This is a genomic window from Cupriavidus sp. PET2-C1, assembly GCF_054515855.1.
The window spans coordinates 1,930,803-2,044,664 of record NZ_CM137260.1 but is presented as its reverse complement, the minus strand read 5'-3'; the positions used below and the strand labels follow the sequence as shown (position 1 = coordinate 2,044,664).

97 protein-coding genes and 2 tRNA genes (1 of these 99 cut by a window edge) are annotated in these 113,862 nt (G+C 66.9%); 38 read left to right on the top strand and 61 right to left on the bottom strand.

The window, feature by feature from the left end; translation table 11 throughout:
* The 6 genes from ACX12D_RS29205 to ACX12D_RS29180 all read right to left on the bottom strand — a co-directional run.
* Positions 1-113 carry the 5' end (the start) of a DUF1177 domain-containing protein gene (locus ACX12D_RS29205; protein WP_459374542.1) on the bottom strand. It extends 847 nt beyond the left edge of the window, so only the first 113 of its 960 coding nucleotides appear in the window; the start codon lies at positions 111-113; its stop codon lies off the left edge, out of view.
* Positions 114-571: 458 nt separating this feature from the next.
* The gene (locus ACX12D_RS29200) at positions 572-1,720 is read right to left on the bottom strand and encodes a porin (protein WP_459374540.1); all 1,149 of its coding nucleotides are present in this window, start codon (positions 1,718-1,720) and stop codon (positions 572-574) included.
* Positions 1,721-1,820: 100 nt separating this feature from the next.
* Positions 1,821-2,576, bottom strand: coding sequence for a dipeptidase PepE (gene pepE / locus ACX12D_RS29195; RefSeq protein ID WP_459374539.1), 756 nt, complete (start codon positions 2,574-2,576; stop codon positions 1,821-1,823).
* 34 nt (positions 2,577-2,610) lie between these two features.
* Positions 2,611-3,795, bottom strand: a complete 1,185-nt coding sequence (locus ACX12D_RS29190) for an aminotransferase class V-fold PLP-dependent enzyme (RefSeq protein ID WP_459374538.1) — start codon at positions 3,793-3,795, stop codon at positions 2,611-2,613.
* 45 nt (positions 3,796-3,840) lie between these two features.
* On the bottom strand, positions 3,841-5,430 hold the full coding sequence (locus tag ACX12D_RS29185; protein ID WP_459374537.1) for an OPT/YSL family transporter: 1,590 nt from the start codon (positions 5,428-5,430) through the stop codon (positions 3,841-3,843).
* Between the two features lie 67 nt (positions 5,431-5,497).
* A complete protein-coding gene (locus tag ACX12D_RS29180) occupies positions 5,498-6,232 on the bottom strand; it encodes an IclR family transcriptional regulator (protein ID WP_459374536.1) in 735 nt (244 codons plus the stop codon).
* Positions 6,233-6,438: 206 nt separating this feature from the next.
* Between ACX12D_RS29180 and ACX12D_RS29175 the strand changes: the two genes are divergently transcribed.
* Positions 6,439-9,288 carry a hypothetical protein gene (locus tag ACX12D_RS29175; protein ID WP_459374535.1) on the top strand — a complete coding sequence of 950 codons (2,850 nt, stop codon included), beginning with the start codon at positions 6,439-6,441 and terminating at the stop codon, positions 9,286-9,288.
* A gap of 13 nt (positions 9,289-9,301) precedes the next feature.
* Here the strand turns inward: ACX12D_RS29175 and ACX12D_RS29170 are convergent, their stop codons facing one another.
* From ACX12D_RS29170 to ACX12D_RS29150, 5 genes are all read right to left on the bottom strand, one after another.
* Positions 9,302-10,066: an IclR family transcriptional regulator gene (locus ACX12D_RS29170; protein ID WP_459374534.1), complete on the bottom strand. Its 765-nt coding sequence runs from the start codon at positions 10,064-10,066 to the stop codon at positions 9,302-9,304.
* A 63-nt stretch (positions 10,067-10,129) separates the two neighbouring features.
* Positions 10,130-11,239, bottom strand: coding sequence for a nucleotidyl transferase AbiEii/AbiGii toxin family protein (locus tag ACX12D_RS29165; protein WP_459374533.1), 1,110 nt, complete (start codon positions 11,237-11,239; stop codon positions 10,130-10,132).
* On the bottom strand, positions 11,220-11,627 hold the full coding sequence (locus ACX12D_RS29160; protein WP_459374532.1) for a DUF6088 family protein: 408 nt from the start codon (positions 11,625-11,627) through the stop codon (positions 11,220-11,222). The genes ACX12D_RS29165 and ACX12D_RS29160 overlap by 20 nt, the downstream gene beginning before the upstream one ends.
* 628 nt (positions 11,628-12,255) lie before the next feature.
* Positions 12,256-13,386: an IS110 family RNA-guided transposase gene (locus tag ACX12D_RS29155; protein ID WP_459371562.1), complete on the bottom strand. Its 1,131-nt coding sequence runs from the start codon at positions 13,384-13,386 to the stop codon at positions 12,256-12,258.
* 241 nt (positions 13,387-13,627) lie between these two features.
* Entirely contained in the window at positions 13,628-14,938 is a 1,311-nt protein-coding gene (locus tag ACX12D_RS29150) for an MFS transporter (protein ID WP_441636243.1), read from the bottom strand.
* On the opposite strand from ACX12D_RS29150, the gene ACX12D_RS29145 reads away from it, so the two are divergent.
* Positions 14,937-15,167, top strand: a complete 231-nt coding sequence (locus tag ACX12D_RS29145) for a hypothetical protein (RefSeq protein WP_459374531.1) — start codon at positions 14,937-14,939, stop codon at positions 15,165-15,167. The genes ACX12D_RS29150 and ACX12D_RS29145 overlap by 2 nt on opposite strands.
* Before the next feature lie 186 nt (positions 15,168-15,353).
* Here the strand turns inward: ACX12D_RS29145 and ACX12D_RS29140 are convergent, their stop codons facing one another.
* The 3 genes from ACX12D_RS29140 to ACX12D_RS29130 form a co-directional block, all read right to left on the bottom strand.
* Positions 15,354-18,395 (bottom strand): c-type cytochrome, encoded by a 3,042-nt coding sequence (locus ACX12D_RS29140; protein WP_459374530.1) that lies wholly within the window; start codon positions 18,393-18,395, stop codon positions 15,354-15,356.
* On the bottom strand, positions 18,392-18,898 hold the full coding sequence (locus ACX12D_RS29135; RefSeq protein ID WP_459374529.1) for a (2Fe-2S)-binding protein: 507 nt from the start codon (positions 18,896-18,898) through the stop codon (positions 18,392-18,394). The genes ACX12D_RS29140 and ACX12D_RS29135 overlap by 4 nt, the downstream gene beginning before the upstream one ends.
* A gap of 82 nt (positions 18,899-18,980) precedes the next feature.
* Positions 18,981-20,135, bottom strand: coding sequence for an FAD-dependent monooxygenase (locus ACX12D_RS29130; protein WP_459374528.1), 1,155 nt, complete (start codon positions 20,133-20,135; stop codon positions 18,981-18,983).
* 381 nt (positions 20,136-20,516) lie between these two features.
* On the opposite strand from ACX12D_RS29130, the gene ACX12D_RS29125 reads away from it, so the two are divergent.
* Genes ACX12D_RS29125 through ACX12D_RS29110 form a run of 4 tightly spaced genes read left to right on the top strand, consistent with a single transcriptional unit; the run spans position 20,517 to position 23,962 of the window.
* The gene (locus ACX12D_RS29125; protein ID WP_459374527.1) at positions 20,517-21,269 is read left to right on the top strand and encodes a maleate cis-trans isomerase family protein; all 753 of its coding nucleotides are present in this window, start codon (positions 20,517-20,519) and stop codon (positions 21,267-21,269) included.
* Between the two features lie 28 nt (positions 21,270-21,297).
* Positions 21,298-22,140 carry an alpha/beta fold hydrolase gene (locus tag ACX12D_RS29120; protein ID WP_459374526.1) on the top strand — a complete coding sequence of 281 codons (843 nt, stop codon included), beginning with the start codon at positions 21,298-21,300 and terminating at the stop codon, positions 22,138-22,140.
* 39 nt (positions 22,141-22,179) lie between these two features.
* Positions 22,180-23,298, top strand: a complete 1,119-nt coding sequence (locus ACX12D_RS29115) for a M29 family metallopeptidase (protein ID WP_459374525.1) — start codon at positions 22,180-22,182, stop codon at positions 23,296-23,298.
* Positions 23,291-23,962 (top strand): N-carbamoylsarcosine amidohydrolase, encoded by a 672-nt coding sequence (locus ACX12D_RS29110; protein ID WP_459374524.1) that lies wholly within the window; start codon positions 23,291-23,293, stop codon positions 23,960-23,962. The genes ACX12D_RS29115 and ACX12D_RS29110 overlap by 8 nt, the downstream gene beginning before the upstream one ends.
* 44 nt (positions 23,963-24,006) lie before the next feature.
* Here the strand turns inward: ACX12D_RS29110 and ACX12D_RS29105 are convergent, their stop codons facing one another.
* Positions 24,007-24,759 carry a TetR/AcrR family transcriptional regulator gene (locus ACX12D_RS29105; RefSeq protein WP_459374523.1) on the bottom strand — a complete coding sequence of 251 codons (753 nt, stop codon included), beginning with the start codon at positions 24,757-24,759 and terminating at the stop codon, positions 24,007-24,009.
* 162 nt (positions 24,760-24,921) lie between these two features.
* Between ACX12D_RS29105 and ACX12D_RS29100 the strand changes: the two genes are divergently transcribed.
* Positions 24,922-27,186 (top strand): xanthine dehydrogenase family protein molybdopterin-binding subunit, encoded by a 2,265-nt coding sequence (locus tag ACX12D_RS29100; protein ID WP_459376552.1) that lies wholly within the window; start codon positions 24,922-24,924, stop codon positions 27,184-27,186.
* 7 nt (positions 27,187-27,193) lie between these two features.
* Here ACX12D_RS29100 and ACX12D_RS29095 read toward each other — a convergent pair whose 3' ends face one another.
* The 3 genes from ACX12D_RS29095 to ACX12D_RS29085 form a co-directional block, all read right to left on the bottom strand.
* The gene (locus ACX12D_RS29095; RefSeq protein WP_459374522.1) at positions 27,194-27,715 is read right to left on the bottom strand and encodes a MarR family winged helix-turn-helix transcriptional regulator; all 522 of its coding nucleotides are present in this window, start codon (positions 27,713-27,715) and stop codon (positions 27,194-27,196) included.
* 200 nt (positions 27,716-27,915) lie between these two features.
* Positions 27,916-28,887 (bottom strand): CDF family Co(II)/Ni(II) efflux transporter DmeF, encoded by a 972-nt coding sequence (dmeF, locus tag ACX12D_RS29090; RefSeq protein WP_459374521.1) that lies wholly within the window; start codon positions 28,885-28,887, stop codon positions 27,916-27,918.
* A 99-nt stretch (positions 28,888-28,986) separates the two neighbouring features.
* Positions 28,987-29,265, bottom strand: a complete 279-nt coding sequence (locus tag ACX12D_RS29085; protein ID WP_006157644.1) for a metal/formaldehyde-sensitive transcriptional repressor — start codon at positions 29,263-29,265, stop codon at positions 28,987-28,989.
* A 317-nt stretch (positions 29,266-29,582) separates the two neighbouring features.
* Between ACX12D_RS29085 and ACX12D_RS29080 the strand changes: the two genes are divergently transcribed.
* Positions 29,583-30,023 carry a YbaN family protein gene (locus ACX12D_RS29080; RefSeq protein WP_459374520.1) on the top strand — a complete coding sequence of 147 codons (441 nt, stop codon included), beginning with the start codon at positions 29,583-29,585 and terminating at the stop codon, positions 30,021-30,023.
* Positions 30,024-30,038: 15 nt separating this feature from the next.
* Here ACX12D_RS29080 and ACX12D_RS29075 read toward each other — a convergent pair whose 3' ends face one another.
* Positions 30,039-30,698, bottom strand: a complete 660-nt coding sequence (locus ACX12D_RS29075; protein ID WP_459374519.1) for a TetR/AcrR family transcriptional regulator — start codon at positions 30,696-30,698, stop codon at positions 30,039-30,041.
* A gap of 81 nt (positions 30,699-30,779) precedes the next feature.
* Between ACX12D_RS29075 and ACX12D_RS29070 the strand changes: the two genes are divergently transcribed.
* Complete coding sequence (locus ACX12D_RS29070; protein ID WP_459374518.1) at positions 30,780-31,796, top strand: LLM class flavin-dependent oxidoreductase; 1,017 nt, start codon at positions 30,780-30,782, stop codon at positions 31,794-31,796.
* A gap of 31 nt (positions 31,797-31,827) precedes the next feature.
* Here the strand turns inward: ACX12D_RS29070 and ACX12D_RS29065 are convergent, their stop codons facing one another.
* From ACX12D_RS29065 to ACX12D_RS29055, 3 genes are all read right to left on the bottom strand, one after another.
* Positions 31,828-32,355 (bottom strand): GNAT family N-acetyltransferase, encoded by a 528-nt coding sequence (locus ACX12D_RS29065; protein ID WP_459376551.1) that lies wholly within the window; start codon positions 32,353-32,355, stop codon positions 31,828-31,830.
* Positions 32,356-32,369: 14 nt separating this feature from the next.
* Positions 32,370-32,957, bottom strand: a complete 588-nt coding sequence (locus tag ACX12D_RS29060; protein ID WP_459374517.1) for a helix-turn-helix domain-containing protein — start codon at positions 32,955-32,957, stop codon at positions 32,370-32,372.
* Positions 32,958-33,120: 163 nt separating this feature from the next.
* On the bottom strand, positions 33,121-34,026 hold the full coding sequence (locus ACX12D_RS29055) for an EamA family transporter (RefSeq protein WP_459374516.1): 906 nt from the start codon (positions 34,024-34,026) through the stop codon (positions 33,121-33,123).
* 130 nt (positions 34,027-34,156) lie between these two features.
* On the opposite strand from ACX12D_RS29055, the gene ACX12D_RS29050 reads away from it, so the two are divergent.
* The gene (locus ACX12D_RS29050; protein WP_459374515.1) at positions 34,157-34,939 is read left to right on the top strand and encodes an AraC family transcriptional regulator; all 783 of its coding nucleotides are present in this window, start codon (positions 34,157-34,159) and stop codon (positions 34,937-34,939) included.
* A 120-nt stretch (positions 34,940-35,059) separates the two neighbouring features.
* Here ACX12D_RS29050 and ACX12D_RS29045 read toward each other — a convergent pair whose 3' ends face one another.
* Entirely contained in the window at positions 35,060-36,631 is a 1,572-nt protein-coding gene (locus ACX12D_RS29045; RefSeq protein WP_459374514.1) for a methyl-accepting chemotaxis protein, read from the bottom strand.
* 310 nt (positions 36,632-36,941) lie between these two features.
* Between ACX12D_RS29045 and ACX12D_RS29040 the strand changes: the two genes are divergently transcribed.
* The 10 genes from ACX12D_RS29040 to ACX12D_RS28995 all read left to right on the top strand — a co-directional run bounded on the left by ACX12D_RS29040 (position 36,942) and on the right by ACX12D_RS28995 (position 48,643).
* Positions 36,942-37,907, top strand: a complete 966-nt coding sequence (locus ACX12D_RS29040; RefSeq protein ID WP_459374513.1) for an aldo/keto reductase — start codon at positions 36,942-36,944, stop codon at positions 37,905-37,907.
* Between the two features lie 27 nt (positions 37,908-37,934).
* On the top strand, positions 37,935-38,720 hold the full coding sequence (locus ACX12D_RS29035; protein WP_459374512.1) for a haloacid dehalogenase type II: 786 nt from the start codon (positions 37,935-37,937) through the stop codon (positions 38,718-38,720).
* A 263-nt stretch (positions 38,721-38,983) separates the two neighbouring features.
* Positions 38,984-41,008, top strand: a complete 2,025-nt coding sequence (locus ACX12D_RS29030) for a sigma-54-dependent Fis family transcriptional regulator (protein ID WP_459374511.1) — start codon at positions 38,984-38,986, stop codon at positions 41,006-41,008.
* A 253-nt stretch (positions 41,009-41,261) separates the two neighbouring features.
* Positions 41,262-42,386, top strand: coding sequence for an ATP-NAD kinase family protein (locus ACX12D_RS29025; protein WP_459374510.1), 1,125 nt, complete (start codon positions 41,262-41,264; stop codon positions 42,384-42,386).
* A gap of 11 nt (positions 42,387-42,397) precedes the next feature.
* A complete protein-coding gene (locus tag ACX12D_RS29020) occupies positions 42,398-43,402 on the top strand; it encodes a thiamine pyrophosphate-dependent dehydrogenase E1 component subunit alpha (RefSeq protein WP_150992308.1) in 1,005 nt (334 codons plus the stop codon).
* A gap of 60 nt (positions 43,403-43,462) precedes the next feature.
* Positions 43,463-44,479, top strand: coding sequence for an alpha-ketoacid dehydrogenase subunit beta (locus tag ACX12D_RS29015; RefSeq protein WP_174423453.1), 1,017 nt, complete (start codon positions 43,463-43,465; stop codon positions 44,477-44,479).
* Positions 44,479-45,591 carry an acetoin dehydrogenase dihydrolipoyllysine-residue acetyltransferase subunit gene (locus ACX12D_RS29010; RefSeq protein WP_459374509.1) on the top strand — a complete coding sequence of 371 codons (1,113 nt, stop codon included), beginning with the start codon at positions 44,479-44,481 and terminating at the stop codon, positions 45,589-45,591. The genes ACX12D_RS29015 and ACX12D_RS29010 overlap by 1 nt, the downstream gene beginning before the upstream one ends.
* A 188-nt stretch (positions 45,592-45,779) precedes the next feature.
* Positions 45,780-46,556, top strand: coding sequence for an SDR family NAD(P)-dependent oxidoreductase (locus ACX12D_RS29005; RefSeq protein ID WP_459374508.1), 777 nt, complete (start codon positions 45,780-45,782; stop codon positions 46,554-46,556).
* Between the two features lie 65 nt (positions 46,557-46,621).
* Positions 46,622-47,377 carry a lipoyl protein ligase domain-containing protein gene (locus ACX12D_RS29000; RefSeq protein WP_459374507.1) on the top strand — a complete coding sequence of 252 codons (756 nt, stop codon included), beginning with the start codon at positions 46,622-46,624 and terminating at the stop codon, positions 47,375-47,377.
* A gap of 108 nt (positions 47,378-47,485) precedes the next feature.
* Positions 47,486-48,643 carry a CaiB/BaiF CoA transferase family protein gene (locus ACX12D_RS28995; RefSeq protein WP_459374506.1) on the top strand — a complete coding sequence of 386 codons (1,158 nt, stop codon included), beginning with the start codon at positions 47,486-47,488 and terminating at the stop codon, positions 48,641-48,643.
* A 287-nt stretch (positions 48,644-48,930) separates the two neighbouring features.
* Here ACX12D_RS28995 and ACX12D_RS28990 read toward each other — a convergent pair whose 3' ends face one another.
* The 14 genes from ACX12D_RS28990 to ACX12D_RS28925 form a co-directional block, all read right to left on the bottom strand.
* A complete protein-coding gene (locus tag ACX12D_RS28990) occupies positions 48,931-49,233 on the bottom strand; it encodes a HigA family addiction module antitoxin (RefSeq protein ID WP_150992298.1) in 303 nt (100 codons plus the stop codon).
* A 171-nt stretch (positions 49,234-49,404) separates the two neighbouring features.
* Positions 49,405-50,241, bottom strand: coding sequence for a shikimate dehydrogenase family protein (locus ACX12D_RS28985; protein WP_459374505.1), 837 nt, complete (start codon positions 50,239-50,241; stop codon positions 49,405-49,407).
* A gap of 112 nt (positions 50,242-50,353) precedes the next feature.
* A complete protein-coding gene (gene gabD, locus ACX12D_RS28980) occupies positions 50,354-51,802 on the bottom strand; it encodes an NADP-dependent succinate-semialdehyde dehydrogenase (RefSeq protein ID WP_441636183.1) in 1,449 nt (482 codons plus the stop codon).
* A gap of 138 nt (positions 51,803-51,940) precedes the next feature.
* The gene (locus ACX12D_RS28975) at positions 51,941-52,681 is read right to left on the bottom strand and encodes an SDR family NAD(P)-dependent oxidoreductase (RefSeq protein ID WP_459374504.1); all 741 of its coding nucleotides are present in this window, start codon (positions 52,679-52,681) and stop codon (positions 51,941-51,943) included.
* Between the two features lie 14 nt (positions 52,682-52,695).
* Positions 52,696-54,096, bottom strand: a complete 1,401-nt coding sequence (gene lpdA, locus ACX12D_RS28970; RefSeq protein WP_459374503.1) for a dihydrolipoyl dehydrogenase — start codon at positions 54,094-54,096, stop codon at positions 52,696-52,698.
* 10 nt (positions 54,097-54,106) lie between these two features.
* Positions 54,107-55,351, bottom strand: a complete 1,245-nt coding sequence (locus ACX12D_RS28965) for a pyruvate dehydrogenase complex dihydrolipoamide acetyltransferase (RefSeq protein WP_459374502.1) — start codon at positions 55,349-55,351, stop codon at positions 54,107-54,109.
* Between the two features lies 1 nt (position 55,352).
* On the bottom strand, positions 55,353-55,838 hold the full coding sequence (locus ACX12D_RS28960) for a VOC family protein (protein WP_459374500.1): 486 nt from the start codon (positions 55,836-55,838) through the stop codon (positions 55,353-55,355).
* Positions 55,839-55,883: 45 nt separating this feature from the next.
* A complete protein-coding gene (locus ACX12D_RS28955) occupies positions 55,884-58,073 on the bottom strand; it encodes an alpha-ketoacid dehydrogenase subunit alpha/beta (protein ID WP_459374499.1) in 2,190 nt (729 codons plus the stop codon).
* 58 nt (positions 58,074-58,131) lie between these two features.
* Positions 58,132-58,956, bottom strand: coding sequence for an SDR family NAD(P)-dependent oxidoreductase (locus tag ACX12D_RS28950; protein WP_459374498.1), 825 nt, complete (start codon positions 58,954-58,956; stop codon positions 58,132-58,134).
* Complete coding sequence (locus ACX12D_RS28945; RefSeq protein WP_459374497.1) at positions 58,953-59,687, bottom strand: ABC transporter ATP-binding protein; 735 nt, start codon at positions 59,685-59,687, stop codon at positions 58,953-58,955. The genes ACX12D_RS28950 and ACX12D_RS28945 overlap by 4 nt, the downstream gene beginning before the upstream one ends.
* A complete protein-coding gene (locus ACX12D_RS28940) occupies positions 59,684-60,442 on the bottom strand; it encodes an ABC transporter ATP-binding protein (RefSeq protein ID WP_441636167.1) in 759 nt (252 codons plus the stop codon). The genes ACX12D_RS28945 and ACX12D_RS28940 overlap by 4 nt, the downstream gene beginning before the upstream one ends.
* Positions 60,439-61,734 carry a branched-chain amino acid ABC transporter permease gene (locus tag ACX12D_RS28935; RefSeq protein WP_459374496.1) on the bottom strand — a complete coding sequence of 432 codons (1,296 nt, stop codon included), beginning with the start codon at positions 61,732-61,734 and terminating at the stop codon, positions 60,439-60,441. Before ACX12D_RS28935 ends, ACX12D_RS28940 begins: the two co-directional genes overlap by 4 nt.
* 2 nt (positions 61,735-61,736) lie before the next feature.
* Positions 61,737-62,678, bottom strand: coding sequence for a branched-chain amino acid ABC transporter permease (locus tag ACX12D_RS28930; RefSeq protein WP_459374495.1), 942 nt, complete (start codon positions 62,676-62,678; stop codon positions 61,737-61,739).
* Between the two features lie 117 nt (positions 62,679-62,795).
* Complete coding sequence (locus ACX12D_RS28925) at positions 62,796-64,043, bottom strand: branched-chain amino acid ABC transporter substrate-binding protein (protein WP_459374494.1); 1,248 nt, start codon at positions 64,041-64,043, stop codon at positions 62,796-62,798.
* A 426-nt stretch (positions 64,044-64,469) separates the two neighbouring features.
* Between ACX12D_RS28925 and ACX12D_RS28920 the strand changes: the two genes are divergently transcribed.
* A complete protein-coding gene (locus ACX12D_RS28920) occupies positions 64,470-65,174 on the top strand; it encodes a FadR/GntR family transcriptional regulator (protein WP_459376550.1) in 705 nt (234 codons plus the stop codon).
* A 66-nt stretch (positions 65,175-65,240) separates the two neighbouring features.
* On the opposite strand, the gene ACX12D_RS28915 is transcribed toward ACX12D_RS28920, so the two are convergent.
* Together ACX12D_RS28915 and ACX12D_RS28910 are read right to left on the bottom strand one after the other, a co-directional pair.
* On the bottom strand, positions 65,241-65,825 hold the full coding sequence (locus ACX12D_RS28915) for a hypothetical protein (RefSeq protein WP_459374493.1): 585 nt from the start codon (positions 65,823-65,825) through the stop codon (positions 65,241-65,243).
* 106 nt (positions 65,826-65,931) lie between these two features.
* Complete coding sequence (locus ACX12D_RS28910; RefSeq protein WP_459374492.1) at positions 65,932-66,828, bottom strand: LysR family transcriptional regulator; 897 nt, start codon at positions 66,826-66,828, stop codon at positions 65,932-65,934.
* Between the two features lie 116 nt (positions 66,829-66,944).
* Between ACX12D_RS28910 and ACX12D_RS28905 the strand changes: the two genes are divergently transcribed.
* From ACX12D_RS28905 to pcaD, 4 genes are all read left to right on the top strand, one after another.
* Positions 66,945-68,066, top strand: coding sequence for a muconate/chloromuconate family cycloisomerase (locus ACX12D_RS28905; protein ID WP_459374491.1), 1,122 nt, complete (start codon positions 66,945-66,947; stop codon positions 68,064-68,066).
* A 37-nt stretch (positions 68,067-68,103) separates the two neighbouring features.
* Positions 68,104-68,382, top strand: a complete 279-nt coding sequence (gene catC, locus ACX12D_RS28900) for a muconolactone Delta-isomerase (protein WP_459374490.1) — start codon at positions 68,104-68,106, stop codon at positions 68,380-68,382.
* Between the two features lie 97 nt (positions 68,383-68,479).
* Positions 68,480-69,466 carry a tripartite tricarboxylate transporter substrate binding protein gene (locus tag ACX12D_RS28895; RefSeq protein WP_183037122.1) on the top strand — a complete coding sequence of 329 codons (987 nt, stop codon included), beginning with the start codon at positions 68,480-68,482 and terminating at the stop codon, positions 69,464-69,466.
* Between the two features lie 7 nt (positions 69,467-69,473).
* Positions 69,474-70,256: a 3-oxoadipate enol-lactonase gene (pcaD, locus tag ACX12D_RS28890; protein WP_459374489.1), complete on the top strand. Its 783-nt coding sequence runs from the start codon at positions 69,474-69,476 to the stop codon at positions 70,254-70,256.
* A 202-nt stretch (positions 70,257-70,458) separates the two neighbouring features.
* On the opposite strand, the gene ACX12D_RS28885 is transcribed toward pcaD, so the two are convergent.
* The 4 genes from ACX12D_RS28885 to ACX12D_RS28870 all read right to left on the bottom strand — a co-directional run bounded on the left by ACX12D_RS28885 (position 70,459) and on the right by ACX12D_RS28870 (position 73,704).
* A complete protein-coding gene (locus ACX12D_RS28885) occupies positions 70,459-71,298 on the bottom strand; it encodes a DUF3047 domain-containing protein (protein ID WP_459374488.1) in 840 nt (279 codons plus the stop codon).
* Between the two features lie 85 nt (positions 71,299-71,383).
* Complete coding sequence (locus tag ACX12D_RS28880; protein ID WP_459374487.1) at positions 71,384-71,941, bottom strand: cyclic nucleotide-binding domain-containing protein; 558 nt, start codon at positions 71,939-71,941, stop codon at positions 71,384-71,386.
* 56 nt (positions 71,942-71,997) lie between these two features.
* Positions 71,998-72,903, bottom strand: coding sequence for an SDR family oxidoreductase (locus ACX12D_RS28875; protein ID WP_459374486.1), 906 nt, complete (start codon positions 72,901-72,903; stop codon positions 71,998-72,000).
* Between the two features lie 57 nt (positions 72,904-72,960).
* Positions 72,961-73,704, bottom strand: coding sequence for an SDR family oxidoreductase (locus ACX12D_RS28870; protein ID WP_459374485.1), 744 nt, complete (start codon positions 73,702-73,704; stop codon positions 72,961-72,963).
* A gap of 157 nt (positions 73,705-73,861) precedes the next feature.
* Between ACX12D_RS28870 and ACX12D_RS28865 the strand changes: the two genes are divergently transcribed.
* A complete protein-coding gene (locus ACX12D_RS28865) occupies positions 73,862-74,785 on the top strand; it encodes a LysR family transcriptional regulator (protein WP_459374484.1) in 924 nt (307 codons plus the stop codon).
* Positions 74,786-74,799: 14 nt separating this feature from the next.
* Here the strand turns inward: ACX12D_RS28865 and ACX12D_RS28860 are convergent, their stop codons facing one another.
* The 6 genes from ACX12D_RS28860 to ACX12D_RS28835 all read right to left on the bottom strand — a co-directional run bounded on the left by ACX12D_RS28860 (position 74,800) and on the right by ACX12D_RS28835 (position 82,695).
* On the bottom strand, positions 74,800-74,982 hold the full coding sequence (locus ACX12D_RS28860) for a hypothetical protein (protein WP_459374482.1): 183 nt from the start codon (positions 74,980-74,982) through the stop codon (positions 74,800-74,802).
* A 62-nt stretch (positions 74,983-75,044) separates the two neighbouring features.
* Positions 75,045-78,140, bottom strand: a complete 3,096-nt coding sequence (locus ACX12D_RS28855; RefSeq protein ID WP_459374481.1) for an efflux RND transporter permease subunit — start codon at positions 78,138-78,140, stop codon at positions 75,045-75,047.
* 1 nt (position 78,141) lies between these two features.
* Positions 78,142-79,323 carry an efflux RND transporter periplasmic adaptor subunit gene (locus ACX12D_RS28850; RefSeq protein ID WP_459374480.1) on the bottom strand — a complete coding sequence of 394 codons (1,182 nt, stop codon included), beginning with the start codon at positions 79,321-79,323 and terminating at the stop codon, positions 78,142-78,144.
* A gap of 21 nt (positions 79,324-79,344) precedes the next feature.
* Complete coding sequence (locus ACX12D_RS28845; protein ID WP_459374478.1) at positions 79,345-80,667, bottom strand: TolC family protein; 1,323 nt, start codon at positions 80,665-80,667, stop codon at positions 79,345-79,347.
* Positions 80,668-81,220: 553 nt separating this feature from the next.
* On the bottom strand, positions 81,221-81,916 hold the full coding sequence (locus ACX12D_RS28840; RefSeq protein WP_459374476.1) for a transposase: 696 nt from the start codon (positions 81,914-81,916) through the stop codon (positions 81,221-81,223).
* Between the two features lie 173 nt (positions 81,917-82,089).
* Complete coding sequence (locus tag ACX12D_RS28835; protein ID WP_150984423.1) at positions 82,090-82,695, bottom strand: response regulator transcription factor; 606 nt, start codon at positions 82,693-82,695, stop codon at positions 82,090-82,092.
* An 80-nt stretch (positions 82,696-82,775) separates the two neighbouring features.
* On the opposite strand from ACX12D_RS28835, the gene ACX12D_RS28830 reads away from it, so the two are divergent.
* Positions 82,776-84,413 (top strand): sensor histidine kinase, encoded by a 1,638-nt coding sequence (locus ACX12D_RS28830; RefSeq protein WP_459374475.1) that lies wholly within the window; start codon positions 82,776-82,778, stop codon positions 84,411-84,413.
* A 54-nt stretch (positions 84,414-84,467) separates the two neighbouring features.
* Here the strand turns inward: ACX12D_RS28830 and ACX12D_RS28825 are convergent, their stop codons facing one another.
* Positions 84,468-85,808: an MFS transporter gene (locus tag ACX12D_RS28825; RefSeq protein WP_459374474.1), complete on the bottom strand. Its 1,341-nt coding sequence runs from the start codon at positions 85,806-85,808 to the stop codon at positions 84,468-84,470.
* Between the two features lie 118 nt (positions 85,809-85,926).
* Between ACX12D_RS28825 and ACX12D_RS28820 the strand changes: the two genes are divergently transcribed.
* A complete protein-coding gene (locus ACX12D_RS28820; protein ID WP_459374472.1) occupies positions 85,927-86,955 on the top strand; it encodes an asparaginase in 1,029 nt (342 codons plus the stop codon).
* Positions 86,952-87,659: a GntR family transcriptional regulator gene (locus ACX12D_RS28815; protein ID WP_459374471.1), complete on the top strand. Its 708-nt coding sequence runs from the start codon at positions 86,952-86,954 to the stop codon at positions 87,657-87,659. The genes ACX12D_RS28820 and ACX12D_RS28815 overlap by 4 nt, the downstream gene beginning before the upstream one ends.
* 138 nt (positions 87,660-87,797) lie before the next feature.
* Here ACX12D_RS28815 and ACX12D_RS28810 read toward each other — a convergent pair.
* The 3 genes from ACX12D_RS28810 to ACX12D_RS28800 form a co-directional block, all read right to left on the bottom strand.
* A tRNA-Asp gene (locus ACX12D_RS28810) sits at positions 87,798-87,874 on the bottom strand.
* A 78-nt stretch (positions 87,875-87,952) separates the two neighbouring features.
* Positions 87,953-88,028: transfer RNA gene (locus ACX12D_RS28805), tRNA-Glu, on the bottom strand.
* 96 nt (positions 88,029-88,124) lie between these two features.
* Positions 88,125-88,523, bottom strand: a complete 399-nt coding sequence (locus tag ACX12D_RS28800; RefSeq protein WP_459374469.1) for a hypothetical protein — start codon at positions 88,521-88,523, stop codon at positions 88,125-88,127.
* Between the two features lie 161 nt (positions 88,524-88,684).
* Here ACX12D_RS28800 and ACX12D_RS28795 point away from each other — a divergent pair, with 161 nt between their 5' ends.
* Positions 88,685-89,212 carry a metal-dependent hydrolase gene (locus ACX12D_RS28795; protein ID WP_441636127.1) on the top strand — a complete coding sequence of 176 codons (528 nt, stop codon included), beginning with the start codon at positions 88,685-88,687 and terminating at the stop codon, positions 89,210-89,212.
* 176 nt (positions 89,213-89,388) lie between these two features.
* On the opposite strand, the gene ACX12D_RS28790 is transcribed toward ACX12D_RS28795, so the two are convergent.
* The 5 genes from ACX12D_RS28790 to ACX12D_RS28770 all read right to left on the bottom strand — a co-directional run bounded on the left by ACX12D_RS28790 (position 89,389) and on the right by ACX12D_RS28770 (position 94,685).
* Positions 89,389-90,222, bottom strand: a complete 834-nt coding sequence (locus ACX12D_RS28790; protein WP_459374468.1) for a hypothetical protein — start codon at positions 90,220-90,222, stop codon at positions 89,389-89,391.
* Between the two features lie 220 nt (positions 90,223-90,442).
* Positions 90,443-91,390 (bottom strand): MBL fold metallo-hydrolase, encoded by a 948-nt coding sequence (locus ACX12D_RS28785; RefSeq protein ID WP_459374467.1) that lies wholly within the window; start codon positions 91,388-91,390, stop codon positions 90,443-90,445.
* Positions 91,391-91,430: 40 nt separating this feature from the next.
* Positions 91,431-92,837: an aromatic acid/H+ symport family MFS transporter gene (locus ACX12D_RS28780; protein WP_459374466.1), complete on the bottom strand. Its 1,407-nt coding sequence runs from the start codon at positions 92,835-92,837 to the stop codon at positions 91,431-91,433.
* A 97-nt stretch (positions 92,838-92,934) separates the two neighbouring features.
* Positions 92,935-94,104, bottom strand: a complete 1,170-nt coding sequence (pobA, locus tag ACX12D_RS28775; protein ID WP_459374465.1) for a 4-hydroxybenzoate 3-monooxygenase — start codon at positions 94,102-94,104, stop codon at positions 92,935-92,937.
* A gap of 290 nt (positions 94,105-94,394) precedes the next feature.
* Positions 94,395-94,685, bottom strand: coding sequence for a hypothetical protein (locus tag ACX12D_RS28770; RefSeq protein WP_459374464.1), 291 nt, complete (start codon positions 94,683-94,685; stop codon positions 94,395-94,397).
* A 661-nt stretch (positions 94,686-95,346) separates the two neighbouring features.
* Here ACX12D_RS28770 and ACX12D_RS28765 point away from each other — a divergent pair.
* Complete coding sequence (locus ACX12D_RS28765) at positions 95,347-97,080, top strand: M14 family metallopeptidase (RefSeq protein WP_459374463.1); 1,734 nt, start codon at positions 95,347-95,349, stop codon at positions 97,078-97,080.
* Positions 97,081-97,110: 30 nt separating this feature from the next.
* Here the strand turns inward: ACX12D_RS28765 and ACX12D_RS28760 are convergent, their stop codons facing one another.
* The 3 genes from ACX12D_RS28760 to ACX12D_RS28750 form a co-directional block, all read right to left on the bottom strand.
* A complete protein-coding gene (locus ACX12D_RS28760; protein ID WP_441636114.1) occupies positions 97,111-97,311 on the bottom strand; it encodes a hypothetical protein in 201 nt (66 codons plus the stop codon).
* Between the two features lie 195 nt (positions 97,312-97,506).
* Complete coding sequence (cysK, locus tag ACX12D_RS28755) at positions 97,507-98,424, bottom strand: cysteine synthase A (protein WP_459374462.1); 918 nt, start codon at positions 98,422-98,424, stop codon at positions 97,507-97,509.
* 126 nt (positions 98,425-98,550) lie between these two features.
* Positions 98,551-99,768, bottom strand: coding sequence for a GGDEF domain-containing protein (locus ACX12D_RS28750; protein WP_459374461.1), 1,218 nt, complete (start codon positions 99,766-99,768; stop codon positions 98,551-98,553).
* Positions 99,769-100,709: 941 nt separating this feature from the next.
* Here ACX12D_RS28750 and ACX12D_RS28745 point away from each other — a divergent pair.
* Genes ACX12D_RS28745 through pelG form a run of 7 tightly spaced genes read left to right on the top strand, consistent with a single transcriptional unit; the run spans position 100,710 to position 113,669 of the window.
* Entirely contained in the window at positions 100,710-103,571 is a 2,862-nt protein-coding gene (locus tag ACX12D_RS28745; RefSeq protein ID WP_459374460.1) for a bifunctional glycoside hydrolase 114/ polysaccharide deacetylase family protein, read from the top strand.
* Positions 103,534-107,646, top strand: a complete 4,113-nt coding sequence (locus ACX12D_RS28740; RefSeq protein WP_459374458.1) for a tetratricopeptide repeat protein — start codon at positions 103,534-103,536, stop codon at positions 107,644-107,646. The genes ACX12D_RS28745 and ACX12D_RS28740 overlap by 38 nt, the downstream gene beginning before the upstream one ends.
* 57 nt (positions 107,647-107,703) lie before the next feature.
* Positions 107,704-108,261, top strand: a complete 558-nt coding sequence (locus tag ACX12D_RS28735; protein WP_459374457.1) for a penicillin-binding protein activator LpoB — start codon at positions 107,704-107,706, stop codon at positions 108,259-108,261.
* 13 nt (positions 108,262-108,274) lie between these two features.
* Positions 108,275-109,720 carry a PelD GGDEF domain-containing protein gene (locus ACX12D_RS28730; RefSeq protein WP_459374456.1) on the top strand — a complete coding sequence of 482 codons (1,446 nt, stop codon included), beginning with the start codon at positions 108,275-108,277 and terminating at the stop codon, positions 109,718-109,720.
* A complete protein-coding gene (locus ACX12D_RS28725; RefSeq protein WP_459374455.1) occupies positions 109,713-110,699 on the top strand; it encodes a tetratricopeptide repeat protein in 987 nt (328 codons plus the stop codon). Before ACX12D_RS28730 ends, ACX12D_RS28725 begins: the two co-directional genes overlap by 8 nt.
* Positions 110,696-112,297 (top strand): GT4 family glycosyltransferase PelF, encoded by a 1,602-nt coding sequence (gene pelF, locus ACX12D_RS28720; protein WP_459374454.1) that lies wholly within the window; start codon positions 110,696-110,698, stop codon positions 112,295-112,297. The genes ACX12D_RS28725 and pelF overlap by 4 nt, the downstream gene beginning before the upstream one ends.
* A gap of 1 nt (position 112,298) precedes the next feature.
* A complete protein-coding gene (pelG, locus tag ACX12D_RS28715; protein ID WP_459374453.1) occupies positions 112,299-113,669 on the top strand; it encodes an exopolysaccharide Pel transporter PelG in 1,371 nt (456 codons plus the stop codon).
* Positions 113,670-113,862: the final 193 nt, after the last annotated feature.

Genomic DNA, 113,862 nt, shown 5'->3' with positions numbered 1-113,862 from the left:
TCTACCGTTACGCCGGCGGCGGTGTAGGCGTCGAACAGTTCGCGGACAACTGCGCCGTTGGCGTTGGGGCTGTCCAGGGCTTCGTGGATGACCAGGGTTTGTTGCAGGGGCATGGGGGTCTCCTTGGATGGGGTGAGGTCAACTTCAAAGGCTTAGAGTCAAAGGCAGTTTCACCACCCCTGCGGGGCGGCGACCTACTTTCTTGTCTTGCCAAGAAAGTAGGCAAAGAAGGCGCGCCGGATGGGGCGACTACCCCCTCGGGCTTCGACGAAAAGAGCGGCCGGGACCCAAACTCGCATCGCCTTAAGGCGACACTCAGACATGGGTCCCTCTTTTCCGCTCTTTTCGCCGAAGCCCGAGGCGCCCCATACGGCCTTGGTGAACCTTGACGGCTCGCTTCGCATTGCGCTGGGGTGTTTCCCGCCCCTTCGGGCGGGAAACACGGCTACCACAGTTGGTTGATCTTGCCGCTGGTTGGCTCCCCTCTCCCGCTTGCGGCAGAGGGGATGGGGGAGAGGGCGGGCGACAGATATGCCCCTGTCATGCCAATCCGCATTGGCCTGCCGTATCTTCAAAACAAATGGCGCATGCCCAGCATCACCGTCGTCTGGTTGTTGCGGCCGTCCAGCTTCTTCCCGCTGTCGCCGGTCCAGTTGGTCGTTGCGTTGCCGAACAGGCCGGACCAGTCGCCATGTACCCAGTCGTACGCCAGCGCCAGGTAGATGTCGGTGCGCTTGCTAAAGGCGTAGTCCGCCACGCCGTAGGCCGTGGTGCGGTTGCCGCTGAAGGCGTCGGCGCGGGTGCGGTCGTGCATCACGCTTGCGGTCAGCGTGACGGCGGGGGTGACCGTGTAGTTGGCACCCACGGTGAAGAAGTCGTCGCGCCGGCTGCTGCCGAACACCGAGTTGAACGCGGCGCGGTTAGTGGCCGTGGCGGCGGTCGACATGCTGGTGATGGTGGCGGTATCGGTGCCGCCCTTGGACGAGTCGAAGCCAGCGTCGCGGTCGCTGTAGATATAGTTGGCGAACAGGCTCGCGCGGCCCACCGAGGCCTTCAGCCCGGCCAGGTAGATGCGCGCGGCGCGGCTCATGCTGTCGCGGGTCTGCTGGAAGTCGCCCACGGCCACGAGCGGGCCCGAGGCGTACTTCACGCCCAGCGAGACCGACGACATCGCGGCGCCTTTGCCGGCGGTCTCGCCCAGCGCGTACTCGGCAATTAGCGCCACCGGGCCGTAGTTGCCGGTGTAGCTGATCGCATTGTCATAGCGCTGGCCGGTCAGGAAGACCATCCACGCATTGGACGGCGCGGCGCCCACGCCGAGCGGGTCCACGTAGTACAGCATGGTGTTGGCCGTGGTGTATTGCCGGCCCAGCGCCACCTCGCCGTAGCGCTTGCTGCCGATCCTCACATAGGCCTGGCGCCCGAACAGCTGGCCCTGCTGGTCGAGCTTGCCGGTGTCCGCCAGCAGGCCGTTTTCGAGCACGAAGCCCGCCGACAGATCGCCACCCAGGTCTTCGCTGCCCTTCAGGCCGAAGCGGCTGCCGGACAGAAAGCCCTCGCCACCCTGTTGCAGGCCAGCCAGCGCGCTGCCGTTGGGGTCCGAATGGGTCTGGTAGGTGAGCGCGGTGTCGATCACGCCGTACAGCGTGACGCCGCTCTGCGCCATTGCGGCGGCGGGCAGGCTCAATGCGAGTGCGCCAAGCCAGTGCTTGTTAGTCATGGTGTTTCCTCCTCCAAGGGCAATAGGGGGCCCGCGCAGGGGTCTTTCGCCCTGCGTCGGGGTGTGGCGTGGGTGGTTCAGCGCCGGGAGGCGCCGGAAATCAGGCCCGGAAGTCTTGCCAGCCGTCCATGCCGGCCGGCCCGGTGATACGCGACAGGGGGAAGGTCTCGCCCTCGCGCAGCGTCTGTACCTGTCCCTCGGCCGTGAAGTGCAGCGCGTGGCGTTCGCCCAGCACGGTGCCGTTGCTGCCGTCGGAGAGCAGCGCGGAGCCTTCCGGCAGCGCGAAGACCTGCTCCGGCGCATTGATGTGCAGGAACTCCGCCAGGCGCTCCTCGCGGCTTTCGCCGTTATGGCCGGCGGGCTTGCCGCTGATGAAGTGCGGGTTGATCTGGAACGGCACCAGGCGCAGCGCGCGCAGCGAGGGCGGCTGCACGATGGGCATGTCGTTGGTGGTGCGGATGGTCGGGCAGGCTACGTTGCTGCCGGCGCTCCAGCCCACGTACGGCGTGCCGGCCTGCACCTTGGCGCGGATCGCGTCGACGAGATCGGCGTCGTACAGGCGCTTGAGCAGCGCGAACGTGTTGCCGCCGCCAACCGCGATGGCTTCGGCCTCGTCCGCCGCGCGGCGCGGGTCGGCACTGTGGTGGATGGACGCCAGCGCGTAGCCCAGGCGCTCGAACACCGGCTTGACCATGCCTTCATAGGTATCGAAGCTGAAGGTCACGCCGGCGTAGGGGATGAACAGGACCTTGCGCGGCTCGTGCTTGAGCAGGGCATGGATCTGCGCGTCAGCGTGTTCGAGGTAGCCGAGGTTGTCCTTGCGGGAGCTGCTCATCAGCAAGATGCGTTGGTTCATGTCGGGTTCCGGTTGTTCAGTCGTGATGTCAGGTTCAGGCCACGGCGGCGGCGATCAGCTCGGCCACGCGGTCGATTTCCTCATGGGTATTGAAGTAATGCAACGAAATGCGCGCCATGGTGGACACGCCGTAGCGCGCCAGGATGGCATCGGCCATGAAGTTGCCGGCTTCGATGATGCACTGCTGCTGCTCCAGCGCGGCTACGATCCTCGCCGGGTCCACGCCGCACACATTGAAGGGCACGATGCCGATGCGGTCGGCGGCATTGGATGGGCCGTAGAGTTCGAAGCCAGCGACGGCCGAGAGCTTCTCCACGGCGTAGGCGGTGAGATCCCGCACGCGCGCTTCGATGGCGTCGATGCCGATGTGCTCGGCATAGCCGATGGCGGTGCCCAGGCCGAGGATGGCCGGCACGATCGGGCAGCCGGCTTCAAACCGGCGTGCGCCCGGCACCAGCGACAGCGCGCCGGTGGCGCGGTCATAGCTGCCGTTCCACCAGCCCACCAGCGCGGGCTCGATGGTCTCGATCAACGCGCGGCGCACATAAAGAAACCCCGATCCTTCGGTGGCGCGCAGCGCCTTGCGCCCGCAACCGGCCAGGAAATCGCAATCCAGCGCCTGCACGTCGGAGCGCAGCATGCCCACGCTTTGCGCGGCATTGACCAGCGACAGCACGCCATGCGCGCGCGCCACCGCGCAAATGGCGGCGGCGGGCTGCACCGCGCCGGTGGAGTTGGGCAGGTGCGAGAACGTCAGCAGGCGCGTGCGCGGGGTGACGGCGGTGGTGAAGCGCTCGGGGCTCAGCAGACCTTGTGCATCGGCTGCCACCATCTTCACCACGATGCCGTGGGTTTGCTCCAGGCGCTTCCACGGCAGCAGGTTGCTGAGCATTTCCGTGTCGGCCACCAGCACTTCGTCGCCCGCTTGCCAGGCGATGCCGCGCGCCACGATGGAGATGCTCTCGGTGGCATTCTTGGTGAAGGCGATCTCGTCGGCGGCCGCACCCAGCAGGCCGGCGAGTTGTGCGCGCACGGCTTCCACGCGGGCATAGGTGGCTTTGCGGAAGGCCGGCAGGTAGATGCCAACGTGGCCGGTATCCAGCAGATACGCGCGCACGGCGTCGAGCACGTCGTCTGGCGGCAGCGAGGCCGCCGCGGTATCGAGATAGATGGTGGAGGCCGTCAGCGGGGTGTCGGCGCGGATTGCTTGGATATCCATGGAACGTCTCGGGGTGATGCAGGAAAGAAGGTGCTTCGGCAAGGCTTACTTGCGCAGCTTGGTGACCGAGCCGAAGAAGCTGAACAGCGCGTCGCCCGCGATCACGCCGCCGGCGAAGGCGCTCATCTCCGCAATATCGCGCTCGCCACGCAGGCGCAGCAGCACGAAGCGGATCAGCAGCCCTGCGATGACCGCCCAGCCGGCCAGCGGCGAGGCGATCAGCATGCCGGTGGACAGCAGGATGCCAAGCTGGCGCTTGGAGCCGCCCAGCCACTGCAAAAGCGCGCCCGGAATGGCCCAGATCACCAGGTTGCGCGCAATCTCGGCGGACGAGCCGGCCTTGATCGACGCGGCATAGACGCGGTCCACCGGCGGCAGCAGGCCCTGCGAGAAGAAGGTGCCGTGGAACACCAGCACCACCACGGCCGCCACGGCAAAGCCGATCATCGCGGCGAAGAACTGTTGCTTGCGCCCGGCCAGTTCCGCCTCCATGTCGCGGCCTTCGCCACGCAGCAGGTAGCCGGTCTTGAGGTCGTAGCCCATGTCGGCAAAGGCCGGGCCGGTGGCGGCGGAGAAGCCCACCAGCACTGCCAGCGCCGTCGGCGGGAAACCGATCAGGATGCCGATGGTCAGGGTGATCAGCGCCACCGCGAAGGCCGGGAACCAGCCCGAGTGCATGGCCGCGATGCCCACGATGAGCTCGTGCACATAGGCGGCAAACGCGGCGTAGAGCACGAATGCCACCAGCATGCCCGGCGACATGTCGGAGACATGGCCGGCCAGCACCGAGATCAGCAGTGCGATGGCCAGGTAGACCAGGAAGCCGCCCGAGAGAATGCGGCTGGCGCGCGCGGCCGGGACTTCGATGGTGCGGGCGTCGGCGGCCGGGGCGTTGCGCGACTTGTGGATCTCGCGTGCCACCTGGAATAGCGCCACCAGCCCGGCGCCGATCATCAGGCCGTGCGGAATGTAGGCCTTGGCAATGTCGATGCCGAGGAGCGGCACCGAATAGCCGCGCGTCAGCAGCCCCAGGCCAAACATGGTCAGCGCGGCCAGGTTGCCGAGGAACGCAGCGCCAAAGGCCGACATCGGGATGCCCAGCCAGGCCCCGCCCACGCCCACCGCGATGCCCAGGCCGAGAAAGGCCGCCTTGCGCCCGCCGCGGTCGCCCGCCCAGATCGCTTCAGCGGTGGCGATGCCGGCCGGCCAGGTGCCGGTCGCCGGGAAGATCTTGCTGCCGAACAGGAAGTACAGCATGGCGCCGTCGACAAACATGGCGATCACCGCGCCGATCAGCATCGGCGTGGCCAGCTCCGGCATGCCCATGGCGTAGGGCACGCCGAGCGGAATCATCAGGGAATTGGCCGCGCCGAAGGTGGCCGAGGAAATCGCCGTCTGCACCAGGTTCTGGCGCTCCAGCACGCGAAAGCGCCGCGTGATCTCCAGCGGGATGCGCGAGAACACGATGGCGATCAGCGCGCCGATGATCGACGTATTGGCCGAGATGCCGAGCGACACGATCAGCTGCATGCCGATCATCGCGCCGAAGACCGACAGCCCCACCGAGACCAGCAGCAGGAAGGGTTCGGTGATGCGCGCGCGCGTGGCGGGCTTGGCCGCCAGGGGTGGGTTCATTGCTGCCGGGGCTTCCATGGTTCTACCTTTCATCATCTGTCCTGCCAGTGTTCTCCGCACGTTTTTTTTAGCGGATGAAGCCGGCAACCTCCTCGATTGGCCCCTTGGCCCGGCGCATCGCGTCCAGCAGGCGGGGAACGGCCTGTATGTCCAGTCTTTGCAGCGGCCCGGCGATGCCCAGCGAGCCCACCACCGCGCGAGCGTCGCGCGACCACAGCGGCACCGCCAGCCCGGCCACCGCGGCGGCGGCTTCTTCACGGGTATGCGCCCAGCCGTCGGCGCGGATGCGGGTGAGCTGCGCCTCCAGCGCGTCCACCGCCGTTTCCCGCCAGCCGAGCGCGCGGTACACCTGCAGGCGCAAGGCCTCGTCCTGGAAGGCCAGGATGGCCTTGGCATGCGCGCCGGCAAACAGTGGGAAGCGCTGGCCCACTTCGATGGAAAAGCGCAGCTGGTGCGGGCTCTGCGCAATGTCCGTGCACAGGCCCTCAAAGCCCTCGCGCCAGGACAGAAAGACGGTCTCGCCGCTCTGCGTGGCCAGCGCTTCCAGCGCGGGCTGCACGACTTCGCTGGGTGAGAAGGCCTTGCGCGTGGCCTGCCCCAGTTCCAGCCAGCGCAGGCCCAGGCCATAGCAGCCGGCTGCGTCCTGCACCAGGAAGCCGTTGGCGGCGAAGGTCGCGAGCACGCGATGCACCACCGCATGGTGAATGCCGGCGTGCTGGGCGAGTTCGCGCACGCCCCAGCTCGGCTGGCGCACGCTGAAATGCGTCAGCAGGCCGAGGGCGCCGTTGAGGGTCTTGAGCATCCGATCTTTGCGTCTTGTGGCTCGTGGCTTGTGTCTCTATATAAGAGACGGTGTCTCTGTATTTGTAAAATGCTAGGCCTGGCCGTGGCATCGAACAATCAGGGTAAACACCGAACGCCGCCGCGCAACGGCGCACGCATGCGTGCTTCGCCACACCTTGACGCCGCCTATACTTGGGCGGGAATGTGCAAAGGAAGGGGCCCCGCATGCCAGTCCACGAGCAGCCTTCGGATGACGAACTGGCCCGCATTGCGCGCCGGCGCCGGCAGCTCGGCATTGCCCGGCGCGTGCGCGATGGCGACAGCAACTGGGCGCTGGCACTCTCGGGCGGCGGGATCCGCAGCGCGACGTTTTGCCTGGGCGTGATGCAGGCACTGGCCAAGGCGCCTGCACCACCGGTGGCCGGTCCCGCGCTGCATGCAGTTGCCAAGGAGGCGCCGTCGGATGCCATCCAGGAAGGCGACGGACCGGATGCCATCAACCCTGCCCCCGCGCCAGCCACCACCTCCTTGCTTGGCCAGTTCGATTACCTGTCCACCGTCAGCGGCGGCGGCTACATCGGTGCTTTCTTCTGCAGCCTGTTTGTGCCGGGCCGGTTGAAGCCGGGCACCACGCCGCCGGAGGCTGCGGCACTCGCCTACCGCACGCTGCAGCATGAGCCGCCGGAGCGCATCCGCTCGTCGGCGTCCTACGCCCCCGATCCGGGGCGCGCCGCGATGGCGTGGCTGCGCGAGAACGGCCGTTACCTGACGCCGACCGGCGCCGGCGATTCGCTCTACGCGGCCTCGCTGGTGGTGCGCAACTGGTTCGCCATGCAGTACGTGATCGGCAGCGCGCTGCTGTTGCTGCTGGCGGTGCTGGCGTTGCTGCGCCATCTCGCCATCGGCACCTGGCTCGACCTGGGCCGCCACGAGCTGGACCTGCTGCACGACGCCCGCCAGGTGTTCAATGAGGGCGGCCTTGCGATCTGGTGGAGCGAGTTGCTGTGGCTGCCGCTGGCGGCGCTGCTGCTGTTTGCCGTGCCGCCAGGCGTGGCGTACTGGCTGGTCTATCCGCGCGGCGGCGATGGCAAGGCGGCCTTGCGCTTTGACAGCCTCGCCACGCGCCTGGCCGCGCTGGCCGGCGTGGCGATGCTGGTCATGGCCGCGGTCCTGCACCACCTCGGTCCGGGGCTGGTGCTGTCGTGCCTGTTGCTGGCGATGGCGGTGCTGACACTGTCAGGCGTGGCTTGCTGCTTTGTGTTGTGCCGGATGCCGCCGGCTACCGTGCAGGACTACCGGGTGCGGGCCACGCGCCTGCTGAGCCAGGCCATCGGCGTTGCGCTGTGGCTCGCGGCGCTGGGCGTGGCGGACACCGTGGCGCGCACCTTCTATCTCTACACGCAGGCCTCCCATCAGCCCTGGCGCACGCTCGGGCTGGCGGCGACGCTGGGTGGGCTGGTCTGGCTGATCCGCTATGTCGCCGCGCTGGTCGACGGCAAGGGCGGTAATGCCGGCAATGGAATTGGCAATGGCACTGGCAAGGGCCGCACGTGGCGCGCGCGTCTGCCGGTGTCGCTGCTGGCGGGCATTGCTGCCGCCGTGGTGGCGCTGCTGGTCTTCGTGCTGTGGTCGTGGCTGGTGCTGTGGGTGCGCTGGAATGGCGGCGAGCCGCTCGACTGGTTCACCTTCGGCAACGCCTACACCACGCCGGTGCTGTGCACGCTGATCGTGCTGGCGCTCGGGCTGACCATGATCGCCGGGCGTTTCGCCGGCTTCCTGAACCTGTCGACGCTGCAGCCGTTTTACTCGGCCCGCCTGACCCGCGCCTACCTTGGCGCCTCCAACGGCAAGCGCTTCATGCCCGGCAGCGGCGCGGCGCCCGCGCAGCAGCACGGCAGCCAGCGCGCCAGGCTGAGCGTGGCAGAGCCAGCGGACGGTGACGCGCTCAGCCTGAACACCTATTACGATCCCGTCATGCTGGCGCCGCTGCACCTGATCAATGTCACGCTCAACCTCACCGTGGATCCCGCCGAGCAGCTGGTGCAGCGCGACCGCAAGGGCAAGCCGCTATGCGTGGCGCCAGGCCCCTTCGTGCTGCCGGCAACGGCCTCGCGCACCATGCCCGACGATTCCTTCGTGTGCTTCACCGTGGACGGGCAGCGCTATTTCCCGGAAACGCACAAGGCGGGCGGCAGCGAGCTCTCGCAATCGCGCACGCTGGGCGACTGGATCGCGACCTCGGGCGCGGTGGTCTCGACCGGGCTGGGCCGCTCCACCACGCTGGGCACATCGCTGCTGCTAGGGTTGGCCAACCTGCGCCTGGGCACCTGGTGGCCGTCGTACCCGCTGGATGCCGGCAGCGCGCCGCGCGCCGGCGGCGCAGACCGCAACCGCGTGCAGGCGGACCTGCCAGGGTCGCCCTGGCTGGGCGGGTTTATCACACTGTTGCGCACGCAGTACTACCTGGCCTGCGAACTGAGCGCGCGCTTTCACGGCACGCGGCGCGGCTGGCAATACCTGTCGGATGGCGGGCATTTCGAGAACACCGCCGTGTATGAGCTGCTGCGGCCCGAGCGCGGGGTGGGGCTGGTCGTGCTGTGCGATTGCGGAGCGGACCCGGACTACCAGTTCGGCGACCTGGCCAACCTGATCCGGCTGGCCCGTATCGACATGGGGCTGGAGATCGTGGTCGATGCCGCGGCCGCCGGCGATGCCGTGCTGGGCAGCGTGTTCGGCACGCCGGAGGATTTTCTGCCGGCGGCTCGCCAGAACCCGGCGGCGGCCAACAAGTGCGCGCTGCTGTTGAACGTGTACCGTGCGCTTGAGCCCGCCGCCACGCGCCGTCCCGTATCGCGCATCGTGCTGCTCAAGCCCTGCCCGATTGCCTCGGCGCCGGTTGATGTGCAGCAGTACCGCGCCGGCCATCCGGTGTTTCCGCAGGAACCCACGATCGAGCAGTTCTTCAATGAAGCGCAGTGGGAGAGCTACCGCGAGCTGGGGTTCTCCATCGGTCAGCTTGTGTTCGGCGGCGGCGCCGGTGGCGATGCGGTGGCGCGCGCCTTGTGGGCGCGCTAGCACCCTAACGCCACTAGCGCCCGAAACCCACCACCTCTTCCAGCCGGCGGCTGGCTTCGCGCAGGGCTTCCAGCATGCGCGGGACCGCCTCCTCATTCAGGCGTTGCTGCGGGCCTGCAATGGCCAGCGAGCCAACCACCTCGGTCTGGTCGCGCGACCACAGCGGCAGGGCCAGCCCCGCCACGCTGGCGGCGGCCTCGCCGCGCGTGTGGGCCCAGCCCTGCTGGCGGATCTCGGCAAGCTGCGGCTCGATGGCGGCGGGATCGGGCGCGGCCAGCGCAGGCTGGTCCTGGGCGCGCTGCCTGGCGTTTTCCAGCACACGGGCCCGGAAGGCGTCGTCCTGGAAGGCCAGGATGGCCTTGGCGTGCGCGCCCGCGTGCAGCGCAAAGCGCTGTCCAAGCTCAATCGAGAAACGCAGCTGATGCTGGCTCTGGACCATGCCAACGCATAGCCCCTCATGGCCGTCCAGCCACGACAGGAAGACAGTCTCGCCGCTTTGCGCGGCCAGCTTTTCCAGCACGGGCTGCACCACCTCGGCGGGCGAGAACGTCTTGCGCACCACCTGGCCCAGCTCGAACAGCCGCAGCCCCAGCGAATACTTGCCGCTGGCCGCGTCCTGCACCAGGAAACCGTTGGCGGCAAAGGTGGCCAGCACGCGGTGCACTACCGCGTGATGCACCCCGCTGTGCTTGGCCAGCTCGCGCACGCCCCAGGTGGGCTGGCGCACCGTGAAGTAGGTCAGCAAGGCCAGCGCGCCGTCGAGAGTCTTGAGAGTCATACCGTTATCCTGCCTTGATCCTGCTTTGCATGGGCAGCATGGTACGGATAAGCGGCGCGCGGCTCAATCTTTGTTGTCGAGAAGGCACGGTGGCGGGGGGCGCCAGCCGGACCTCGTCGTACTTGCCGTTGTCAGGAAGTGCTCTGCGATTGCGGCGAAAGACGCAAGGCAGGTCTCGAAAACTGGCTTCTCTTTTGCGAACAGAAGAGGGAGCAGGCGCTGCGAGAAATCTCGGCGCAGGCCTTCGTCGCTACGGGCGCGATCCAGCGCGTTGCTCAGGACGGCGTAGGGCTTGGTATCGAACCCGTGATGTTGGCCCTTGAACTCTTCAACGTCTTTTGCCACGAGCGCGGCAAAGACAGCACGAGCCGGCTCGATTGCGTCTGGCCGTGCCGCGTGGATACGCCAGACGTCATAGACGTGGCGAACCAGCGCCGGGTCGGAGTCGCCACGCTGGTGCCCATCCCACTTCCAGGCGCAGCGTCGCAAGAGCGAAAGCACCTTCTCCGCGAGGGTCTCCGCGATCGAGATCGCAAGCATCTGGAAACGAACCGGCGTGTCGCGGGGAATGAAACGATCCAGCAGGTAGCCCATCTCGAGCGCTTCGACCGGGAGCTTGGGCGGACGATGGATGAGTTCGACTTTCAACTCTGGACGCAAGACGCCGGAGACATCCTTGAATTGCGGACCATACTCAACCGCAAGCCTGTAGTAGCGACGGTTGTCGTTGGAGAGCGGGTTGTTCTTGTCTTCGATTTTCGTAAAGACGAAGCCAACCCGGGTCAGGCGCTCCTCCAGTTCGGTCTGGATGTCGCCCAGACGCTTGCGCGTCGAATGACCTTTCGGCAGCGCATAGCCATCTGGAGCGTCTTCTAGCAGAACCTTGATGTCGATGTCTTCCGACATCCGTTCGATGAGGCCGTGGGCTTTCGACAGGCAGGTGCCGCCGGCAAAGACAAGCTGGCTCTTCACTGCTACCCGAGCCGGGCGCGTCTCTGCCTTCCGGCGCTCTTGCCGATGTGCGATGTGCACGATCCGGATTTTGGAGAGTGCAATCAGCGCATCGGTGATGTGGATGTCTTTTTCCGCTACGGCGGGCGGTAAGTTGTTCAGCAGGCCTGCCGTGGCAGCGTCTTCAATGTCGGACTTGAGCTCAGCGGTGATGGCTTTCATATTGGATGGTCCGATCGCCTACCGTGATTTGCCGGCTGATGCGCCGGCGCCCCGTGTTGACAACGCTTCCCATCGGGATCTGGGTGCTCCTGCCGCTGTTGTAGTCCTCCGCGAGCTGGCTTGGGGAGATCGCGATGCCGAGCTTCTGGAACAGCTCGGCAGCAATGTCCTCGAGCGTGCCGGCGGGCGTCGGTTTTCCGGTGAACTTGTTCGCGCGCGTCTTGGCAAACGCCCCCTTGCTAACGCGGACCAGCTTGCCCTCATCCACAAGACGGGCTAGCACGCGGCCAACCTGTGCGGAGCTTCCCAGCTTGGCAAGCTCCGAGCGCAGGATGACGGTCGCAGCACGCTGCGTCAGCGAGCGAATGATTCGGTCTTCCAGTTTCATGGCTCGCCTGCCGGGTCGGATTTATGTTGGTAGTGACTCTATCACATGAAGTGCTTGAAACTGGCTCTGGTATTGGGAAATACGTTTTCAGAATCTGCTCATTTACGATCAGTTTTTGCGAGCACATTCAGTGAAAAAGTGCGTAAAAATACATAAAAAAAGCTCCCGATTCCTCGGGAGCTCGGATTGCTGACAATGCCGGATCTGCGTTGTCGTGCTCCTCTCTCCCGCGCGCGGGAGAGAGGTTGGGAGAGAGGGCGGGCGCTCGTCACGCCAGCATGCTGGATAACACCAAACACCACGGGCTTCGCTTCAAGTGGCTCCTAGCTGATATGACTCCCCGTGTCAATTGAGATTGGTTTGATTCAGTTTCACAGTTGCATGGTGTTCCCCAATTTCCTGGAGGGCGACGTAGCAGTAAGTCTCGACGGTGGATCACGCTGATATCCGCGGGTTGGTTACCGCATTACAGAGGTCCGCCCAATGAGCCTGCCGCCATCTAAGGCCGCAAGTCGGATGAAATCCGTTGCCTAGCTAGGTCGCGGGTTGCTCGTGTGCCGGGCTACGTCGCCCTTCAGGAAACTGGCTCCACAGTAGGTGGCAGATAGGTTGATACCTTGGCGCTGGGTTACGTTGTCTGCGCCGCGTTCGGTATGGCAAGCGACATGGCGAGCCGGCTGATGTCCCAGATGAACCCGCTCAGTTCGCGGGCCACCGCAACCACCGCAATGTTCGGGTTCTTGCCGCGCGCGGCAAGTCTCCGATAGCGCCGGCACAGTCGAACCTGGGCGTCCCAGGACCGGTCAACGATGGCCTTCGGGATGCCTTCGTGCCGGCGCTGAATCTCGGGGCTCACACGTGCCGGGTGCCGGTAACTCCAGGCGGCTTCGATTAGCAGCTTTCTTGCATAGCTATTGCCGTTCTTGGTGATGCTGCCTTGGCGCCGTTTCCCCCCCGATGAGTGTTCTGCGGGCGTCACGCCGAGCCAGGCCATCAGTTGGCGCGGATGGACAAAGCGCGAGAGATCGCCCAATTCGGCGAGCATGCCCACCGCCGTGGTGAACTGCACGCCACGCATGGCCTGCAAGCCCAGTACGGCCGGATAGAAGCGCCAGTTGACCACTGCCTCGCGCAAGGCCGCTTCGAGACGGCTGCATTGCGCGAGCCGATCCTCGATGGCACGTCGATATTCGTCAAAGGCAAGTTGCTGCCACACGGTGTCGAACGCAAAGGTACTGATCCAGCGCTGGTGCGCCGGTCCCCAGTCGGCTCTGCCGCTGTAGCGCACCCCATGTGAAAGCAGAAAGGCCTTCAGCCGTTGGCGGGCGCGCTTCAGATCGTCCTTGGCGCTGACCCACGCGCGTGACAGATCCCGGAATGCTTCGTCCTCCACGCTGGGCACGTACACGGCGGAGAGGTCACCGGCGCGCAGCGATCGCACGAGCTTGACCGCATCGCGCCGATCGGTCTTGACGCGCTCGCCGGGTTTCTTCGGGATCAGCGACGGCGCGCACACCATGCACTCGAATCCCTTCCCTGCAAGCTGCCGGTAAAGGCCATAGCCGCAAGGGCCTGCCTCGTAGACGATGTGGATCCGGCTCGCTTTAGACTGCAGGCGCTTGCACAGGCGATCGATATCGGCCTTCGAGGTACCGATCTTGCCAAGCAGTTCGACCTCGCCCACGCCGAGTGCGTAGGCGACCGTGATCGAGTCCTTATGGACGTCAAGACCCACGTACAAAGTGCTATCGTGTTCCATGCTGGCCTCCGCGCTGGAAATCGCCGGGTGTGGCACTGTCCACACCATGCGGCTCTGGCAGTCATGCTAACCCGCGTTTGATTCCTCGCGGCGGGCCAGCCCTCTTGCCCCCAGGGGAGTCATATTGACTAAGCCACCCCTCTCCCCGGCCCTCTCCCCCTGAGGGGAGAGGGAGAAACAGCCGTCGTCATGGCGCGCGGAATTGGCCCGTGCGGCGGCTCCGGCGCGGGCCTCATCCAGGCTACCGGTTGACCACCTTGGCCGGCATCGCCAGCACCAGGAAGCAGCTCGCCACCAGGCAGCCTGCGAACAGGATCAGGCCAGCGCTCGGGCTGTGGAATGTGTCCTTCAGCCAGCCCAGCAGGTAGGTGGCCGCGAAGCCGCCCAGGTTCGCGATGGAGCACGCCAGCGCGATGCCGGCGGCGGCCGCGGTGCCGCTCAGGAAGGTGGATGGCAGGCACCAGAACACCGGGAAGGTCGCCACGATGCCCACGTTGGCCACTGTCAGCATCACCAAGGTGGCGGAGGTAGAGCCGGTGACGAAGGTGCTGCCGACCAGGCCGGCGGCGCCTGCCAGGGTGGGCAGCACAATGTGCCAGCGGCGCTCGCGCGTCTTGTCGGAGTGGGCGCCGTTGAGCAGCATCCCGATCACCGCCGCGGCGTGCGGGATGGCGGTGAGCAGGCCGATGTGCAGCGGGCTGGCCACGCCGGAGTCGCGGATGATGGTGGGCATCCAGAAGCCGATGGAGTACGTGCCCATCAGCAGGCACATGTCGATCAGGCCCAGCATCCACACGCGGCGATCGGCGAAGGCGGCCATGAGCGAGTGGTTGTTTTCCACCAGCACGTCTGTATCCAGGTTGCGCTGCAACGTGCGCTTTTCGTCCGCCTGCAGCCACTTGGCGTCCTTGATGCCGTTGGGCAGGTAGATGAACACCATCACGCCCAGCAGCACCGAGGGGATGGCCTCCAGGAAGAACAGCCACTGCCAGCCGGCCCAGCCGTGCATGCCGGCGAAAGCGGTCATGATCCAGCCGGACAGCGGGCTGCCGATCATGCTGGCAAGCGGCAGGCCCATCATGAACAACGCGATGATCTTGCTGCGCTTGTGGGTGGGGAACCAGTAGGTCAGGTACAGCAGCACGCCGGGCAGGAAGCCGGCCTCGGCCGCGCCCAGCAGGAAGCGCAGCACGTAGAACTGCGTTGGCGTGGTGACGAACATGGTCGCCCCCGACAGCAAGCCCCACGTCACCATGATGCGGGCGATCCAGAGGCGCGCGCCCACCTTTTGCAGCACCAGGTTGCTGGGTACCTCGAACAGGATGTAGCCCACGAAGAACAGGCCCGCGCCCAGCCCGTAGATCGTCTCGCTGAAGTGCAGGTCGTCCAGCATCTGCAGCTTGGCCAGCCCGACGTTGATGCGGTCGAGATAGGCGGCGAGATAGCAGGCGCAGAAGAACGGAATCAGGCGCCAGGTCACCTTGCGGTAGATGTCTGGCTCGGCCGCCGCGGGTAGTACGCCCGCCGCGCCGTCTTGATACTGATACGACATGTTCACTCCTTTACTGTTTACCGTTGTCTACCGTGTGTGTGTCTTTGCCACCGCTGCGCTCGGCTGGCTTGTGCTGTTTGCTATGCAAGCAGCGGGCCAGGCCTGTTCAGTGATGGATGGGCTGTTTTTTATGGTTTCCGGCGGGCTGGCCGGGGTGTTGCGCGCCGTCCTTGTGCAGGGGCGGCACCGCTTTCCTTCATCCGGCACTCATGTAGTGCCCGCTACATGATCGTTCAGCGTAAGCTACATAAAACCAGCTAGCAAGAGCGTGGTGGTGGTTTTCTCCTCGGGGTTTTCCCCGTGCCGCGCGGCGTATGCATTGGGTACGCGCGGCAGGGGGCGGCGGCAAGGTGTCTTGCCGGGAAAAATGGCGGACTGATGGCTTCAGGCCGGCCTGGTTTTGTTCAGTGCCTGCTTAATGAGTGGGTTGGTGAGCGGGAGCCGCGCGCAGCCGCGCGAGCGTATCGTCCACGTTGTCCCAGGCGGGCTTGTCGGGGGCGAAGCGCTTGCGCAGGTAGTGCACCAGTTGCGTCAGCTGATGGTCGTCCAGGCTCTCGCCAAAGGCTGGCATATAGCCCAGATCACTTGTCCCCGGCGTGGGAATGCCATCCAGCAGCACGCGGATCAGGTTGTCCGGCTTGTCGCCGTGCAGGTTGGTATTGAGCGCGAGCGACGGCTTGATGCCGAATTGCCTGATGCCCTGGTCACCCTGGTGGCAGACCGCGCAGGCATTCTGGTACAGGCGCGCGGCGGGTCCGCCAAGCGTGCGCGCGGCATCGGCGCTGCGTTGCTCGAGCTGCTGCGCCTGTGCGCTGGCCGCCGCCGCATCGGGCTGCGCGTCGCCGAACGATGCCACATAGTGCGCGATGGCACGCACATCATCCTCGGGCAGCAGCGCCAGTTCTTCGATCACCGGTGCCATCGGCCCGGCCGCCGCGCCATGATGCGGGGCGTAGCCCGTGCGCAGGTAGGAGAACAGCGATTGCTCCGTCCACGGCACCGGCGCGTGCGACAGCTTGCCCAGCGCGGGCGCTTCCCAGCCTTCGGCCTCGCCGCCGCCAAGATAGCGCCGGCCGCCTTGTTCGGCGCCCAGCGCATTGCGCGGCGAATGGCAGGCGCTGCAGTGGCCCAGGCCTTCGGCGAGGTAAGCACCGCGGTTCCACTGCGCCGAGCGGGCCGGATCGGCCTCGAAGGGCTTGGGGCTGTGGAACAGCAGGTTCCACCCGGCCATCAGCGGGCGCAGGTTGTAGGGGAAGGCCAGCGCGGTCTCGGGCGCCTTGGCGCGCACCGGCTCGGCGGCCATCAGGTAAGCGTAGAGCGCCTGCAAATCGCCATCGCTGGTCTTGGCAAAGGCGGTGTAGGGGAATGCCGGGTAAAGATGCCGGCCGTCGCGATGAATGCCCTGGCGCATGGCGCGCTCGAACGCCGCATAGGACCAGTTGCCGATGCCGGTCTCGGCATCAGGCGTGATGTTGGTGCTGTAGATGGTGCCGAACGGCGTGTCCAGCGCCAGCCCGCCCGCATTGCGCGCGCCGTTGGGCGCTGTGTGGCAGACCGCGCAATCCCCGGCCGCCGCGACCAGCCGGCCGCGCTCGATGGTGGCGGCCGAGTAGAAGCCGGCTTCGGGCGGGGCCACGGGCGCAATGGGCGCACGCCATGGCATTGCCGTGGCGAACAAGCCGGCCGCGGCGGTGGCGCCGGCCAGCAGCCAGTTGCGCTTGCGGGCGGCGCCGCGCTTGGGCGTGCCATCGGGATTGGCCTGCGCGGCCAGCGCAAGCCGGATGCGTTCGCCGCTGAAGGGCGGCTCGCGCAGGCGCACGCCGGTGGCGTCGAAGATGGCGTTGGCCACGGCCGGCGCGGCGGGCAGGGTGGCGGCCGCGCTCGTGCCGAGCGTGGCGCTGGCGGGGCTCAGCGCGCCGGCAATGCGCACTTCCGGCAACTGCGCGCAGGCGAGCGCCGACACGCTGGCATCGCGTACCGCGGGCAGGTTGGCGGCGGGCCAGCTATCGAAGCGGCCGCCGTCGACGGTGAGTTGCTGCGCGGCGCGCGCGGCCTCCTGCTGCAAGGCCACGGCATTGGCCTTGCCTTGTTCGCCCGCATCGCTGTCGTGTCCTAGCGTGACGCCGGTGACGCTGACCTCGCCGGTGGTGGCATCCACTTCGACTTCCGCCACCCAGGCCGACCAGCTGTGCACGGGCTGGCCGCCATCGGCCAGCCCGGCTTCGATGGTGCTGGCGTACGCGAAGCCGCGTCCGCGCCGTACGTTCTGTTGCGCTTGCGGGCGTTCGCCGCGTGGCTGCCAGCTGGCCTGCGCCGCGACCCGGCGCACGAGGCCAGCGCCGCGCGCGTCATCGAGATGGCGCAGGCGCAAGGCCACGGGATCCTGCGCGCTCGCGGCGGCCACCTCGTCCAGGTGCGACTCATGCGCGAACACGTGGGCGCGCGCTGCCTGCGCCGGCGTGCTCGGCGTGCGGGGCTGTCCTGGCAGGTCGGCCCGCGCGACGCTCAGGCTGTCAAAGCGGTAGGGTGGCAGGATGGCATCGTCGCCCATGTTGCCCGCGTCGTGCGGGGCGGATGCCTCGATCTCGCAGACCGGCGCTGGCGTGCGTGTTAGCCACAGCGCCAACGGCGGCGCGTGCATGACCGCCGCGCTGCCGCGCGCATCCACGGCGCTGTTGACGGCATAGGCGGCGATTTCGCCATCGCGCGTCCAGGCGCTTTCGATATGGGTGTTGACCACCGCCTGCATGGCGCCAAGTTCATGGGCCTCCACGCGCACGCGCACCGCGCGCCCGGCCGAATGCGCCAGCAGGGCGGCATCGGCGGCGGCGTGGTGGGCGTACAGGGGATCTTCGTCGTTGCCCGGAGCCTGCCAGCAGATCAAGGTAATGCGGTCTTCGCCGATGCCGAGCAGGGCGGCGAGTTCGGCCCGCAACGCGCCGGGGCGGCGGCTGGGCAGCCACACGCGCAGCGCGCTGTCGCGCCAGTCCGCAATCGCGGTGCAGCCGGCGGCTTGCAGGCCGGCGAGTGGCCATTGATAGTCCTGCGCGCTGCGGCCAGCGGCATCCGCCATGGCCTGCTCGGCGTCGCCGTGTTGCGCAACGATACGGCGGGTAAGTGAGCGGGCAAGTGAACGGGTAAGCGGCATGCGCGACGCTGCCGCTTGCGGCGGTGCCTGCCAGCGGGCGCGCAGCGCGTTGGCGGCTTGCAGCGCCTGTGGCGCGGCATCGGCTGCAATGCCGAGAAAGTCGCCACGGCGCAATACCGTGGCAACGCCAGGCAGGGCGCGCGCGGCCGTCTCATCGCAGTCGATCAGGCGGGCGCTGCGCAGCGTGCCTGTTTGCCATGCCAGCACGGGCGGGCGGATGACGTGCCCTGTCAGCCACTCCCGCTCGGGCGGCGGCTGCCATGCGCCGGGGCCGGCCTGCGCCATGACGAGGTCGTCGCGCCCGCTCATGCCGCGCCATCCTGGCCGGCGGCCTGGCGCAGCAGCACGGCAGCGCGTTGCACCGCGCGCAGGATCTCCACGTGCGTGCCGCAGCGGCAAAGGTTGAAACGCAGCGCCTCGCGGATCTGCGCTTCGTCGGGATCGGGGTTTTCCGCGAGGAGTGCCTTGGCGGTCATGATCATGCCGTTCAGGCAATAGCCGCACTGCGCAGCCTGCTCGTCGATAAAGGCTTGCTGCACCGGGTCGGGCTGCCCGCCGGCGGCCAGCCCGTCGAGTGTGGTGATGGCGCGTTGCGCCACCGCTTTCACGGGAATCACGCAGGAGCGCGCCGCCACCCCGTCCACCAGCACCGTGCATGCGCCGCACTGGCCCAGGCCGCAGCCGTACTTTGGCCCGTTGCAGACGAGGTCATTGCGCAGGACGTAGAGCAGCGGCGTGTCGGGATCGACCTCGGCATCGAGCTGGTACGTGGTCCGGTTGACCCGGAGGCACAGGGGGCGGGGCGTGTTCATCGGGGGGCTGGGGGCGTTTTAGAACATCACTCGCTCGGGGCCGGGGCCCGAGGGGCACCCGGCGGTCTGGCTGGGGCGTGGCTCAGGCTGCGGCGGCCACGCGCCCGGCTTCCACCAGCGGCTCGTTGAACACATCGTAACCGAAGCACCAGTCCGGGTTCTCGTTGGTGCGCAGCCACGTGTTGTTGTGCGAGACCCGTTGCACCTTGCCGGCACGCTCGGCGCGGTTGGCTTCGTACAGCGAGAACGCGGCGCTGAAGTCCGACAGCCCGGTTTGCTGCAGGCAGCGGGTCAGCATGGCCGCGTCTTCGATGGCCATGGCCGCGCCCTGCGCCATATGCGGCTTCATCGGGTGGCAGGCGTCTCCCAGCAGCACCAGGCGGCCGCGGCTCCACACCGGCAGCGGATCGCGCTCCAGCAGCGGCCACTTGGTCACTTCCACGGTGCCTTCGATCAGCGATTGCACGCCTTCGTGCCAGCCGTCGAACGCGGCGCGCATTTCCTCGATGCTGCTGGGCAGCCAGCTCTTGGTCATGTCCCAGGTGGGCTCGGGCACACCGGTGACGTAGTAGATCTCGTCAAGCTTGCTGGTGTCGAAGTACACCATCATATGGCGATCGTCGGACCACCACTTGGTGCAGCGGTCATGGGTGAAGCCCTTGACACGCGCGATCGGGAACACGGCGCGGTGCGCCACGTAGCCGGTGTACTTGGGCGGCTCGGCGCCCAGCAGTGTTTCGCGGATGCGGGAGTTCACGCCGTCCGCGCCGATCACGATGTCGGCTTCGTCCACCGTGCCGTCGGCAAAGCTCAGGCGCACCACGTGGCCCAGGTCTTCCACGCTGGCCAGCTTCTTGTCGAACAGCAGCGTGCCGGGCGCCACCGCCTCGGTCAGCAGGGCGTGGAAATCCCCACGGTGCACGGTCAGGTAGCTGGCGCCGTAGTGCGACAGCGCGTAACGCCCAAGCGGGATCTGGGCGATCACTTCGCCGCTTTGCCAGTCGCGGCTGTACCAGAAGTCCGGGTGGCAGCCCATGTCATTGAGCGCATCCTCAAGGCCCAGCCGGCGCATGATCTTCATCACATTCGGCCCGACGTGGATGCCGGCGCCCAGGCGCGAGAACGCCGGAGCCTGCTCATACAGCTTGACTTGGAATCCGGCGCGCTGCAGCAGGGCGGCCGCAACCGTCCCCCCCAGTCCGGCGCCGATCACTGCGATCCGTGGTTTGCCTTGCACGATATTTCTCCTGGCGGTGTGATGTGGGTCTGAAGTGGCCGTCTGGCCAATCGGTAAATCGAGTGTACACACGAGAAATTTGCTTGTAAAGAAATGACATGCCATCCCTATGGAAAACCCTGATATCAAAGTGATGGTCTCGATTCAATGCCCATAAACCGTGAAAACAAGCACCATATGAGGGGTTGATTCATGAAGCGGGCACTGAAATCGTGCGCCGTGCATGGTCGAACGTCTTGTTGTGCAAATAGCGTGTGTACACTACAATAATTCGCAGGACACGGAGACCGCTGAAGGCTCCGGTCCGGCCGTGCAGGGCGCTTCTCCGCTAAGGCAGGCGCCAGGGCGGGTGGACAGAACAGACAGATGACGGAGTCGACAGTGCAGAAAATTTTCCGTATCGGCCAGATCGTGCCGAGCTCGAACACCACCATGGAAACCGAGATCCCGGCGATGCTGACGTTGCGCCAGCAGGTGCGCCCCGAACGCTTCACCTTTCACTCTAGCCGCATGCGCATGAAGAAGGTGGTCAAGGAGGAACTGGCGGCCATGGACGGCGAGTCCGACCGCTGCGCGCTGGAGCTGAGCGACGCCCGCGTCGACGTGCTGGGCTACGCCTGCCTGGTGGCCATCATGGCCATGGGCCACGGCTACCATCGCGTTTCGGAACAGCGCCTGCAGGCCCATACCGCCGCCAACGGCGCCGACGCGCCCGTGATCACCAGCGCCGGCGCGCTGATCGACGCGCTCAAGGTGATCGGCGCCAAGCGCATCGCCGTGGTCGCGCCGTACATGAAGCCGCTGACCGAGCTGGTGGTGGACTACATCCGCAACGAAGGCTACGAAGTGGTGGACTGGCGCGCGCTGGAAATCCCCGACAACCTCGAAGTCGGCCGCCATGACCCGGCCAGGCTGCCCGGCATCGTCGCGCAGATGAACACCAAGGATGTGGATGCCATCGTGCTGTCTGCCTGCGTGCAGATGCCGTCGCTGCCGGCGGTGGCCAAGGTGGAAGCCATGACCGGCAAGCCGGTGATCACGGCCGCCATTGCCACCACCTACGCCATCCTCAAGCAGCTCGGCCTGGAGCCGGTCGTGCCCGGCGCCGGCGCGCTGCTGTCGGGTGCCTATTGATCACGCCTTCGGTAAAGGGAGCCCAGCAATGAGCGAGTTTCTCCACGGCGGCAATGTGTTCGCCAATGGCATCCGCCAGCACTACCTGCGCTACGGCGGCAGCACCGGCGCGCGCGCGCAGCGCGATGCCGTGGTGATCGTGCCCGGCATCACCAGCCCGGCGGTCACCTGGGGCTTTGTCGGCGAGCAGTTCGGCAAGCATTTCGATACTTACATCCTGGATGTGCGTGGACGCGGCCTGTCCGAGGCCGGCGACGCGCTGGACTACGGCCTGGACGCGCAGGCGGCGGATGTGGCCGCCTTTGCGCAGGCGCTCGGCCTGGCGCGCTATGCCATCGTCGGCCATTCGATGGGCGCGCGCATCGGCATTCGCGCCGCGCGCGGCAATCCCGCCGGGCTGACCCGGCTGGTGATGGTGGACCCGCCGGTATCCGGCCCGGGACGCCGTGCCTATCCCTCGCAGCTGCCGTGGTACGTGGATTCCATCCGCCTGGCGCGTCAGGGCATCGATGCCGAAGGCATGCGCCGCTTCTGCCCGACCTGGACAGAGGAGCAGCTGCGCCTGCGCGCCGAGTGGCTGCACACCTGCGACGAGCGCGCCATCGTCACGAGCTTCGAGGATTTCCACCGCGATGACGTGCATGCCGACATGCCGTCGGTACGGGTTCCCACGCTGCTGATGGTGGCCGGCCGCGGCGACGTGATCCGCGCCGAAGACATCGAGGAGATTCGCGGTTTGCTGCCTGCCGTGCAGGTTGCGCGCGTGCCGGATGCCGGCCACATGATCCCGTGGGACGACGAGGCGGGTTTCTACCGCGCCTTCGGCGATTTCCTCGGTGCGCCGCTGCTGCAGGACCAGGCCGCGGCCTGACCCGGCTGATCCGCCCGCTTCACCCGACAAGGAGAGAACATGCCAGTAAGCGATCACGACCTGACCCAGGCCTGGCGCCAGGTGCTCACGCTGTCCCGGCTGCAGCCGGGGCAGACCGTCACGGTGCTGACCGGCGCCGCCACCCATGCGCAAACGCTGCGCACCGCGCAGCTGGCGGCCGCCGCGATGGGCGCCATCGTCAACCGCCTGGACCTGCCACCGGTCAACGCGGACAAGGCGCTGAGCCGAGACGCGCTGGCGTATCTCGGCACCACGCCGCTGACCGGCAACCCGGCCGCCATCGCCGCGCTCAAGGCCAGCGACCTGGTGCTGGATCTGATGACGCTGCTGTTCTCGCCCGAGCAGCACGAGATCCTTTCCGGCGGCACCAAGATCCTGCTGGCGGTGGAGCCGCCCGAGGTGCTGGTGCGGCTGGTGCCCACCGAAGGGGACCGCACCCGGGTGAAAGCGGCCACGGCGCGGCTGGCGCGCGCGCGGGAGATGCACATCACGTCCGATGCCGGCACCGACCTGCGCTGCGCGCTGGGCGAGTTTCCCGCCATCAGCGAGTATGGCTTCGTCGATGAGCCGGGCCGCTGGGACCACTGGCCGAGCGGCTTCGTGCTGACCTGGCCGGACGAGGGCGGTACCAACGGGCGCATCGTGCTCGATCGCGGCGACATCCTGCTGCCGATGAAGTCCTATGTGCAGGAGCCGATCGACATCACGGTGGGCAAGGGCTACGTCACCAGCATCGAAGGTGGCCTGGATGCCGAGCTGCTGAGCGACTACATGGCCTCGTTCAACGACCCCGAGGCCTACGCCATGTCGCATATCGGCTGGGGTCTGCAGCCGCGCGCGCGCTGGTCCACGCTCGCCATGTATGACCGCGAGGCCACCATCGGCATGGATGCGCGCGCGTTCGAGGGCAATTTCCTGTGCTCCTTCGGCCCGAACAACGAAGCCGGCGGCAGCCGCACCACGGCCTGCCATATCGATATTCCCGTGCGCCACTGCACGGTGCGGCTGGACGGCGAGGCGGTGGTCGAACAAGGAAAGGTGCTGGATCACGAGTACCAGCAAGAGCAGCAAGAGCAGCAAGAGCAGCAAAGCCAGCAAAGGCAGCAACGAGGCGCCAAGGGAGCCATCCATGCATGACGAAGTGAAGACCTACCAGCGCCAGGGTTTCGGCGCCGCGCTGGAACCCAAGGCACCCTACGGCCTGCTGATCATCGACTTCGTCAACGGCTTCGCCGACCCGGCCGTCTTTGGTGGCGGCAATATTCCCCAGGCCATCGCCAACACCGAGCCCCTGCTGGGCATGGCGCGCGAGCAGGGCTGGCCGGTGGCGCACAGCCGCATTGTGTTTGCCGACGACGACAGCGACGAGAATATCTTCACGCTGAAAGTGCCCGGCCTGCTAGGCCTGAAGGAAGACAGCCATAACAGCGCCATCGTCGCGCAGCTGGCGCCGCGCCCGGGTGAACTGGTGGTGCGCAAGACCGTGCCATCTGCCTTTTTCGGCACCTCGCTGGCCGCGTGGCTGAACCAGCGCGGCGTGCAGACGCTGCTGGTGGCGGGCTGCGTGACCAGCGGCTGCGTGCGCGCCAGCGTGGTCGATGCCATGTCGTACGGCTTCCGGCCGCTGGTGCTGTCCGATTGCGTGGGCGACCGCGCCATCGGGCCGCACGATGCCAACCTGTTCGACATGGCGCAGAAGAACGCCACCGTGATGCCGCGCGACGAAGCGCTCGCGATGCTGGCGCGGGCTACGGCCACGGCTACGGCTACGGCTACGGCTACGGCTACGGCTACGGCTTAAGGGAAAGGCATCCGGCGATGCGCGATGACCGCCGGATGCGAGGCTCAGGCGCGCTTGGCGCGTGCCGGCTTCTTGCGGGCGGCGGGTGCCGCCGCTTCGGCTTCGGCCGGGGCCTGCCCAGCCGGGGAGACGCCAGTGCCCGGCACGCAAACCGTGCTCAGCACGGTACGCTGGATCACATCGCGCCAGTGCTCCAGCGCCGGCTTGCTCATCATGGGCTCGCCCAGGAAAGCGCTGAGCGTATGATGGTTCGAGTTGTAGAAGTAGCCCAGCGACGCGATCACCAGGTAGATATCGCGGGCCAGCACATCGGGTTGGAACAGCCCGGCAGCCTTGCCGCGCGCCAGGATGCCGTCCAGCACAGACAGGGCGTAGCTGGAGATCTCCCTGAGCCGGCTCGACTTCTTGGCATGCTTGCCCTGGCTCATGTTCTCGCTGGACAGGATGGCGACGAACTCGGGGTGATCGAGGTAGTAGCCCCAGACGAAGTCGATCAGCTGGGTCAGCGCGCGCACCGGATCCTCGGGGTCGAGCTTGAGCGCCTGCTCGGCCTCGTTGAGCTGGATGTAGATGGTTTCGAGCACTTCGACGAACAGCTTTTCCTTGCTGCCGAAGTAGTAATAGATCATCCGGTCGTAGGTCTTGGCCAGCGAAGAGATCTTCTCCACGCGCCCGCCTTCGTAGCCGCGCAAGGCGAAGACCTTGATGGCGGCCTTGAGGATCTTGGCTCGGGTGTCCTGAGCTTGCCGGGCCCGGGTTCCGGCTGCCGCGCTTTTCTTAGCGGTCGGGGTGCTCATATGTTTGATACGTATTGCTTGTTCGAGCCTGGCAGTATAACGGCCAGGGCGGGCGGCGCCGGAATCCGGCAGGCCGCCAGCGTGCCTACCTGAGACATGGAACGAATGGAAACGACACCCGGCACCGGACCCCGGTCCGCCTCTCTTCCCGCATCGGCGCCGATGTCCCCGGGCGCGCAGCGCGACGCCCTGCTGCAGGCGCGCGGCGTGCTGCTGGTGACGCGCGCGCCGCAAGCCGCGCCGCGGCCCGCGCCCGGCCAGCCCGGCGCGGCCTCCGACTACATCGCCGCGCAGCCCGACATCTTCGTGGCGGTGCGCGACACTGGCGAGATCCTGGCCTTCAACGGGCACGTTGACCTGGGCACCGGCATCCGCACCTCGCTGGCGCAGATCGTGGCCGAGGAGCTGGAGGTGCCGGCGGCGCGCGTGGCGATGACGCTGGGCCATACCGAGGCAACGCCCAACCAGGGCCCCACCATTGCCAGCGCCACCATCCAGATCTCGGCGCTGCCGCTGCGCCGCGCGGCGGCGCAGGCCATGGCCTGGCTGCGCGAGCGCGCGGCGCAGCGCCTTGGCGTGGCGCCCGAAGCGCTGATCGCCGAAGATGGCCGCCTGCGCTTGCGCGGCGAAGGCAATGAGAACGCCGAAGGCCTGGCCTACGGCGACCTGCTGGCCGGCGAGCATATCGAGCTGCCGCTGGCCGACGTCATTGCCACCAAGCCGGTCAGCGCATACCGCGTGGTCGGGCGTGCCGCGCCACGTGTGGACATTCCCGCCAAGGCCACGGCGCAGCTCACCTTCGTGCACGATGTGCGCGTGCCCGGCATGCTGCACGGCCGCGTGGTGCGCCCGCCCTACGCCGGGCGCGATAGCGGCGGCTTTGTCGGCACCAGCCTGCGCAGCGTCGACCGTGCGTCGATCCGCGATGTGCGCGGTGTCATTGACGTGGTGGTGCAGGGCGATTTCATCGGCGTGGTGGCGCAGCGCGAGGAGCAGGCCATGCAGGCGGCGCGCCGCCTGCGCGTGGACTGGAAGCCGGCGCCGCCGTTGCCCCCGCTCAGCGAGCCGGAAGACACCGAGGCCGCGCTGCGCGCCAATCCCGCGACACGCCGCACGCTGGTGGAAGAGGGCGATGCACAAGGCGCTTTCGACTCCGCGGACCGGATACTGTCGCGCGGCTACGCGTGGCCCTACCAGATGCACGGCTCCATCGGCCCGTCCTGCGCCGTGGCGGACTACCGCGAGGATGGCCTCACGGTCTGGTCCGGCACGCAAAACCCGCATGTGTTGCGTATCGACCTGGCGCGCCTGACCGGCCTGGACGAGGGCCGCATCGAGATCGTGCGGATGGAAGCCGCCGGCTGCTATGGCCGCAACTGCGCCGATGACGTCTGCGCCGATGCGGTGCTGCTGTCGCGCGCGGTGGGGCGCCCGGTGCGGGTGCAGCTCAGCCGCGAGCAGGAACATCTCTGGGAGCCCAAGGGCGCGGCGCAGCTGATGGACGTGCGCGGCGCCATCGGCCCCGACGGCGAGTTGCTGGCCTACGATTTCGTCAGCCGCTATCCGTCCAACGACGCGCCCACGCTGGCGCTGCTGCTGACCGGCGTGGTCGACAACGCGCCGCGCATGCTGCAGATGGGCGACCGCACCGCGGTGCCGCCTTACCAGTACGCCGCCACGCGCATCGGTTGCGACGACACGCCAGCCATCGTGCGCGCCTCCTGGCTGCGCGGCGTGTCCGCGCTGCCAAACGTGTTCGCGCACGAGTCTTTTATCGACGAGCTCGCGCATGAGGCCGGCGCCGATCCGCTGACCTTCCGCCTGCGCCACCTGCCCGACGCGCGCGCCACGGACCTGCTGCGCGCGCTGGCGGCGCATGCCGGCTGGCGCGAAGGCGCGCGCGGCGCGCGTGGCCAGCCGGGGGCGGATGGGCTGCTGCGTGGGCGCGGCGTGGCCTATGCCCGCTATATTCACAGCAAATTCCCGGGCTTCGGCGCCGCCTGGGCCGCCTGGGTGGTGGACCTGACGGTCGCGCCCGATACCGGCCAGATCGTGGTGGAGCGGCTGGTGGTGGCGCAGGACACCGGCATGATGGTCAACCCCGACGGCGTGCGCCACCAGGTGCAGGGCAATGTGGTGCAGGCGCTTGGCCGCGTGCTCAAGGAACAGGTGCGCTTTGACGCCAACGGCGTCGCCAGCCGCGAATGGGGCAGCTATCCGCTGCTGACCTTTCCCGAGCTGCCGCCGATCGAAGTGCTGCTGATGCCGCGCCAGGAGGAAGCGCCGATGGGCGCGGGCGAGTCCGCGTCGCTGCCGGGCGCGCCGGCCATTGCCAATGCGCTGTTCGATGCCACGGGAGTGCGGCTGCGGCGCGCGCCCTTCACGCCGGAGGTGGTGCTCGCGGCGCTGGCCGGCCAGCCCGCCTGAGGCGGGCTTACCCCGGCTCGCCGTCCGGTGCGTTGCCGCGCTCCTCGCGGTCGTCGCGGTCGTCGAACTCGCTCATCTTGCGCAACAGGTAGGTGATCGCCACCCGCTCGGCGGGATTGAGGTCGCCGAAAGTTTGCTCGGAGATCTTGTGCGCGAACGGCACGGTTTCCTCGATCAGCGCATGGCCGGCCGGCGTCACCGTGACCACCACCTTGCGGCGGTCATTGGTGTCGTGCGAGACCGCCACCAGCTCGCGCGCCTTGAGGCGCTCGATGATGCCGCGCACGGTGGCCTGGTCGATGGCGGTGGCCCGCACGATTTCGCTGAGCGAGCATGAGCCGCGCTCGTTGACCGCGCACATCACCACGAACTGCGCCGCGGTCAGCTGCGAGTCGGCAATGGTCTGCTGGAAGATCGCCACATGGCGCTGGTAGGCGCGCCGCAGCAGGTGCCCGACTTGCTCGGTGAAATCGTAGTCGGCGGCGGCGGGTTTTTGCGCGGCGGTCTTGCGCGCGGAGGAGTTGGGCACGATGGGCGGTCTGCAGGCATGGGATAAACGTGCCTCAGAGTATACCGAGTGGGGCCGCGCGCGGCGGGTTTTTTGCGCGTGCACGGCCCCTCGCGGGCTTCATGCCGGGACGCCGCGGTGGCCCATCGACGCGGCACGGCAAGGACCGTCAGATGCGGGGGGCGCGAAAGTTGAATGCGCGCGCAATCCGGCTCGTCCGCTTAATCCGCGCACCGGTGAATTTCCACGGTGATATGCACGAGCTCTTCATGCACTGCAAGGGCGCCCCTGACGCGCGCTGCCGTCAGGGCAGGGTCGTGAGTCACCAGGCTGACAAGGCAGGAGAATTTCTCCTTGCCCACTCGCCAGACATGAAGGTCGGCGACACGGGCACCCTCGTCGCCATGATCGAAAGCCTGCAACACTTCGCGCACCTCATCGACGACCGGATGGTCCATTTCGCGATCGAGCAGAACGACGCCGGTTTGTTTCAGCAGGCCGAAGGCCCATGCCCCGACCAGCCCGGCGCCAACGATGCCCATGACCGGGTCGAGCCAGCGCCACCCGAGCAGCCAGCCTCCGGCGAGTGCCAGAATGGCAAGCACCGATGTCGCGGCGTCTGCCAGCACATGGACGTATGCCGAGCGCAAATTCAGGTCATGCTGGTGATGGCCGCCATGGCCATGCTCGTGCCCGTGCTGGTGTCCATGCTGGTGCCCATGTTCGTGGCCGTGGTCATGCGCATCGCCCAGTATCAGCGCGCATCCTATATTGACAAGAAGCCCGATGACCGTGACTGCCATGGCCTCCTTGTAGTGAATTGCCTGCGGACTGAAGATCCGTTCAACGGACCCGAAGACCATCAAGGCTGCGATGCCGAGAAGAAAAATCGCACTGGCGAATCCCGCCAGGATTTCAATCTTCCAGGTGCCGAACGCGAACCGATGGTCATGCGCATAGCGCCGCGCCGCAACATAGGCAAAGGCGCTCAATCCGATGGCAAGCGCGTGGGAACTCATATGCCACCCGTCAGCCAGCAGCGCCATCGAGTTGAACCAGAGGCCGGCGGCGATTTCCACAACCATCATCGCAGCGGTGATCAGCATGACAAGGCGCGTTCCTCGCTCGGCGGCCTTGTTGCCTGAGTCGAATACGTGGGTGTGAGTCCACGGGGTGATGTCATGTGTATGCATGGTCGATCTGCTTGGTTGTTGCCCAAATAGCCGCAGGCTTGAGCAGTTTCGTGGCGATTCGAGTGTGAAGCGGGTTAAAAATTGAGTGAGCCAGGCTACTCATTTGAAGTAGCTGTGCACGACCTCGATGAGCTGCTCCCTGGCGTCGCCTTCGGACTCGCCATGGGCCGGCTCGGCTTCAACAAGGTGCGTGCGGATGTGGTCTTCCAGTACCACGGCCAGCAGGCCGTTCATGGCCCCACGGCAACTCGTGATTTGCTGCAGCACACCCACGCAGCCTTGCTCTTCCTCGAGTGCGCGTTCGATGGCATCAATCTGACCCCGGATGCGGCGCACCCGGTTCAGCAACTTCTGTTTCTCGCGGATTGTGTGGCTCACGGCTTTGCCTCAAATATAGTATGGGGGAGTATATATCCTCTGCCGGGGAAGGGACCATGACCTTGCAAGCGGCCGGGTCTTGCCCGCTGCCCGGTGCCTGCAAGTCTTCCTGTTCGTCCCGCTATGAGAGGCGTTGACCACCTGCGTCTCCCGCGCGGACAATGGGCCCAGTCGTGCCCTCTGCCAGAACCGAGAGAACTGCCACATGCCTTCTGCCGTTGCTGTCGCGGTTGCCGCCGCCTGCAGGCTTTCACTGCCGCCGCGCCGCTTCCGCTGTGCGCCAACTGCGCCAACTGCGACATTCGCGGTGACCGGTCTTGGATGACGCCGATACGGCTTCGTCGATGCCGGGCGCCAACCCGAGCGATCCGCCGCTGCGGCTGGCGCGTACCCGCACGGCACGCGCGCTGCTGACCGCGCTGGCGTTGCTGAGCCTGGGGGTGGCCATCCTCGGGCTGTTCGTGCCCGGCCTGCCCAGCACCGAGTTCATCCTGCTGTCCGCCTGGGCCGCGGCCAAGGGCTCGCCGCGCCTGCATGCGTGGCTGCTTGGCCATCGCGTGTTTGGCCCGATGCTCTACAACTGGCACAACGGCCGCATGGTGAGCCGCCGCGCCAAGTGGAGCGCCACGGCGGCCATGAGCATCTGCAGCGCCGTGCTGCTGTTCGGCATGCATCGGCCCTGGCTGGCCTATGGGGCAATTGCCTGCATGGCGTGCGTGCTGGCGTGGCTGTGGCGCCGGCCCGAACCGGCGGCCTGATGCCGCACCCGCAAGCTAGGCCGTCTGGGTTTCCCGCGGCCTGGCCTTCTTTGCCGCCTTCGCTGGCCACGCCAGCATCGCGGTAGCGGCCAGCGCTTCGAGCGCGGCGCGCGACGCGCCATCGCGCGCCTGCATCGACATCCCCTGCATGACCGTGTTGAAGAACTTGGCCAGTGCTGGTGCGTCGGTGCCGGCCGGCAGTTCGCCACGCCGGATGCCCTGCTGGATGCAGGCCTGCAGGGCTTGTTCCTTGTCCTTGCGGCGCTGGCGCAGCGTGTCTTCGATATAGGCGCAGTCGGCCGAGCAGCTGGTGCCCGTCATCAGGAAGCAACCGGCGGGGTTGCCCTTGGCGCTGAACAAGGCGGCCGCGCCGGCGAGCAGGCCCTGCACGGCGTCATGCGCGCTGCCAGCGCCTTGCAGCGGCGCGTAGAGCAGCGCGCCGTGGGTATCCGCATAGCGGTCCACGGCTTCGTAGAACAATTGCTCCTTGCTGCCGAACGCGGCGTACAGGCTGGGCGCGGTGATGGCCATGGCCTCGGTGAGCGCGGAGATCGAAGTGGAGCTATAGCCATAGCGCCAGAACAGCGACAGGGCCTGGCCCAGCGCCTCGTCGCGATCGAACTGCCTGGGCCGCCCGCGGCCCGCACCGGAAACACTCTTTTTCATAGTGGTCATTATATTTTTCCGTTGCCAGTGACGCCAGTGGTGATTAGTATAGTGATCGTTCAATAAATTGCTGCGCCGCAGTCGCTCGCCATGATCCCCTATTCCCTGCTTGACCTGTCGCCCATCGTGGAAGGCGGTGACGCCGGCCAGGCCATGCGCAATTCGCTCGCGCTTGCCCAGCACGCCGAGCGGCTGGGCTACCAGCGCTTCTGGCTGGCCGAACATCACAATATGCCTGGCATCGCCAGCGCCGCCACGGCGGTACTGATCGGCTACGTTGCCAACGGCACGTCCACCATCCGCGTGGGCTCTGGCGGCATCATGCTACCCAACCATTCGCCGCTGGTGGTGGCTGAGCAGTTCGGCACGCTGGCCTCGCTTTTCCCCGGCCGTATCGACCTTGGCCTGGGCCGTGCGCCCGGCACGGACCAGTCCACTGCCCGCGCGCTGCGCCGCAGCGCCACGCAAGATACAGCCGATGCGTTCCCGCAGGATGTGGAGGAGCTGCAGGCCTACTTCGACGAGCCGCGTCCCGGCCAGCGCCTGCGGGCGGTGCCCGGCGCGGGCCTGAAGGTGCCGCTGTGGCTGCTCGGCTCCAGCTTGTTCAGCGCGCAGTTGTCGGCGGCGATGGGCCTGCCCTTCGCGTTTGCCTCGCACTTCGCGCCGGGCTTCATGCGCCAGGCGGTGGACCTGTACCGCACGACCTTCCAGCCGTCGGCGCAGCTCTCCAAGCCGCATGTGATGCTGGGGCTCAACGTGTTCGCAGCGGATTCGGACGCGCAGGCGCGCCGGCTGTTCAGCTCGCTGCAGCAGCAGTTCCTGGCGCTGGTGCGCGGCAACCCCGGCCCGATCCGGCCCCCGGTGGATAACATCGAGCTGATGTGGACGGAGACCGAGGCCACGCATATCCGGCGCTCGCTGGCGTGCTCGGTGGTGGGCGATCCGGACGGCGTGCGCAACGGCCTGCGCGCCTTCATCGAGGACCTGCAGCCGGATGAGCTGATGCTCACCGCGCAGATCCACGATCACGAGGCCCGCCTGCGCTCCTTCGAGATCGCGGCGCAGGCCATGCGGGCGGTGGCGCCGCCCGCCAAGGTCATGATCTGAAGCGCCGGTCGTGCGGATGGTGCCGACGCGCTCAGAGGTGCTTGTAGAAGAACGTCGTCCCGCAGAACGCGCCATCCGGCATCAGCGCGTACTTTGGCACCACGCCGGCGCGCTGCCATCCCGCGCGCTGGTACAGGCGCTCGGCATCGCCGCCGGTCACCGTGTCGAGCACCAGCACCGACTTGCCCACGTCGCGCGCGGCATCGTCCAGGGCCGCCAGCAGCCGCTGCGCCACGCCGCGGCGGCGGGCCTTGCGGTGCACCAGCATCTTGGCCACGTCGCCGCGGTGGGGCTGGTTGTCAGGCATCGACAGGATGATCTGGACGGTGCCAAGGATCTGCCCTTGGCCGTCCTGCGCGATCAGCAGCACGCGCTCGCCGCGCGCGACGCCATCGGCCACGCCGTGCCAGAACTGCACGGCCTTCTCGCGCGGCAGCGGCAGCATGAAGCTCACCGACGCGCCCCCCTCCACGCAATCGATCAGCACATCGGCCAGCGGCTCGATGCAAGCGGTGGCTTCACCGGCGCCGACGCGCCGCACGGTGATAGCTTCGGTCATCCCGATGATCCCGGTCATGCGTTTCTCCTGGTTGGCGTGAAGGGCATCGTGGCCAGCGCCACGACGTAGCGCGCGGGCTTGCGGGTGGGATTCTTGTAGACGATGGGGCGGTCCAGCCGCATGGACAGGCAGTCGCCGGTTTCCAGGCGCCAGTGCTGGTCGCCCACCGTCATTTCCATGACGCCGTCGATCATCCAGACCTGCTGATGGATATCGGCTTCGCGCGCGGCGGTTTCATAAGCCACGCGCTTGCCTGCCGGGAAGACCACGTCGACCAGCTGGATCGGCGAGGCTGCCGCCGGGGACAGGTTGCGGCGGATATAGCCGGAGGCGGGATCGGTCCACACCGGCTGCTCCGCCGCACGGGCCATGGGCGACGGCTCGGCCTGCGGCGTGCTGTCCTCGAACAGCGACGCCACGGTGACGCCTAGCGCAGCGGACAGCTTGTCGAGCACCGTGGCCGTGGCGCTGCTCTGGCCGCGCTCGATCAAGGAGATGTTGGAGCGGCTCACGCCGCTGCGCTCAGCCAGGGCGGCCAGCGAGAAGCCCTGGGCGTCGCGCAGCGTTCGCACGCGCCGGGCGATGAGATCGTTGATGTCCATGGATGTCCAGTATGCTGGATGAAAACGTCCTGTAAACTGACACACATCGCGATGCAAAGCAACTGGAACTTGCCAACGCGCATAGCGCGCTTCAGGCGTCAAAAGTCCAAAGTCAAAAGATCGGAGCGCGCTCCGGGCCGGGCTGGTGCCGCTCAAGGCTCCCTCACGGCTCCCTCATGGCGACTCGGCCTTCAAGGGGCCGGTGCTCTACAGGCTGCCTTGCCCGCGGGATGCGGCCCTTCTTCATGCCGACGGCGAGGGCCAGCAGGATCAGCGCGATCGAGACGCCATCCGACGCGCTCGGACGTTGGCCGATGATGAACAGGGAACTGACGATGCCGAACACCGGAATCAGCAGTGACAGGGGCGCAACCCGCGATACCGGGTATTCGCGCAAAAGCAGGTTCCATCCCCAGTAGCAGAAGTGCGTCGCGCCGTAGGCCTGGAACGCCAGTGAAAACATGGCGGCTCCCGTCAAATGCGAGGGCAACGCGGCAAATGGCTCCGGCCCATGCAGCAGCCAGGTCAACAGAAACAGCGGAATCGGCGGGAACAGGCTGGCCCACACCACGAAGGCGAAGATCTCGCGCACCTTGGACACCTTGATGACGATGTTGCCGATGCTCCAGGCCACGGCGCTGACCATCACCAATGCAAAACCGATTGTGGTGGCCTTGCCGGGACTGCCCAGCAGGATGCCCACCAGCCCGATGGCAGCCAGCACCATGCCGATCAACTGGGGCAATGCCAGGCGCTCGCGGAACAACAGCACGCCCCAGCCCAACGTGAAGAACGCGCTGAACTGGATCAACAACGAGGCGCTGCCGGGCGGTACGCCCATCGCGATCCCCAGATTGATCAACGCCCACATCGCCACGCCGAAGATCAATCCATAGACCGCTAGCCAATGGAAGGCCACTTGCGGTCGTTTCACGAAGAACACCCACGGCAAAGCGGCCAGCGTAAAACGGATGGCCGTCAACAGCAGTGGATCGATCCCGGCAAGCCCAAGTTTGGTGATGGGGAAGTTGAATCCCCAGACGGCCGTCACGACGACGGCCAGCAACAAGTGTTTTCTCAGCATGGTCGGTGTGTCTCTTCCCGGGCTGCAAGCGTAAAGCGCCGGCATCGGCGGAAATTTGCCGCAAATCCGTATGGCCTGCTTTCGATTGCAGGTCAAAAAGCCATAAAATCAGGCCATGCGGAAATCCACCATCGATCCCTACGAGAACACGCCGCGCGATGCTGTCGTGACGGCACGAGACTACGCGGACGGCGAGCTTTTCCCATCGCACCGCCATCAGCGCGGGCAATTCGCCTATGCCGCGCGTGGTGTCATCACGGTACTCACCGATGAGGGCAACTGGGTGGTGCCGCCCCAGCGCGCCGTCTGGGTGCCGTCCCGGCTGCCTCACGCCATGCAGATGCGCGGCCCGGTCACCATGCTCAACACCTACATCCGCGCGCCGGCCGTGCAGCGCCTTGGCCTGCCTGCGCATTGCCAGGTCTGCGACGTGTCGCCGCTGTTGAGGCAATTGCTGGAGCAGGCGCTGGAGGTGCCCACGCGCTATGCAGCCAGCGGGCGCGACGGCTACCTGATGGGTTTGTTGTTGCACGAGATCGCGGCCATGCCCGCGCTATCACTCAATGCGCCATTGCCCGCGGAGCCGCGTCTTGATCGGGCTTGCCGTGAGTTCCTGGCATTCCCCTCGCTGGAAATCGGCATCGACGACATGGCGCAGCGCACCGGCATGAGCCGCCGCACCTTTACCCGTCAGTTTCGGCTGCACACCGGCGTCAGCTATATCGAATGGAGGCAGCAAGCCTGCCTGCTCGCGGCCGTGGTTCGGCTCGGTAAAGGCGAACCTGTCACGCGCGTTGCCATGGAGCTGGGTTACAGCAGCGCAAGTGCATTCGCGACCGTCTTCAAGCATGTCCTGGGTGAGGTGCCCAGCCGATACTTCGCCACGCATAGGGCTTAGAGGCCGTTTCCAAAAGATGCTGGCGTCGTTGATGAAAAGAGCCCGCCGCCGGTGTGGCGCGGCTCATTCTTGCTGTCTGGCTTGCTTCCGGCTCCCGGCTCCCTTTTCCCAGTCCCGCCCCTAAGCCGCCAGCCGGAACGAGGCCACCGAGCGCATCATCGATTGCGCCTGTTCAGCCAGCGCTTCGGCCGCGGCGGCGGCCTGTTCCACCAGCGCCGCGTTCTGCTGCGTCACGGTGTCCATCTGGTTGACCGCCTGGCCGACCTGCTCGATACCGGCGCTCTGCTCGTTCGATGCCGCGCTGATCTCGCCCATGATGTCGGTCACGCGCTTGACCGCGCCAACGATGTCCTCCATGGTCTGGCCGGCCTTGGCGACCAGCGCCGAGCCGTTGTCCACCTGGGCCACCGAGTTGTCGATCAGGCCCTTGATCTCCTTGGCGGCGGTGGCGGAGCGCTGCGCCAGGCTGCGCACCTCGCCCGCCACCACGGCAAAGCCGCGGCCTTGTTCGCCGGCGCGCGCCGCTTCCACGGCGGCGTTCAGCGCCAGGATATTGGTCTGGAAGGCGATGCCCTCGATCACGCCGATGATGTCGACGATCTGGCGCGAGGCGCCGTTGATCTCGCCCATGGTGGTCACCACCTGGCTGACCACCTGCCCGCCGCGTTGCGCGATATCGGAAGCGTTGACCGCCAGCGAGCTGGCCTGGCGCGCATTGTCCGCGTTCTGGCGCACGATGCCCGTCAGCTCTTCCATGCTCGATGCGGTTTGCTCCAGCGCCGAGGCCTGTTCCTCGGTGCGTTGCGACAGGTCGGTATTGCCCGCGGAAATCTGCTGCGTGGCCGAGGCGATCGAATCCGCCGCGCCGCGGATCTCGCCGAGCGTGCCGGACAGCCGCTGCTGCATGCGCTGCATGGCGGCCAGCAGGCTGTGCTCGTCGCCCGCGCGAATGCGCACCGGCACCGTGAAGTCGCCGTCGGCAATGCGCGTGACCACTTCGGTGGCGTAGGCCGGCTCGCCGCCCAGGCTCTTGCGCACGGTGCGCATGATGGCCAGCATGAACGCCGACACCAGCGCGCCGATCAGCAAGGTGCTGATCGCGGCGGAGATCAGGTTGTCGCGGAAGCTGCTTTCGATGTCCTTGAGGAACACGCCGGTGGCCACGTGCCAGTCCCAGGCCGGCACATAGCGCACATAGGTCAGCTTGCGCGCGGGCGTTTCGGTGCCCGGGAGGCGGCCGCGGTAGGTGACGAAGCTGTCATCGGGGCTGGCGCCGGCGCGCGCGCTCGCCTTGCCCGCATCGACGATGCTCTGGTAGACCAGCTTGCCGTCGGGATCCTTGAAGTCGCCCACGATCTTGCCTTCCGTATCCGGCAGGCCGGGGTTGAGCACCACCTGCGGCTTGGAGTTGAGCAGGAACAGGTAGCCCTTGTCGCCGAAGCGCATCACGCGCAGCGCGTCCTTGGCCGCGGTCTGGGCGGCCTCAAGGCTCATGGTGCCCTTGGCGGCACGGTCCACGTAGAGCTTGATGATGCCTTCGGCGGTCGCCACCAGCGACTGCAGGCTCTCGCGGCGCTCGGCCATCATGGTGGCGCGGGTGTGCACGGCGCTCCAGGTGCCCAGCGCGAGCAGGGCCAGCCACATCGCCACCAGCGCAGCCCAGAGTTTGGCGTTCAAGGAAATTCGATTCATGATCATGCTTACCGGATATGGGCGGCCGGTTTGCGCCGGCGGCGCGGCATCGGCCTGACCTTGATGTTGACAGAGAGCCACAGGCGAGACGAATCCGCTCGCTGCGCATAGCCTGGCCACAGCCGGTTAACGACCCATCACCGTTGGGACTTGAATGGGTGGAGAGATAAGTTGGAGAGATACGTTGGAAGGGTAAGTGCTTTAAGGGATGCTTTTTATCGCCCGGCAAGCTTTCCGATCCCTGCCTACAATGTGCCTTTCGCCGCGCCTGGATCACGGGCGGCTCGATGCAACCCGCGGAGCAAAACGCATGACCTCAAGCATCACCACACGCAAACTGGGCAGGTCCGGGCTGGAAGTCTCGCCCCTGGCATTTGGTGGCAACGTGTTCGGCTGGAGCGCCGACGAGGCCACCTCCTTCAAGCTGCTCGATGCCTTTGTCGGCGCCGGGCTCAACTTCATCGATACCGCCGACGTGTACTCGCGCTGGGTGCCGGGCAACCAGGGCGGCGAGTCCGAGGCGATCATCGGCAAGTGGTTCAAGCGCAGCGGCAAGCGCGCCGAGGTGGTGCTGGCCACCAAGGTGGGCAAGGACATGGGCGAGGGCCGCAAGGGTTTGTCGCGCGCTTATATCGAACGCGCCGTCGACGCGTCGCTGCAGCGCCTGCAGACTGACTACATCGATCTCTACCAGTCGCATGACGACGAAGACCGGGACACGCCGCTCGAGGAAACCCTGGACGCCTACGCCCGCCTGATCAAGGCCGGCAAGGTGCGCGCCATCGGCGCCTCCAACTACGGCGCCGCGCGCCTGGCCGAGGCGCTGGAAACCAGCCGCCGCCACAACCTGCCGCGCTACGAGAGCCTGCAGCCGCACTACAACCTCTATACCCGCAGCGAGTATGAGGCCGAGCTTGAGCCGCTGGTGCTGCGCGAAGGCCTGGGCGTGTTCAACTACTATGCGTTGGCCAGCGGCTTTCTCAGCGGCAAGTACCGCTCCGAGGCCGACCTTGACAAGAGCGGCGCGCGCGGCCAGCGCGTCAAGGCCTACCTCGACGCGCGCGGCCTGCGTATTCTGGCGGCGCTGGACGACGTCGCGGCACGCACCGCCACCAACCCGACGCAGGTAGCGCTGGCCTGGCAGATGGCGCGCCCCAGCATTACCGCGCCGATTGCCAGCGCCACCTCGCTGGCGCAGCTGGGCGACCTGATTGCCGCCACGCGCTTGCCACTGAGCGCCGGCGATATCGCACTGCTGGACCAAGCCAGCGCCTGAGCCGGCCTACCCCGGAGGAGATAAGGGATGCATGAGAACAGAATGCGCCACGGCAACAGCGCCGGCAGCAACTCCGGCAGCAACTCCGGCAACAACGCGGCGGACCTGAGCGCGGTCAAGGCGCTGGTGTTCGACGTATTCGGCACCGTGGTGGACTGGCGTACCAGCGTGATTGCGGACCTGTCCGCGTTCGGGCGGAAGAAAGGCATCGAGGCCGACTGGACCGCCTTTGCCGACGCCTGGCGCGCCGGCTACGTGCCCGGCATGGAGCGCGTGCGCAAGGGCGAGCGGCCGTGGGCCAATATCGACGTGCTGCACCGAGAACGGCTCGACGCGCTACTTGACCAGTTCGGCATCGAGGACCTCAGCGAAGCGGAGAAGGACTACCTCAACCGCGCCTGGCACCGCCTCTGCGGCTGGCCGGATACCGTGCCCGGCCTCACCCGGCTAAAGCAGCGCTACATCATCTCCACCTTTTCCAACGGCAGCGTGCAGTGCCTGGTCGACACGGCCAAGCATGCCGGCCTGCCGTGGGACGCGGTGTTCAGCGCGGACATCGTGCGCCACTTCAAGCCGGAGGCGGAGATCTATCAAGGCGTGATGGCTTTCCTCGACCTGCAGCCGCAGGAGGTCATGCTGGTTGCGGCGCACAACAATGACCTGCGGCATGGCCGCTCGCATGGCATGCGGACGGCCTATGTCAACCGGCCCACGGAGTACGGGCCGAACCAGGCGAAGGATCTGGCGGCCGAGTCGGACTGGGATGTGGTGGTGGATAGCTTGACGGCGCTGGCGGAGCGGCTGGGCGTTTGAGCGCCCGCGCGCGCCAATCAGCGCACATCGGCTCGGGAAAGCCTGCCTTTGCGGCCTCCCGCCGTGGAGCGCTGGCTGCACTTGGCGCGCGCCTCGCGCGCCCGGCCAGTGCGATCGGGTTTGCCCAAGCCGCTGCCTGTCGGATACATTAGGACTCCCGGCCGCCCACGCTGCAACCCTGCGGCGCCACAGAGGCCATGCCAGAGCCGGGAGTTGGTGCGCGCCGGCACGGCAGCGCGCCAGGAGACGACAAGGAGACCACGATGGACCTGCGGCAACGCGAGCACATCGACACGGTAGTCCAGCTCACCACCCGCGCCGGCGCGCCGATGGTGCGTGCGCCGGAAACCATCATCCAGAATTCGTGGCGGCGCTGCGTGCATCAGTACGGGCTGGATCCGGCGCGCATGCAAGAGGCGCGCATCCTGCCGCAGACCCGGCTGCGCGAGCACCAGCAGCGCATCGACGATTTTGCGCGGATTGCCCGCCACGGGCTGCAGACGCTCTATAGCCAGGTTGCCGGCATGGGCTACGTCGTGCTGCTGACCGACGCGCAGGGCGTGACGGTGGATTACCTGGGCGACGCCAACGCCGATGCCCGCCTGCGCCACGCAGGCCTGTACCTGGGCGCGCAATGGAGCGAATCCGGCGCCGGCACCTGCGCGGTGGGTACCGCGCTGGCCACCGGCCAGGCGCTGACCGTGCACCAGGCGGATCATTTCGACGCTACCCATATTCCGCTGACCTGCACCGCCGCGCCGCTGTTCGATTCGCACGGCAGCCTCTGCGCCATCCTCGACATTTCCGCGCTGACCTCGCCGCAGGCCAAGGACAGCCAGGGCCTGGCGCTGCAGATGGTGCGCATCTACGCCAGCCGGATCGAGAACGCCAGCTTCGTGCGCAGCCACCGCGAAGACTGGATCCTCAAGCTCAACGCCGCGCCGGAATTTGTCGACGTCAACCCGGAATACCTGCTCGCGCTCGATGCGTCAGGCCGCATCGTTGGCCATAACCGCCGCGCGCAGCAGATGCTGGAGGCCGAGCTGGGCGTGGCCCCGGGTGGCGCGCCGCTGCTTGGCATGCCGTTCGAGTCGCTGTTCGAGGCGCGGCTTGATGAGCTGGGCCGCTTCATGCATTCGCGCCCCAGCGAGCAGCGCGCGCTGGCGCTGGCCCGCACCGGCGCGCAGCTTTACCTGAGCGTGATGCCGCCGGCGCTGCGCTGGCAGCGCGCGCGCGATACCGCCGAGCGGGCCACGCCGCTGCAGGCGCCGCTGGCCGCACTGTGCGGTGGCGATGCCGCATTGCAGCAGCAATTGCTGCGGGCCGCAAAGCTGGTGGATTCGCCCATCAACCTGCTGATCAATGGCGAGACCGGCAGCGGCAAGGAGTACCTGGCCAAGGCCCTGCACCAGGCCAGCGCGCGCCGCGACGGCCCTTTCGTGGCGGTGAACTGCGCGGCGATTCCCGAATCCCTGATCGAGAGCGAACTGTTTGGCCACCTGCCCAACAGCTTTTCGGGCGCGGGTTCGCGGCCCAAGCGCGGGCTGATCCAGGAGGCTGACGGCGGCACGCTGTTTCTCGACGAGATTGGCGACATGCCGCGCGAGCTGCAATCGCGCCTGCTGCGTGTGCTGGCCGAGGGCGAGGTGCTTGCCATCGGTGCGGCGCGCCCGGTGCCGGTCAACCTGCGCGTGATTTCCGCCACGCACCATCCGCTGGACCAGCTGGTGAGCAGCGGGCGCTTTCGCGAGGACTTGTACTACCGGCTCAACGGCGCGCGGCTGATGCTGCCGCCGCTGCGTGAGCGCACGGACCTGGACTGGCTGATCGGCAAGATGCTGGACGCGGGCGGCAAGCCAGCTACCGTGAGCCTGTCGCCCGCGGCGCGCGCGCGGCTGCACGCGCACCGCTGGCCCGGCAACCTGCGGGAGCTGCGCAATGCGCTGGAGTACGCGCGGGCGGTCTGTGACGACGGCCACATCGAGGTGGAGGATCTCCCGGAGGGGATTGGCGAGGGGATGCCGCAGCAGGGCTTGCTTCCGGTTTCCGCCAGCGTCCCGCCGGGCAGCGCGGCCACTGAGGCCGCCAGCGCGCCGGCCTTGCCGGCCCCCGGCTTCGACCCGCACCAGCTGCCGCCGGAAGGCATGCTGCTGATGCAATACCTGCGCGCGGCTGGCTGGAACCTGAGCGCGGTGGCGCGCCAGATCGGCGTGAGCAGGATGACGCTGTACCGCCGCATGGCGCGCTACGGCATCGCGTCGCCCAACCAGCGCGACGCGACGCATTAGTGAGCATGGCGGCGCGGCTCGCCCGCGCCGCCTTCCCTGCCCGGCGCAAGATCCCCGCTACACCTGTTCCCCCCCCTGTACACGTGATGCTGTGACACCTGTCACGCTGCGGCGTGCGCACGGCCCGCAGTGTCACTGCGCGCCCCGTGTTTTCCTGGGGTAATCCCGAGTTTTTGCCGTCTCCGGCGTGCCGATGCGGGGTGGCACGGCCATTGCGATATGCCTGTCATAACCAGAAAGACAGGAGACAGGCATGGGTGAGCAAGCGCTGGCCGACCGGCCACTGGTCGGCATCATCGCCAACCCGATTTCCGCGCGCGATATCCGCCGCGTGATCGCCAACGCCAACACGCTGCAACTGGCCGACCGCGTCAATATCGTGCTGCGCCTGCTGGCCGCGCTGGCTGCCTGCGGGGTCGGCCGCGTACTGATGATGCCGGACCGCGAAGGCATGCGCGTGCTGCTGGCGCGCCACCTGTCGCGCCGCCAGGGGCCGGACGCCGCGCTGCCGGACGTGGAATACCTTGACATGCCGGTCACCGCGCGCGTCGACGACACCTTCCTGGCCGCACGCATGCTGCGCGAGGCGGGCGTTGCCGCCATCATCGTGCTCGGTGGCGATGGCACCCACCGCGCGGTGGTGCGCGAATGCGGCAACGTGCCGATTGCCGGCATCTCCACCGGCACCAACAACGCCTACCCCGAAATGCGCGAGCCCACCATCACCGGGCTGGCCACGGGGCTGTTTGCCAGCGGCCGCATTCCCGCCGCGCATGCGCTGGCCGCCAACAAGCGGCTGGACATCACGATTGCCGGCGAAGGCGAGGTGCGCCACGACATCGCGCTGGTCGACGCGGTGATCGCCCACGAGCATTTCATCGGCGCGCGCGCCTTGTGGAAGACCGAGACACTGGGCGCGGTCTACGTGTCCTTCGCCGATCCGCAGGCGATTGGCCTGTCCGCCATCGGCGGCTTGCTGGAACCCGTGGGCAGGCATGAGCCCGGGGGCCTGGCGATCGAGCTGGCAGCGCCCGGCGAGGGCCGCTTCGCGCTGCGCGCGCCGATTGCGCCCGGCCTGCTGCGCGCCGTGCCCATCGCGGGCTGGGAGCGCCTGACCGACGGTGTAGCGCACCGTGTGCGCCAGCGCGCTGGCATCGTCGCGCTGGACGGCGAGCGCGAGCTGGTGTTCGGCCCGCAGGACGAGGTCACCGTGACGCTGCGCGAGCGCGCCTTCCTGAGCATCGACGTGGCGGCCTGCATGCGCTACGCCGCCGCCGCCGGATTGATGCGCAGCGGGCGCGCGCCGCCACCTCGGCAACAGCAGCATTCCCCACCCCAGCCACTCACCGAGCTTTCTACCGCCACCACAAAACCATGAAGGAGACAGACATGACAGCCAACGCATCCGGTACCACCGGGAACACGCTGCCCCTCGACAAGCAGGAACTGCTCGCCGTTTATCGCAGGATGCGCACCATCCGCGATTTCGAAGAGCGCCTGCACGTGGACTTCGGGCGCGGCGACATCCCGGGCTTCGTCCACCTCTACGCCGGCGAGGAAGCCGCCGGGGTCGGCATCCTGCACCACCTGGGCGACGGCGACCGCATCGCCAGCACCCACCGCGGCCACGGCCACTGCATTGCCAAGGGCGTCGACCCGGTGGCGATGATGAAGGAGATCTACGGGCGCAAGGGTGGCTCCTGCAACGGCAAGGGCGGCTCCATGCATATCGCCGATCTGTCCAAGGGCATGATGGGCGCCAACGGCATCCTGGGCGCGGGCGCGCCGCTGGTCTGCGGCGCCGCGCTGGCCGCCAAGTTTCGCGGCAAGGGCGAGATCGGCATCACCTTTGCCGGTGACGGCGCGTCCAACCAGGGCACGTTCCTGGAGAGCCTGAACCTGGCCGCGGTGTGGAACCTGCCGGTGATTTTCGTGATCGAGAACAACGGTTATGCCGAATCCACCGCACGCGACTACGGCACGGCAGTGGACAGCTACGTGGACCGCGCCGCCGGCTTCGGCATTCCCGGCGTGACGGTGGATGGCACGGATTTCTTCGCGGTGCATGAGGCGGCGGGCGAGGTCATCAAGCGGGCCCGCGAAGGCGGTGGCCCGGCCCTGCTGGAATGCAAGATGGTCCGCTTCTACGGCCACTTCGAAGGCGACGCGCAAACCTATCGCGCCTCCGGCGAGCTTGACGACATCCGCGCCAACAAGGACTGCCTGAAGAAGTTCACCGCCACCGTGACCCAGGCCGGCGTGATCGCGCTGGACGAACTCAAGGCCATCGACGAGCAGGTTGCCGCACTGATCGAGGACGCCGTGCAGCAGGCCAAGGCCGCGCCGTTCCCCACGCCCGCCGACCTGCTGACCGATGTGTACGTCAGCTACTGAGCGCGCGACCGCAGCCATTCCGAGACCTAACGACAGAAAGCACGATCAGGAGACCACACCATGTCCCGCAAATTAAGCATGAAGCTGGCGATCAACGAAGCGATCGACCAGGAAATGACCCGTGACCCGAGCGTGATCATGCTCGGCGAAGACATCGTCGGCGGCGCCGGCGCGGACGGCGAGAAAGACGCCTGGGGCGGCGTGCTCGGCGTGACCAAGGGCCTGTACGCCAAGCACGGCGACCGCCTGCTGGACACCCCGCTGTCCGAATCCGCCTATGTGGGCGCGGCCATCGGCGCCGCGGCTTGCGGCATGCGCCCGATTGCCGAGCTGATGTTCATCGACTTCATGGGCGTGTGCTTCGACCAGATCTTCAACCAGGCGGCCAAGTTCCGCTACATGTTTGGCGGCAAGGCCGAGACACCGGTGGTGATCCGCGCCATGGTGGGCGCGGGTTTCCGCGCGGCCGCCCAGCACAGCCAGATGCTGACGCCGCTGTTCACGCATATCCCCGGCCTCAAGGTGGTGTGCCCCAGCACGCCATATGACACCAAAGGCCTGCTGATCCAGGCGATCCGCGACAACGACCCCGTGATCTTCTGCGAGCACAAGAACCTTTATGGTTTCGAAGGCGAAGTGCCGGAGAACTCGTACGCGATTCCCTTCGGCGAGGCCAACATCGTGCGCGACGGCAAGGACGTTTCCATCGTCACCTATGGCCTGATGGTGCACCGCGCGCTGGAGGCGGCGGCCACGCTGGCCAAGGAAGGCATCGAAGCGGAGATCGTGGACCTGCGCACGCTCTCGCCGCTGGATATCGACACCGTGCTGGAGTCGGTGGAAAACACCGGCCGCCTGGTGGTGGTGGATGAAGCCAGCCCGCGCTGCAACATCGCCACCGACATCTCGGCACAGGTGGCGCAGCGCGCCTTCGGCGCGCTCAAGGCCGGCATCGAGATGGTCTGCCCGCCGCATACGCCGGTGCCGTTCTCGCCCGCGCTGGAAGACCTGTACATCCCCAGCGCGGCGCACATCGCCGATGCCGCGCGCAAGACCGTGAAGGGAGGGAAACACTGATGGCCGAGATCACTCCGATCGTCATGCCCAAATGGGGCTTGTCGATGAAAGAAGGCACGATCAACGACTGGCTGGTCGAGGAAGGCGCGCAGATCACGGTCGGCATGCCGATCCTCGACGTGGAGACCGACAAGATCGCCAACGCGGTGGAAGCGCCGGACGCTGGCACCCTGCGCCGCAAGGTAGCAGCCGTGGGCGACATCCTGCCGGTCAAGGCGCTGCTGGGCGTGCTGGCGCCGCCCGAGGTCAGCGACGCGGACATCGACGCCTTTGTCGCCGCCTATGAGACACCCGCCGCCGATGAGGAAGACGAGGGCGCCGCCGCCTCGGCCTATCAGTTCATCGAAGTCGACGGCATCCGCACGCGCTACGCAAAGCGCGGCGAGGGTGCCGACACCGTGTTGTTCATCCATGGCTTCGGCGGAGACCTGGACAACTGGCTGTTCAACCTCGACGCACTGGCCGACGCGCACACCGTCATCGCGCTGGACCTGCCGGCGCACGGACACGCCACGCCCAGGCTGCCCGGCACCACGCTCGCATCGCTGGCAGGGTTCGTCGCGCATTTCATGGATGCACTCGACATCGGCCAGGCCCACCTGGTGGGCCACTCGATGGGCGGCGGCGTAGCCGCGCAGCTAGCGGTGGATGCGCCGCAACGCGTGCGCTCGGTCGCGCTCGTATCGCCGGCCGGCCTTGGCGAGGAGGTCAACAGCCAGTACACCGAAGGCTTCGTCAACGCGCAATCCCGCCGCGACCTCAAGCCGGTGGTGGAGCTGCTGTTCGCCGATGCCGGGCTGGTCAGCCGCCAGATGCTGGACGACCTGCTCAAGTACAAGCGGCTGGACGGCATTACAGAAGCGCTCGGCACACTAGGCGCCAGCCTGTTCGGTGGCGGCCGGCAAACCGAACTGCCCGGTCACAGGCTGGGCGATACCGGCAAGCCTGTGCTGGTGATCTGGGGCGCGCAGGATCAGATCATCCCCGCATCGCATGCGGCCAACGCGCCAGCCGGTGCGACGGTGAAGGTGTTCGACGATGCGGGCCATATGAGCCAGATGGAGAAAGCCAACGAGGTCAACGCGCTGCTCAAGCGGCATATCGGCGGCTGACGAAGCGGAGTCCCGCTGGTTTGCTCCCCGCTCCCCGCTCCCCGCTCCCCGCTCCCCGCTCCCCGCTCCCCGCTCCCCGCTCCCCGCTCCCGCAAGCGGGAGCGGGGAGAAAGCCAGCGCGTCGCGCGGCGTATTTCGTGGCTGTATGCACTGAAGACAATGAACAAAACACGCAAAGGAGACCACCCATGAACCAACCCCTGACGGGACAAGTCGCCGTCATCACCGGCGGTGCCCGCGGCATCGGCCGCGGCATCGCCCTGACACTCGCCAAGGCCGGCGCTGACATCCTGATCGCCGACCTTCTCGAAGACGCCATGCGCGAAACCGCGGAAGATGTGCGCGCGCTCGGCCGCCGGGTGAGCACCCTGAAGGTCGACGTGACAAAGCCCGAGATGCACCGCGCCATGGTCAAGCAAGCACTCGACCAGCTCGGCGGCCTGGATATCCTGGTCAACTGCGCAGGCGTCATCAGCATCCACCCTGTCGATGCACTCAGCGAGCGCGACTGGGATTTCGTCATGGACGTCAACGCCAAAGGCACCTTCCTCGGCTGCCAGGCCGCGCTGGAACACATGAAAGCCCAGCACAAGGGCCGCATCATCAACGTTGCCTCGATTGCCGGCAAGGAAGGCTTCCCCAACCTTGCCCACTACAGCGCCTCCAAGTTCGCGGTGGTTGGCTTCACCAATGCCCTGGCCAAGGAAGTGGCGCGCGACGGCATCACCGTCAACGCGATCTGCCCCGGCATCGTGCGCACCTATATGTGGGATCGCCTCTCCGACGAATGGAAGGCCGACGGCGAATCGGTGGAGGATTCCTGGGCGCGTCATCAGCTCACGCTGATCCCGCAGGGACGGGCGCAGACGCCCGAAGACATGGGCCGGATGGCGCTGTTCTTCGCGACCATGGACAATGTGACCGGGCAGTCGGTCAACGTCGACGGTGGCTTCACCTTCCATTGACCGGCACCGGGCCGCGGTGCGGCCCGGCATGTGCGCGTTCCGTCCCGGCGCTTACCGGTCATGCCATGCGATTTGAATTTCTCGATCCCGATCCAACCGACCCCGATCCCTTGCACGCCGAGCAGGCGCTGCTGGAGCAGGCATCCGCCGGCCGCTGGCTGGCGCACCTGTGGCAGGCGCCGGTTTCGCTGGTGGTGCCGCGCAGCTACCTGCGGCATGCGCAACTGGAGGCCGCGCGCGCCGATTTTGCCGCGCGTGGCTGCCCGGTCTGGCTGCGCCTGTCAGGCGGCGGGCTGGTGCCGCAGGGCCCGGGCATCGTCAACCTGAGCCTGGCCTATCCGGTGCGCGGCGGCGCCGGGACGCATGCCGAGCCGGCCTATCTGCATCTGTGCGAGGTGCTGGCCGCCGCATTGGGCCGCCTTGGGTTGCAGACGCACTGGCAAGCGGTGGATGGGTCGTTTTGCGATGGCCGCTTCAACCTGGCCTGGGGCCCGCCGGAGCAGGCCCGCAAGATTGCCGGCACGGCGCAATACTGGCGCCGCGTGGCGGGCGCGGGCGACGCCAGCCTGCACGTGGTGCTGGCGCACGCCGTGCTGCTGGTCAGCGCCGATCCTCAGGAGATCAATGGCCGCGCCAACGATTTCGAGGCCGCCATCGGCAGCGGGCGCCACTACCGTGCCGACAAGGTGGTCAGCGTGGCCCAGGCACTGGCCGACAGCGGCCGGCCGGTACCCGGCGACCTTGCCGAGCGCACGTCCCAAGCGCTGCGCGAGGCGCTTGCCGCGACGCCGCCGGCGTTCGCCGCGACGGCGCTGGCTTAAGCGGCACCGCGCGGATTCGTCGGTATTGACGATTCCGCGCCCTGTTGTCCGTGGCAAACTGACCGGCAAGACGCTTCCCTCGCGGGAGCAGACAACCGGAGACAGGACATGGCGGGACCGTTGGCTGGACTGAAAGTGGTGGAAATGGTTGGGATCGGCCCGGCGCCGTTCTGCGCGATGATGCTGGCCGACCAGGGCGCCGAGGTGATTCGCATCGACCGCCCCCGCCCGGCCAAGCCGGGCGAGGCGCCGGCCACCGGCGCGGGCAAGGCGCGCTGCGACGTGACCGCGCGCGGCAGGCGCTCCCTGGCCATCGACCTGCGCAAGCCCGGCGCGGCCGAGGTCGTGCTGGACCTGATCGCCAAGGCCGATGTGCTGATCGAAGGCTTTCGCCCCGGCGTGATGGAACGCCTTGGCCTGGGGCCGGCGCCTTGCCTGGCGCGCAATCCGGCGCTGGTGTACGGCCGTATGACTGGCTGGGGCCAGCACGGGCCGCTAGCCCAGGCCGCCGGCCACGATATCAACTACATTGCCATCGGCGGCGCCCTGCATGCCATCGGACGGGCGGGGGAGCCGCCCGTGGTGCCGCTCAACTACGTCGGCGACTTTGGCGGCGGCGGCATGCTGCTGGCATTTGGCGTGATGTGCGCCATCAACGAAGCCCGCAACTCCGGCAAGGGGCAGGTGGTGGATGCGGCCATGACCGATGGCACCGCATTGCTGTCCGCCATGATGTACGGCTTCAAGGCCGCCGGGCGCTGGACCAACCAGCGCGGCGATAATTTGCTGGATGGCGCGGCGCATTTCTACGACACCTATGCCTGCGCGGATGGCAAGTACGTCGCGGTGGGCGCCATCGAGCCGCAGTTCTACGCGCTGCTGCGCGAGCGCTGCGGCCTGGACGATCCGCTCTTTGACAAGCAGCTCGACAAACGCCACTGGCCCGAGCTCAAGGCCCGCATGACCACGCTGTTCCTCACCCGCACGCGCGCGCAGTGGTGCGAGCTGCTGGAAGGCAGCGATGCCTGCTTTGCCCCGGTCCTGGACTGGGACGAGGCGCCGCAACATCCGCATAACCGGGCCCGCGAGACGTTTCTTGAGATCGACGGGGTGATGCAGCCGGCGCCGGCGCCGCGTTTCAGCCGCACGCCGGCGGGGGTGCCGCAGGCGCCTGCGGAGCCTGGCGCGGATAGTGAGGCGGTGTTGCGGGATTGGGGGGTGGCGGGGGAGGTGATTGGTGGGTTGCTGCGGGATGGGGTGATTTGAGTTTGATATTGCTGATGTAACTGCTTGCCGTTCAACGTCAACGTCAACTTCAAAGGCTTAAAGTCAAAGGCAGTTTCACCACCCCTGCGGGGCGGCGACCTACTTTCTTGTCTTGCCAAGAAAGTAGGCAAAGAAGGCGCGCCGGATGGGGCGACGCCCCATACGGCCTGGTACACCTTGACGGCTCGCTTCGCATCGCGGGTTGGTGTGGACCGCCCTTGGGGGCGCTCCACACGGCTACACCGAATTTTGATCGCGCGATATCGCTTTTTTTTCGCGCTGGTTTGCTAAGCGGCGACGGCATGCTCCTTGATCGCTGCCAGTTTCTCCGCGCCGATCTTTTCCTTTGCCCTTTCGGTGTCGTAGTGGGTTTGGAGGTTCATCCAGCTTTGGGCATCGGTGCCGAAGAACACGCCGAGCCGGACGGCCGTATCGGCGGTGATGGCGCGCTCGCCCTTGACGATCTCGTTGATGCGCCGAGGCGGGACATCGATTGCCTTGGCGAGCGCGTATTGGCTGATCCCAAGCGGCTCAAGCCAGTCCAACTGCAGGATTTCGCCTGGCGTGGCCAGCGGAATTTCTCGTGCCATGGTTTGCTCCTTTAGTGGTAGTCGACGATCTCGACGTCGGTCGCGCTACCGTTTGCCATCCACCGGTTTGCTCCCCTCTCCCGCCTGCGGGAGAGGGGCGGGGGAGAGGGCGGGTGTTCGTTACGCCGCCGTGCTCGTGCTCTTTCTGGGCATTTCGAAGGTTGCTCGCGCTCAGTCCACCGGCCCCAAAATCCGCTCGACAAACTCCGGCGCCAGCGCAACGCCCAGGAAGCGCGAGATCTCCACGATCTGTCCATACAGCATCCATTGCCCGTGATGCACCGCGCAGCCGCGTTCGCGCGCGGCCTTCAGCAGCGGAGTATCGCCATCGCGGATCACCGCCTCGCAGACCAGCGTGCCTGCGTCCAGTTGCGCAGCGGGGAGCGGCGTGGCGTCGGTATCGCGCAAGCCGAGCGCGGTGGCGTTGACAACGACATCAAAGCCGGCGGGGTTGTTATCGCCGGCTCGAATCGAGACGGTCGGCAGCACCGCTTTCAGGCTTGCCGCCAGCTCTTGCGCCTTGTCGGCGGAGCGGTTGTAGATGACCAGTTCGGCCGGCTGCTCGCGGGCCATGGCGTAGGCCATCGACTTGCCGGCGCCTCCGGCGCCAAGCTGCAGCACGCGCTTGCCAGACAGGCTGTGGCCGCGTTCGCGCAGGCCGGCGACGAAGCCGTCGCCATCAAAGTTGCCACCGACCCAAAAGCCCTTCTGGCGGTCGAAGCGCATCGCGTTGACGGAGCCGAGCAGGCGCGCGGCATCGGTCAGTTCGCCACAGATGGCCACCACCGCCTCCTTGTGCGGCATGGTGACGACCAGGCCTTGCAGGTTTTGCGCAGCCGGCGCGCCGGCGAGGAATGCCTGCAATTGCGCCGCGTCCACATGGAAGGGCACGCAGACGGCATTCAGGCCCTGGCGGGCGACCGAGGCATTGAAGAGTTGCGGCGTGCGCACGTGCGCGATGGGGGCGGCGATGATGCCGACAAGCTGGGTATTGCCATCGATCTGCATTGCGGGATTCCGGGTAACGTGGAAGGGGGAGGGAAGAAGGGCGAGCAAGAAGGGAGAGAAGACGGGCGCGGGAGGCGGGACGGCCGCGCCGTCCCGCGGGCATGGCGATGGCTCAGATGCCGGCCATGCAGGTGTACTTGATGACCAGGTAGTCCTCGATGCCGTAGTGCGAGCCTTCGCGGCCCACGCCCGATTGCTTGACGCCGCCGAAGGGCGCCACCTCGTTCGAGATCAGGCCGGTGTTGACGCCGACCATGCCGTACTCCAACCGCTCGGAAACGCGCCACACGCGGCCGAGATCGCGTGCGTAGAAATAGCTCGCCAGGCCGAATTCCGTGTCGTTGGCCATGGCGACGACTTCGTCCTCGGTCTCGAAGCGGAACAGCGGCGCGAGCGGGCCGAAGGTTTCTTCACGCGCTACCAGCATGCCGGGCTTCACATCGGCCAGCACGGTAGGCTCGAAGAACGATTGCCCGAGCGCGTGGCGCTTGCCGCCTTGCAGCACGCGCGCGCCCTTGGAGATCGCGTCGGTGATATGTTCCTCGACCTTGGTCACGGCCTTGCCGTCGATCAGCGGCCCGATGCGCACGCCGTCTTCCATGCCGTTGCCCACCTTCAGTGCGCGTACCGCCGCGACCAGCTTTTCGGCGAAGGCGTCATAGACCTTGCTGTGCACATAGAGGCGGTTGGCGCAGACGCAGGTCTGTCCCGCGTTGCGGTACTTGGACACGATGGCGCCTTCCACGGCGGCATCCAGGTCGGCATCCTCGAACACGATGAAGGGCGCGTTGCCGCCGAGTTCCATCGAGACCTTCTTGATGGTGGACGCCGTCTGCGCCATCAGCGTACGGCCGACTTCCGTCGAGCCGGTAAAGGTGAGCTTGCGCACCAGCGGGTTGCTGCTGAGTTCGCCGCCGATGGCGGAAGCCGAGCCGGTGACGACCGACAGCACGCCTGCGGGAATGCCGGCGCGTTCCGCCAGCGCCACCATGGCCAGCGCGGTCAGCGGGGTTTGCGAGGCGGGCTTGACCACCATCGTGCAACCTGCCGCCAGCGCCGGGCCGGCCTTGCGCGTGATCATGGCCGCGGGGAAATTCCACGGCGTGATGGCCGCGCACACGCCCACCGGTTCCTTGGTGACGACGATGCGCTGGTTGCTGACCGGTGCGGGAATGGTCTCGCCGTAGACGCGTTTGCCTTCCTCGGCGAACCACTCGATGAACGAGGCCGCGTAGCCGATCTCGCCGCGTGCTTCGGCAAAGGGCTTGCCTTGCTCGGCGGTCATGATGCGGGCCAGGTCGTCCTGGTTCGCCAGCAGCAGTTCGAACCACTTGCGCAGCAGCGCGGAGCGTTCCTTGGCGGTACGCGCGCGCCAGGCCGGCAGGGCGCGGTTGGCGGCCTCGATGGCCTGGCGCGTTTCGTCGGCGCCCAGCAGCGGCACCTGGCCGACGCGCTCACCCGTGGCGGGATTGGTCACGTCGATATGACGCTGCGCATCGGTCCAGCGGCCATCGATATAGCACTGCTGGCGCAGCAAGGAGGGGTCTTGGAGTTGCAACATGGTCTGGTTCCGGTTCCGTAGCGATGTTGGGGGATTCGGCGCAGCGCCGCTGACGGCAGGTTAGCAGGATCCGGCGATCTCGTTTGGCCGCCGGACGGATGATCAAGCCGCGACTCAAGCCGCGACTCAAGCCGCGATTCAACCCGCGATATACAGCCCGCCATTGACGTGCAGCACCTCGCCGGTGACAAAGCTGGCCGCGTCGCTGCACAGGAAGCCGATGGCGGTGGCGATCTCGCGCGGGTGGCCGAGGCGCTTGAGCGGTGTCTGCTCGACCGAATCGGCGCCGCGTTTCTGGATCAGCTCGGCGGTCATGGGGGTTTCGATCACGCCCGGCGATACAGCATTGACGCGGGTGCGCGGCCCGAGTTCCCGCGCAAGGCTGCGGGTGAGGCTGAGCAGGCCACCCTTGGAGGCCGAATAGTGCGCATTGTAGTAAGCGCCCCGGTGCGCCGCCACCGACGTCAGGTTGACGATGGCGCTGTTCTCGCGCAGCGCGGGAATGGCGCGGCGCACAAGATAGAACACGCCATCGAGGTTGATCGACAGCGTCTGCCGCCATTGCGCGTCGCTCATCTCGGCCACTGGCTGGGCCTGGTACAAGCCTGCCGACGGTACCAGGAAATCGATGCCGCCGAAGCGCGCCTGCGCGAGCGCCACGGCGCGCTCGCAATCGTCGGGGCTGGCGGCGTCCATGCGCAGCGTGGCGATGCGCTCGCCGCTCGGGTCCAGTTCGCTGGCAAATCCGGCGACGCCGGCTTCGTCCAGATCCGTCAGTACCAGGTTGGCGCCGTGCGCCAGGAACAGCTTGGCCGTCTCACGGCCGATGCCGCCGTTGGCGCCGGTCAGCAGCAGCGTGCGTTGATCGAAGTTGTACATGTTGTCTCCCGTGTTCAGATATGCAGTGCGCGCCCGTAGGCCGCGAGCACGGCTTCGTGCATGGCCTCGGACATGGTCGGGTGCGGCAGGACGGCGGCCATCAGGTCGGCCTCGGTGGTCTCCAGCGTCTGCGCGATGGCGTAGCCCTGGATCATCTCGGTGACCTCGTCGCCCACCATATGGGCGCCGAGCAGTTCGCCGCTGCCTGCGTCGAACACCACTTTCACCAGGCCCGCGGTGCTGCCCATGGCAATGGCCTTGCCGTTGCCGACGAAAGGAAACTTGCCGACCTTGATCGGATGGCCGCGCTCCCTGGCCTGTGCCTCGGTGAGCCCCACGCTCGCCACTTGCGGATGGCTGTAGGTGCAGGCCGGAATACGTGTGGCATCGAGCGCATGCGGATGCAGCCCGGCAATCCGCTCCACGCAGATCACACCTTCGTGGCTGGCCTTGTGCGCCAGCCACGGCGGGCCCGCCACGTCGCCGATGGCATACACGCCGGGCTCATCGGTGCGGCCGAAGCCGTCGGTCACGATATGCGTCTTCTCGACCTTGACGGCGGTTTGCTCCAGGCCCAGGCCTTCCACGTTGCCGACAATGCCCGCCGCCACCAGCACGACGTCGACGTCGACGCTCGCGCCACCGGACTTGCCGCCTTGCAGCGCGACGGACCAGCCCTGCCCATTGCGCTCGGCGCTCTGGATGCTGGTGCCGGTATGCAGCACGATGCCTTCCCGGCTCAGGCTGCTCGCCACCTGTGCACAGATGTCGGCATCTTCCACCGGCAGGATGCGCTCCGCCATCTCCACCACTGTCACCTCGGCACCCACCGCGCGATAGAAGCTCGCGAACTCGATGCCGATGGCGCCGGCGCCGACGATCAGCATGCGCTTTGGCACCACGGGCGGCGCCAGCGCCTCGCGATAGGTCCAGACCGTCTTGCCGTCCGCCGGCAGCGCGGGCAACTGGCGGGCGCGCGCGCCGGTGGCAAGCAGGATGTGGGCGGATGCAACGCGTCTTGTCGTGCCATCCGGCGCGGTGACTTCCAGCTTTCCCTTGCCCGCCAGCCGCCCGTGGCCGTTGAGCACGGTCACGCCGTTCTTCTTCATCAGGTGGGCCACGCCCTTGTTGAGCTGCGCGGCCACCGCGCGGGAGCGGGCCACCATGGCCGGGAGGTCGGCGCCAGGCGATGCGGCATGCACACCGTAGGCCGCCGCGTCCTTGACCAGCCGCAGCACATCGGCGGAGCGCAACAGCGCCTTGGTGGGAATGCAGCCCCAGTTCAGGCAGATGCCGCCCAGGTGCTCTTTCTCGACCAGCGCGGTCTTCATGCCTAGCTGTGTGGCGCGGATGGCGGCCACGTAGCCGCCCGGGCCACCGCCTACGACGATCAGGTCAAATGAGGAGTTCGCCACGTCATGGTCCTTAGATCAGCATCGACAAGGGGTGTTCAAGCAGGCGCTTGAACGCGGCCAGCCATTGCGCGGCCAGTGCGCCGTCGATGGCGCGGTGGTCCACCGAGAGCGTGCAGCGCATGACCTGCCCGGCCTTCAGCGCGCCGTCTTCCACCACCGGCACCGCTTGCGTGGCGCCCACGGCAAGGATGGCGGCCTGCGGCGGATTGATGATGGCGGAGAACTCGGACACGCCGAACATGCCCAGGTTGCTCACGCTGAAGCTGCCCCCCTGGTACTCCTCGGGGCGCAGTTGCGAAGCGCGCGCACGCGCGGCCAGGTCGGCGATTTCGGCGCTGATGACGGACAGCGGCTTGGTATCGGCAGCGCGCACGATGGGGGTGATCAGGCCAGCGTCCGTGGATACCGCCACCGCGATATCGGCCTGCTGGTACTGGCGCATCGCCGTATCGGTCCAGCCCACGTTGGCCGCCGGCACCTCGCGCAAGGCGACCGCCACGGCGCGCACGATGAAGTCGTTGACCGAGATCTTGCGCGGCGCACCGGCATTGATCTGCGCGCGCAGCGCCAGCAACGGCTCCATGCGGCAATCCGCCGTGAGGTAGAAATGCGGGATGGTGGCCTTGCTCTCGCTCAGCCGGCGCGCGATGGTGCGGCGCATATTGCTGTGCGGGATTTCGGTGAACGCTTCGCTGGCCCGGGCTTGCGGTGCGGCGGGGCGCGCAACGGCAGGTGCGCTGGCAACGGCTGGAGCCGCGGCGGCCTGCTCGATATCGCGCTTGACGATGCGGCCATTGGGGCCGCTGCCGCGCAATGCCGCGAGGTCCAGCCCGCGCTGCGCCGCCAGGCGGCGCGCCAGCGGGCTGGCGAAGATGCGCGCGGCATGCGGTGCAGCAGTCATGGCAGAAGTCGTGGCAGCAGCAACCGCCTCGCCAGCGGATGCCGCCACGGCTTCAGGCGCTTGCGCGCCGCCACCCGCCGCCGCGATCAGCGCATCGATATCCACGCTGGTTTCGCCATTGACCAGCAGCACGCCGATGGGCGCGCCCACCTCCACGTCCTGGCCCGCCGCCACCAGGCGGCGGCCGAGCACGCCGGCCGAATCGGCATTGAGTTCGACCACGGCCTTGTCGGTTTCGATCTCGGCGATGCAGTCGCCCATGGCGATCGTATCGCCTTCGTTCTTGGTCCACGCTTGCAGCGTGGCCTGGGTGGCATTGGCCGCCACCTCGGGCATGCGTAGCAGGGTGGCCATGTCAGGCAGTCCTTGGTTGCAGGTCGGGGCGGTAGGCGGCGATATCCGCGTATTGCACGATCTCCAGCACATTGCCTTCGGGATCGCGGCAGAACGCCAGGTAGGTACCGGGGCGCACTTCGATGCGCTGCGGGCCGGTGAGGAATTCCACATCGGCGGCGAGCAGCTTGTCGACCACGCTCTGGATATCGTCCACGATAAAGGTCAGGTAGGTGGCGTTGGCCTTGTCCAGGATGTACTCGGGAGCGGGCGCGGGTGCGGGCGGCTGTACGGGGGCCAGCAACTTGATGCGCTCGCCATGGTTGGTCTGCAGGCGCACCGCGGTATAGCCGCCGGCGTGCATGGCCGCCTGCACGGCATTTGCCGCTGGCACGGCCACTTCGCTGACAAAGGCGAAGCCCAGCACCTGCTCGTAGAAGCGGCGCATGCGCGGCAGGTCGCGCACGGCGATGCCGACCTCCAGGGGAACAATCATGTTCAGGGTCATTGGTATTCCTTGGGTTCGTTCAGTTGGCCAGGCGGGTATCCGGACTCACGCCGCGCCCTTGTCGCGCATTACCTGGCGCAGGCCCTCGGCCACTTCCTCGGTGCGGGCTGCGGCGGCGCGCTCCAGCACCTTGGAGATGCTCGGCGCGGCCTCGGCGCCGGTCACGCGCTGCACGGGCTGGTCCAGCCAGTCGAAGTAGCGGCGCTGGATCTCGTCGGCCAGCCATCCGCCATAGGAGGTACCGCGCGCGCCTTGTTCGGCGATCAGTACGTTGTTGGTCTTCTTCACGCTCTGCTCGATGGTGTCCCAGTCAATGCTGGCGCGGTCCAGCCAGCGCAGGTCGATCACCTCGGCGTCGATGCCGGTCTGCGCCACCGCTTCGAGCGAGTGGCCGACCATCGACAGGTACGTGATGACAGTGACGTCGCCACCGCTGCGGCGTACCGCCGCCTTGCCCACCGGCAGGTGATAGTCGAAGTCATCCACGGGGCCCACGCCCGAGGCGTTGTACAGGTCCACGTGCTCGATCACCAGCACCGGGTCCTTGCACGCCAGCGCGGTGTTCATCAGGCCAACGTAGTCGAACGGCGTGGACGGCGCCACGATGCGCCAGCCCGGGCTGGTGGCGAAGATGCCGGCCGGGTCCATCGAGTGCTGCGAACCATAGCCCGTGCCCATCGCCACCTTGGTGCGCAGCACCAGCGGCACGTCGCTCTCGCCGCCGAACATGTGGCGCGCCTTGCCGATCTGGTTGAAGATCTGGTCGGCCGCCACCCACATGAAGTCCGGGTACATGAACTCCACCACGGGCTTGTAGCGTCCGTCCAGCGCCAGCCCGCCGCCCAGGCCCACGAACGCGTTCTCGCTGATCGGCGTGCCCAGCACGCGGTCCGGGAAGTTGTCGCGCAGGCCGCGGGTGGCGCCGTTGGTGCCGCCCTTGAGGCGGTGCACGTCCTCGCCCATCACCACCACCGACGGATCGGTCTCCATGCGGCGTTGCATGACGTCCGCCACCACGTCGATGAACTTGCGCTTGTCCAGCTTGCCGGAGAAGCCGGCCTCGTCCTCGCAGCGCAGGCCTGCCAGCTCGCTCAGGTCGCCGCGGATGCCCACATCGCGGAAGTCCGGGCTCGGCCACAGCTCAGGCCGGATGCGGCGCTTGCCCGGCTTGCCGGAAGGATCGGCTTCGGTCAGTGCGGCCATGGCGTCGCGCATGGCTTGCTTGATGCGCTCACGCAGCGCGGCGATCTCGTCGGCGCTGATCAGGCCGCGCGCCTGCATGCGGCGCGCCATCAGCTCGAGCGGATCGCGCGCACGCCATTGCTGCTCTTCTTCCTTGGTGCGGTAGCCGAAGGCGCTCCCCGGGAAGGGGCCGTTCTGGTGGAAGAATCGGTACAGATCGGCTTCGATGATCGTCGGGCCCTTGCCGGCACGCATATGCGCCAGCGCTTCCTGCGTGGCCAGGTACACCGCCAGCGGGTCCATGCCATCGACCTTCCAGCTCGGGATGTTGAAGCCCATGCCGCGCGCGGACAGGCGCGGCTCGGCGGTGGACTCTTCCACCGTGGTGGAGACGGCGTAGCGGTTGTTCTCGATAAAGAAGCACAGCGGCAGCTTCCACGCGGCGGCCAGGTTCATGGTTTCCAGCACCGAGCCGATATTGACCGCGCCGTCGCCAAAGTAGGTGATGGCGACCGCGTCCGTGCCGGCATGCCGGTGCGACCACGCCGCGCCCGCGGCCATGGGCACGCCGCCGCCCACGATGGCATTGGTGCCCAGCGCGCCGGCCTCGGCCCACTGCAAGTGCATGGAGCCGCCACGGCCTTTGCAATAGCCCTGCGCCAAGCCCAGGATTTCCGCCAGCGTGCGTTGCAGCAGTGTTTGCACGTCCGCCGGCAGCGGCGCGCGCGGATCGATGCCGTTGGGCGCGAGGTAGCCCAGCGCCTTGGAGACAAACTGGTGATGCCCGCGATGCGAGCCGTTGATCTGGTCCGCGCCGGTCAGCGGCACGATGGAGCCGGCAGCGCCGCCTTCCTGCCCGATGCTGGAATGCGCCGGGCCGTGGACCAGGCCTTCGGCGGCGAGTTCGAGCACAGCCTCCTCGAAGCCGCGGATCAGGTGCAGGTGGCTCAGCAGGGTGCCGAGCAGGGCCGGGTCTGCCTTGGCCCAGTCTTCCTCGGTGGTGCGCAGTTCCACCCATTCGGCGGCGGGGCGCAGGGCGCTACGTTCAGACATTTGAGAATCCTTGATTACCGTTCGATGATGCTTTCAATCGTGCTGGGGGACTGCGTGCTCAGAAGCCGTCGGCGGTCCAGCCGCCATCGGAGACCAGCGCATGGCCGGTGATGAACGCGGCCGAGTCCGAAGCCAGGAAGAGGGCGACCTCCGCCATCTCGTCCGGCGCGCCAAAGCGGCGCAGCGGCGTGCGCGCCAGCAGCGCCTCGCCGTCGATGGCCTTGCTGGCGAGCAGCGTTTCCATCAGCGCGGTGCTGGTGTAGCCCGGGCAGACCGCGTTCACGCGGATGTTGTACTCAGCCCATTCCGCCGCCAGCGACTTGGTGAGCGACACCACGCCAGCCTTGGCGGCGCAGTACGCCAGGCGCCGCGCGGACGAGGCCAGGCCCCACATCGACGCGGTGCTCAGGATGGCGCCGCCGCCCTGGCGCACCATGCGGCGCGCCGCCGCCTGCGTGCAGAAGAACACGCCGGAGAGGTCGATATCGATGGCGCGGCGCCAGTCGTCGGGCGTCAGTTCCAGCGACGGCTTGTTCATCGAGATGCCGGCGTTGTTCAGCAGGATGTCGATGCGGCCAAAGCGGGCCTCGGTGGCGGCGCAGGCGTGCTCCACGGCCTCGGGGTCGGTGATCGAAGCCTGCACCACTTCGACCTGCGCTTCCGGGTAAGCCGCTTCCAGTTCCGCCTTGGCGCTGGCGAGTCCTTGCGCATCCAGGTCCAGCAGCATCAGGCGCGCGCCGTGCCGGGCAAAGCCATGCGCCATCGCGCGGCCGATGCCGCTGGCGCCGCCGGTGTTGAGCACGACCTTGCCGGCCAGGCCGGGGTAGCTGGCGCGCGCAAAGGGCTGCGCGTTCGGGTATCCAATAGGCAAAGAGGTGCTCATACGGCTAACCAGTCCTTCAGAAGTTGGGTATTGGAAGTGAGTTGTTCGGGCGTGCCTTCAAAGACGATGCGGCCGTGGCCCATCACGCAGACGCGGCTCGACACCTTCAGCGCGATGGCGAGCTTCTGCTCCACCAGCACCACCGAGACGCCCCGGCGGTGAATGTCCTGGATGGCCTCGCCAACCACCGTCACGATCTTGGGCGCGAGGCCTTCGGTGGGCTCGTCGATCAGGATCACCAAGGGGTTGCCCAGCAGCGAGCGGCACATGGTCAGCATCTGCTGCTCGCCGCCGGAGAGGCTGCCGGCCTTGGTATTGCGGCGCTCCTTCAGGCGCGGGAAGTAGTCGAACATCTGCTCGAAGGTCCATTGCGGCGCGCCTTCGGTGGCGCGCTGCTCGCCCATGCGCAGGTTTTCGTCCACCGTCAGGTTGGCGAAGACCTCGCGCTCTTCCGGCACATAGGCAATGCCCTTGCGGCAGATCGCATACGATTGCGCGCCGGCCAGATCGCGCCCGCGCAGCCTGATGCGGCCGGCGCTTGGCGGCACCAGGCCCATGATGGCCTTGAGCGTGGTGGAGCGGCCCGAGCCGTTGCGGCCCAGCAGGCTGACCACTTCGGCCCGCCCCACCTGGAAATCCACACCGTGCAGGATGTGGCTCTTGCCGTAGTGCGCGTGCAGCCCTTGCACGCTCAGCAGCGGATCGGCGCTTTGTAGGGATTGCGCGCTCATACCGTGACCTCCTCACCCAGATAGGCTTCCTTGACGCGTGCGTTGTTGCGGATCTCGTCCGGCGTGCCGGTGGCGACGATCTCGCCGTAGACCAGCACGCTGATGCGGTCGCTGAGCGAAAACACCACGTCCATGTCGTGCTCCACGATCAGCAGCGTGCGGCCCTGCGCGATCTCGCGGATCAGGCCGGCGGTGTAGTCGGTTTCTTCCTGCGACATGCCCGCCATCGGCTCGTCGAGCATGATGACCTTCGGGTCCGAGGCCAGCGTCATGGCGATCTCCAGCGAGCGCTGCTCCGAATACGACAGCTCGCCGGCGATGGTTTGTGCGCGCCCGGCCAGCCGCACCTGTTCGAGCAGATGCTGGGTCTCGTCGCGCACGGCACGCACCTTGTGGGCGAACTTCCACAGCGTGTATTGCAGGCCGTGGCGCCGCATGACGGCGAGGCGCAGGTTCTCGAAAACCGTGAGGCCCGCGAAGATATTGGTGATCTGGAACGAGCGCGCCAGGCCGCGATGGTTGATGCTCTGCGGCGACAGGCCGTGGATCGGCTCGCCGTTGAGCATGATCTCGCCTTTGGTCAGGGGCAGGCGCCCGGAGATCAGGTGGAACAGCGTGGACTTGCCGGCGCCGTTCGGGCCGATCAGCGCGTGGCGTTCGCCGCTGACGAGATCGAGGTCCACGCCGCGGATGATGTCGACGTCGCCGAAGGATTTGCGCAACCCGCGCAGGGAGAGCATCGCTTGCGTGTTCATGCCGGGTTCCTCCGGACGTTGGTGGCCGCGGTGGCGGGCGCGTCGATGGCGGGAGTGGCGTCCTTCAGGCGCAGCCAGCGCCTGTTGGCCAGGCGGGCCGTGGCGATGCCTGCCACCAGCAGCGCCGCGGGCACCAGCCAGGTCAGCGGCGAGATGGGATCCCACTCGCGGCCAAACAGCGCAATCGCGGGCCAGCCGCCACCATTCAGGGCCGCCATGGAGCGGTAGTCTTGCGAGAAGAAGCGCTGCAGCATCTCCACCGTGAACACCATGCCGCCCGCGAGCAGCAACGTGCCGATGACGAATGCCAGCGCCATGGGCAGCAGCGCACGCAGGCCATAGGTCTTGCTGTGCGCGGCGAAGGACTTGATCAGCCCGGCCAGGCCCGTCGGCAAGAACATCATCACCAGCACGAAGACAATGCCCTGGTACAGCAGCCACGAACGCGTCAGGTCGGATACCGCATAGCCGAAGAAGGTCATCACCGCCGCGCCCAGTGCCGGGCCGAGGAAGATCTTCACGCCGCCGATATAGCTGTTAAGCACCACCGCCGCGGAGGCGGATGACTCGAACACCACGTAGTTGGCCGCTTCCATGTTGAGCGCCTGCAGCGCGCCCGCGATGCCAGCGAACATGGCCGAGACGGCGAACACCAGCACGCCGAGCCGGTGCGTGTCATAGCCGAGGAAGCGCAGGCGGTTGGCGTTCTCGCGCAGGCCCAGGGTCAGGCGGCCCACCGGCGTCAGCGTGAACAGGTACAGCAGCGCCAGCGACAGCAGCACCCAGAACAGGGTCAGGTAGTACACCTGGTTGCTGTCGCCGAAGGTGAGGCCCCACGCCGGCATGCGCATGGTGGACAGGCCCGCCTCGCCGCCGAACCAGCCCTTCAGGTGCGGCGCCAGCGAGTGCAGCAGTTCGGCCAGCGCCAGCGTGATCATGGCGAAGTAGACGCCGGTGCGCTTGGTGGCGAACCAGCCGGCGGCCAGGCCGGCGACCAGGCCCAGGGCGCCGCCGGCCAGCGGCAGCAGCGGCGTGGGCAGCAGGCCGTTGCCGCCGAAGGCGTTCATGGCGTGCACGGTGGCAAAGCTGCCGATGCCGAAGTACGCCGCGTGGCCAAACGACAGCATGCCGCCCTGGCCGCTGAGCAGGTTGAACGAGGCCGCGAACAGCACCGCGATCAGCATCTGGATGGAGGCGTTGACCAGCGATGGCGACAGCACCATCGGCAGCGCCAGCAGCGCGCCTGTGCCGAGCAGCAGCAAGGTCTTCTGCGTGTTGGAGAGGTTGGTCATGGTTACTCCTTCTCGCCCATCAAGCCTGACGGACGGACCAGCAAGATCAACAGCATCAGCGCGAACGGGATGGTCCCGGCCAGGCTGGAGAGTTTCAGGGTCATCAGCCCTCCGGCTTGCTCGGCCCAGGCGCCCGCGCCGGCCAAGGCCAGCAGGTCGGCCAGGCTGCGATCGATGCCGACCGAGAACGACGTGATCAGCCCGATCAGCAGCGAGGCGAGCATGGCCCCCTCCAGCGAGCCCAGGCCGCCCACTACCACCACGACGAAGACCATCACGCCGAGTTCCAGCGCCATGTTCGGGTTGGTGGTGTAGAACGCGCCCGCCACCGCGCCGGCCAGGCCCGCCAGCGCCGCGCCGATGCCGAACACGCCCATGAAGACCAGCGGCACGTTGTGGCCCAGCGCCTCGGCCATGCGCGGCTTGTAGATGGCCGAGCGCACCACGATGCCGACCCGGGTGCGCGTGAGCAGCAGGTAGATCACGGCGAACATGGCCACGGCGATGCCGCCCATGAACACGCGATAGAAGGGATAGGAGGACACGCCCAGGCGGAAAGCCGCGAAGTCCAGCGACGCCGGGATGCGGTAGTCCACCGGGAAGTTGCCGAAGAACAGCTTGATCAGCTCGGCAATGATGAAAGACAGGCCAAAGGTCAGCAGCAGCTCGTGCGCGTGGCCGTGATGATGGACGCGGCGCAGGAAGAAACGCTCCACCGCCACCCCGGCCAGCCCGACCAGGATCGGCGAGACCACGATGGCAGGCCAGAAGCCGATCGCGCCTTGCAGCGTATAGGCAAAGTAGGCGCCCAGCATGTAGAACGACGCATGGGCAAAGTTGAGCACGCCCATCATGCCGAAGATGAGGGTCAGGCCAGCGGAGACCATGAACAGCAGCAGGCCGTAGATGGTGCCGTTAAGCAATGAGACGACGAGGTATTCCATGAAGGCTTCCTTGGAACGAGCCTGTGCGGCCAACTGGCGCATGGCCGTACTTGCCAGCGCCAGCGCCGGAACGGCGCGGGCGCGGCTGATGTTGCTAGGGTGGCTTGGACAGGGGAATCAGCTGGGGCGCTGCATCTTGCAGCTGGCCTGGGCCGGCGTGGCGGCCTCGGCGGCGGAGAAGGTCTTGACCGGCTTGAAGCCCATGTCGGTGCCGTCGACCTTGAACTTCGCGTCCTTGGCGACCACGGACACCACCATCGGCAGCAGCACCTGGTGATCGGCGGCGCGCATGCTCATCTCGCCCAGCGGTGATCTGACCTTGGCGGTTTCGAGCGCCTTGGCCAGCGCGCTGGTGTTGAGCTTGCCGCCTTCCGGCTTCACGGTCTTCAGCGCCTCGCCCAGCATCTCCACCGCGAATACCGTCTGCGGCTCGATGTAGGCGGGCATATGGCCCTGCCTGGCCTTGAAGTCGTTGGCGAAGCGCTCACTGTCGGCGCTACCCGCCTCGGCATTGAAGGGGTGGGCAACATAGTGGCCCAGCGCCACGTCGGCGGCGTTGCCGATATTGCCCGGCTGGTCGAGGAACACGGTGGCAAAGCGCGTCTTCAGGCCGGCCGCCTTGCTGGCCTTCATCAACAGCAGCAGGTCGTTGGACCAGTTGCCGGTGATCACGCTGTCCGCCTTGGCGGCAGCGATCTTGGCCACGTAGGGCGAGAAGTCCTGCACCTTGTTCACGTCATGCAGCGTCTTTTCCACCACCGTGTAGCCGCCTGCGCTGGCGTAGTCGCCGATGGCCTTCTCCATATCGACGCCCCAGGAGTAGTTCTGGTTGATCGAATACACGCGGCTGCCCAGCGCATGGAGCGGCTTCATCGCGCCGACCAGCGCCTTGACACGGATCTGCGCATTGGTGGCGAACTTGAAATGGTAGAAGTGGCACTTCTCGCCGGTTAGCTCCATGGCTTCGCCGCCGACGTTCATGAACAGGATTTCCTTGCCCGGATTGCGCAGGTTGAACTTGCGCACGTCCTCGGTGATCTGGCCGGACACGGCCGACGACGAGCCTTGCATGACGATCTGGGCGCCATCGGCAACGGCCGCCTTCAGCTTGTCCGCCGCACCTGCCGGGCCACCCTGGTTGTCGTACTCGACCAGCTGGAGCGGCTCGCCGTTCCAGCCGCCGGTGGCGTTGATCTTGTCGATCGCATAGCGCGCCGCTGCGCGGAACATCAGGCCGGTGGATGCCTGCGGGCCGGACAGCGTCTCGACCAGCGCAATCTTCACCGGCGCCGCCGATGCCGTGCCCGCCAGCACGGAGAGTGCCGCGGCTGCGAACAAAGGACGGGTAATGCGGCTACCGCTCATGGGTGTCTCCTGGCTGTTGTTTGGATTCATCTGGCGGGCGCCGAAACTGGCCCGCCATAGTGGTCTGACCTGTGGTTAAAGTGGTCTGACAGGTTTACTATAGGGAGATGGGCGGCGATCGTCAACGGCGACTTGCGCGCCATGAGGGTTTCTACCGAGAGGCCGATCGGACGGGTATCCGCGTCGCGGAACGAGGGGCTTATGCCCTTGAGGAGCTTGGCTTACGGACGAATAACGGGTGCCGGCACCGCTTCGTGCTGGTACATTCCACACGTTTCATGCGCGCTAAGACGTGCTACATTGACCTGTAAGACCAATTTCAAATCGAGCGCCAGCCAGAGGCTGTCTGGCGCCAGGGAGCCCGTATTGAACAAGACAGTGCCCGGTGCCGCGGCGCCGCCGCCCAACCAGCGCCCGGAGGGAGCCATGTTCCATCCCGAGCCCAAACACCTGCCGGACGAGATCGCCAGGCGCCTGATCCAGGCGATCCAGGCGGGCGAGTTCGCCGTGGGCGACCGCCTGCCCAGCGAGCGGTTGCTGTGCGAGCAGTTCTCGGTCAGCCGCGCGGTGGTGCGCGAGGCCCTGTCGCAGCTCAAGTCGGAGGGGTTGGTTGCGCCTAAGGCGGGCAGCGGCGTGTTCGTGACCGAGCGCAGCCAGCGCCAGGCATTTCGCATGCAGGATGTGGCCATCGACGAGAAAGACTCGCTGGCCATGGTGATGGAACTGCTGGTGACGATCGAAGTGGCGGCCACCAGGTTCGCGGCCATGCGCCGCACGCCTGAAGACCTCAAGCGGATCCGGCGCGCGCTGATCGGCATGGAGTACGAGATCGCCAACGACAGGCTGGGCGATGAAGAGGACTTCGCCTTTCACCAGGCCATTGTCGAGGCGACGCACAACCCGCACTTCCAGGCGTTGAGCGAACACCTGGAGCACGGCGCGCGGCGCGTGATCCGGCAGGCGAGGAGCAATACCAAGAGCCGTCACGCGGACATGGTCGAGGCCGTGCAGGAAGAGCACAAGACCATCTACGACGCGATCGTGGCGGGCGATCCCGAGCGGGCGGCGGAGGCGGCGGAAACCCACCTTCGCAACGCCGCCAAGCGGCTGAACATGTACCTCAAGGGGTGACTGGCGGGGTGGCCGGCAACTGCCGATGGGCAGCCCGCGTTCTTGTCCCGCCCGGGCTTGCCTGGTTTATTCCAGCCCGGCCAGGCCCAGCTGGAAGCGCTGGCTCAAGCGCTCGCCGCTGGCTAGCAACACGCTCACTTCCACCCCCGATGCCATCGCCTGGCAGGCTGCGCGGCTGGTGCCGGAGACCGACACGCTGGCACCCTGCGGGCAAACGCACACGGCATGCCCCTGGCCCTCGGTATCGACCGTGACTGCGCCGTAGCCGGCCCGCATCGACAGGCCGGAAGCCTGGCGCCAGGTCCATGCGGACGGGGGAAGATAAGCTGTGATGTCGGTGCCGTCGTCCCGCAGCACCGCTGCGGTGGCGGTGACCCGGGGCACACCCGGCGTCAGCGGCGTGTCGGCGTAGGTGAGTTGCAGACGCCAGGCGCAGTCCGGCGCCTGGCCGGAGGTGGCGTTGCGCGCCGGGGGCGGGTGGAGCAAGGTGAGTGCTACCTCACCTTGCTCGCCGCTCCAGGCCTTGCGCAGCGTGTCCCCGCACGCTTTTAGCAGCGCAATGAGCAGGCCACCCGGCCGTGGCTTGGCTCTCCTGCTGCCGCGCTGCGGCGCGGCGCGGCCCGATAGTGACCCTGAGTGCATCGATGGCACGATTTCCCCGTATCCTTTTTATAAAGTCACTCTACAAACCGAGCGGCCTTCGCGCATCACCCATTCATGGGATGCCGCCGGGTTTTCTTATGGCCGGGGCGGGATTTCAGGCCGATGGCGGTGTCCCGGCCAGTTCGCCGACGCGCCTGACCACCTCGGCCAGTAGCGCCGAGCTGTCGTCGCTGCGATAGCTCATCATCACGGGTGAGGTAAAGCCGGGGGCGTCAATTGGCACGTAGGCCACGTCGTCGCGGTGCAGCCGCTGCACGGATGCCGGCACCAGGCAGATTCCAAGCCCCGCCGCCACGAGGCCGATGGCGGTCTGCAGCTCGTTGGCCTCCTGCGCCACGCGCAACTGCAGGCCCTGCGTGCGGAACAGCGCCAGCACGTGATCGGCGTAGCTGGGGCGGGGCCGCGCCGGGTAGAGCACGAAGGGGTGGGCCGCCAGCTGCGCCGGCGTCATGGGCGGGCCCTTGAGCGCCGCGTGGCCGCTGGGCACGGCGGCCACCAGCGTTTCGGCCATTACCACGGTGCGGGTGATGGCCGGGTCGTCCAGCACGATGCGGCCAAAGCCGATATCGATGCGGCCGGCCTTGAGCGCTTCCATCTGCTGCACCGTGGTGAGTTCGGACAGGCCGACCTCAAGGGCCGCATCGGAGCCGCGCACCTGGCGGATCAGCTCCGGCAGGAAGCCATAGAGCACCGATGGCACGAAGCCGATGCCGAACCAGCGCTTTTCATTGCGCCCGATGCGCCGCGTGCCTTCCACGATCTCGTCGATGCGCTGGTTGAGCTGCAGCGATTGCTCCAGCAAGAAGCGGCCGGCCTCGGTCAGCCGCACCGCGCGCGCGGAACGGTCCAGCAGCACGGTGCCGATTTCGTCCTCCAGCTGGCGGATCTGGCGCGACAGCGGCGGCTGGGCGATATGCAGGCGCTCAGCCGCGCGGGTGAAGTTGAGTTCGGCTGCAACGGCCTGGAAATAACGCAGGTGACGTAGCTCCATGACTTCGTCCTTTCATACTTTAAAGGTATTGATCGGGACATACTCGGTCTTGGACACCCGGGATGTCAAGCCACATACTGCTTCTCAACGTATTCCATACTTGGCAGACACCCAGCATGAACGCAACCGTCACCTCCGTCGAAGCCATCCTGGTCGACCTGCCCACCATCCGGGCGCACCAGCTTGCCATGACCACCATGCAACGCCAGACCCTGGTGATCGTGCGGCTGCGTTGCAGCGACGGCATCGAGGGGATTGGCGAAGCCACCACCATCGGCGGCCTGAGCTACGGCGACGAAAGCCCCGAGGGCATCAAGCTGACCATCGATACCTACCTGGCACCCGCACTGGCCGGCATCGACGCGTGCAATATCCACGCCGCCATGCAGCGCCTGGCTTCGGTGGCGCGGGGAAATCGCTTTGCCAAGTCGGCGCTGGAATCCGCGCTGCTCGACGCGCAGGGCAAGCGCCTGGGCCTGCCCCTGTCCGAGTTGCTGGGCGGCGCGGTGCGGCCGAACCTGGCCTGCCTGTGGACGCTCGCCAGCGGAGACACCGGTCGGGATATCGAAGAAGCCGAAACCCTGCTGGCCGAGCGCCGCCACAACACCTTCAAGCTCAAGATCGGGCGTCGCAGCGTGCGCGACGACGTGGCCCATGTGTCGGCCATCAAGCGCGCGCTGGGCGACCGTGCCCGCGTGACCGTGGACGTCAACCAGGCCTGGAACGAAGCCGATGCCGCCACCGGCATCGCCATGCTGGAAGCCGCCGGCATCGATCTCGTCGAGCAGCCGGTGCCGCGCGAGCAGCGCGGCGCGCTGGCCCGGCTGGCGGCGCGCTTCGTGGTGCCGGTGATGGCCGATGAAGCCGTGTGCGGTCCCGAGGATGCGATGGAACTGGCGCGCATCGCCGGCGCGGACGTGTTCGCGCTGAAGATCTCCAAATCCGGCGGCATCTTCGAGATGCTGCGCACGGCGGCGGTAGGCGACGCGGCCGGCATCGCGCTGTACGGCGGCACCATGCTGGAAGGCAGCGTGGGCACCATCGCCGCTGCCCACGGCTTTGCCACGCTGCCGCGGCTGGCCTGGGGCACCGAGCTGTTCGGCCCGCTGCTTCTCAAGGATGATGTGGTGACGGCCCGCCCCGAGTACCGTGACTTTGCCTTGCACCTGCCGGTTGGCCCGGGGCTTGGCCTGACCCTGGACGAAGACAAGCTGGCCCATTACCGCCGCGCCGCCTGAGGCGCTGCCCAAGCAAACATAGACCGAGGTTTCAAGCATGTTGTTTCTGGTGAGAATGGACGTAAAGATGCCCGCGGACATGCCGGCCGCGCTGGCCGACGAGATCAAGGCGCGCGAGAAGGCGTACTCGCAGGACCTGCAGCTCCAGGGCAAGTGGCCGCATCTGTGGCGCGTGGTGGGCGAGTACGCCAACTACAGCGTGTTCGATGCCGAGTCCAACGACGAACTGCACACCATGCTCTCCAGCCTGCCGCTGTTCCCGTACATGGAAATCCATGTCACGCCGCTGGCCAAGCACCCGTCGTCGATCAAGTAAGCCAGCCGGCTCGCCGTTACCCTGAATACCGCTGCGGCCTCCGCTGGCCGCGTTCCAACACCAACACCAACTCCGAATCCATTTGGAGGAGACAATGATGCGCTTGCCATTCCTGCGCGCGTGGGCCGCCTGCGCCTGTGCGCTGGCCACCCTGGCCGTGCTGCCGTCCGCCGCCCACGCCGACACCTATCCCGATCACCCGATCCGCTGGGTCGTGCCATTCCCCGCGGGCGGCGCGATGGACAATATCGCCCGCACGCTGGGCGAGGAAATGTCGAGGAGCCTGGGCCAGTCCATCGTGGTGGAAAACCGCCCCGGCGCTGGCGGCAATATCGGCGCCGAGATGGTGGCGCGCTCGCCCGCGGATGGCTACACGCTGATCATCGTGGCCAACGGCATGGCGGTGAACCCCGCGCTGTACGGCCGGCTCAGCTACGACCCGGTGAAGGACTTCGCGCCGGTCTCGCTCCTGGCGGTGGTGCCTAACGTGCTGGTCACCAGCAAGGCCAAGAAGCTGCCCGCCACGGTGCCCGACCTGATCGCCGCGGCGCGCGCCACGCCGGACAAGTACACCTATGCCTCCGCCGGCAATGGCACCTCGATTCACCTGGCTGGCGAGCTGTTCACCTCGCTCACCGGCGTCAAGATGCTCCACGTGCCCTACAAGGGCAGCGGCCCGGCCATGACGGACCTGCTGGGCGGCCAGGTCGACTATATGTTCGACAGCATCACCTCGGCCAAGCCGCATATCGACTCCGGCAAGCTCACGCCCATCGCTGTGACCACCGCCAAGCGCTCGTCGACGCTGCCAAACGTGCCGACCCTGGCCGAAGCCGGCGTCAAGGGCTATGACCTGTCGCCATGGTTCGCCGCCTTCGTCCCGGCCAAGACGCCGCCCGCCGTGGTCGCGCGCCTGAACCAGGCCATGGTGGACGCGCTGGCCAAGCCGTCGGTGCGGACCCGCCTGGCCGCCATCGGCGCCGAGCCGATCGGCAGCACGCCCGCGCAGCTGGGCAAGCACCTCGCTGCCGAAACCGATAAATGGGGCAAGCTGATCCGCGAACGCGGCATCCGCGCGGACTGAGAACGCCATGACCACTGCATTCCACCAAGGCATCGCGCTGCATTACGAGATCGAGGGGGCGCCCCACGCACCCGTTCTGGTCATGTCCAATTCGCTGGGCACCGACATGCAGATGTGGGCGCCGCAGATGGATAGCCTGCTGGCGCGTTTTCGCGTGCTGCGCTACGACACCCGCGGCCACGGGGGCTCCGGCCTGCCGTCCCCGGCGCCGTTCGGGTTTGCCGAACTCGGGCAGGACGTGCTGGCCATCATGGATCACGCCGGTATCCAGCGCGCGCATTTTTGCGGGCTGTCGATGGGCGGCATGACCGGCATGTGGCTGGCGGCCAAGCACCCCGAGCGTTTCGACCGCTTCGTGCTGGCCAATACCGCTGCTCTCATCGGCCCGGCCAGCGGCTGGGACACGCGCATCCAGACGGTACGCAGCCAGGGCATGGCCGCCATCGTCGATGCCGTGCTGGCACGCTGGTTCAGCGCCGCCTGGCTGGCTGGCAACGTGGCGCGCATCGCGCCGGTGCGCCAGATGCTGCTGGACGCATCGCCCGAAGGCTACACGGCCAACTGCGCCGCCGTGCGCGACGCCGACCTGCGCGCGCTGCTGCCGCGCATTGCCAGCCCGGTGCTGGTGATTGCCGGCACGCATGACCTGGCCACCACGCCGGCCCAGGGCCGCGAAGTGGCGCAAGGGATTGCCGGGGCGCGCTACGTGGAGCTGGACGGGGCGCATTTGTCGAACTGGGAGCAGCCGGAGGGGTTTGCGCAGGCGGTTTGCGGGTTCCTGGCAGGCTGAGGCCTGCCGGACGCCGTTCACGCAGTCGCGCGTCGATTGCAACGTCGATAAACTAGTTTGGCCGAAGTACTTGCGAGCATGCCGGACGTTGGTGAGGATGCCGATTTCGCGAGCTGCACTTGAGCCGACTAGCTGAAGACATTGTGGCGAAGTGACGTCGGCGAGGGCCAAGGCGGGCCTGACGCGGTGGCCCTCGTTTTCACTACTTTGCCGCCCCGAACCGGATATCCCCATACCAGGCACGCGCGTTCCCGCCCGTGTTGTCGGTATCGGTGAGCAGGCCGTAGGCGGTCAGCTTGCCGGGCTTCTCCTTGAAGGCATGCTCGAAGTCTTGCTCCACGTTGCGGCTCAGCGTGAGCCACTTGCCGGCGGCGTCGGGCCCGCCTGACACCACGATCATCTTGATCCGCGAGGTGTGGGGGTTGTCGATGACCGTGCCGACCGGCGCGGTATTGGACCAGATGTACATCAGCGTGGCATAGGGCAGCTCCTCGCCCGCCAGCGCCTTGGCCAGCTTGATGGCGGTGCGCTCGCCTAGCGATAGCTTGTCCGTATCTCCATCGAACATGAACACCAGGCGCGCCGGCGCGTCTTCCTTGGCGGCGACGCTGTTGTCGGCTTCGTCGATCGGGTGTTCCACCTTCCAGCGCCAGCTGACCTGCGGGGTCGCCTCCAGGTCCAGGTTGGTGCCCTTGTGCATCAGCGCGGAGGCGGAGGCGGCCGCGTCGGCTTCCAGCACCGTGGCGTGGTCCTCCGCCACCAGGCTGTAGTGGGTCAATGTCTTGCCGTGCGCCACCGGCAGGTTCTTCCACCCGGCCGGCAACGGGCCGCCGGGCATGCCGGCGGAGAAGGCGGCCCCGGGGGCGGCGGGGGCCGGCGCCGATGCTGCCGATGCCTGCGCTTGGGCCGGCGCAGCGTGCGCCAGCAGCAGGCCGCAGGCTAGCAGGGTGGCCAGCACGTGCGCGCGCGGCGCCACCGAGCGGGTGGAATGCATCAAAGCCAGATGGGGGATCATGATCGATTGCCCGATGGTCGCCGTCATTGTTCTTATTGTCTCCATTGTAGGCAGCGGCCCGGGCCTTTGTGTGCGCAACGTGTTGCCGTTCGCGGCAGCGGCCGCCTGGTGACTAGGGCGCTGCCTGCTGGCCTTGCGCGCCGGCCGGCGCATTGCCGAAGATCTCGGCGTAGTAGCGGTAGCCCGCGTCCAGATGCTGGCCGAAGGCAAAGCCCTGGGCCAGCATCGCGTCGAACTCGGCGCGGGTGATCTGCATCACGTAGCTATGCCCGGTCGCCACCAGGCGGCAGGTACCGCTGGCCTGGCGCGCGCTGAACCACTTGCCGGAATCGGCATGGCCGGCGCGATAGGCCCGGCCATCGTGTTCGAGTTGCCAGCCGCCGTCGAGCAGCACCCAGGCATCGGTGGCGCCCGCGCCTGTGCATTGGGTGATGACGGTGCCGGGTTCCACCTCCCACTCGCGGGAATGATCGATGGTCCAGCGCAGTTGCGCGGTGCTCAGGCTGGTGAAGAACGGGGTCTTCCTCAGCAGGTAGAGGTAAGTCCTGGAGGCTTTCATGGGTTTGCCTTGGGCGATAGCGGCATCGCCTTGCCGCGCCGGTTGCGCCTCGCCAGCAGCGAGGACAGCCGGCAGCAACGCGGCGCACGCAAGTTGGATCCATCGTTTCATCGTCGTTCCTGCCGGTGAGCAAGGGCCGCGCCGGGCCCGTGCCCGATGCTGGGGGACTAGCGTGTGGCCTTGGCCTGCAGCAGGTCTTCCATGCCGATGCGCCTGGCAAACTCGATCCGCACGCGCTCCGAGACTTCCAGCACCTCGCGCGCGCCATCGCCCACAAAATCGATCACCGAGCGCATCGGGCGGGTACCGGCGGCCAGGCCCACGATCCGCACGATCTCATCTGCCACGGCCTTCGGGTCGGCGTCGTCCGGCGTCAGCGCGCTCAGGCGCTCGCCGATCTGGTCCATCACGCCGTCATAGCGGCTGTAGGCTGCGGCGGTGGCGGTATCCGCCGGCTTGCCGGCGCTCGGGAAGTGCGCGGTGCCACGGGTGAACGCGCCCGGCACCACGATCGAGGTTTCGATGCCAAAGCGTGCGATCTCGTAGGCCAGCGTGACCGCGAGCGAATCCATGGCCGCCTTGGCCGCGCCGTACGGCCCCATGAACGGGGGGAAGCCGCCCTTGGCGGTGCTGCTGCTGACCCACAGCATCAGCCCGGCCTCCTGCTTGCGCAGGTAAGGCAGCGCCGCGCGGTTCACGCGCTGGGCGCCGAACAGGTTGGTGTCGAACACGCGCATCATTTCCTCTGGCGTGAAGGCCTCGGCGGGCCCGACCACCAGGTGCCCGGCGTTCTGCATCACTACGTCGATGCGGCCTTGTGCGCGGACGATGGTTGCCGCGGCGGCGTCGGCCGATTCCTGCGACAGCACATCGAGTGCAAGCGGATGCAGTTGGATGTTCCTGGACCTGGCGAGCGCGCGGAGTGCGTCCGCGCGCTCGCGGTTGCGGCCGTCCACATCGCGCATCGTCGCGTAGACGATGTGGCCGGCTTCAGCCAGCGCCTGCGCGCTCAGTTTGCCGATGCCCGTGCCCGCGCCGGTGACGACAATGACCTGCTGATTGGTGCTTTGCATGAAGTTCCCCCTTTTACGTCGTGCGTGGTGAGGCGTGGCCCCGTGCTGCGCGAGCGATCAGGCCACGCCGCCATTGGCGCGCAGGATCTGGCCGTTGACCCAGCCGGCATCCGGGCCGGCGAGGAAGGCGACGACGCCGGCGATGTCTTCCGGCTGGCCCAGGCGTTGCAGCGGAGGCATCTTGGCGAAGGCCTGGATCTGCTCTTCGGTCTTGCCGTCGAGGAACAGCGAGGTCGCGATCGGGCCCGGGGCCACCGCATTGACCGTGATGTTGCGCCCGCGCAGTTCCTTGGCGAACACGTGCGTGAACGCTTCCACCGCCGCCTTGGTGGCGTTGTAGACGGCATAGCCGGGCAGGTTCAGCGCCAGCGCGGTGCTGGAGAAATTGACGATGCGCCCGCCGTCGGCAAGCCGCGCGGCGGCTTCGCGCAGGGTGTTGAAGGTGCCGCGCACGTTGATGTCGAAAGCCTGGTCATAGAGCGCGTCGCTGGTGTCGGCCAGCGGAACCGTCTTGAGCACGCCGGCGTTGTTGACCAGCACGTTCACCTTGCCCAGTTGCTGCTCGGTGATCTCGAACAGGCGGCGCACATCGTCGGCCTTGGACACATCGGCCTGCACTGCGATGGCCGACGCGCCAGCGGCCTTCAGCTCGGCCACGAGGGCATCGGCCTGGGCCGCGCCGGCCGCGTAGTTGATGGCGACGGCGAAACCGTCTTGTGCCAGACGGCTGGCTACGGCGGCGCCGATGCCGCGGGATGCGCCGGTAACGATGGCGACTTGGGTGGGGTTGGCGTTGCGCATGATCCGTTTCCTTTCTGGTGGTGGGTTGGTGAAACGGATCATGGACCATTCCCATGCAAAGATAATTGGCGGAAAATTGATATCATTGCTCCATCTGTATTAACAATAGGGCGCCTCTGGGTCTTTCATTGCCCACTCCTGCCCCGTTCAGCTACGCATGGACCGATTCCAGGAAATGCAGGCTTTTGTGCGCATCGCCGAGCGCCAGAGCTTCACCCAGGCCTCCGAGGACCTGGGGATCCCGCGCGCCACCATCACCAACCTGATCAAGCGCATGGAACACCGGCTTGGCGCCCGGCTGCTGGAGCGCACCACCCGCACGGTGCGGCTGACGCACGACGGCGAAGCGCACTACCGGCGCTGCGTGCGCCTGATAGCCGACCTGGAAGAAGCGGAGGGGTCATTCAGGGATACCGCGCCCAAGGGCCTGCTGCGCGTGAACCTGCAGGGGACGCTGGCCCGGCATTTCGTGGTGCCGGCACTGCCGGATTTCCTGGCGCTCTATCCCGAGCTGGAAATCCATATCGGTGAGGACGACCGCCTGGTCGACCTGGTGCGCGAGGGAATCGATTGCGTGCTGCGCGCGGGCAACCTGCAGGACTCGTCGATGGTGGGTCGCCGGGTTGCGCTGCTGGAGCAGGTGACCGTGGCCAGCCCGGCGTACCTGGCCCGCTATGGCGAACCGGCGGATCTTGATGCATTGCCGGCGCATCGCGCGGTCAACTACATCTCCAGCGGCACCGGCAAGGCGGTGCCGCTGGAATTTACGGTAGCTGGCCGCGTGACGGCCGTGCAACTGGCGGCTGCCATTTCGGTCACTGGCGCCGATCTCTACACCGGCGCCTCGGTGGCCGGGCTGGGGCTGGTCCAGGTGCCGCGCTATCGGGTGGCAAGGGAGCTGCGGGAGGGCCGCCTAAAGGTCGTGCTGGCGGACCTGCCACCGCCGCCGATGCCGGTGTCCGTGCTGTATTCGCAGAACCGCCAGCTATCGTCGCGGGTGCGGGTGTTCGTGCAGTGGCTGCGCGACGTGTTCGAGGCGGGCGCCGAGGGGAACCAGGGCTTGATTCCCCTCGGCGCCTGAGGCGCGCCGGCTGGTTACTTCCGCACGTTGGACGGCAGCACCGAGTTCCGGCTCGCCTGCTTGGCGGATTGGCCCGATTGCGCCGACTGTCCCTTGCCGCCCGACGACGACTTTTGCGATGCGGCCCCGGCTACGCCTACGCCGGCGCAGAGCAGGATGGCCAGCATTGCCGCTGGTGCATTTTTTCGCATGCTCATGATTGACTCCCGTTGCGTGGCTAGTCCGCCTCGGGGCGGACCAGCCACTGGTTGGTTCAGGTTCAAATACCTTCGGCCGGCGTCAGCGAAGCCGCGTCCGGGCCGCCCTTGCGCCCGCGGTTGCGGTTGACCCAGGCGAACACCACCGGCAGCACCAGCAGCGTCAGCAGCGTGGTGGTCACCATGCCGCCCACGATCACCAGCGCCAGCGGCCGTTGCGCTTCCGAGCCGATGCCGTGCGACAGCGCCGCGGGCAACAGCCCCAGGCCCGCCAGCATGGCAGTCATCACCACCGGGCGCAAGCGCAGCGCGGCGCCTTCGACCACGGCTTCGTGCAGATCCTCGGACTGCGCCAGCCGGTTGACGTAGGAGATCAGGATCACCCCGTCCTGGATCGCGATGCCGAACAGCGACAAGAAGCCGATGCCCGCCGAGATCGATAAGGTCTCTCCCGCGATATGCAGCGCCAGCAAGCCACCGATGGCGGCGAACGGCACGTTCAGCACCACCATCAGCGCATCCTTGAAGTTGCCGAAGGTGCTGTACAGCAGCAGGAAGATCACCAGGATGGTCAGCGGCACGATCACCGCCAGCTTCTTCTGCGCGATCTTCATCTGGTTGAACTGGCCATCCCAGAAGATGCTGTAGCCCGCCGGCAGCGTCACCGCCGCGTTGACCTTGTCCTGCGCCTCGGCCACCGCGCTGCCCAGGTCGCGCCCGCGCACGCCGAACTTGATGGCGATATAGCGTTTGCCGGTCTCGCGGTAGACGAAGAAGGGCCCGTCGGTAGCCTCCACCTTGGCCACCATCGACAGCGGAATGCGCTGGCCGTCAGGCGTATCCACCAGCAGGCGGCCGATCACGTCCGGGTTGTTGCGTGACTGGTCGTGCAGCCGCACCGAGAGGCCGAAGGTCTTCTCGCCTTCCAGGATGTTGGTCACATTGTCGCCGCCAATCGCAAACTGCACGGCGGACTGGATGTCGCTCACGTTCATGCCGAAGCGCGCGCTCTTCTCGCGGTCCACCGTGATGTTCAGCGTGGGCTGGCCGAGTTCCTTGAAGATGCCAACGTCAGCCAGGCCCGGCACCTTCTTCAGGATGGACTCGACCTCCTTGGCCTTGTCCTGCAGGGTCACCAGGTCGGAGCCGTAGATCTTCACCGAGTTCTCGCCCTTGACCCCGGACAGCGCCTCGTTCACGTTGTCCTGGATGTACTGCGAGAAGTTGTACTCGATGCCCGGGATGCGATCCAGGTGCTTGGACAGGCGTTCCACCACCTGCTGCTTGGTCGCACCCTTGGGCCAGTCGGCCGGGGGCTTGAAGTACAGCGCGTATTCCTGGTTGAACACGCCAGTGGAGTCGGTGCCGTCGTCCGGCCGGCCAATCTGCACCGACACGGTTTTCACCTCGGGCTGCTGGCGGAAGAAGCCGCGCAGGTCGCGCGAGATGGACGCCGAATAGTCGAGGTCAACGGTGTTGGGCAGCGTGATGCGCAGCCACAGGTTGTTCTCCTCCAGCGTGGGCAGGAACTCGGTGCCAAGGTAGCGCGAGCTGTACAGCGTGCCGGCCAGGCCGATGAACGCAGCCAGGAACACCAGGCCAGGTTTCTTCAGCAGCTTGCGCAGCAGCGGCTTGTAGGCGCGCAGGATCACCGCGATGAACTTCGGCGAGTGCGGGCGCAGCGAGCCGCGGAACACAAAGGACGTCACCGCCGGCACGAAGGTCAGTGCCAGCACGATCGAGGCCAGCAGCGCGAAGCCCATGGTGAAGGCCATCGGCTTGAAGATGATGCCTTCCACCCCGCCCATGAAGAACAGCGGCGAGTAGGCCACGATGATGATGCCGGTGGAGAAGATCATGGCGCGCTGGACCTCGCTGGTGGCCTTGACGATGCCATCCTCCACGTTGGTCTCGCCCTCCTCCAGGTGGCGCATGATGTTTTCCATCACGATCACCGCCGCATCCACGATCAGCCCGAAGTCGATCGCCCCTAGCGAAATCAGGTTGGCCGGCACCTTGAAGTGGGCCATGTTGATGAACGACACGCACAGCGCCAGCGGGATCACCGCCGCCACCACCGCCGCGGCGCGGAAGCTGCCGAGGAAGATGAACAGCACGATCAGCACCAGCGAGATGCCCACGAACAGCGCATGCTCGACGGTACCCATGGTGATGTCGAGCAGGTTCTGCCGGTCATAGAACGTCTTGACCTGGATACCCTTGGGCAGCACGTTCTGGTTGATGTCGGCGATCTTGTCGCGCACCCGTGCCAGGACCTCGGTGGCGTTCTCGTCGCGCTTCATCAGCACGATGCCTTCGACGATATCGTCGTGCTGGTCGAACTGCACCATGCCCAGGCGCGGCGTGTTGCCCACCCGCACCTCGGCAATATCGCGCACCCGCACCGGCACGCCGCCAGATACCGACACGGTGACATTGCGGATGTCGTCGAGCGTTTGCAGCAGGCCCACGCCGCGCACCACGAACTGCTGCTCGCCGGCCTTCATCAGGCCGCCGCCGGCGTTGGCGTTGGCGTTCGACACCGCGTCTACCACCTGCTTGAGCGAGAGCCCATAGGCTTGCAGCTTCTCGGGCGTCGGCACGATCTGGTATTGCTTGACCTTGCCGCCAAAGGCGGTGATGTCGGCCACGCCCGGGACGTGCTTGATTTCCTTGTAGACGTTGTAGTCCTGGTAGGTCTTCAGCGTGGTCACGTCGATGCCGTCGGCCTCGATCCGGTAGCGCAGGATTTCGCCGGTGGCGTCGCCGTCCGGGGACAGGTTGGGCTGCACGCCCGGCGGCAGGTTGGCTTGCGACAGGTAGGTGACGAAGTTCTGGCGGGCCTTGAAGTTATCCACGCCCTCCTTGAACTTGACGGTCACAACCGACAGCCCGAACAGCGAGACCGAGCGGAAGGACTGCACGTCCGGCACGCTGGCCAGCGCGTTCTCCACCGGGATCGTGATCTGCTGCTCGACCTCCACCGTGCTGCGGCCAGGCCACTGCGTAATGGCCTGCACCGTGACCGGCGCCACGCCCGGGTACGCCTGCAGCGGCAGCTGCAGGAAGCTCAGCACGCCGGCCGCCAGCAGGCCAACGGCCAGGAAGACGATCACCAGGCGCCGCTTGAGGATGCTTCTGATAGGCGAGAAGACCATCTCAGGCCTCCTGCTTGAGCAGCATTTCGTTGAGCAGCATGCCGCCCTGCGTCACCACCCGCACCGACGCGCCGGCCGGCACGCCTTCGGTGACCTGGAAGGTGCCGTCGCTGCGTGGTGTGCCCTGCACGGCCACGCGCTCGATGTGCTTGTCGTCCGGCTGCGTCATCAGGTAGAGCTTGCCCTGGTCCTTGACGATGGCCGATTGCGGCACCACCAGCGCCTGCGCGCTGCCGGTGACGATGCGCGCCGTGGCGTACATCTCCGGCTTGAGCGTGCCATCCGGGTTGGGCACATCGCAGCGCACTTGCAGGGTGTGCGTATCGGCGTCGACATTGGGCGCGATAAAGCTGACGCGCCCGCGGTAGTGCCGGCCCGGGTAGGCCGGGGTCTCGATCTCGATGACCTGGCCCAGGCGCACGTTCTTGATGTCGTTCTCGTACAGGTTGCCGGTAAACCAGATCGAGCGGGTGTCGATGATGCTCATCAGCGAGTCGCCGACATTGAGGTAGGAGCCGGGGTCCATGTCGCGCTTGACGATGGTGCCGCCGATCGGCGCGCGGATGGTCAGCGTGTCGGAAGCCACGCCGCGCTCGCGGATGCGGGCGATGTCCTCGGTGGTCGCGCCCAGCACGCGCAGCTTGTTCTCGGACGATTGCATGGTCAGGCGGGCATCGTCCACCAGTTCCTTCAGGTCGCTGTTGTTGAGCGTCTTGAAGGCGTTATGCGAGAGCAGGAATTCGTTCTGCGCGGAGATGTACTCGGGCGAGTACAGCTCGGCCAGCGGCTGGCCGGCACGCACCACGGCCCCCTCGAACACCAGGATGCGCTCCACACGGCCGGCCACGCGGGCCGAGGCCAGCTTGGCCTGCTGCACGTTGTAGGCCAGCTTGCCGGGCGTGGGCGTGTCGACCGTCACGGCTTGCGCGCTGAACACCGCGGACTTGACCGCGTTCGGGTCGAAGCCGCCTTCGGGCAGCGTCAGCAGCGACGGCACGCGGCGCGGTTTCGCCGTCTCGGGCTTGGCGTAGGGCGCGGCCATGCCGGCCTTGCCAGCTTGCCCCGCCTGCTGTGCCTGTTGTGCCTGTTCGGGCTGTTGTGCCAGGGCCCAGTATTTCCCGCCCCAGATACCGCCGGCGAGGACCACCACAAAGCCGGCACCGATCATCAGATTCTTGTTCATAGGTTCAAGGCCTCGCGACCGTCAGAATTTCTCTTGTCCCACCGCGGCGGCGAGGGTGTAGTACGCCTGGCGCGCATCGGATTCGGCCTGGGTCACGGCCAGCTCGGCATTCTTGAGCGCGGAACTGGCGGTCAGCAGATCGGTGAAATCGGCGTTGTTGTTGGCGTAGTTGGTGAAGGCCATCTTGTAGGCCGTCATGGCCTCCGGCAGTTGCCGCTGGCGCAGGAACTCCGCCTGGTTCACCGACTGGCGCAGGTTGTTGTGCGCGGTGTCCACGGCCAGCAGCGTCTGCTGGCGCACCGACTGGTCATTGGCGTCGGACGCCACCTTGTTGGCCACGGCTTCATCCACCCCGTACTTCTCCTTGGTGAAGAAGAACAGCGGGATGATCACGTCGAACTCGATGCCGTAGCTGGCCGGCTTGAAGCCCAGCGGCGGGTTGCTGCCGTTGAAGGTGCCGATGATCTGGAAGTCCGGCAGGTAGGCCTTGCGGGCCAGGCGCACGCCCTTCTCGGCCGCTTCCACCAGGAAGCGCGATGTCCGCACATTGGGATGATCGCGCAGCGCCATGTCTTCCAGCTCGGGCAATGGCGTGGGCGGCAGGCGCGCCGCGCTGGCGTCCGGGCGCAGCTCCAGCGGGAACTCGGGGTTCTTGCCGATCAGCGTGTTGATGGTCTTGAGCGCGTTGTCATGCTGGCGCTCCAGGCCAAACATATCGTTCTGCGCGCTGCTCTGTGCCACCTGGGCGTTGAGGTAGTCCACATAGCCCGCCGCGTTGTTGGCGTAGCGGATGCGTGCCACCTGCTTGACCTGCTCCAGCCGCTTGAGGTTCAGGCGCAGCACATCGAGCTGCGCCTTCTGCGCCAGCGCCTGGAAGTAGGTCGTGCTCAATTGCGCGTAGAGCTGCAGGTACAGGGCGTCGCGCTGCGCGTCGATCGATTCGGCTTGCGTGTTAGCGATATCGGCGGCCAGCGCCTTCTTGCCCGGAAACGGGATCGACTGCGTGAGCGTATAGCTGAAGCTCTCGGCGCGCGCCAGCGCCAGCGGGCTGTTCTTGGGCAGGTTGCCCCAGATAAAGCCCACCTGCGGGTTGTTTGGCGCGGCGATCTGCGGCACCGTGGCCTTGGCCGCCATATAGAGCGAGCGCGCCTGGATCAGTTGCGGGTTGTTGGCGCGCAGCTCCTCCGACAGCTCCCACAACGAGAACCCGGGGCCGACGAGGCCCTTTGTCTTTTCTTCGGCACTGAGCGTGGCCGCTGGCGTGGCGCTCGCGCCGGATGCGCGCGGCGCTGCCTGATCCCACCCGCTGGCTGGCGCTTTGCCGGCAGCAGGCGCCTTTTGCACAGGCGGAACAAGCGGGGCCGGATCAGTATCTCCGCTCAGTTGAACACCCCATGCGACCCGAGCCGAAAAGACCAGGATGACGGCTGCTCCAACTTTTCTATTAGTTGGTTTTTTAATCATAAACACTCCCATCGCTACTTGTAATAGTTATGACAGGGCAAGCTTTCAATTGCCCTTCCAGAACATTGCAAATGGCTTTCGGAAATTTAGTGGGTTACCCGCACGGGGAATTGGAAATTGGAATTCAGCCTCGACAATTCCGCAGGGCGACAGCAGAATCGCTACGGAAACCCTTCGGATTGCCATCTCACGCCGCAAGCCGATTGGCGCGGCTGTCCCATGAAATGAGGGAAATGCAGGAGGTGGCCGGGACAATCTATTCCGCGGAACGCTTTGTATGCAGTGTGCGAAAGAAATAGATTTCCGTATTTAAAGGCAACAGGATATCCACATCGAAATCAATATGGATTGATCGACGAAATTTCTGATTAAATCAGGTCCAGGGCCGTTAAAAAAAAGGATCCTGCCTTTCCTTTGTCTGGCTTATTCCACGCTAGTGCGCCGTCTGTTCGCATAGCGGGCAAACCCGGATCAACAGGGGCGCGTTTTCCATTTCGGCGAGTGCATCGCTATCGTCCGAGGCGACGGTGCACTTGCATTCGCGTGTCACGCTTGCGGACTCGCCGCGGGTGCTTGCCGGCAGGACAGCGTAGCGCACGCCCAGCTGCACGCGCCGCTCCCAGTCGCCTTGCCGATCCAGTTTCAGCAGCCACAAGCGGGTCTGGATCGACCAATGCCTGACGGTTTCGCTTTTGATCCCCAGGCGCCGCGCCGCTTCGGCGACAGACACCTGCTGGGAGGCCAGGTTGAAGAAGGCTTCCGCCTTGTCCTCCAGCCTGAGCCGCGCCATGGGCGTGCCGGTCAGCCGGCTGAAGCGCTGGCGGCAGCCGGCGCAATGAAAGAGCGGCAGGCCGCCGCTGCCATCGATGCCGTCAAAGGTCGACTTGCGGGCGCGGCAACGCGGGCACTGCGGCGGGCGGTGGCTCGCGCTGTGCAGCTTGCGCCATGCGGTCAGCAGGAAGGCGGTCAGGTCGGCATCGGAGGCGCCTGCCGCGCCGCTTGCGCGCACATGGATCAGCGTCGTGGCGCGGCGCAGGTCCTCCGCATGGGGATACACATGCGCGCTCACGCGGCTGGCGGTGGGATCAACCTCGCTTCGCGTGGGTCGTTGCTGCTGAAATCTGCTCATATCGTCGGCGCGGGTAGATCCGGCCATGACGCCGTGGACCCCGGGGCTGGCGCCCTGGTCGTAAAATCCCGCTAACCCGTGCTCCGGGAGCGATGAAATTGCGCCGATTCTATGTGGATTGGCCGCCGCCGAGTACTGTGATTGATCACAGTAGGCCGGGCGGTGCCGCGCTGCTAGGGCTTGATGATGCCGGCGGACGCGGCCTTGACGACCGCTTCGATGCGGGTGGCCACGCCGAGTTTCTGGCGTGCGTTGTCAATGTGGAAGTCGACCGTGCGCTTGGACAGGCCCAGGATGGTGGCGATCTCGCCCGAGGTCTTGCCCCGTGCCGACCAAACCAGCGCTTCCACCTCGCGCTCGCTGAGCTGCACGGCTGGCAGGCCCGGCCGCGTGCGCGCGACCCGGGCAAGGCGAGCCTCGACAATGCTGGACAATATGTCGAAATCGACCGGCTTGGTCACGTAGTCGTCGGCCCCGAGCCTGCGCCCCCTGAGCTCGGCCTCGCGCTGCGCCAGTGCCGTGAGGAACACGAAGGGCATGTCGGCAAAGCGCGGCGCCAGCGAAGTGATCTTCTCCAGCAGTTCGAAGCCGGTCATCACTGGCATACTCACGTCGCAAAGGACAAGGTCCGGCGTGTCGCGCAGGATGGCGGCAAAACCTTGCTGGCCGTCGTGCGCGATGCTCACGGCAAAGCCCCGCTCGATCAGCTCTTCGGCGATCAGTGCGGCCGTTTCGGCATCGTCCTCGATGCAGAGGATTTTCCGGCGGGCATCGGTCATGCTGGTCCTTGGTGGCGGCAGCGAGCCGCGTCTTGCGGCCCGCCAACGTACAGCGTAGCGAAATTCTGGATAAAAGTCTTATGAATCACTCGATTCGTCCGGCGCCCGCCAGCCGGCGAGTGCGTCGCGGCCTGGGGCGGCGCCTGGTCGGGCTGCCCGATTCAGTGCCCATGCTCAGGCCGATTCGCGTCCGGCTGTCGCTTGTGTTCGTGCTGTTCCTGCTGCTGGTGGTGGGTGTGGGCCTGTTCGGCATCAACCGGCTCAGCAGCTTTCACAGCGTGTCGGCACAGATCAGCGGCCGCTGGCTGCTGAGTAACCGTATCCTGGGCGACCTCAATAATTATATTTCGGACTACCGCGCGTTCGAGGGCGACGCGCTGATCGCGACGACGCGCGCCGACCTGCGCGCGGCCGAGGGCCAGATCAGCCGGCTGGACGATGTGATCAAGGAGGTCGAGGCCCGCTATGGCAAGATCGAGCACGATCCGGCCGAGCTGGCGCTCTACGAGCAGTTCATGACGCAATGGTCGGCTTACCGGCAACTGGTCGATCGCGTGGTCTCGCTGGCCCACCAGAAAGACACGACGCAGGCCGTGGCGCTCTATCGCGGCGAGTCGCGCCGCGCCTTCGAGCAGGCCAATGGCACGCTGGGCGTGCTGACCGAGCGCAACGTCGTCGGCGCCGCGCAGGCAACCGAGCGCGAGGCGGACGCCTATCACGAGGCCCGGCAACTGATTGCCGGCGTCATCCTGGTGTCGGGCTTGCTCGTGATCGCGGCGGTGATCTATCTGGTCAGGGCGGTGTCGAACCCCATTGCGGGGCTGGTCGAGCGCATGCACCGCATCATGGACAACGATCCTCACGTGGAGATCCCCGGGGCCGGGCGCAGGGATGAGATCGGTGAAATCGCCCGCGCCGTGGTGCGCTTTCGCGACAATACCATCGAACTGGAGCGCAGCAAGGCGGCGCTGGCCGCCCAGACCACGATGCTGCTGGACACGCTGGAAAACGAGCGGCGCCTGGCCGTGCTCCAGCGCAATTTCGTCTCGATGGCCTCGCACGAGTTTCGCACGCCGCTCAATGTGATCGACGGTCACGCGCAGCGGCTCATGCGCATGAAGGAGGCGCCGAGCGCCGAAGTCCTCGGCGAGCGCTGCGGGCGGATCCGGGTTGCCGTGCGGCGCATGACCAACCTGATCGACCACCTGCTCGATTCCTCGCAACTGCTGGACGGCGGGCGCCTTGCCACGCTGCAAGGCGTCGACTTCTCACTGACCCTGCTGCTGCACGAAGTCTGCGAGATGCACCGCGAGAGTTCCCCCGCGGCCGTCATCGAGGAGATCATCGACCCGGGCTTGAACGAGATCTTCCATGGCGACGCCAAGCTGCTGTTCCAGGCCTTCAGCAACCTGGTCGGCAACGCGATCAAGTACTCGCCCGCAGGCACCCCGGTCACCGTGCATATTTCCGGTGGCCCCGACATGATGCGCGTGTCCGTGTCCGATCACGGCCTGGGCATCCCGGACAAGGACCGCGAGCATATCTTCGAGCGCTTTGTGCGCGGCGGCAATGTCGCCGGCACGGCAGGCGCAGGCGTCGGCCTCTACCTGGTCAGGCTGGCGGTCGACCTGCACCAGGGCCAGGTCGTGGTCACCAGCAAGGAAGGGCAGGGGTCGAGCTTCGTGGTCAGGCTGCCGCGCGCGGCGGCATTGGGCTGAAGGCGTGGGCTGGATCCGAGACAGACGCCCGAGCAAGGGCATCGACCTCCTGGATCATTCTGCCGCGGCAACAATCCCCGCGTCGCGCTCGAGGCGGGGACCCACGCCCGGACGGACCTGGAGCATGGCGAACACGCCCAGCGCCGTCGCCACCGACGTGGCGATGAACATGGACGAATAGCCGTAGCGTGCCGACAGGATGCCGGCCAGCGTGGGCGCCAGGACCGCAGCGATGTTGGCGATGAAATGCATGATGCCGCTGAAGGTGCCGACGCGCGAGGGCGCGGTATCGATCACCACCGCCCAGTAGACGGAGTTCGGCAAGGCGTTCAAGGCGTTGCCCAAAGTCATCAGGGCGATGACGGTCCACACGCTGTGCGCCTGCGACACCATCAGGAAGCACAGCGTCGTCAGCAACAGCGAGGCGGCGGCAAACCAGCTTCTTGCAATGACCAGCTTGCCCGTGCGCTTTAGCAGCCAGTCGGAGATGCGCCCGCCCAGCAATACCGTAAAGCACGCGCCAACCCAGGGAATCATCCCAATGTACCAGAGGGACGAAAGGGTGAAGTTGAACTCATCGTGCAGGTACTTCGGTGTCCACGTCAGCAGCATGAAGTTGACGTAGATAAAGGAGAAATAGCCGATGGAGTTGAAAACCAGCGTGCGGCTCCTGAAGAACGCCCACCAAGGCAGGGCGGCGCTTGCGCTTGCGGCGCCTTTGGGGGCTTCACCGCGTCCGGCCTGAATCTGGGCGAGTTCTGCCGCATTCACCTTCGGGTGATCCTCGGGCCGGTTGGTGTAGACGCGCGAGAATAGGGCGATCAGCACCAGGCCCAGGACGCCGAGCACCACATACATGGCGCGCCAGCTGTCCGTGAGCAGCAGCAGGCCGACCGCCACCGGTGCGGTAAGCAGCGCGCCCAGCGGCGTGCTCAGCAGGCCGATGGATACCGCGAAGCCGCGCTCGGCCGGCGATGCCCAGGTGGACATGGTCTTGTTGATGATCGAGTAGGCAGGCCCCTCCGAAAAGCCGAAGAGGATGCGCACCGTGGCAAATCCGCTCAGGGCCGAGCCGCCGAACACCGCGAGGCCGATATCGCCCGCCCAGACCATGCAGATCGCGAACAGTGACCAGGCCACGCCTGCGATCACCCAGACCCGCTTCGCGCCGAGGCGGTCTGCCAGCGCACCGCCGATCAGCGCGCCAAACATATAGCCGTAGCCGAAGTAGCCCAGCACCGCGCCCCAGCCGGCGCGGTCGAAGCCGTATTCCTCGATGATCTGCCCGGCCGAATAGGCGATGGCGCCGCGGTCAATGTAGTTGACCAGGGCAATCACGACGATCAGCAAGAAGATGGTGAAGCGATACCGGGTGGGCGGCGGGTGTTGGTGCATCGTGCGTCTCCGTAACGGATTCGGGGTTTGGGCGTTGGCTTAGGAGCATCAGGTTGTCTTGCGGATTGTATAGTATATATAATGCACAATGCATACCTTAACGCTACGGGAAAACCATATGCCTCGCCCATCAGTTGCCATCGCCTCGCTAGGGGGCACCATCAGCATGACGCCGTCGGATGCCGCCGGCGGGGTTGTCCCCAAGCTGGACGCCGCCCAGCTGGTCGCGGCCGTGCCGGGGCTGGGAGAGCTGGCCGATATCTCCGCCGAGCCGCTCTTCCAGTTGCCGAGCGCTTCGCTTGGCCCCGAACCGTTGCTGGCCTGCCTGGCATGGGCCGAGGGCAAGGTTGCCGGCGGGGCGCGCGGCGTCGTCCTAACCCAGGGCACGGACACGATCGAGGAAACCGCTTTTTTCCTCGATCTGTATTGGCGCCACCCCGAGCCCTTGATCATCACTGGCGCGATGCGCACGCCGCTGGCCGCGGGAGCGGATGGCCCCGCCAACCTGCTGGCCGCCGTGCAGGTCGCCATGGACGACCAGAGCCGCGGGCGCGGCGTGCTGGTTGTCATGAACGACACCATTCACAGGGCGCGCTGGGTCTGCAAATCGGATTCCCTGTCGGTCCAGGCTTTCGTGTCGCCTGACGGCGGGCCCGCGGGGAGGGTGGTCGAGGGGCAGCCCGAGTACTTTCATCCGCCGGTCGACAGGCCGCTGGCAAGCCCGCCCGCGCGGCGTTTTCCAAAGGTGGCGGTGGTGCCGGCGCTCCTGGGCGACGATGGCGATCTGGCCGTGGCCGCGCTTGATCTCGGCTACGAGGCAATCGTGGTCGCCGCGTTCGGCGCCGGGCACGTCTCCTTCGGCTTCGCCGAGCACATCGAGCGCCTGTCCAAGGTGGTGCCGGTGGTGATCGCTAGCCGCACCGGGGCTGGGGCAACGGCCTCCCGAACCTATGGTTTCGCCGGCTCCGAAGTCGATCTGGTACGGCGCGGCGCCTTGCTTTCGAAGTGGCTCCATCCGTTGAAGGCGCGGCTGTTGCTAGGTGCGTTGCTGGCTGCCGGCACGCCGCGCGAGCAGATCCCGGACGCGTTTGCGAAGTGGGGTACACTGCCACGCCATTCGCCCATCCAACAGCAGCCCGTTCCTTGAAGACCTCGCCGAATTCCCCGTCCAGAGCGCAAGCCGCGCCTTCGCGCCGGCTGACTGCCTACCAGTATGCGGTGCAGACCTTGCGCGCCGACATCCTGCAAGGCCGCATGACCGCGGGCGAGCGCTTGCGCCAGGATGACCTCGCCAAGCGGTTGGAGATGAGCACTACGCCCGTTCGGGAAGCATTGCGCACGCTGATCTCCGAAGGGCTGGTGTTCTTCGACGCGCATCGCGGCGCGGTCGTGCGCGGCCTGACGCTGGATGATGTGCAGGAAATCTACCGGCTGCGCAAGGTGCTGGAGCCGATGATGGTCGAAGAGGCGATCCGGGGCATCACCCCGGAAGATATCGCCCGGGCCGAGGCGTTCCATGCGGAGATGCTGCAGACGCAGGATGTCACGCGCTGGACCGAGCTGAACCTGGAGTTCCACGCGGCACTCTGGGCATCTCAGGAACACAGCAGGCTGGCCCACCTGGTCAAGACGCTGCGCGATTCGGCTGCGCCGTATATCTCGCTGTCGCTCTACATGAGCCCGGAACATATCGCGCAGAGCAATGCCGAGCATGCCGAAATCCTGTCCCAGTACAGGCAGCGCGATGCCGAGACCGCCAAGCGCCAGACCATCCATCACCTGGACGACACGCTGAAGATCATCGTGCGGGCGATCGACAGTTCCGACGCCGTGGACAACGGCGGGGCATAGCGCAGGCGCACCGGCGGTGCGTTCGCTGCGAGCCCGCCGGGTGGCGGCAGGCAGGTGGCAGGCAAAAAAATAGCCCACCTGATGGCGGGCTATATTTTTTCCTGGATATGCGGCATTCGCGCAGTATCCAGGCAATGCTGGCGGAGTGGACGGGACTCGAACCCGCGACCCCCGGCGTGACAGGCCGGTATTCTAACCAACTGAACTACCACTCCGCAGTGGCTGTGGAACCCGCTTGTTGCGGTTTCCGACGCTCGTGTTGAGGCTGCGCTTGGTGGCGTTGCTCTCGAAACTGGCGTCCCCAAGGGGATTCGAACCCCTGTACTCACCGTGAAAGGGTGATGTCCTAGGCCTCTAGACGATGGGGACTGAGACTTGCTCGCTACGTCATGTACATTTCGTGTCGCGAGGGGCGCGATTATAGCGCCCTTTTTTTGCGATGGGAAGCCCCTGTTTTGCGTTTCATTAGCGCCGCCGCTCGCGCATGGGGCCGTCGGCGTCGATGCTGCCGCCCGCGCTAAGCGGCCCATCGACGTTGACCGGCCCGTTGACCAGCATGTCGCCTTCCACCACCAAGGGCCCGTGCACGGTGAGCGGGCCGTGAAACACCTTTTGCCGGCCTGCGCCAGGCGGCTGTCCATAAACCGGTGGGCGATTGGCGAACCAGGCCGCGGTCAGCGGGCCGTGCGCAAGGACGCTGCCGTCCACGGTCAGCGTGCCATGGACGGTGAGGGGGCCTTCCACCACCAGCGAGCCGCCGATGGTGAGCGGCCCGGATTCCACCGGCTGCCCATGCGCCGCCACGGCCAGCCACAGGGATGCCGCCAGGATTGCGCGGGCCTGCCGGGCAATTTGCGATCTCATGACACCTCCCAAGGTGCGCGGCGCGTTTGCCGCAAGCAGCTTCCAACTTAGCGCGCGCGGCGCATCGGTGCAAGCCGCGCTCCGAGCCCTGTTCTTTTGCGGTGCGATCTGCCACCATTGCGCCCCTTCATTGCACGGCTCCCGATGAGCGCATCTACGTAATGGCTTCCAGCAAAGCACACCACGCCACCGGATGGGCGGCAGGCCTGATCGCCGCCGCGGTGGTCGCCCAGTCCGGTGCCGGCGGCCCGTATCACATGTCCGCGGTGCTTGCCTTTTTCGCGGGCGTGGCCGGCGGCGGCGCGCCCGACTGGCTGGAGGTCGCCTGGTGGTCCAGATCCCGCCGGCTGTGGATCACGCACCGTACCTGGACGCACTGGGGCATTGCCTGGCTGGCGCTGCTGGTGTTCGCGCACCGCGCCCTGGGCGCGCATGCGCTGGCCGCGCCGGCATTCGGGTTTGCCTGTGGCGGGCTGATGCACTTGCTGGCCGATTGGCCCAACCCACTCGGCGTGCCCTGGATTCTCGGGCGGCATTCGCTGAACTGGTGGAAGAGCGGACGATGCGACCTGCTGGTGGTTGCGGCCTCGTGGATGGGCGCACTGGCGTTGTCGCGCCACGTCTGGTTCCACGGCACGCACGGGCTGGACCTGTTCCAGTACTTGCGGGCCTGGCACCTGCGGGTTTGAATGGCTGGGCGCAAGCGTCCGCACAAAAAAAGAGGCGGCCACAAGGGGCCGCCGATCGGGAATGTCGAGGGAGGCAATTCCCTCACAGAAGGCTAACGGCGCGCCAAAGTGCCAAATGAACCCCACCGACGTGGGGTGATGGCTTCGGCATATCGGGAAGTGGCCGGTGGCCGGCTTCAAGCCTCCAGGCAGGTTGCCGCTGTGCCGGGCTGGCTCGCGTCCGCAGCATGCTGCCTTTGCCGGCACACTGCCGCCACCAGTTCGTCATGCGCGGCGTCGAGCCACGCGGTGCGATGGCGCACAGGGTCTCGCGGGGAGAGTGCATCCAGGCTGACCTCGCGCAGGAAGTACTTCACCATGCTGCCCGCGCGCGCGGGCACGGGCAGCATGCCCAGCAGTTGCCGGCGTTGCAGCAGGCCGCGGTCGACGGCATGGCCCAGCGCGGCCCACGCAGTGCGCCCCAGCGCCAGGTAGAGCGCCTGGTCATCCATCTGACTGAGCGCGCCGAGGAACAGGTTCTCGAACACCCTGAGCAGCATCGGCACCGCCATCAGCTCTTCCAGGTCGCCATCGAAAGCCAGGCCGCGCCGCGTGGTGGCATAGGGCAGCAAGGCCAGCGGCTGCAGCCGCTCGAAACCATCATCCCAAAGCGATGCGGCATCGGGCAGCCCGACCAGTTGCGCGATGCCGAAATGATCCAGCATGCGAATCAGGTTGGGCCGCACGAGCGGGCCGCCAAGTTCCACGCGCCGCTTGTTCTCGCGCTGGATGGTGCGCCCGGGCGCATGCCGCTGCAGCAGGCTCTCGGTCAGCTCCGCCGCCAGTTGCACGTGGGTGTGCCCGGGCGTGGTGCTCACCAATACCAGCCGAGCGCGCTCATGGCTGTGCTCGAACGGCACGTAGCACATCGCGTAGATGCCATCGCGAGCCACCACCACCGGTTTGTCGATCACGGCCGTTGCCGCTGCGCGCCGGATGCGTGCGCAGTACTCTTCCAGGTAATTCGCCAAAATGTCCCCGCCTCACCACGATTTCTCTCTGGTACAGCAGCCCTGTAACCGGGCTTACCTTTGCTAGCATGGTAGGCGGCGGCCGGGCGGCAGGCAAAGCGGGCGGTGCCGCTTCCTGCCTGTGGCAACACAGGGTGTGTGGGCCAGCGAACCAACCGCGCGGGTACACCATCCCAATGATGGATGGACGCAACCGGGTCACCCGGGCATCAGTGGGGCGTCAGATCTCCATCAGGTCGCGCCCGACCACGATGCGGCCCTGGAAGTGCTTGCGCACGTCGCGCGCCCACATTTCGTCGGTGATGCTGTCATCGTCGCCCGGCACGAAATGGCTCAGCACCAGGGTCTTGACCCCTGCAGCGGCGGCGATGCGCCCGACGTCCTCGGTGAGCGTATGGCTGTCGAGGAAATGCTTCTTGATGGTGGCGCCGTTGGCCACGCGCGCCACCAGCGCGTCGATGCCGGGGCCGTACATGGCCTCGTGCACCAGCACGTCCGCGCCTTTGGCGAACTCGGCGAGCTTGGGGTTGTAGGCGGTGTCGCTGGAAAACACGATGGTGCGCTGCGCGCTCTCGAAGCGGTAGGCGAAGTTGTCCACGATGGGCGGATGCGGCGTGCGCATTGCAGTCACCTTGACGTCGGCGTTCTGCAGCACCACGCCGTCGCCAGCCACTTCATGCGCGTTCACCAGCTTGCGCAGGTCGGGGCGGCCCTCGTCGCCGATGCGCGTGTCGATGTCGAAGCGGTTGAGCTCCCAGTACGTGCGCGTCATCGCCTCGGTGCCGCGCGGGCCGTAGGTATCCACCGGATGATCCAGCCCGGTGGCCCACGCGTTGTAGATCAGGTTGCCGTATTCGAGGTCATGGTCGGAATGCAAGTGGCTGAGGAACACGTAACGCAGCCGCGACAGCGGCACGCCCGCCTCGACCATCTGCCGCGACACGCCCATGCCGCAGTCGATCACATAGGGCACGCCGTTGATCAGCAGCAGGTTGGCGGGGTTGGAGCGCTTGCCGCCCACGCGCGGGCCGCCCTTGGTGCCCAGCAGGATCAGGCGCATGCCTTGCTCGCGGCTGGCCTCCTGCGCGCGCGGCAGGCCGGGCAGCACCGCGCCGGCGAAGGCGGCTGCGCCCAGGGTAAGAAGTTGTCGCCGGTGCATGCGGATCATGGCAAATATCGGATCGAAGGTTTGAAGGCGGGCGCGGCGATCAGTGCGCGGCATCGTGCTGGCCAATGGCAGGGCGCGCCGCGGTGCGTGGCCGCGCCGAGGCGATCAGCAGCGCGGCAGTGGCAACAAATGCAGGCAGCGAGAGCAGGCCGAAGATCTTGCCGAAGCTCCATCCCAATCCCAGGATCTGCGCGCCCAGCAGCGCGCCGACGATGCCGCCGAAGCGCCCGATGCCCAGCATCCAGGCCACGCCGGTGGCCCGGCATTGCGTGGGATAGAAGCCGGCGGCCAGCGTGGGCATCGAGGATTGCGCGCCGTTCATGCAGGTGCCGGCGGCAAACACCAGTATGCCGAGCAGGAACACGTCCCCGGCGCCGTGGCCCACCGCATAGACCAGCGCGCCAGTCAACGCGTAGGTGCCGGCCACGATGCGCCACGGATGGCCGCGGTCCATCAGCCAGCCCACGGTCAGCGTACCGATGCCGCCGCCCAGCGGGAACAGCGCGGTGATGAGCGCGGCCTTCTCGATCGGGTAGCCCGCGTCGGCGAACAGCGTCGGCAGCCAGCTCGTCAGCAGGTAGAAGATCAGCAGCCCCATGAAGTACGTGGTCCACAGCAACACGGTGCCGGCGCGGAACTGCGGCATCAGGATGGTGCGCAGCGAGGAAGCGCCGGTGGGCGCGGCCTCTTGCACGTGAAAGCGTTCGTCTGCGCGCAGCACGCCCGGGTGCACCTTGGACAACGCGGCGGCGATGCGCGCGTCCGGGGCCTTGCGCGCCACCAGGAAACGCACGGACTCCGGCAGGAAGAAGATCAGCAGCACGGCCAGCAGCAGCGGCGCTACGCCGCCCACCAGCAGGACCGAATGCCAGCCATAGTGTGGAATCAGCCAGGCCGCGGCAAAACCCCCGGCCGAGGAGCCCAGCGTAAAACCGCAGAACATGGCGTTGACCGCCAGCGAGCGGCGCCGCGTGGGCGCGTACTCCGACATCAGCGTGACCGCATTCGGCATGGCCGCGCCCAGGCCAAGGCCGGTCAGGAATCGCAGGACCGTGAGCGCTTCGAGCGAGCTCGAGAAGGCCGATGCCACGCTCCAGCCGCCGAAGCACAGCACCGAGCCGACCAGCACGCCCTTGCGGCCAAAGCGGTCGGCCAGCGGCCCCGCCACCAGCGCGCCGGCAGCCAGGCCGAACAAGGCCGCGCTCATCACCGGCCCGAGATGGGCACGGCTGACGCCCCATTCCTTGGCCAGCATCGGCGCGATAAAACCGATCGCCGCGGTGTCGAAGCCATCGGCTGCGACAATCAGGAAGCACAGGATCAGGATGATCCACTGGAAGCGCGAGAACGGCTGGCTGTCGATGAACTGCTGGACGTCGATGCCGGCGCCGGGATGGCGCGCACGGTCAGGGGAGGCGGCCGGCTGGCCGCTGGTTGGGGGCGTCATGGTGCGGGTCTCCTGCTATGCCGCTCGTTGGCGGCGAATGCTCTGGTCTTCTTGGTATCTCAAGGCGTGCGCATGGCCGCGAGCGTATCGAGCGGTTTCAATACGGCAGGCCGACGTAGTTCTCCGCCAGCGACATCTGGGCGGCGTGCGAGCCAGTGAGGTAGTCCAGCTCGGCTTGCTGGATGCGCAGCGCGAAGTCATCGGCATCGGGGAATCGATGCAAGAGCGATGTCATCCACCACGAGAAGCGCTCTGCCTTCCAGACCCGGCGCAGGCATTTCTGCGAGTACGCGTCCAGCTCGCTGGCATCGTCGTGCAGGTAGCGCGCGATCAGGCCGTCGGCCAGGTAGAGGACATCGCTGGCGGCCAGGTTCAGTCCCTTGGCGCCGGTCGGTGGCACGATATGCGCGGCGTCGCCAGCCAGGAACAGGTTGCCGAAGCGCATCGGCTCGCACACAAAGCTGCGCAGCGGCGCGATGCTTTTTTCGATGCTCGCGCCCGTCACCAGCGCCTCGGCGGCGCCGGCGTCGAGCCGGCTGCGCAGCTCGTCCCAGAAGCGTTGATCGGACCAGTCCTCGACCCGTTCGTTGGCGCTCACCTGCACGTAATAGCGGCTACGCGTGAGCGAGCGCATGCTGCACAGCGCGAAACCGCGCTCGTGGCTCGCGTAGATGAGTTCATCCGCCACCGGCGGCGTGTCGGCGAGCACGCCGAGCCAGCCGAAGGGATAGACCCGCTCGAAGATGCGCTTGGACGGCTCGGGCACGCTGCGCCGCGTGACGCCATGAAAGCCGTCGCAGCCAGCGATGAAATCGCAGCGCAGTTCGTGCTGCTGGCCGTCCTTGCGATACCGCACCACGGGCGTGGCCGTATCGAAATCGTGCACGCTGACGTCTTGCGCGTCGTAGATGGTGACGGCATTGCCGGCTTGCCGGGCAGCCATCAGGTCGCGCGTGACTTCAGTCTGGCCGTAGACCGTGACCGAGCGGCCAATCAACGCGTGGAAGTCGATGTGGTGGCGCTTGCCGCCATAGGACAGTTCGATGCCATGGTGGACCAGGCCGTCGTGCTGCAGCCGCTGCGCCACGCCAGCGCGCTCCAGCGCATCGGCGGTCACGCTTTCAAGGATGCCGGCGCGGATACGGCCAAGGATGTAGTCGGGGCTGCGTTGCTCGACGATAACCGCATCGATGCCAGCTTTGGCGAGTAGCTGCCCGAGCAGCAAGCCGGCGGGGCCGGCGCCGATGATGGCGACTTGTGTGCGCATCGCGTGTCTCCTGGTGCGGGATAGGGATTGTTATTGCACGTAACTATTGAACGTAACAATAGCGGCGCCAGGGACGGGAGGGAATAGACGGAACGAACCATCAACAGGACAAAACGAACATCCGCAGCTGGCGCGAAATGTGCTGGAATATCCTGTTGACGCTGGGGAAAACCCTAGTTTTTGGATTGAATTCAGCTGGAATTGTGCTATTTGCCAGTGTGCGCGGCGACGCGTCCGAGGGCGCCATCCGCGCGCGACGGCCTTCACATTCCGTACATGCGCGCCGCGCTTCAACGGCCCGAGCGTTGTTCCTTGCGGCAAGCCTTGCAGATGTGTTCAAGGCCGTCCTGGCGGCGCGTGTCCCGCGCGAAGAACTCGCCGTCAGCCGGCCAGTGCTCTGCGCAATGGCGGCACAGCTTGAGCAGGCCAATATCGGACATCAGGACGTCGGCGCAGGCAACGTTCGCCCGCGCGGCGCGAGCACGGCGCGCGGGGCTAGTGCGCGGGGCTGGCGGGTCTTGCATGGCGCCTGCGGTGAGGGCGCCGTGGCTCTCGCGCGGCATGGCGGCGTGATCGTACATGGTCTCTCCTTGCCTTCGGAATGGGGAAAATGGGGAAATGGCGGAATGAGGAAAATGGGCCAGTGATGATTGGGCTGCGCAGCCGGATCCGGCCGCGCCGCTGAAATACCCCGTTACGAAATGGCGTGTGGCCGAGGGCCCGATAGCCCGGTGAATCGGTGGCAGAGCGGTGAGATGCCTGCCCGCGCGCTGTTGTGGCTTACTGGGACAACATGCCCGCGCAGGCCATCAGCAGCCATCCGATGGCGGTACATCCGCCCAGCCAGCCGAGCAGTACCAACGCGATGGTGGACCACTTCATCGGGGCCGCCGCGCTTGTGCGGCAGGAAGCTGGGTTGCGTGAGAAAGGGAGCGGCTCATGCGTACTTTCCTTGGAATGGCAAGACAAGGCTTGCTCAAGGGGGGCAGCTTAGCGATCCTGTGACGTCAATGTATGTCCGGGTTGTAAGGAAATGTGCACGCGCAGATGTGCCGTGCCCCGGCATTGCCTGCGAAGGCCTTGCCGCCTTTGCCGCCTGGGCCCGCTACGGGAACGCGCGAGGCAAGCGCCCGGGAAGGCGCCTTCCCGGCCGGCCGGGAGGCGTTCGCGCGGGCAATCGGGAGCCTGCCTATAATGCCGGATCCGACACCCAGCCCGCCGCGCACGGCGCCAAGGCCAGCCATGACGATCCTGCTCGATACCTCCATTTCGCACACACTGGATACCCTGATTGAGCGCGTCGCGGCGATGCCCGGCGTACGTGTGCAAGCCTGGGTCTTCGACGACCTCGCCACGCGCCGCGCGGCCGAGCAGCGGCTTGCCGCCGCTGGCGTGCAGGCGGCGATCCACAGCGCTTACAAGCCGCTGCTGCATTTCTTCCTCGATGCGTTGGCGCTGGAACACGACGGTGGACGCCTCGCCGCCGCGGGCGAGATCTCCGTGCGCCTGCCCGCGGCCACAACGGCGGGACAGTCGCAGCGCTTCCGGCTCGAAACCTATCCGCTCGCCGGCATGCTGCCGCAAGGCAGCCTTCGCCTGAGCGACGGCGACGACGAAGGCCACTATGTCGTCGAACTGGACGGCATCGCCCACCGCGTGTTCGTGCCGCTCGCGGCGTCTGGCGCGCCATGCGGGTGGCTGCGTCTGTCGCGCGACGGCGCCGTGCTGGAGGACGGCCCGCTCGCCACCGAGTACGAACTGGCATTCGCCGCAGCCATGGATGCGATCCGCGGCCATGCCTGGGGCCGGCAGGGACCTTATTTCGATGTGCTTCGCATCGCCATCGACACGGGCGGCATCGAGCGCCGGCTGTCCTACCAGGACGAATGCATCAGTACGCGCGAGGCCCTGCACGAGGACCTGTATTTCTCCATTCTGGAGTTCTTCCAGGATCGCGCCGGCTTGCCGCGCGGCGATCGCACCTTGCAGCCAGGCCAGATCGTGCCCGAGATCCGCCACGCGGAGGGTGCCACGCGGGTGCGGGTGGCATTGTTGCCGCATCCACGTGTTGCGGCCGCGACGCCGGCTGAAGCGGCTGCGGCGCCTCTGTCCCCGGTTGCGCTCGCCGGGCTCTCGCAGCCCCTGACGCCGGAGGAGGCCGCCGTCGAGATGCATGCCCTGGGCGGCAAGCGCTTCAGCGTGCTTTCCACGCAAGGGCGCGTGGTCCACGGCACCCACATCGAAGGCGCGCTGCCCGGGCTGGTGATTTCCGGCGGCCAGCATGCCAATGAAACGTCCGGCGTGGTGGGGGCGCTGCGCGCGGCGCAGGCGCTCAAGCAGCGCCCGCACGCGCACTTTGCCCTGATCGCCTTGGAGAACCCGGACGGCGCAGCCTTGCATGTGCGGTTGCGCGAGGACAATCCGCGCCATATGTCGCATGCCGCGCGTTACACCGCGTTGGGTGACGACCTGGAGGCACGCACGGCGCCGCCCTTCGTGGAGAAAGCGGCCCGGCTGGAAGCCATCGAGCGCACCGGCGCCGGGTTGCACATGAGCCTGCACGGCTACCCTGCCCACGAATGGACGCGGCCGCTCACCGGCTACGTGCCGCCGGGCTTCGAAACCTGGACCATTCCCAAGGGCTTCTTCCTGATCCTGCGCCACCACGCCGGGCGCGATGGCATGGCGTTCATGCAGGCGCTGACCGCGCAACTGGCGGCTTCGCCGGATCTGGCCGCGTTCAATGCCCGCCAGCTGGCGACCTGGGGCAGCCACGCCGGCGAGGTGCCGTTCCCGGTGCTAAACGGCATTCCCTGCATGATCTTCGAGGATTCCCGGTCAACGGTGCCGTTCACGCTGGTCACCGAATTCCCCGACCAGACGGTTTATGGCGATGCGTTTCGCCTGGCGCACACCACCCAGATGCGGGCGGTGCTGGCGGCGGCGGAGCTGTATTGGGCAGGTCTGCTGGGTTGACGGGGCGCGCGGCGCGCCGTCGTTAGTGGATCAGTGGATCGTGCGTGTCACCTTGGCGTGCGGCACCTCTGCCGCCGTCGTGCTTTCAGGCGTTGCGCCTTCGTCCTGCTCGATCATGGTGGCCGCGAGGCTGAGCGCAGCCTGCATCTCTTCGTGCGACAGGCCGGAAGATAGCGCAAGCCGCACCGCCAGGGACGCCAGTCGGGCAACTTCATAACTCGGGATGCTCATCTCAGCTCCTTGTCCTTGTGTCAATGCTTGTGTCAACGCCATGGCAAGCCCTGCCGCGCCAGGCGGCAGGGGCGCTGGCGCGCCGTATCGGCGGATTCGGCCGCCCGCGCATGCTCGCGCCGGCGCCTGTCACTCTCCAGTATGGTTCACGGCGAGCTTCGCCGCCTGAAGAGAATCCAGCAATGCGGTGCGGCCTCAGGCGGGCAGGAAGCCTTCCACGGTGAGATAGCGCTCGCCGGTGTCGTAGTTGAAGCCCAGCACGGTGGCGCCGGCCGGCAGGTCCGGCAGCTTCTGCGCGATCGCGGCCAGGGTGGCGCCAGACGAAATGCCAACCAGCATGCCCTCCTCGCGCGCGGCGCGGCGCGCCATTTCGCGCGCCGGCTCGGCGTCGACCTGGATGACGCCATCGAGCAGGACGGTATCCAGGTTGCGGGGAATGAAGCCGGCGCCGATGCCCTGGATCGGGTGGGGCGCGGGCGTGCCGCCGGAAATGACCGGCGAGGTGACCGGCTCGACGGCATAGACCTTCAGCGCGGGCCACTTTTGCTTGAGCACGCGGGCGCAGCCGGTGATATGGCCGCCCGTGCCCACGCCGGTGATCAGGGCATCGATGCCCTGCGGGAAGTCCGCCAGGATCTCCAGCGCGGTGGTGTTGACGTGGACCTCGATATTGGCGGGGTTCTCGAACTGCTGCGGCATCCAGGCGCCCGGCGTGGCCGCCACCAGCTCCTCGGCGCGGGCGATGGCGCCCTTCATGCCCTTTTCGCGCGGGGTCAGGTCGAAGGTGGCGCCATAGGCCAGCATCAGGCGGCGGCGTTCCACGGACATGCTGTCCGGCATCACCAGCACCAGCTTGTAGCCCTTGACCGCCGCCACCATGGCCAGGCCGATCCCGGTATTGCCCGAGGTGGGCTCGATGATGGTGCCGCCCGGCTTGAGCACGCCGGATTGCTCGGCCGCCTCGACCATCGACAGCGCGATGCGGTCCTTGATGGAGCCTCCCGGGTTGGCGCGCTCGGACTTGATCCAGACCTGATGGGTGTCGCCAAAGAGCCGCTGGACACGGATATGGGGCGTATTGCCAATGGTCTGCAGGATGTTGTCGGCCTTCATTTAGGATATCCAGGAATGGTTTCGAACCGGACTAGCAAACGGGTCCGGACAAGCATGCACTGGAGGATTTTAGCGGGCGGCGCGTCGGCAATGCGATTTTGCCGTCATATTGGCGCGCGCCAGCGTCTAGTGGCAGGCCTCGGTGCGCGTTGGCAGGCAGCGCTCAGGCGCCGGCAGCGCTTGCAGCTCGGAGGCGAGCACGACCCGGCTCCGGCCACGCCGCTTGGCTTCATACAAGGCGCGGTCCGCGCTGCCAAACAGCGCGTCCCAGGTGGCCGCCCCACCGTCCTCGCGCTCGCGGATCTGCGCAACGCCGACGCTGGCGCTGGCGAACCCGCCAAGCTCCTTGGGCAATGCGATGGCGCGGATGCCGCGCAGGATGCGGTTGGCCAGCAGGAGGGCCTCGGCTTCGGTGGTATGCGGGCAAAGCACGCAGAACTCCTCGCCGCCGTAGCGGCCCGCGAGGTCCGCGCCGCGGTGCGTTTCCTTCAGGACGCGGCCGATCTGCTGCAGGATGCGGTCGCCGGCGCGGTGGCCGCTGCTGTCGTTGATGTACTTGAAACGGTCGATGTCGATCACCAGGCAGCTCAGCGCATGGCCGTGGCGGTTGAATTCGGCGGCCAGCACCATCGCCGCGCCATCCACGGCACCGCGGTTCAGCAGCCCCGTCAATGCATCGAGGCGTGCCTGCTTCTCCTGCTCGGCCAGCATGGCTTCCATGGTCATCAGCGTGAAGCCCGCCAGGCCAGCAAGGATTGCGACAAAAGCGGGCAGCAGCCGCAGCAGGAGCAAGGCTTCGGCACTCAGGGCTGGTACGGGGGCACTGGCTTGCAGCACCGCATACAGTCCGCAGCATTGCGCCAGCAGTTGCAGGCCGCACGCGGCAAGCACCAGCGGGCGGCTGCGGCGGGTCAGCGCAAGCGGGCGCTGAAGCAGGCGGGCCAGGGTGAAGCAGGCGGTGATGGCGGCTACCACGTAGCCGGTGGCTTCGGCCAGGCGGCTGCCGTCGTCCAGGGCCGCGGCGGCCAGTACAGCAGAGATGGCAAGCACGCCGGCAGTGAGCGGCACGGGTGCCGAAGGGCGGTCGCCGGTCAGCGATACGCCGCGATGGATCAGCAACTGGGCGGCCACGCCCAGGGCGGGCGCCGCTAGCAGGAACCATGCGGGCCCGCTGCTCGCGTCGATCACCAACAGGCCGGCGGCGCAGGCCAGCACCTGGCCGGCGACCCATGCGCGGCCTACAGCGCTCTGGCGCAAAGCCAGCATCAGGGCAGCGAGGATGATTTGCGTGGCGGTGAACAGGACAAGCAGTGCCATCACGGCAGTGCCCTCATCTGACTGCATGAGATCCCCATCGAGTTCGGCGCAGCATCGCTGCGCAGGAGTTTGCCTTCGAAGGTGGGTTCGCGCGTATCGCGCATTGCGTACCGCTTATCGCGTATTGCGTGGAGCCCGTGCGTGAGCCAGCTCGTGACTTGCGGCATTCCCGAATGCGGCGTCCGGCCGGTGCTTGTCCGGGTCCATTCCTGCCGAGGTGAAGATGTTTTTTTGTTTGAGAAAATTCTACACAGCGCCGCGCTGGAAGTGCCCCGTATTCGCCGTGCGTGACAATTGTTGACATTGGGCTCAAAGCGCGTGACCTACCATTCGCTTCGCTTGCTGCGCCGGTCGCAACGAACCGTTGTATTCCGGTCCTAGCTATCGCGCGATTCCCTATTTTCGTCACCTCAGAGCACAACGGCGTCGAGTTCGCGCCGCGTACTGTGATACTTTGTCGATTCGGAAAACTACAAAAATGCAGAAAGTACCGAGACAACAATCCGCTTGCCGGGCACCCAAACCCTGGGCGCGACCCGATCCGGCGGCTTCCGTCTCAGCGCGCCTTCGCAGCGTTCGAAACCCGGGAATTGGCGCTAGCCAGCCTCTGTGACACCCGCATGCATTTGCACCAGTGCCTATTCCCTAGTCCTAAATGCTTATATGCACGATGAAGCGCATGCCTCAGAATTCTCGCCTGTAGTGCTTGAATCGGCACTTTGAGTTTGGCCTGCGGGGGACTGCCTGAGAGATCGGGCAGCGCAGGTGGAAGTAGATGGGATCAGCCATACCCGGAATGCATCGTCTGGCGGCGTCAAGCGCGACCAGCATGTTGGCAGCAAGCCGAGCGAGCGCTTCCGGGACTATAAAAATATGCAGAAAATAGGGGTCAGCAAGTGAATTTGTTGCGATTGGACGGTGTCACGCGCCGCGTGGCAGGCCCGCGTCAAGCCAGCCGGGGCGCGCCGATGACAAAGGCCTGGCTTGGCGCACTGCTGGCCGTGTTTGCAGCCTGGCTGTGCCCGGCGCAGGCGCAGGCACTGGCCACCACCGGCTCTCGCGCCCCGAACATCGTCTTCCACTATGGCAGCAAGCCGCCGGTGGACGCTCTGCAGGCGTTCGATATCGCCGTGGTCGAGCCTGACAGCGGCTTCGATCCGCGCACCGCCGCCACGCCCAATACGCAATGGTTCTCCTACGTCAGCATTGGCGAGGTCGCACCGTCGCGCGCTTACCTGAAAGACATTCCCAAGGCCTGGCTGATCGGCAACAACGACGCCTGGGGCGCTCGCGTGGTCGATCAGGCCGCCGAGGGCTGGCCCGCTTTCTACGTGGAAAAGGTCATCGCTCCGCTGTGGCAGCGCGGCTATCGCGGCTTTTTCCTCGACACGCTCGACTCCTACCAGCTCAAAGCCAAGACGGACGCCGAGCGCGCCCGCCAGGAGGCCGGCATGGTGGCGGTGATCCGCGCCATCAAGGCACGCTATCCCGAGGCCAAGCTGATCTTCAACCGCGGCTTCGAGATCCTGCCGCAGGTCAACCAGTTGGCGTACGCGGTCGCGTTTGAATCGCTGTACCGCGGCTGGGACCAAGGCGGCAAACGCTACACGGAAGTGAGCGAGGCTGATCGCAACTGGCTGCTGGGGCAGGTCCGGACGATCCGCGAGCAGTACCACCTGCCGGTGATTTCGATCGATTACTGCCCGCCCGCCGACCGCAAGTGCGCGCGCGACACCGCCGCGCAGATCCGCGCGCTGGACATCATCCCTTACGTGGCTGACCCCGGTCTGCAGACGGTTGGGATCGGCAACATTGAGGTGATGCCGCGCCGGGTGCTGGTGGTGCAGGATCGTCCGCCAGGCGTTTCGCTGGACAGTTCCAAGGGCGTGCGCTATGTGTCCACCCCCTTAAATTACCTGGGCTATCGCGTGGACTTCGCCGACGTCGGCCAGCCGCTGCCGGAACTCGGCGCCGACCGCTACGCCGGTGTGGTGCTGTGGTTGAGCGGACCTGAGAGTGGCAAGGGCACGCGCCTGTACGACTGGGTGGAGAGGCAGATCGGGCGAGGCATGCCGATCGCCTTCCTCAACGACTTCGGCGCGCCGGTCAAAGGGCGGGTTGCCAGCATGCTGCAACTGCAGCCGGCCACCGGCGAAGCCAAGGGGCGCGTCGAGGTGTTGACGCAGGATCCGATGATGGGTTTCGAGGTGCCGGTATCGCCGGACCGTCTGCGTGCCGTGCCGGTGCGTGCGGGTGAGGGATCGAGAACGCTGCTGCGCTTGCGCGCCGGCGCGCTGACCTACGACGCCGCGGCGATCACGCCGTGGGGCGGCTACGTATTGGGCCCCTACGCGGTGATGGCCGATTTTCGCGACCAGGACAACGACCGCTGGGTGGTGCAGCCGATCTCCTTCTTGCGCGAGGCGCTGCGCCTGCCGGCCATGCCGGTGCCCGACGTGACCACCGAGAACGGCCGGCGCCTGCTCACCATCCACATCGACGGCGACGGTTTTGCTTCGCGCGCCGAGATTCCCGGCGGCGGCTACTCCGGCGAAGTGCTGTTCCGCGAGATCTTCGACCGCTACCGCCTGCCGATGACCATGTCGGTCATCGAAGGGGAGGTCGGCGCAAGTGGCTTGTATCCCAAGCTGACGCCACAGCTCGAGCCGATCGCGCGCAAGATCTTCGCCCAGTCCTACGTGGAGATCGCTTCCCACACGTACTCGCACCCCTTCGTCTGGTCGCGCGCGGTGGTGAGCGACTCGGCCGATGCGGCCGCGCAGGCCGATGCCCGCGAATACTACATGCCCATTCCCGGCTACAAGGTGAGCCTGCAGCGCGAGATCGCGGGTTCCATCGACTATATCAACCGCACGCTGGCGCCAGCCGGCAAGCCAGTCAAGATGGTGCTGTGGCCCGGTGACACGCAGGTGCCAGCCGAGGCGATCAGGCAGGCCGACGCCGCCGGGGTGCTGAACCTCAATGGCGGCGATACCATCATCACGAAGAGTAATTCGAGCTGGACCGCGATCTCCCCCATCGGCGTGAACAAGGCCGACGACGCCTTCCAGGTGTTCGCGCCCAACCAGAACGAGAACGTCTACACCAATCTCTGGCACGGGCCTTACTACGGCTTCGAACGCGTGATCGAGACCTTTGATCTGACCGACCGGCCATTGCGCTTCAAGTCGGTCAATATCTACTACCACAGCTACTCCGGCACCAAGGCGGCCTCGCTCAAGGCACTGCGCAAGGTCTATGACTACGTGCTGAGCCAGCCGCTGATGCCGGTGCATGCCACCGACTACGTGCGCAAGGTGATCGACTGGCAAGGCATGGCGGTGGCGCGCGAGCTTGGCGGCGAAGGCACGCAACCCACCACGTGGATCGTGCGCGGCGATGGCAACCTGCGCAACGTGCGCTGGACCGGCGCGGGCGTGCCCGACGTGGCCGGTTCACAAGGCGTGACCGGCACCTCCGAGGCGCCCGGCGGCGGTGTCTACGTGCACCTGGCGGATGGGGCTTCGCGCATCGTGATGCGCGCCGCCAACGCCGCGGCCGCGCCCGGCGGCCCCGAGATCGCCGAGGCCAACGGCTTCGTGCGGGACTGGCAGCGCACGGGCCAGGGCGGCGCGCAGCGCATCCGCTTTGCATTCAGTGGCTACACCAAGCCTTTCTTCCGCCTCGCAGGCGCGGATCATTGCCGGGTCGCCATCGATGGCAAGCCCGTGCAGGGCGTGCGGGAGCGCGGCACGCTGCGTTTCGATACCACACCCGTTTCCAATCCCGACAATGCCAAGCAAAGCGTCGAAATCACCTGCGCCGCCTGAGCGCGAGCGGCTGTTGCCGCCAGCGTTCGTGCTGACCTTCGCCGCCATGGTCGGGATTGGCCTGGCGCTGATGTTTCCGCGCGAGACCTTGCGCGAGCGCCTGCTGGGCGAAGGCCGCGCAGTCGACGGCCTGAGCGTGGCCTACCTGGAAGCCTGGTTGCGTGCCACGCCGGAAGACAGCGATTTCATGGCCGTGCTAGCCGAGCAATATGCGCGTACCGGCCGCCTGGAAGAAGCCGAACACATGGTGGGCCGGCTTGAGGCACGCTACGCCGCCAGCACGCAGGGGCCGGTGCGCAATCGCAGTGCCGCCGACGCCGAATTGCCCAACCAGATCCTGCGCACCCGCATCGAGATCACGCAGCAGCGCGCTTTTGCCGCGTTGCCGGACACGCCGGAGCGCAAGCACTACATCGAACTGCTCAGCAGAATGCTCGACCAGGCACTGCCGATGGAGTGGGAGCGCGCCGACCTGGAAGAGCTTGCCACCACCGCGCGTGCGATCAATGCGCTCAAGCCGGCGCAGCAGTTCTACCTTGCGCTGGCCAAGCGCGATCCCGCGCGCGCCGAGCTGTGGAACGCGCAGGCTGCTTCGGTGGCGCTGGCTGGCGGCGACTACCGGCAAGCGGCCGATGCGCTGTTCGCCGCGCAGGCACGCGCCGCCGATCCGGCCGAGCAGCGCCGGCTCTTCATGGCCGCGCTCAAGACGCTGCAGTCGGGCAACGAACTGGACAGGGCGCTGGACCAGGCCGAGCAACACGGCGGCAAGCTGCTGGATAACGCCGAAGTACTGCGCTACCTGACCAGGCTGGCGCTGGCCGCCAACCGGCCCGAGCTGGCCGCGCGCTACGTGCAGCGTCTGCTGCGCCTGCCGCCGAGCATGCAGCCCATGCCGGACGGCGCGTCGCTGCGACGCGCCGAAGTGCGCCGCGTGGCCGCCGCCCAGCCATGGGCCGCGCAAGGCGTGGTCTTCCTCGACGGTCCGCGTGGCCTGGCCTTGCACCGCGCCATGGGCGAAGCCGCGATGCCGCACCTGCGCCGCGTGGCCGATAGCGCGGGCGCCGGCGCGGCGCCCGCGGCCGAGCGGCCCTTCAATGCTGACGACTACGAACTCGCTTTCCAGGTCTTCCTGGCCGCCGGCAAGCTCGACGACGCCCAGCGCGTCGCCGAGGCCGCGGTGCGGCGCCAGCCCGGCGAGGCGCGCTGGCGCGAACGCCTGGCCCAGGTCGCGGAATGGAACCGCCAGCCTGCGGTAGCGCTCAAGAGCTGGCTCGAATATGCCCAGGCCACCAACGACGAAACCGCCTGGAAGGCCGTGCTGCGCCTGGCCCCCGGATTGAACGACGATCGCGCCTACCTGGCCGCGTTGCGCCATCGTGCCGGCAGCGGCGACCTTGCCACCGTCGACCAGGTGGTCGCTGCCTACGAACGGCTGGGCGAGCCTGAGCAAGGCCTGGCCTTCCTGCAAAGCCTGAGCCATGGCCCCAACGCGCGCCAGATCATGGAGCGCCAGGCGGAGCTGGCCGAGCGCGCCGGCAAGGATGACCGCGCCCTCGCGCTCTACACCGAGCTGCAGCAGCGCTTTGGCCCGCGTCCGCAGTACGCGCTCAAGCAGGCCAGCCTGCTCTATGTGCGCGGCAAGCTGGCCGATGCGCTGCAGGCCATGGTGCCGTCCATGCGCACCGCGCGTTCCACTGACATCGAGTACTGGCGCACCCTCACCGAACTGGCGCGCCTGAACCAGCGCGGCGACCTGCTCGAGCAGGGCTACCGGCAGCTGATACTGGCCATGGCCGGGAAGCACGACGATCATTGCATGGCCATGCCCGCCGGCTCTGGCCGCAATGCCTGCCTGGGGGAAGTACGCGATACCGAGGAAGCGGATTTTTCGAACCTGATCGACTTCTACGACAGTTCGCCCATCGATGCCGGGCGGATTGCCGAGGCCAGCTGGCGCAAGGGCGGCAAGCCCGTGGCTCTGGAACTCGCCATCAATTACTACACCCGCGCGCGGGCATACGGCCGCGTGGCCAACCTGTTGCAAGGCCTGAGCGCTGACCAGTTGAAGCAGGCGGAGCACTCCAGCCGCTTCCTGGCCCTGCGCGCCGAATACCAGCGCGTACGCGGCGAGCGCGTACTGGCCCTGGCCGACCTGCGCCGTGCCGCCAGCCTGCCCGATGCCGACAGCGAGACGCTGGCCGCGCTGATGTGGGCGCTGGTCGATCTCGGCTCGGATACTGAAGTGCGCGCCCTGATGCTGCGCCTGAAGCGCGAGGCCGAAGACAATCCGGACCTGTGGGGTGCCTTTGCCGCCGGCAGCATGCGTTTCGAGGACGGCCGCGCCGCCCTGCATTACCTGCGCAAGATGGCCGACGGCAAGAGCGCCGATCCGCTCTGGCTGGGGCTTGCCGCGGATGCCTGCGACGCCATCGGCCAGGCCAGCACCGCCTGGCGCCTGCGCCGCCAGGCCTGGGTCGACCTGCACAGCGATCGCTTCGCGGCCGCGCGCCGCACCTCGGATCCCCGCAGCATGGATCCGGCAGCCGGCGAAGACGATGCGCAGGGCGGCCCCGCGCCTGCCGATCTGCGCCGCCAGACCGTGGCGCTTGGCCAGATTTTTGCGTCGGGCGATGTATCGCGGCGCCTGGTGATCGAAATGCTGCGCGGCGACCGTGCCGTGATGGCGGGCAGCAACGGCGCCAACCGGAGAGGCCCGGCCGATCCGCCTTCGCGTCTGGGCGAGATACCCGGCTTGCCGCCGCTCGATGCCGAGGTACCGGCCGGCATGGCGCAGCGCGAAGCGCGCCAGCAGGCCGTGGTCTCGTCCGCCGCCAAGGAAGTGGCACTGGCCTGGGCGCTGTCGACCGAATCCAATGAACTGGCGCGCGCCTGGCTGGCTCGCCAATATGCGCGCCAGCTGCTGCGTCCGGCCTATGCCGAGATCACGCTGGCGCTGGCCAACCAGGACCTGGCCGAACTCGATCGCATGCTGGAACGCCATGCCGGCCGCATTCCGGCGGACAGCCAGATCGAGGCCAACGTGCAGCTCGACCGGCTCGGCGCCGCGCAAACTCTGGCCTACGAGACCCAGGATCTCACGCGTACCAGCGACGCGCTGCAGGAGACCCTGCAAGACACGCTGCTGTTCAATGCGCAGGCCATCGAGCCGCGCGTGACGTACCAGCGCCAGAATCCGCTGAGTTTTTTCGACTACAGCCTGGGCGGCGGCGTGCGTCTCTGGGACGGCTATGACCTCAACCTGCTCGGCGCCTGGCGCACCCAGCGCAGCCTGGACCCGGCCCAGCTGACCGGGGTGCCTTCGTCCGACAGGCGTGGCGAGCTGTCGCTTGGCTACCGCGACCAGCACCTGCGCTGGCGGCTCGGCGTGGGACGGCGCGACGGCCTGGACAGCGTGACCACCGCGCGCTTTACCGGCGAGTGGCGCGAGAGCAGCCGGCTGAGCGTTACCACGCTGGCCGGCCTCAACCAGAGCGCCGACGAATCGGCGCCGCTGCGGGTCGGCGGCGTCAAGGACGTGCTCGGGCTGGGCGCGACCTACAACTTCGGCCGGCGCGAATTCGTGGGCGGGCGTATCGAGTACGACCGCTTCCGCGGCCAGGACGGCTCGCAACTGGGCCACGGGCTGGTGTACGACCTGGAGCTGGGTTACCGCATCCGTACCGCCTACCCGGACTACACTGTGCGGCTGGTCGGTACCCACGCGAGCTACAACGTGCGCGGCGGCACGCTCGGCAGCAAGCTGGCGACGCTGGTGCCCACCGACGCCCAAGCGACGCCCGGGTTCTACATGCCGCAAGGCTTCACGCAGGCTGGCGTGACGTTCGGATTCGGTACCGAGCTGATCGACGACTACACGCGCAAGTGGCGTCCTTTTGCCGAAATCGGCCTGCTCCACGATACCCGGGCCGGGCAGAACTTCCGGGCGCAACTGGGCCTGGCCGGCAAGGTGCTGGGCAACGATCACCTGTCCATGTATGTGCAGCACGAAACCGCGGCGCGCAATGGCGGCACGCCGCTGACCCAGGTGGGGGCTCGCTACAAGTGGCTATTTTAATTCGGGCGGGCACGCCAGTGCCGGTTCACTGTATGCAATCGAGAAGGGGAGAGAGTCATGGAAACAACTAGCACGAAGCAGTACCGCGCGGCACGGCTGCTGGGCTGGTGCGGTGCGCTGGGCGCGGCCCTTTGGCTGGCCGGATGCGCGGTGATCGATGTGGGCCGCGCACCCGCGCTGCCCGCCGGCGAATCGCTGGCGGTCTTGCCCATCGTCAACTACACGGAGACGCCGCAGGCGGGTTTGCGCGCCGAGGCCATCGCGGAAAGCCTGCTGAAGACCGGCGGCATTGCCAACGTCAAGCGCTATCCGGCCAACCTGAACCCGGAAACGCTGTTCGAGCCGGCGGAGCGCGAGTCGGTGGGCAAGGCGCTTGAGTGGGCACGTACCCAGAAAATGCGCTATGCCCTTACCGGTGCGGTGCAGGAATGGCGCTACAAGGTGGGCGTGGATGGCGAACCGGCCGTGGGCATCTCCCTGCAGCTGCTGGACGTGAGCACCGGCGAAGTGGTTTGGTCCGCCACCGGCAGCGACAGCGGCTGGAGCCGTGCGTCGCTGTCCGGTACCGCGCAAAAGTTGCTGCGCCGCCTGCTGGCGCCGCTGCGCCAGGGTTGAACCGCGGGAGAGCATGATCGTGGCCAAGACAGCCGACAAGATGCGGGAAGGACAGGGCATTGGCGCGGGCGGCCGCTATTTGCGGTTGCTTGCGCCCGCCACGAGCGGACCGGTCTCTGTGGTCGAGCTGGTGGTGACGATGGCGCTGGCGATGGGACTGGGATACCTGCTCCTGCCCAACAACCCCCTGCTGCTGGGCCTGGGCTTTCCCTGGGCATGGCTGCTGCCGGTCATCCTGGCGCTGCGCTACGGCACGCTGATTGGCGTGGGCAGCGTGCTGATGATGCTGGGCGGCTGGTTTTTCTTCCACCAGATCGGTGCGCAGCCGGGTGAATTCCCGCGCCTGTTCTTCCTGGGCGGGCTGCTCATGGTGCTGGTTGCCGGGCAGTTCGGCGATGTCTGGGGCACGAGGCTGGCGCGCGCGCGCGCCGTCAACCGCTACCTGGAAGAGCGCCTTGCGGCCCTGACCAAGAACCACTACCTGCTGCGCGTGTCCCATGCGCGGCTGGAGAACGACCTGCTGGCCAAGCCCACCACGCTGCGCGACACGCTGTCGCAAATGCGGGCGGTGACGCTGGAAGACGCCGTCCCGGGTGGCGTGCTGGTGGGCGCGCGCCCCATGCTGCAAGTGGTGGCGCAGGCGTGCCAGCTCGAAGCGGCAGCGCTCTATGCTGTCGATGGCGAGACGGTATCCGTCACGGCGTCGGCGCAGATCGGCCCGGCATTCGCGTTCGATCCGGACGATGTGCTGGTGCGCCACTGCCTGGAGACGGGCCAGCTGGCGCACCTGCAGGCCGACGGATTGTCGCGCCAGTCGCCGGACCATCCGCAGACCCGCTACGTGGCGGTGGCGCCGGTGCTGTCCGGGGCCGACAAGCTGGTGGGCCTGCTGGTGGTCGAGCGCATGCCGTTCCTGTCGCTCAGCTACGAGAACCTCCAGTTGCTGATGGTGCTGATGGGCTACTACGCCGATGGCGTCGAGCACGCCGTGTCCACGCGCGCCATCGCGGCCGCGATTCCCGGCTGCCCTTACGAATTCGCCCTGGACTACGCCCGCCTGTCCCGCCTGCGCCGCGACAGCGGCATCGACAGCACGATCGTGGCGCTGGTGTTCGATCTCGACGAATCGCGCGATGCGCTGTTCGACCAGGTCATCCGTAGCCGCCGCGCGCTCGACGTGGCCTGGCCGCTGACCAGCGCGCACCAGCGTGCCCTGCTTACCTTGATGCCGCTGTCGGGCAATGAGGCGGCCTCGGCCTACCTGGTGCGTATCGAAGACATGCTGCGGGCCCAGTTCGGCACCGATTTCGAAGCGGCGCGCATTGGCGTGCATACGCTGGCCGTGCCTGCCAACGCGCCGGTGGAGCCGTTGATCCGCCTGCTGCATCGCTGCCATGTGGATGTCCAGCCGGCCCCAGTGCCGGTGCCGGTGGCACTAGGCGAGGCTGGCCGTGGGTAAGCTAGGCATCGGCGGCATCGCCGCGCAAATCGCCGCCCTGGCGCTGCTGGCTCGGGCCGGCAACAGCACCGCGTTGCTGCTGACCTTCCTGATGATGCAGGGGCTCGCCGCGGCGATGATCGCGATGGTGCTGTGGCGCCTGCTGCCCCGGCGCTTTCGCGTGCCGTTCGCGTGGAGCTATGGCTACCTGTTCGCATTCTGCTTCCTGGTGCCGCTGGCCGGCGGCATGGTCTGCGTCGGCAGCCTGCTGATCGCGCGCCTCTTCCCGGGGCGCCGTCCCACGGCCGGCATTGGCCTGGTCGGGCTGCCGGTGTTCGTCACCCACCTGATCTCGCGCGTGACCCACGGCGGCGGCGCGCGCCTGCGCGCCCAGTTGGGCAACACGCGCGCGCCGTTGCCCGAGCGCATGACCGCGCTGGTGGCCATGCAGTCGATGCCGGCGCGCACTTCCAGCCCGGTGCTGCGCGACCTGCTGGCCGACAGCGCCGACGACGTGCGCCTGCTGGCCTACGGCATGCTGGACGGCGCGGAGAAGCAACTGACGCAGAAGATCCTTCTCGAGCTGCCGCGCCTGGAAGCTGCGCAGGACGATCGGGAGCGTGGCGAGATCCACAAGCGCCTGGCCGACCTGTACTGGGAACTGATCTACCAGAACCTGGTGCAAGGCGACGTCTATCGCTACACCGCGGACCAGGTGGAGCGCCACGCGCGCGCCGCGCTGGAGGTCGACGCCGACCAGGCCGGCTTGTGGTACATGCGTGGCCGCCTGGCCCTGACCCGCGACGAGCCCGCGCAAGCGCGCGGGTGGCTGGAGCAGGCCGAGGCGCTTGGCTTTGCGCGCGAGCGCACGCTGCCGCTGCTGGCCGAAGCCGCCTATCTGGAGCGCGACTACGCCGCCGTGCGCACCATCCTGCTGTCATTCGACAGCCCATCGCCGCTGCCACTGGTACGGCCCCTGCTGCGTTACTGGCAATCATGAGCGATACCCCTTTGCCCCGCGCCGACTCGGCCGATGTGGCCCTGCTGCTGGAGGGCACCTTTCCGTATGTGAGCGGCGGGGTGTCGAGCTGGGTCAACCAGATGATCCGGGCGTTTCCGGAGGTCCGCTTCGCCATCGTCTTCATCGGCAGCCGCCGCGAAGATTACGGCGACATGGTCTACGCGCTGCCCGACAACGTCGTGCACCTGGAAACGCATTTTCTCTACGATTTCCCGCCGCCTCCGTTGGTGCATGGCAGCGACGGCGACCCCGTCACCTTCGCCGCCTCGGCGCAGTTGCACGAGGTGCTGCGCCAGCCTGGCCGCGAGCAGGAAGCCGGCGAGCTGATCCGCGAGCTGATGCCCGAGCTGACCGATGGCGGCAGCTTGTCGGAAGACGCGTTCCTCTACAGCCGCAACGCGTGGCGGACCATCACCGAGCAGTACCGCCAGTACTGCACGGACCCGTCCTTCACCGATTACTTCTGGACCGTGCGCATCATGCACAAGCCCCTGTGGCAGCTCGCGCGCATTGCCGAGGGGCTGATCCCGGCCCAGGTCTACCACACGGTGTCCACCGGCTATGCCGGCTTCCTCGGCGCCATGCTGCACTACCGCACGGGACGCCCCTTGCTGGTGTCCGAGCATGGCATCTATACCAAGGAACGCAAGATCGACCTGTTCCAGAGCCAGTGGATCCGCGACAACCGCAACGTGTTCGAGCGCGACATCTCGCAGATCAGCTATTTCCGCGAGCTGTGGGTGCGCTTCTTTGAAACGCTGGGCCGCGTCTGCTATGACGCCGGCGACACCATCGTCGCGCTCTACGAAGGCAACCGCCTGCGCCAGGTTACGGACGGTGCCCGCGCCGAGCGGACCCGCAATATTCCCAACGGCATCAACCTGCCGCGGCTGGCCGCGCTGCGCGCGCTGCGCGCACCCGGCGTGCCGCCGGTGCTGTGCCTGATCGGCCGCGTGGTGCCGATCAAGGATATCAAGACCTTTATCCGCGCCATGCTGACCGTGGTGCGGCAATACCCCGATGCCCAAGGCTGGATCGCCGGCCCGGAGGACGAAGATCCGGAATACGCGCGGGAATGCCGCAGCCTGGCCGAAAGCCTGGGCCTCGCCGACAAGGTGAAGTTCCTGGGCTTCCAGCGCATCGATGAACTGCTGCCCAAGGTGGGCGTGCTGGTGCTCAGCTCCATCAGCGAGGCATTGCCGCTGGTGGTGCTGGAAGGCTTTGCCGCCGGCGTGCCGTGCGTGACCACCGATGTCGGCTCGTGCCGGCAACTGATCTTCGGCCTGCCCGGCGAGGATGCGGCGCTGGGCGCGGCGGGCGACGTGGTGCGCATTGCCGACCCGGCCGCGCTGGCCGAGAAGGCGATCGGCCTGCTGGGTTCGCCCGATGCATGGCATGCCGCGCAGCAGGCGGGCATCCGGCGCGTGGAGCGGTATTACACGCAGGAGATGATGGTGGGTAGCTACCGTGATCTCTACACGCGCCTGATGGCGCAGCCTCGGGTGGAATCGTCCCCAGGCGGATCTCCCGCCAGGGCGGCGCAGGCCGCGGGCTGCCCCATGAAGGGAGGTCGCTGAGATGGCGGGGATTGGATTCGAACTTCGCAAGATGCTGCGGCGGGACAACCTGTCGGGCATGCTCGGCGCGTACGCCTATGCCGGCATCATCAGCTCCGGGCCGTGGATCCTGTCGATCGTCGGCATCTTGCTGATCGGTGTGCTCAGCCTGCCGTTCGTGGTACCGGGCAGTCTGGTGACGCAGTTCCAGGTCTCGGTGACCTACCTGATTGCCGTCAGCCTGATCCTGACCGGGCCGATGCAGCTGGCCTTTACCCGCTTTACTTCGGACCGCCTGTTCGAGAAGCGTGATGGCCTGGTGCTGTCCAACTACCACGCGGTGGCCCTGCTGGTCACGGTGCTGTCGGGCGCCATCGGCATTGGCTGCGCGCTCTTTGCGTTCCCGGAGCAGTCGGTGCTGTACCGGTTGCTGATGACAGCGGGCTTCGCGGTCATGAGCAATATCTGGATCGCGGTGATTTTCCTCACGGGCATGAAGCAGTACAAGGCCATCGTCTGGACCTTCCTGCTGGGTTATACGCTGACGGTGGTGGCGGCGCTGGCGCTGCGCAACTATGGCCTGGAGGGCCTGCTGCTGGGGTTTGTCGCCGGCCAGCTGTGCTTGCTGAGCGCCATGGTGGTGCTGATCTACCGCAACTACACCAGCCAGCGGTTCATGTCGTTCGAGGTCTTCCAGCGGCGCTATGCCTATCCGAGCCTGATGCTGATCGGGCTGCTGTACAACCTTGGCATCTGGCTCGACAAGTTCATGTTCTGGTACTCGCCGTCCACGGGGCAGCAGGTCATCGGGCCGCTGCACGCGTCGATCATCTACGACATCCCGGTGTTCCTGGCCTACCTGGCAATCATCCCGGGCATGGCGGTGTTCCTGGTGCGCATCGAGACCGACTTCGTCGAGTACTACGACGCCTTCTACAACGCGGTGCGCGGCGGCAGCTCGCTCGAGCATATCGAGGATATGCGCAACACCATGGTGCAGACGATCCGCCTGGGACTGTACGAGATCGTCAAGGTGCAGGCCATTGCGGCGCTGGTGCTGTTTGTCATGGGCCGGTTTGTGCTGGCGGCGCTCGGCATATCGGAGCTCTACCTGCCGCTGCTGTATGTGGACGTGATCGGCGCCAGCCTGCAGGTGGTGCTGCTGGGGGTGCTCAATATCTACTTCTACCTCGACCGCCGGCGTGAAGTGCTGCTGCTCAGCGGCTTGTTCGTGATCCTCAACCTGGCGTTCACCGCCGTGACGCTGCAACTGGGGCCGGCCTGGTATGGCTACGGCTTCGCGGTATCATTGCTGATCGTGGTGGCCCTGGCGATCTACCTGCTGGACCGCAAGCTGGACCGCCTCGAGTACGAAACCTACATGCTGCAGTAAAGGCGTGCGCGCCGGCTTTTGCGCCGGCGCGCTGCAATACCCTCCCGCGCCGTCCTTGGCGTGGCGACGCCGGATTCTGTACCATTCCGCTTTGCGTACCTGGCGCCCGGCCTGCCCGGGTTATTTCGCGTTGCCTTTGCGGCGGCGCAGGAAGCGCGCGGTGGCATCTGGAAGAGAAGACGTGGCAAGCAAG

Excerpts from the sequence above, each read along its gene's own strand:
- ACX12D_RS29200 (WP_459374540.1), bottom strand. The coding sequence starts at position 1,720 with ATGACTAACAAGCACTGGCTTGGCGCACTCGCATTGAGCCTGCCCGCC.
- pepE (WP_459374539.1), bottom strand. The coding sequence starts at position 2,576 with ATGAACCAACGCATCTTGCTGATGAGCAGCTCCCGCAAGGACAACCTC.
- ACX12D_RS29190 (WP_459374538.1), bottom strand. The coding sequence starts at position 3,795 with ATGGATATCCAAGCAATCCGCGCCGACACCCCGCTGACGGCCTCCACC.
- ACX12D_RS29185 (WP_459374537.1), bottom strand. The coding sequence starts at position 5,430 with ATGAACCCACCCCTGGCGGCCAAGCCCGCCACGCGCGCGCGCATCACC.
- ACX12D_RS29180 (WP_459374536.1), bottom strand. The coding sequence starts at position 6,232 with ATGCTCAAGACCCTCAACGGCGCCCTCGGCCTGCTGACGCATTTCAGC.
- ACX12D_RS29175 (WP_459374535.1), top strand. The coding sequence starts at position 6,439 with ATGCCAGTCCACGAGCAGCCTTCGGATGACGAACTGGCCCGCATTGCG.
- ACX12D_RS29170 (WP_459374534.1), bottom strand. The coding sequence starts at position 10,066 with ATGACTCTCAAGACTCTCGACGGCGCGCTGGCCTTGCTGACCTACTTC.
- ACX12D_RS29165 (WP_459374533.1), bottom strand. The coding sequence starts at position 11,239 with ATGAAAGCCATCACCGCTGAGCTCAAGTCCGACATTGAAGACGCTGCC.
- ACX12D_RS29160 (WP_459374532.1), bottom strand. The coding sequence starts at position 11,627 with ATGAAACTGGAAGACCGAATCATTCGCTCGCTGACGCAGCGTGCTGCG.
- ACX12D_RS29155 (WP_459371562.1), bottom strand. The coding sequence starts at position 13,386 with ATGGAACACGATAGCACTTTGTACGTGGGTCTTGACGTCCATAAGGAC.
- ACX12D_RS29145 (WP_459374531.1), top strand. The coding sequence starts at position 14,937 with ATGTTCACTCCTTTACTGTTTACCGTTGTCTACCGTGTGTGTGTCTTT.
- ACX12D_RS29150 (WP_441636243.1), bottom strand. The coding sequence starts at position 14,938 with ATGTCGTATCAGTATCAAGACGGCGCGGCGGGCGTACTACCCGCGGCG.
- ACX12D_RS29140 (WP_459374530.1), bottom strand. The coding sequence starts at position 18,395 with ATGAGCGGGCGCGACGACCTCGTCATGGCGCAGGCCGGCCCCGGCGCA.
- ACX12D_RS29135 (WP_459374529.1), bottom strand. The coding sequence starts at position 18,898 with ATGAACACGCCCCGCCCCCTGTGCCTCCGGGTCAACCGGACCACGTAC.
- ACX12D_RS29120 (WP_459374526.1), top strand. The coding sequence starts at position 21,298 with ATGAGCGAGTTTCTCCACGGCGGCAATGTGTTCGCCAATGGCATCCGC.
- ACX12D_RS29115 (WP_459374525.1), top strand. The coding sequence starts at position 22,180 with ATGCCAGTAAGCGATCACGACCTGACCCAGGCCTGGCGCCAGGTGCTC.
- ACX12D_RS29110 (WP_459374524.1), top strand. The coding sequence starts at position 23,291 with ATGCATGACGAAGTGAAGACCTACCAGCGCCAGGGTTTCGGCGCCGCG.
- ACX12D_RS29105 (WP_459374523.1), bottom strand. The coding sequence starts at position 24,759 with ATGAGCACCCCGACCGCTAAGAAAAGCGCGGCAGCCGGAACCCGGGCC.
- ACX12D_RS29100 (WP_459376552.1), top strand. The coding sequence starts at position 24,922 with ATGTCCCCGGGCGCGCAGCGCGACGCCCTGCTGCAGGCGCGCGGCGTG.
- dmeF (WP_459374521.1), bottom strand. The coding sequence starts at position 28,887 with ATGCATACACATGACATCACCCCGTGGACTCACACCCACGTATTCGAC.
- ACX12D_RS29075 (WP_459374519.1), bottom strand. The coding sequence starts at position 30,698 with ATGACCACTATGAAAAAGAGTGTTTCCGGTGCGGGCCGCGGGCGGCCC.
- ACX12D_RS29070 (WP_459374518.1), top strand. The coding sequence starts at position 30,780 with ATGATCCCCTATTCCCTGCTTGACCTGTCGCCCATCGTGGAAGGCGGT.
- ACX12D_RS29065 (WP_459376551.1), bottom strand. The coding sequence starts at position 32,355 with ATGACCGAAGCTATCACCGTGCGGCGCGTCGGCGCCGGTGAAGCCACC.
- ACX12D_RS29060 (WP_459374517.1), bottom strand. The coding sequence starts at position 32,957 with ATGGACATCAACGATCTCATCGCCCGGCGCGTGCGAACGCTGCGCGAC.
- ACX12D_RS29050 (WP_459374515.1), top strand. The coding sequence starts at position 34,157 with ATGCGGAAATCCACCATCGATCCCTACGAGAACACGCCGCGCGATGCT.
- ACX12D_RS29045 (WP_459374514.1), bottom strand. The coding sequence starts at position 36,631 with ATGAATCGAATTTCCTTGAACGCCAAACTCTGGGCTGCGCTGGTGGCG.
- ACX12D_RS29040 (WP_459374513.1), top strand. The coding sequence starts at position 36,942 with ATGACCTCAAGCATCACCACACGCAAACTGGGCAGGTCCGGGCTGGAA.
- ACX12D_RS29035 (WP_459374512.1), top strand. The coding sequence starts at position 37,935 with ATGCATGAGAACAGAATGCGCCACGGCAACAGCGCCGGCAGCAACTCC.
- ACX12D_RS29030 (WP_459374511.1), top strand. The coding sequence starts at position 38,984 with ATGGACCTGCGGCAACGCGAGCACATCGACACGGTAGTCCAGCTCACC.
- ACX12D_RS29025 (WP_459374510.1), top strand. The coding sequence starts at position 41,262 with ATGGGTGAGCAAGCGCTGGCCGACCGGCCACTGGTCGGCATCATCGCC.
- ACX12D_RS29020 (WP_150992308.1), top strand. The coding sequence starts at position 42,398 with ATGACAGCCAACGCATCCGGTACCACCGGGAACACGCTGCCCCTCGAC.
- ACX12D_RS29015 (WP_174423453.1), top strand. The coding sequence starts at position 43,463 with ATGTCCCGCAAATTAAGCATGAAGCTGGCGATCAACGAAGCGATCGAC.
- ACX12D_RS29010 (WP_459374509.1), top strand. The coding sequence starts at position 44,479 with ATGGCCGAGATCACTCCGATCGTCATGCCCAAATGGGGCTTGTCGATG.
- ACX12D_RS29005 (WP_459374508.1), top strand. The coding sequence starts at position 45,780 with ATGAACCAACCCCTGACGGGACAAGTCGCCGTCATCACCGGCGGTGCC.
- ACX12D_RS29000 (WP_459374507.1), top strand. The coding sequence starts at position 46,622 with ATGCGATTTGAATTTCTCGATCCCGATCCAACCGACCCCGATCCCTTG.
- ACX12D_RS28995 (WP_459374506.1), top strand. The coding sequence starts at position 47,486 with ATGGCGGGACCGTTGGCTGGACTGAAAGTGGTGGAAATGGTTGGGATC.
- ACX12D_RS28990 (WP_150992298.1), bottom strand. The coding sequence starts at position 49,233 with ATGGCACGAGAAATTCCGCTGGCCACGCCAGGCGAAATCCTGCAGTTG.
- ACX12D_RS28985 (WP_459374505.1), bottom strand. The coding sequence starts at position 50,241 with ATGCAGATCGATGGCAATACCCAGCTTGTCGGCATCATCGCCGCCCCC.
- gabD (WP_441636183.1), bottom strand. The coding sequence starts at position 51,802 with ATGTTGCAACTCCAAGACCCCTCCTTGCTGCGCCAGCAGTGCTATATC.
- ACX12D_RS28975 (WP_459374504.1), bottom strand. The coding sequence starts at position 52,681 with ATGTACAACTTCGATCAACGCACGCTGCTGCTGACCGGCGCCAACGGC.
- ACX12D_RS28965 (WP_459374502.1), bottom strand. The coding sequence starts at position 55,351 with ATGGCCACCCTGCTACGCATGCCCGAGGTGGCGGCCAATGCCACCCAG.
- ACX12D_RS28960 (WP_459374500.1), bottom strand. The coding sequence starts at position 55,838 with ATGACCCTGAACATGATTGTTCCCCTGGAGGTCGGCATCGCCGTGCGC.
- ACX12D_RS28955 (WP_459374499.1), bottom strand. The coding sequence starts at position 58,073 with ATGTCTGAACGTAGCGCCCTGCGCCCCGCCGCCGAATGGGTGGAACTG.
- ACX12D_RS28950 (WP_459374498.1), bottom strand. The coding sequence starts at position 58,956 with ATGAGCACCTCTTTGCCTATTGGATACCCGAACGCGCAGCCCTTTGCG.
- ACX12D_RS28945 (WP_459374497.1), bottom strand. The coding sequence starts at position 59,687 with ATGAGCGCGCAATCCCTACAAAGCGCCGATCCGCTGCTGAGCGTGCAA.
- ACX12D_RS28940 (WP_441636167.1), bottom strand. The coding sequence starts at position 60,442 with ATGAACACGCAAGCGATGCTCTCCCTGCGCGGGTTGCGCAAATCCTTC.
- ACX12D_RS28935 (WP_459374496.1), bottom strand. The coding sequence starts at position 61,734 with ATGACCAACCTCTCCAACACGCAGAAGACCTTGCTGCTGCTCGGCACA.
- ACX12D_RS28930 (WP_459374495.1), bottom strand. The coding sequence starts at position 62,678 with ATGGAATACCTCGTCGTCTCATTGCTTAACGGCACCATCTACGGCCTG.
- ACX12D_RS28925 (WP_459374494.1), bottom strand. The coding sequence starts at position 64,043 with ATGAGCGGTAGCCGCATTACCCGTCCTTTGTTCGCAGCCGCGGCACTC.
- ACX12D_RS28920 (WP_459376550.1), top strand. The coding sequence starts at position 64,470 with ATGTTCCATCCCGAGCCCAAACACCTGCCGGACGAGATCGCCAGGCGC.
- ACX12D_RS28910 (WP_459374492.1), bottom strand. The coding sequence starts at position 66,828 with ATGGAGCTACGTCACCTGCGTTATTTCCAGGCCGTTGCAGCCGAACTC.
- ACX12D_RS28905 (WP_459374491.1), top strand. The coding sequence starts at position 66,945 with ATGAACGCAACCGTCACCTCCGTCGAAGCCATCCTGGTCGACCTGCCC.
- catC (WP_459374490.1), top strand. The coding sequence starts at position 68,104 with ATGTTGTTTCTGGTGAGAATGGACGTAAAGATGCCCGCGGACATGCCG.
- ACX12D_RS28895 (WP_183037122.1), top strand. The coding sequence starts at position 68,480 with ATGCGCTTGCCATTCCTGCGCGCGTGGGCCGCCTGCGCCTGTGCGCTG.
- pcaD (WP_459374489.1), top strand. The coding sequence starts at position 69,474 with ATGACCACTGCATTCCACCAAGGCATCGCGCTGCATTACGAGATCGAG.
- ACX12D_RS28885 (WP_459374488.1), bottom strand. The coding sequence starts at position 71,298 with ATGACGGCGACCATCGGGCAATCGATCATGATCCCCCATCTGGCTTTG.
- ACX12D_RS28880 (WP_459374487.1), bottom strand. The coding sequence starts at position 71,941 with ATGAAACGATGGATCCAACTTGCGTGCGCCGCGTTGCTGCCGGCTGTC.
- ACX12D_RS28875 (WP_459374486.1), bottom strand. The coding sequence starts at position 72,903 with ATGCAAAGCACCAATCAGCAGGTCATTGTCGTCACCGGCGCGGGCACG.
- ACX12D_RS28870 (WP_459374485.1), bottom strand. The coding sequence starts at position 73,704 with ATGCGCAACGCCAACCCCACCCAAGTCGCCATCGTTACCGGCGCATCC.
- ACX12D_RS28865 (WP_459374484.1), top strand. The coding sequence starts at position 73,862 with ATGGACCGATTCCAGGAAATGCAGGCTTTTGTGCGCATCGCCGAGCGC.
- ACX12D_RS28860 (WP_459374482.1), bottom strand. The coding sequence starts at position 74,982 with ATGAGCATGCGAAAAAATGCACCAGCGGCAATGCTGGCCATCCTGCTC.
- ACX12D_RS28855 (WP_459374481.1), bottom strand. The coding sequence starts at position 78,140 with ATGGTCTTCTCGCCTATCAGAAGCATCCTCAAGCGGCGCCTGGTGATC.
- ACX12D_RS28850 (WP_459374480.1), bottom strand. The coding sequence starts at position 79,323 with ATGAACAAGAATCTGATGATCGGTGCCGGCTTTGTGGTGGTCCTCGCC.
- ACX12D_RS28840 (WP_459374476.1), bottom strand. The coding sequence starts at position 81,916 with ATGAGCAGATTTCAGCAGCAACGACCCACGCGAAGCGAGGTTGATCCC.
- ACX12D_RS28835 (WP_150984423.1), bottom strand. The coding sequence starts at position 82,695 with ATGACCGATGCCCGCCGGAAAATCCTCTGCATCGAGGACGATGCCGAA.
- ACX12D_RS28830 (WP_459374475.1), top strand. The coding sequence starts at position 82,776 with ATGAATCACTCGATTCGTCCGGCGCCCGCCAGCCGGCGAGTGCGTCGC.
- ACX12D_RS28825 (WP_459374474.1), bottom strand. The coding sequence starts at position 85,808 with ATGCACCAACACCCGCCGCCCACCCGGTATCGCTTCACCATCTTCTTG.
- ACX12D_RS28820 (WP_459374472.1), top strand. The coding sequence starts at position 85,927 with ATGCCTCGCCCATCAGTTGCCATCGCCTCGCTAGGGGGCACCATCAGC.
- ACX12D_RS28800 (WP_459374469.1), bottom strand. The coding sequence starts at position 88,523 with ATGAGATCGCAAATTGCCCGGCAGGCCCGCGCAATCCTGGCGGCATCC.
- ACX12D_RS28795 (WP_441636127.1), top strand. The coding sequence starts at position 88,685 with ATGGCTTCCAGCAAAGCACACCACGCCACCGGATGGGCGGCAGGCCTG.
- ACX12D_RS28785 (WP_459374467.1), bottom strand. The coding sequence starts at position 91,390 with ATGATCCGCATGCACCGGCGACAACTTCTTACCCTGGGCGCAGCCGCC.
- ACX12D_RS28780 (WP_459374466.1), bottom strand. The coding sequence starts at position 92,837 with ATGACGCCCCCAACCAGCGGCCAGCCGGCCGCCTCCCCTGACCGTGCG.
- pobA (WP_459374465.1), bottom strand. The coding sequence starts at position 94,104 with ATGCGCACACAAGTCGCCATCATCGGCGCCGGCCCCGCCGGCTTGCTG.
- ACX12D_RS28770 (WP_459374464.1), bottom strand. The coding sequence starts at position 94,685 with ATGTACGATCACGCCGCCATGCCGCGCGAGAGCCACGGCGCCCTCACC.
- ACX12D_RS28765 (WP_459374463.1), top strand. The coding sequence starts at position 95,347 with ATGACGATCCTGCTCGATACCTCCATTTCGCACACACTGGATACCCTG.
- ACX12D_RS28760 (WP_441636114.1), bottom strand. The coding sequence starts at position 97,311 with ATGAGCATCCCGAGTTATGAAGTTGCCCGACTGGCGTCCCTGGCGGTG.
- cysK (WP_459374462.1), bottom strand. The coding sequence starts at position 98,424 with ATGAAGGCCGACAACATCCTGCAGACCATTGGCAATACGCCCCATATC.
- ACX12D_RS28750 (WP_459374461.1), bottom strand. The coding sequence starts at position 99,768 with ATGCAGTCAGATGAGGGCACTGCCGTGATGGCACTGCTTGTCCTGTTC.
- ACX12D_RS28745 (WP_459374460.1), top strand. The coding sequence starts at position 100,710 with ATGACAAAGGCCTGGCTTGGCGCACTGCTGGCCGTGTTTGCAGCCTGG.
- ACX12D_RS28740 (WP_459374458.1), top strand. The coding sequence starts at position 103,534 with ATGCCAAGCAAAGCGTCGAAATCACCTGCGCCGCCTGAGCGCGAGCGG.
- ACX12D_RS28735 (WP_459374457.1), top strand. The coding sequence starts at position 107,704 with ATGGAAACAACTAGCACGAAGCAGTACCGCGCGGCACGGCTGCTGGGC.
- ACX12D_RS28730 (WP_459374456.1), top strand. The coding sequence starts at position 108,275 with ATGATCGTGGCCAAGACAGCCGACAAGATGCGGGAAGGACAGGGCATT.
- pelF (WP_459374454.1), top strand. The coding sequence starts at position 110,696 with ATGAGCGATACCCCTTTGCCCCGCGCCGACTCGGCCGATGTGGCCCTG.
- pelG (WP_459374453.1), top strand. The coding sequence starts at position 112,299 with ATGGCGGGGATTGGATTCGAACTTCGCAAGATGCTGCGGCGGGACAAC.